The organism is Aeromonas sp. SG16, assembly GCF_024436135.1.
Classification (GTDB): domain Bacteria; phylum Pseudomonadota; class Gammaproteobacteria; order Enterobacterales; family Aeromonadaceae; genus Aeromonas; species Aeromonas jandaei.
Window position 1 is genome coordinate 56,497 of record NZ_JANFNW010000007.1, and the last position, 112,342, is coordinate 168,838.

Annotated in this window: 115 protein-coding genes (1 of these 115 cut by a window edge); 39 read left to right on the forward strand and 76 right to left on the reverse strand. The window is 59.3% G+C overall.

Going from position 1 to position 112,342, the window contains the following annotated elements; translation table 11 throughout:
* Positions 1 to 23: 23 nt before the first annotated feature.
* Positions 24 to 881, forward strand: coding sequence for a hypothetical protein (locus NOM67_RS15850; protein WP_156853885.1), 858 nt, complete (start codon positions 24 to 26; stop codon positions 879 to 881).
* A 73-nt stretch (positions 882 to 954) separates the two neighbouring features.
* Here NOM67_RS15850 and NOM67_RS15855 read toward each other — a convergent pair whose 3' ends face one another.
* Positions 955 to 1,848, reverse strand: coding sequence for a LysR family transcriptional regulator (locus NOM67_RS15855; protein ID WP_156853886.1), 894 nt, complete (start codon positions 1,846 to 1,848; stop codon positions 955 to 957).
* A 147-nt stretch (positions 1,849 to 1,995) separates the two neighbouring features.
* Here NOM67_RS15855 and NOM67_RS15860 point away from each other — a divergent pair, with 147 nt between their 5' ends.
* From NOM67_RS15860 to NOM67_RS15880, 5 genes are all read left to right on the forward strand, one after another.
* Entirely contained in the window at positions 1,996 to 2,667 is a 672-nt protein-coding gene (locus NOM67_RS15860; protein ID WP_156853970.1) for an SDR family oxidoreductase, read from the forward strand.
* Positions 2,668 to 2,684: 17 nt separating this feature from the next.
* The gene (locus tag NOM67_RS15865) at positions 2,685 to 3,857 is read left to right on the forward strand and encodes an MFS transporter (RefSeq protein ID WP_139395811.1); all 1,173 of its coding nucleotides are present in this window, start codon (positions 2,685 to 2,687) and stop codon (positions 3,855 to 3,857) included.
* A 51-nt stretch (positions 3,858 to 3,908) separates the two neighbouring features.
* Complete coding sequence (locus tag NOM67_RS15870) at positions 3,909 to 4,331, forward strand: VOC family protein (RefSeq protein WP_156853887.1); 423 nt, start codon at positions 3,909 to 3,911, stop codon at positions 4,329 to 4,331.
* A 128-nt stretch (positions 4,332 to 4,459) separates the two neighbouring features.
* The gene (locus tag NOM67_RS15875; protein WP_232354403.1) at positions 4,460 to 5,233 is read left to right on the forward strand and encodes a glycine betaine ABC transporter substrate-binding protein; all 774 of its coding nucleotides are present in this window, start codon (positions 4,460 to 4,462) and stop codon (positions 5,231 to 5,233) included.
* Between the two features lie 94 nt (positions 5,234 to 5,327).
* Positions 5,328 to 5,774 (forward strand): PACE efflux transporter, encoded by a 447-nt coding sequence (locus NOM67_RS15880; protein WP_255938644.1) that lies wholly within the window; start codon positions 5,328 to 5,330, stop codon positions 5,772 to 5,774.
* Positions 5,775 to 5,895: 121 nt separating this feature from the next.
* Here the strand turns inward: NOM67_RS15880 and hupA are convergent, their stop codons facing one another.
* A complete protein-coding gene (gene hupA, locus NOM67_RS15885) occupies positions 5,896 to 6,168 on the reverse strand; it encodes a nucleoid-associated protein HU-alpha (protein ID WP_005340484.1) in 273 nt (90 codons plus the stop codon).
* 330 nt (positions 6,169 to 6,498) lie between these two features.
* Here hupA and rsd point away from each other — a divergent pair, with 330 nt between their 5' ends.
* Both rsd and NOM67_RS15895 read left to right on the forward strand, forming a co-directional pair.
* A complete protein-coding gene (rsd, locus tag NOM67_RS15890) occupies positions 6,499 to 6,981 on the forward strand; it encodes a sigma D regulator (RefSeq protein WP_156853890.1) in 483 nt (160 codons plus the stop codon).
* A 101-nt stretch (positions 6,982 to 7,082) separates the two neighbouring features.
* Entirely contained in the window at positions 7,083 to 7,463 is a 381-nt protein-coding gene (locus NOM67_RS15895) for a PilZ domain-containing protein (protein ID WP_033112958.1), read from the forward strand.
* A 98-nt stretch (positions 7,464 to 7,561) separates the two neighbouring features.
* On the opposite strand, the gene radA is transcribed toward NOM67_RS15895, so the two are convergent.
* A complete protein-coding gene (gene radA, locus NOM67_RS15900; protein WP_041209114.1) occupies positions 7,562 to 8,929 on the reverse strand; it encodes a DNA repair protein RadA in 1,368 nt (455 codons plus the stop codon).
* 100 nt (positions 8,930 to 9,029) lie between these two features.
* Here radA and NOM67_RS15905 point away from each other — a divergent pair, with 100 nt between their 5' ends.
* A complete protein-coding gene (locus NOM67_RS15905) occupies positions 9,030 to 11,411 on the forward strand; it encodes a PilZ domain-containing protein (protein ID WP_255938647.1) in 2,382 nt (793 codons plus the stop codon).
* 45 nt (positions 11,412 to 11,456) lie between these two features.
* Here the strand turns inward: NOM67_RS15905 and NOM67_RS15910 are convergent, their stop codons facing one another.
* Complete coding sequence (locus NOM67_RS15910; protein WP_255938648.1) at positions 11,457 to 12,362, reverse strand: alpha/beta fold hydrolase; 906 nt, start codon at positions 12,360 to 12,362, stop codon at positions 11,457 to 11,459.
* 28 nt (positions 12,363 to 12,390) lie between these two features.
* Positions 12,391 to 13,401, reverse strand: a complete 1,011-nt coding sequence (gene serB / locus NOM67_RS15915; RefSeq protein WP_255938649.1) for a phosphoserine phosphatase SerB — start codon at positions 13,399 to 13,401, stop codon at positions 12,391 to 12,393.
* Between the two features lie 120 nt (positions 13,402 to 13,521).
* Between serB and NOM67_RS15920 the strand changes: the two genes are divergently transcribed.
* On the forward strand, positions 13,522 to 14,142 hold the full coding sequence (locus NOM67_RS15920; protein ID WP_255938650.1) for a YtjB family periplasmic protein: 621 nt from the start codon (positions 13,522 to 13,524) through the stop codon (positions 14,140 to 14,142).
* A gap of 67 nt (positions 14,143 to 14,209) precedes the next feature.
* Here NOM67_RS15920 and deoD read toward each other — a convergent pair whose 3' ends face one another.
* From deoD to NOM67_RS15955, 7 genes are all read right to left on the reverse strand, one after another.
* Positions 14,210 to 14,926 (reverse strand): purine-nucleoside phosphorylase, encoded by a 717-nt coding sequence (gene deoD / locus NOM67_RS15925; RefSeq protein WP_005340471.1) that lies wholly within the window; start codon positions 14,924 to 14,926, stop codon positions 14,210 to 14,212.
* 80 nt (positions 14,927 to 15,006) lie between these two features.
* Positions 15,007 to 16,215: a phosphopentomutase gene (locus tag NOM67_RS15930; RefSeq protein ID WP_042030711.1), complete on the reverse strand. Its 1,209-nt coding sequence runs from the start codon at positions 16,213 to 16,215 to the stop codon at positions 15,007 to 15,009.
* Positions 16,216 to 16,229: 14 nt separating this feature from the next.
* Positions 16,230 to 17,561, reverse strand: a complete 1,332-nt coding sequence (gene deoA, locus NOM67_RS15935; RefSeq protein ID WP_156853894.1) for a thymidine phosphorylase — start codon at positions 17,559 to 17,561, stop codon at positions 16,230 to 16,232.
* 109 nt (positions 17,562 to 17,670) lie between these two features.
* Positions 17,671 to 18,444 carry a deoxyribose-phosphate aldolase gene (gene deoC / locus NOM67_RS15940; protein WP_033112950.1) on the reverse strand — a complete coding sequence of 258 codons (774 nt, stop codon included), beginning with the start codon at positions 18,442 to 18,444 and terminating at the stop codon, positions 17,671 to 17,673.
* A gap of 389 nt (positions 18,445 to 18,833) precedes the next feature.
* Positions 18,834 to 19,004 (reverse strand): XapX domain-containing protein, encoded by a 171-nt coding sequence (locus NOM67_RS15945; protein ID WP_005340467.1) that lies wholly within the window; start codon positions 19,002 to 19,004, stop codon positions 18,834 to 18,836.
* A gap of 125 nt (positions 19,005 to 19,129) precedes the next feature.
* The gene (locus NOM67_RS15950) at positions 19,130 to 20,404 is read right to left on the reverse strand and encodes a NupC/NupG family nucleoside CNT transporter (protein ID WP_033112949.1); all 1,275 of its coding nucleotides are present in this window, start codon (positions 20,402 to 20,404) and stop codon (positions 19,130 to 19,132) included.
* 216 nt (positions 20,405 to 20,620) lie between these two features.
* On the reverse strand, positions 20,621 to 21,400 hold the full coding sequence (locus NOM67_RS15955) for a TatD family hydrolase (protein WP_156853895.1): 780 nt from the start codon (positions 21,398 to 21,400) through the stop codon (positions 20,621 to 20,623).
* 41 nt (positions 21,401 to 21,441) lie between these two features.
* Between NOM67_RS15955 and NOM67_RS15960 the strand changes: the two genes are divergently transcribed.
* The gene (locus NOM67_RS15960; protein WP_042030717.1) at positions 21,442 to 22,068 is read left to right on the forward strand and encodes a type II secretion system protein; all 627 of its coding nucleotides are present in this window, start codon (positions 21,442 to 21,444) and stop codon (positions 22,066 to 22,068) included.
* On the opposite strand, the gene NOM67_RS15965 is transcribed toward NOM67_RS15960, so the two are convergent.
* The 5 genes from NOM67_RS15965 to NOM67_RS15985 all read right to left on the reverse strand — a co-directional run bounded on the left by NOM67_RS15965 (position 22,037) and on the right by NOM67_RS15985 (position 25,517).
* Positions 22,037 to 22,216, reverse strand: a complete 180-nt coding sequence (locus NOM67_RS15965; protein ID WP_082044125.1) for a DUF5363 family protein — start codon at positions 22,214 to 22,216, stop codon at positions 22,037 to 22,039. The two genes, NOM67_RS15960 and NOM67_RS15965, sit on opposite strands and share 32 nt — an antisense overlap.
* A 149-nt stretch (positions 22,217 to 22,365) precedes the next feature.
* Positions 22,366 to 22,875: an S-ribosylhomocysteine lyase gene (luxS, locus tag NOM67_RS15970; RefSeq protein WP_033112946.1), complete on the reverse strand. Its 510-nt coding sequence runs from the start codon at positions 22,873 to 22,875 to the stop codon at positions 22,366 to 22,368.
* Positions 22,876 to 22,893: 18 nt separating this feature from the next.
* Positions 22,894 to 23,547: a transglycosylase SLT domain-containing protein gene (locus NOM67_RS15975; protein ID WP_255938653.1), complete on the reverse strand. Its 654-nt coding sequence runs from the start codon at positions 23,545 to 23,547 to the stop codon at positions 22,894 to 22,896.
* Positions 23,547 to 23,885, reverse strand: a complete 339-nt coding sequence (glnB, locus tag NOM67_RS15980; protein ID WP_005308848.1) for a nitrogen regulatory protein P-II — start codon at positions 23,883 to 23,885, stop codon at positions 23,547 to 23,549. The genes NOM67_RS15975 and glnB overlap by 1 nt, the downstream gene beginning before the upstream one ends.
* A gap of 9 nt (positions 23,886 to 23,894) precedes the next feature.
* Complete coding sequence (locus tag NOM67_RS15985; RefSeq protein ID WP_255938654.1) at positions 23,895 to 25,517, reverse strand: NAD+ synthase; 1,623 nt, start codon at positions 25,515 to 25,517, stop codon at positions 23,895 to 23,897.
* A 147-nt stretch (positions 25,518 to 25,664) separates the two neighbouring features.
* Between NOM67_RS15985 and NOM67_RS15990 the strand changes: the two genes are divergently transcribed.
* The gene (locus NOM67_RS15990; RefSeq protein WP_255938655.1) at positions 25,665 to 26,162 is read left to right on the forward strand and encodes a GspH/FimT family pseudopilin; all 498 of its coding nucleotides are present in this window, start codon (positions 25,665 to 25,667) and stop codon (positions 26,160 to 26,162) included.
* A 21-nt stretch (positions 26,163 to 26,183) separates the two neighbouring features.
* Here NOM67_RS15990 and tapY2 read toward each other — a convergent pair whose 3' ends face one another.
* The 12 genes from tapY2 to murJ form a co-directional block, all read right to left on the reverse strand.
* Positions 26,184 to 26,447, reverse strand: a complete 264-nt coding sequence (gene tapY2 / locus NOM67_RS15995) for a type IVa secretion system protein TapY2 (RefSeq protein ID WP_269319552.1) — start codon at positions 26,445 to 26,447, stop codon at positions 26,184 to 26,186.
* Positions 26,448 to 26,455: 8 nt separating this feature from the next.
* Positions 26,456 to 30,058, reverse strand: coding sequence for a pilus assembly protein (locus tag NOM67_RS16000; protein ID WP_255938661.1), 3,603 nt, complete (start codon positions 30,056 to 30,058; stop codon positions 26,456 to 26,458).
* An 11-nt stretch (positions 30,059 to 30,069) separates the two neighbouring features.
* On the reverse strand, positions 30,070 to 30,492 hold the full coding sequence (locus NOM67_RS16005; RefSeq protein ID WP_041209101.1) for a PilX N-terminal domain-containing pilus assembly protein: 423 nt from the start codon (positions 30,490 to 30,492) through the stop codon (positions 30,070 to 30,072).
* Positions 30,489 to 31,487 carry a PilW family protein gene (locus NOM67_RS16010; RefSeq protein WP_255938664.1) on the reverse strand — a complete coding sequence of 333 codons (999 nt, stop codon included), beginning with the start codon at positions 31,485 to 31,487 and terminating at the stop codon, positions 30,489 to 30,491. Before NOM67_RS16010 ends, NOM67_RS16005 begins: the two co-directional genes overlap by 4 nt.
* Entirely contained in the window at positions 31,484 to 32,053 is a 570-nt protein-coding gene (gene pilV / locus NOM67_RS16015) for a type IV pilus modification protein PilV (protein ID WP_208737695.1), read from the reverse strand. Before pilV ends, NOM67_RS16010 begins: the two co-directional genes overlap by 4 nt.
* A 3-nt stretch (positions 32,054 to 32,056) precedes the next feature.
* Positions 32,057 to 32,464, reverse strand: coding sequence for a type IVa pilus pseudopilin TppA (gene tppA / locus NOM67_RS16020; RefSeq protein WP_033114080.1), 408 nt, complete (start codon positions 32,462 to 32,464; stop codon positions 32,057 to 32,059).
* Positions 32,465 to 32,574: 110 nt separating this feature from the next.
* A complete protein-coding gene (gene ispH, locus NOM67_RS16025; RefSeq protein WP_124242240.1) occupies positions 32,575 to 33,510 on the reverse strand; it encodes a 4-hydroxy-3-methylbut-2-enyl diphosphate reductase in 936 nt (311 codons plus the stop codon).
* A complete protein-coding gene (fkpB, locus tag NOM67_RS16030; RefSeq protein WP_042030732.1) occupies positions 33,510 to 33,962 on the reverse strand; it encodes an FKBP-type peptidyl-prolyl cis-trans isomerase in 453 nt (150 codons plus the stop codon). The genes ispH and fkpB overlap by 1 nt, the downstream gene beginning before the upstream one ends.
* The gene (gene lspA, locus NOM67_RS16035) at positions 33,959 to 34,456 is read right to left on the reverse strand and encodes a signal peptidase II (RefSeq protein WP_156853903.1); all 498 of its coding nucleotides are present in this window, start codon (positions 34,454 to 34,456) and stop codon (positions 33,959 to 33,961) included. The genes fkpB and lspA overlap by 4 nt, the downstream gene beginning before the upstream one ends.
* Positions 34,456 to 37,317, reverse strand: coding sequence for an isoleucine--tRNA ligase (ileS, locus tag NOM67_RS16040; RefSeq protein ID WP_156853904.1), 2,862 nt, complete (start codon positions 37,315 to 37,317; stop codon positions 34,456 to 34,458). Before ileS ends, lspA begins: the two co-directional genes overlap by 1 nt.
* Positions 37,317 to 38,291 (reverse strand): bifunctional riboflavin kinase/FAD synthetase, encoded by a 975-nt coding sequence (gene ribF, locus NOM67_RS16045; RefSeq protein WP_033114075.1) that lies wholly within the window; start codon positions 38,289 to 38,291, stop codon positions 37,317 to 37,319. The genes ileS and ribF overlap by 1 nt, the downstream gene beginning before the upstream one ends.
* Before the next feature lie 141 nt (positions 38,292 to 38,432).
* A complete protein-coding gene (gene murJ, locus NOM67_RS16050) occupies positions 38,433 to 39,998 on the reverse strand; it encodes a murein biosynthesis integral membrane protein MurJ (RefSeq protein WP_156853905.1) in 1,566 nt (521 codons plus the stop codon).
* A gap of 191 nt (positions 39,999 to 40,189) precedes the next feature.
* Here murJ and rpsT point away from each other — a divergent pair, with 191 nt between their 5' ends.
* A complete protein-coding gene (rpsT, locus tag NOM67_RS16055; protein WP_005308808.1) occupies positions 40,190 to 40,453 on the forward strand; it encodes a 30S ribosomal protein S20 in 264 nt (87 codons plus the stop codon).
* 48 nt (positions 40,454 to 40,501) lie between these two features.
* On the opposite strand, the gene NOM67_RS16060 is transcribed toward rpsT, so the two are convergent.
* From NOM67_RS16060 to rppH, 8 genes are all read right to left on the reverse strand, one after another.
* Entirely contained in the window at positions 40,502 to 40,804 is a 303-nt protein-coding gene (locus tag NOM67_RS16060; protein ID WP_042030738.1) for a metalloregulator ArsR/SmtB family transcription factor, read from the reverse strand.
* Between the two features lie 51 nt (positions 40,805 to 40,855).
* Entirely contained in the window at positions 40,856 to 41,788 is a 933-nt protein-coding gene (nhaR, locus tag NOM67_RS16065; protein WP_042030739.1) for a transcriptional activator NhaR, read from the reverse strand.
* A complete protein-coding gene (locus NOM67_RS16070; protein WP_156853906.1) occupies positions 41,775 to 42,182 on the reverse strand; it encodes a hypothetical protein in 408 nt (135 codons plus the stop codon). Before NOM67_RS16070 ends, nhaR begins: the two co-directional genes overlap by 14 nt.
* Positions 42,179 to 43,369, reverse strand: a complete 1,191-nt coding sequence (nhaA, locus tag NOM67_RS16075; protein ID WP_108572341.1) for a Na+/H+ antiporter NhaA — start codon at positions 43,367 to 43,369, stop codon at positions 42,179 to 42,181. Before nhaA ends, NOM67_RS16070 begins: the two co-directional genes overlap by 4 nt.
* Before the next feature lie 225 nt (positions 43,370 to 43,594).
* On the reverse strand, positions 43,595 to 44,389 hold the full coding sequence (thyA, locus tag NOM67_RS16080; RefSeq protein WP_100646800.1) for a thymidylate synthase: 795 nt from the start codon (positions 44,387 to 44,389) through the stop codon (positions 43,595 to 43,597).
* A complete protein-coding gene (gene lgt, locus NOM67_RS16085) occupies positions 44,386 to 45,213 on the reverse strand; it encodes a prolipoprotein diacylglyceryl transferase (RefSeq protein ID WP_033114068.1) in 828 nt (275 codons plus the stop codon). The genes thyA and lgt overlap by 4 nt, the downstream gene beginning before the upstream one ends.
* Before the next feature lie 71 nt (positions 45,214 to 45,284).
* Positions 45,285 to 47,561, reverse strand: a complete 2,277-nt coding sequence (gene ptsP / locus NOM67_RS16090) for a phosphoenolpyruvate--protein phosphotransferase (RefSeq protein WP_156853907.1) — start codon at positions 47,559 to 47,561, stop codon at positions 45,285 to 45,287.
* Between the two features lie 14 nt (positions 47,562 to 47,575).
* Entirely contained in the window at positions 47,576 to 48,106 is a 531-nt protein-coding gene (rppH, locus tag NOM67_RS16095) for an RNA pyrophosphohydrolase (protein WP_033114066.1), read from the reverse strand.
* Between the two features lie 732 nt (positions 48,107 to 48,838).
* On the opposite strand from rppH, the gene mutH reads away from it, so the two are divergent.
* Together mutH and NOM67_RS16105 are read left to right on the forward strand one after the other, a co-directional pair.
* A complete protein-coding gene (mutH, locus tag NOM67_RS16100; RefSeq protein ID WP_156853908.1) occupies positions 48,839 to 49,513 on the forward strand; it encodes a DNA mismatch repair endonuclease MutH in 675 nt (224 codons plus the stop codon).
* Positions 49,514 to 49,593: 80 nt separating this feature from the next.
* On the forward strand, positions 49,594 to 49,917 hold the full coding sequence (locus NOM67_RS16105) for an isoamylase early set domain-containing protein (protein ID WP_042030746.1): 324 nt from the start codon (positions 49,594 to 49,596) through the stop codon (positions 49,915 to 49,917).
* Between the two features lie 108 nt (positions 49,918 to 50,025).
* On the opposite strand, the gene rplS is transcribed toward NOM67_RS16105, so the two are convergent.
* From rplS to ffh, 5 genes are all read right to left on the reverse strand, one after another.
* Entirely contained in the window at positions 50,026 to 50,373 is a 348-nt protein-coding gene (gene rplS, locus NOM67_RS16110; RefSeq protein WP_005308701.1) for a 50S ribosomal protein L19, read from the reverse strand.
* A 32-nt stretch (positions 50,374 to 50,405) separates the two neighbouring features.
* Complete coding sequence (gene trmD / locus NOM67_RS16115) at positions 50,406 to 51,155, reverse strand: tRNA (guanosine(37)-N1)-methyltransferase TrmD (RefSeq protein WP_005308699.1); 750 nt, start codon at positions 51,153 to 51,155, stop codon at positions 50,406 to 50,408.
* Between the two features lie 34 nt (positions 51,156 to 51,189).
* Positions 51,190 to 51,711 (reverse strand): ribosome maturation factor RimM, encoded by a 522-nt coding sequence (rimM, locus tag NOM67_RS16120; RefSeq protein WP_033114063.1) that lies wholly within the window; start codon positions 51,709 to 51,711, stop codon positions 51,190 to 51,192.
* Between the two features lie 24 nt (positions 51,712 to 51,735).
* Entirely contained in the window at positions 51,736 to 51,984 is a 249-nt protein-coding gene (gene rpsP / locus NOM67_RS16125; protein WP_033114062.1) for a 30S ribosomal protein S16, read from the reverse strand.
* Between the two features lie 182 nt (positions 51,985 to 52,166).
* A complete protein-coding gene (gene ffh, locus NOM67_RS16130; protein WP_042030747.1) occupies positions 52,167 to 53,543 on the reverse strand; it encodes a signal recognition particle protein in 1,377 nt (458 codons plus the stop codon).
* Between the two features lie 203 nt (positions 53,544 to 53,746).
* Between ffh and NOM67_RS16135 the strand changes: the two genes are divergently transcribed.
* Both NOM67_RS16135 and NOM67_RS16140 read left to right on the forward strand, forming a co-directional pair.
* Positions 53,747 to 54,535, forward strand: coding sequence for an inner membrane protein YpjD (locus NOM67_RS16135; protein WP_156853909.1), 789 nt, complete (start codon positions 53,747 to 53,749; stop codon positions 54,533 to 54,535).
* A gap of 34 nt (positions 54,536 to 54,569) precedes the next feature.
* Positions 54,570 to 55,850 carry an HlyC/CorC family transporter gene (locus NOM67_RS16140; RefSeq protein WP_201930777.1) on the forward strand — a complete coding sequence of 427 codons (1,281 nt, stop codon included), beginning with the start codon at positions 54,570 to 54,572 and terminating at the stop codon, positions 55,848 to 55,850.
* A gap of 40 nt (positions 55,851 to 55,890) precedes the next feature.
* Here NOM67_RS16140 and NOM67_RS16145 read toward each other — a convergent pair whose 3' ends face one another.
* Positions 55,891 to 56,361, reverse strand: a complete 471-nt coding sequence (locus NOM67_RS16145) for an Rrf2 family transcriptional regulator (protein WP_201912770.1) — start codon at positions 56,359 to 56,361, stop codon at positions 55,891 to 55,893.
* 113 nt (positions 56,362 to 56,474) lie between these two features.
* Here NOM67_RS16145 and hmpA point away from each other — a divergent pair, with 113 nt between their 5' ends.
* A complete protein-coding gene (hmpA, locus tag NOM67_RS16150) occupies positions 56,475 to 57,668 on the forward strand; it encodes an NO-inducible flavohemoprotein (RefSeq protein ID WP_255938693.1) in 1,194 nt (397 codons plus the stop codon).
* A gap of 98 nt (positions 57,669 to 57,766) precedes the next feature.
* On the opposite strand, the gene NOM67_RS16155 is transcribed toward hmpA, so the two are convergent.
* The 6 genes from NOM67_RS16155 to NOM67_RS16180 all read right to left on the reverse strand — a co-directional run bounded on the left by NOM67_RS16155 (position 57,767) and on the right by NOM67_RS16180 (position 62,764).
* Positions 57,767 to 58,375 carry a tetratricopeptide repeat protein gene (locus tag NOM67_RS16155; RefSeq protein WP_043851198.1) on the reverse strand — a complete coding sequence of 203 codons (609 nt, stop codon included), beginning with the start codon at positions 58,373 to 58,375 and terminating at the stop codon, positions 57,767 to 57,769.
* Between the two features lie 410 nt (positions 58,376 to 58,785).
* Positions 58,786 to 59,721 (reverse strand): malate dehydrogenase, encoded by a 936-nt coding sequence (gene mdh / locus NOM67_RS16160; RefSeq protein ID WP_042030754.1) that lies wholly within the window; start codon positions 59,719 to 59,721, stop codon positions 58,786 to 58,788.
* Between the two features lie 220 nt (positions 59,722 to 59,941).
* Positions 59,942 to 60,604: an arginine ABC transporter permease ArtM gene (gene artM, locus NOM67_RS16165; protein ID WP_042030756.1), complete on the reverse strand. Its 663-nt coding sequence runs from the start codon at positions 60,602 to 60,604 to the stop codon at positions 59,942 to 59,944.
* Between the two features lie 3 nt (positions 60,605 to 60,607).
* Positions 60,608 to 61,258: an arginine ABC transporter permease ArtQ gene (gene artQ / locus NOM67_RS16170; RefSeq protein ID WP_042059654.1), complete on the reverse strand. Its 651-nt coding sequence runs from the start codon at positions 61,256 to 61,258 to the stop codon at positions 60,608 to 60,610.
* Between the two features lie 3 nt (positions 61,259 to 61,261).
* Positions 61,262 to 61,999, reverse strand: coding sequence for a transporter substrate-binding domain-containing protein (locus NOM67_RS16175; RefSeq protein WP_005341400.1), 738 nt, complete (start codon positions 61,997 to 61,999; stop codon positions 61,262 to 61,264).
* Positions 62,000 to 62,023: 24 nt separating this feature from the next.
* Entirely contained in the window at positions 62,024 to 62,764 is a 741-nt protein-coding gene (locus NOM67_RS16180; protein ID WP_071913666.1) for an ATP-binding cassette domain-containing protein, read from the reverse strand.
* A gap of 203 nt (positions 62,765 to 62,967) precedes the next feature.
* On the opposite strand from NOM67_RS16180, the gene argR reads away from it, so the two are divergent.
* Positions 62,968 to 63,438, forward strand: coding sequence for a transcriptional regulator ArgR (argR, locus tag NOM67_RS16185; RefSeq protein ID WP_005340378.1), 471 nt, complete (start codon positions 62,968 to 62,970; stop codon positions 63,436 to 63,438).
* Positions 63,439 to 63,754: 316 nt separating this feature from the next.
* On the opposite strand, the gene NOM67_RS16190 is transcribed toward argR, so the two are convergent.
* From NOM67_RS16190 to glnK, 5 genes are all read right to left on the reverse strand, one after another.
* Positions 63,755 to 64,660, reverse strand: coding sequence for a Dyp-type peroxidase (locus NOM67_RS16190; protein ID WP_255938698.1), 906 nt, complete (start codon positions 64,658 to 64,660; stop codon positions 63,755 to 63,757).
* A gap of 87 nt (positions 64,661 to 64,747) precedes the next feature.
* Positions 64,748 to 65,782, reverse strand: coding sequence for an ABC transporter ATP-binding protein (locus tag NOM67_RS16195; RefSeq protein ID WP_255938700.1), 1,035 nt, complete (start codon positions 65,780 to 65,782; stop codon positions 64,748 to 64,750).
* Between the two features lie 79 nt (positions 65,783 to 65,861).
* Positions 65,862 to 67,487, reverse strand: coding sequence for an iron ABC transporter permease (locus NOM67_RS16200; RefSeq protein ID WP_255938702.1), 1,626 nt, complete (start codon positions 67,485 to 67,487; stop codon positions 65,862 to 65,864).
* Between the two features lie 40 nt (positions 67,488 to 67,527).
* On the reverse strand, positions 67,528 to 68,535 hold the full coding sequence (locus NOM67_RS16205) for a Fe(3+) ABC transporter substrate-binding protein (protein ID WP_255938703.1): 1,008 nt from the start codon (positions 68,533 to 68,535) through the stop codon (positions 67,528 to 67,530).
* Between the two features lie 193 nt (positions 68,536 to 68,728).
* Positions 68,729 to 69,067 (reverse strand): P-II family nitrogen regulator, encoded by a 339-nt coding sequence (gene glnK / locus NOM67_RS16210; protein WP_033114048.1) that lies wholly within the window; start codon positions 69,065 to 69,067, stop codon positions 68,729 to 68,731.
* A gap of 201 nt (positions 69,068 to 69,268) precedes the next feature.
* Here glnK and arfB point away from each other — a divergent pair, with 201 nt between their 5' ends.
* Together arfB and NOM67_RS16220 are read left to right on the forward strand one after the other, a co-directional pair.
* Entirely contained in the window at positions 69,269 to 69,685 is a 417-nt protein-coding gene (gene arfB, locus NOM67_RS16215) for an alternative ribosome rescue aminoacyl-tRNA hydrolase ArfB (RefSeq protein WP_156853917.1), read from the forward strand.
* 21 nt (positions 69,686 to 69,706) lie between these two features.
* Complete coding sequence (locus NOM67_RS16220; RefSeq protein WP_255938706.1) at positions 69,707 to 70,198, forward strand: methylated-DNA--[protein]-cysteine S-methyltransferase; 492 nt, start codon at positions 69,707 to 69,709, stop codon at positions 70,196 to 70,198.
* 314 nt (positions 70,199 to 70,512) lie between these two features.
* On the opposite strand, the gene NOM67_RS16225 is transcribed toward NOM67_RS16220, so the two are convergent.
* From NOM67_RS16225 to tapT, 4 genes are all read right to left on the reverse strand, one after another.
* Positions 70,513 to 70,941: a hypothetical protein gene (locus NOM67_RS16225; RefSeq protein WP_043849992.1), complete on the reverse strand. Its 429-nt coding sequence runs from the start codon at positions 70,939 to 70,941 to the stop codon at positions 70,513 to 70,515.
* A 194-nt stretch (positions 70,942 to 71,135) separates the two neighbouring features.
* A complete protein-coding gene (gene yaaA, locus NOM67_RS16230) occupies positions 71,136 to 71,909 on the reverse strand; it encodes a peroxide stress protein YaaA (RefSeq protein ID WP_255938719.1) in 774 nt (257 codons plus the stop codon).
* Between the two features lie 47 nt (positions 71,910 to 71,956).
* Positions 71,957 to 73,066, reverse strand: coding sequence for a type IVa pilus ATPase TapU (gene tapU, locus NOM67_RS16235; RefSeq protein WP_104016095.1), 1,110 nt, complete (start codon positions 73,064 to 73,066; stop codon positions 71,957 to 71,959).
* 28 nt (positions 73,067 to 73,094) lie between these two features.
* Positions 73,095 to 74,129, reverse strand: a complete 1,035-nt coding sequence (gene tapT / locus NOM67_RS16240) for a type IVa pilus ATPase TapT (RefSeq protein ID WP_033114043.1) — start codon at positions 74,127 to 74,129, stop codon at positions 73,095 to 73,097.
* A 39-nt stretch (positions 74,130 to 74,168) separates the two neighbouring features.
* On the opposite strand from tapT, the gene NOM67_RS16245 reads away from it, so the two are divergent.
* From NOM67_RS16245 to NOM67_RS16265, 5 genes are all read left to right on the forward strand, one after another.
* Positions 74,169 to 74,870: a YggS family pyridoxal phosphate-dependent enzyme gene (locus tag NOM67_RS16245; protein ID WP_159164356.1), complete on the forward strand. Its 702-nt coding sequence runs from the start codon at positions 74,169 to 74,171 to the stop codon at positions 74,868 to 74,870.
* Between the two features lie 66 nt (positions 74,871 to 74,936).
* The gene (gene proC, locus NOM67_RS16250; protein ID WP_156853922.1) at positions 74,937 to 75,764 is read left to right on the forward strand and encodes a pyrroline-5-carboxylate reductase; all 828 of its coding nucleotides are present in this window, start codon (positions 74,937 to 74,939) and stop codon (positions 75,762 to 75,764) included.
* Positions 75,765 to 75,775: 11 nt separating this feature from the next.
* On the forward strand, positions 75,776 to 76,327 hold the full coding sequence (locus NOM67_RS16255) for a YggT family protein (RefSeq protein WP_041209071.1): 552 nt from the start codon (positions 75,776 to 75,778) through the stop codon (positions 76,325 to 76,327).
* Positions 76,327 to 76,626: a DUF167 family protein YggU gene (yggU, locus tag NOM67_RS16260; protein WP_033114039.1), complete on the forward strand. Its 300-nt coding sequence runs from the start codon at positions 76,327 to 76,329 to the stop codon at positions 76,624 to 76,626. The genes NOM67_RS16255 and yggU overlap by 1 nt, the downstream gene beginning before the upstream one ends.
* A gap of 29 nt (positions 76,627 to 76,655) precedes the next feature.
* On the forward strand, positions 76,656 to 77,075 hold the full coding sequence (locus NOM67_RS16265; RefSeq protein ID WP_041209070.1) for a DUF4426 domain-containing protein: 420 nt from the start codon (positions 76,656 to 76,658) through the stop codon (positions 77,073 to 77,075).
* 102 nt (positions 77,076 to 77,177) lie between these two features.
* Here the strand turns inward: NOM67_RS16265 and NOM67_RS16270 are convergent, their stop codons facing one another.
* The 7 genes from NOM67_RS16270 to NOM67_RS16300 all read right to left on the reverse strand — a co-directional run bounded on the left by NOM67_RS16270 (position 77,178) and on the right by NOM67_RS16300 (position 84,604).
* Positions 77,178 to 78,374, reverse strand: coding sequence for a NupC/NupG family nucleoside CNT transporter (locus tag NOM67_RS16270; protein ID WP_201908836.1), 1,197 nt, complete (start codon positions 78,372 to 78,374; stop codon positions 77,178 to 77,180).
* A 182-nt stretch (positions 78,375 to 78,556) separates the two neighbouring features.
* On the reverse strand, positions 78,557 to 79,492 hold the full coding sequence (locus NOM67_RS16275) for a LysR family transcriptional regulator (RefSeq protein ID WP_255938794.1): 936 nt from the start codon (positions 79,490 to 79,492) through the stop codon (positions 78,557 to 78,559).
* Between the two features lie 83 nt (positions 79,493 to 79,575).
* On the reverse strand, positions 79,576 to 80,112 hold the full coding sequence (locus NOM67_RS16280; protein WP_255938720.1) for a glutathione peroxidase: 537 nt from the start codon (positions 80,110 to 80,112) through the stop codon (positions 79,576 to 79,578).
* A gap of 59 nt (positions 80,113 to 80,171) precedes the next feature.
* A complete protein-coding gene (locus tag NOM67_RS16285) occupies positions 80,172 to 80,735 on the reverse strand; it encodes an NnrU family protein (RefSeq protein WP_041209067.1) in 564 nt (187 codons plus the stop codon).
* Between the two features lie 229 nt (positions 80,736 to 80,964).
* Positions 80,965 to 82,098, reverse strand: a complete 1,134-nt coding sequence (locus tag NOM67_RS16290; RefSeq protein WP_255938722.1) for a glycerate kinase — start codon at positions 82,096 to 82,098, stop codon at positions 80,965 to 80,967.
* Positions 82,099 to 82,107: 9 nt separating this feature from the next.
* Entirely contained in the window at positions 82,108 to 83,370 is a 1,263-nt protein-coding gene (locus NOM67_RS16295) for a GntP family permease (protein WP_041209065.1), read from the reverse strand.
* A 118-nt stretch (positions 83,371 to 83,488) separates the two neighbouring features.
* On the reverse strand, positions 83,489 to 84,604 hold the full coding sequence (locus tag NOM67_RS16300; RefSeq protein WP_201967894.1) for a sugar diacid recognition domain-containing protein: 1,116 nt from the start codon (positions 84,602 to 84,604) through the stop codon (positions 83,489 to 83,491).
* A gap of 195 nt (positions 84,605 to 84,799) precedes the next feature.
* Here NOM67_RS16300 and NOM67_RS16305 point away from each other — a divergent pair, with 195 nt between their 5' ends.
* Positions 84,800 to 85,174 (forward strand): YacL family protein, encoded by a 375-nt coding sequence (locus NOM67_RS16305; RefSeq protein ID WP_042031646.1) that lies wholly within the window; start codon positions 84,800 to 84,802, stop codon positions 85,172 to 85,174.
* A 65-nt stretch (positions 85,175 to 85,239) separates the two neighbouring features.
* Positions 85,240 to 85,530, forward strand: a complete 291-nt coding sequence (locus NOM67_RS16310; protein ID WP_041209062.1) for a hypothetical protein — start codon at positions 85,240 to 85,242, stop codon at positions 85,528 to 85,530.
* 60 nt (positions 85,531 to 85,590) lie between these two features.
* Here NOM67_RS16310 and NOM67_RS16315 read toward each other — a convergent pair whose 3' ends face one another.
* Positions 85,591 to 86,331, reverse strand: coding sequence for an ABC transporter substrate-binding protein (locus NOM67_RS16315; RefSeq protein ID WP_156853927.1), 741 nt, complete (start codon positions 86,329 to 86,331; stop codon positions 85,591 to 85,593).
* Between the two features lie 119 nt (positions 86,332 to 86,450).
* Here NOM67_RS16315 and NOM67_RS16320 point away from each other — a divergent pair, with 119 nt between their 5' ends.
* From NOM67_RS16320 to NOM67_RS16330, 3 genes are all read left to right on the forward strand, one after another.
* The gene (locus NOM67_RS16320; protein WP_255938723.1) at positions 86,451 to 87,281 is read left to right on the forward strand and encodes a CPBP family intramembrane glutamic endopeptidase; all 831 of its coding nucleotides are present in this window, start codon (positions 86,451 to 86,453) and stop codon (positions 87,279 to 87,281) included.
* Positions 87,282 to 87,477: 196 nt separating this feature from the next.
* Positions 87,478 to 88,794, forward strand: coding sequence for a sphingomyelin phosphodiesterase (locus NOM67_RS16325; RefSeq protein WP_255938724.1), 1,317 nt, complete (start codon positions 87,478 to 87,480; stop codon positions 88,792 to 88,794).
* On the forward strand, positions 88,791 to 89,582 hold the full coding sequence (locus NOM67_RS16330; protein WP_255938725.1) for a hypothetical protein: 792 nt from the start codon (positions 88,791 to 88,793) through the stop codon (positions 89,580 to 89,582). Before NOM67_RS16325 ends, NOM67_RS16330 begins: the two co-directional genes overlap by 4 nt.
* On the opposite strand, the gene NOM67_RS16335 is transcribed toward NOM67_RS16330, so the two are convergent.
* Positions 89,566 to 90,786: a DEAD/DEAH box helicase gene (locus NOM67_RS16335; protein WP_255938727.1), complete on the reverse strand. Its 1,221-nt coding sequence runs from the start codon at positions 90,784 to 90,786 to the stop codon at positions 89,566 to 89,568. The two genes, NOM67_RS16330 and NOM67_RS16335, sit on opposite strands and share 17 nt — an antisense overlap.
* Before the next feature lie 146 nt (positions 90,787 to 90,932).
* Between NOM67_RS16335 and NOM67_RS16340 the strand changes: the two genes are divergently transcribed.
* Positions 90,933 to 91,760, forward strand: coding sequence for a transporter substrate-binding domain-containing protein (locus NOM67_RS16340; protein ID WP_255938729.1), 828 nt, complete (start codon positions 90,933 to 90,935; stop codon positions 91,758 to 91,760).
* Positions 91,761 to 91,818: 58 nt separating this feature from the next.
* Here NOM67_RS16340 and tpx read toward each other — a convergent pair whose 3' ends face one another.
* Positions 91,819 to 92,319, reverse strand: a complete 501-nt coding sequence (gene tpx, locus NOM67_RS16345; protein ID WP_255938731.1) for a thiol peroxidase — start codon at positions 92,317 to 92,319, stop codon at positions 91,819 to 91,821.
* A gap of 229 nt (positions 92,320 to 92,548) precedes the next feature.
* Between tpx and NOM67_RS16350 the strand changes: the two genes are divergently transcribed.
* The gene (locus NOM67_RS16350; protein WP_255938733.1) at positions 92,549 to 94,954 is read left to right on the forward strand and encodes a zinc/cadmium/mercury/lead-transporting ATPase; all 2,406 of its coding nucleotides are present in this window, start codon (positions 92,549 to 92,551) and stop codon (positions 94,952 to 94,954) included.
* Between the two features lie 211 nt (positions 94,955 to 95,165).
* Here NOM67_RS16350 and pulA read toward each other — a convergent pair whose 3' ends face one another.
* Positions 95,166 to 98,810, reverse strand: a complete 3,645-nt coding sequence (gene pulA, locus NOM67_RS16355) for a pullulanase-type alpha-1,6-glucosidase (RefSeq protein WP_255938735.1) — start codon at positions 98,808 to 98,810, stop codon at positions 95,166 to 95,168.
* A 266-nt stretch (positions 98,811 to 99,076) separates the two neighbouring features.
* Between pulA and NOM67_RS16360 the strand changes: the two genes are divergently transcribed.
* The gene (locus NOM67_RS16360) at positions 99,077 to 99,490 is read left to right on the forward strand and encodes a hypothetical protein (RefSeq protein WP_104016002.1); all 414 of its coding nucleotides are present in this window, start codon (positions 99,077 to 99,079) and stop codon (positions 99,488 to 99,490) included.
* A 55-nt stretch (positions 99,491 to 99,545) separates the two neighbouring features.
* On the opposite strand, the gene dmeF is transcribed toward NOM67_RS16360, so the two are convergent.
* Positions 99,546 to 100,505 carry a CDF family Co(II)/Ni(II) efflux transporter DmeF gene (gene dmeF, locus NOM67_RS16365; RefSeq protein ID WP_255938736.1) on the reverse strand — a complete coding sequence of 320 codons (960 nt, stop codon included), beginning with the start codon at positions 100,503 to 100,505 and terminating at the stop codon, positions 99,546 to 99,548.
* 71 nt (positions 100,506 to 100,576) lie between these two features.
* Between dmeF and NOM67_RS16370 the strand changes: the two genes are divergently transcribed.
* The 3 genes from NOM67_RS16370 (at position 100,577) to NOM67_RS16380 (ending at position 103,210) form a co-directional block, all read left to right on the forward strand.
* Positions 100,577 to 100,852: a metal/formaldehyde-sensitive transcriptional repressor gene (locus NOM67_RS16370; protein ID WP_033114018.1), complete on the forward strand. Its 276-nt coding sequence runs from the start codon at positions 100,577 to 100,579 to the stop codon at positions 100,850 to 100,852.
* 168 nt (positions 100,853 to 101,020) lie between these two features.
* The gene (locus NOM67_RS16375; protein WP_255938737.1) at positions 101,021 to 102,217 is read left to right on the forward strand and encodes an amino acid aminotransferase; all 1,197 of its coding nucleotides are present in this window, start codon (positions 101,021 to 101,023) and stop codon (positions 102,215 to 102,217) included.
* 60 nt (positions 102,218 to 102,277) lie between these two features.
* Positions 102,278 to 103,210, forward strand: coding sequence for a LysR family transcriptional regulator (locus tag NOM67_RS16380; protein ID WP_255938738.1), 933 nt, complete (start codon positions 102,278 to 102,280; stop codon positions 103,208 to 103,210).
* Positions 103,211 to 103,227: 17 nt separating this feature from the next.
* Here the strand turns inward: NOM67_RS16380 and NOM67_RS16385 are convergent, their stop codons facing one another.
* The 4 genes from NOM67_RS16385 to NOM67_RS16400 form a co-directional block, all read right to left on the reverse strand.
* The gene (locus tag NOM67_RS16385; protein WP_033114015.1) at positions 103,228 to 103,551 is read right to left on the reverse strand and encodes a DUF1820 family protein; all 324 of its coding nucleotides are present in this window, start codon (positions 103,549 to 103,551) and stop codon (positions 103,228 to 103,230) included.
* A gap of 129 nt (positions 103,552 to 103,680) precedes the next feature.
* Positions 103,681 to 104,565, reverse strand: coding sequence for a YjjW family glycine radical enzyme activase (locus NOM67_RS16390; RefSeq protein WP_255938739.1), 885 nt, complete (start codon positions 104,563 to 104,565; stop codon positions 103,681 to 103,683).
* Positions 104,566 to 104,575: 10 nt separating this feature from the next.
* Positions 104,576 to 106,102, reverse strand: coding sequence for a YjjI family glycine radical enzyme (locus NOM67_RS16395; RefSeq protein ID WP_255938741.1), 1,527 nt, complete (start codon positions 106,100 to 106,102; stop codon positions 104,576 to 104,578).
* A gap of 164 nt (positions 106,103 to 106,266) precedes the next feature.
* Positions 106,267 to 106,743 carry a murein L,D-transpeptidase family protein gene (locus tag NOM67_RS16400; protein WP_033114013.1) on the reverse strand — a complete coding sequence of 159 codons (477 nt, stop codon included), beginning with the start codon at positions 106,741 to 106,743 and terminating at the stop codon, positions 106,267 to 106,269.
* Positions 106,744 to 107,023: 280 nt separating this feature from the next.
* On the opposite strand from NOM67_RS16400, the gene NOM67_RS16405 reads away from it, so the two are divergent.
* Positions 107,024 to 110,191 carry a S41 family peptidase gene (locus tag NOM67_RS16405; RefSeq protein WP_255938744.1) on the forward strand — a complete coding sequence of 1,056 codons (3,168 nt, stop codon included), beginning with the start codon at positions 107,024 to 107,026 and terminating at the stop codon, positions 110,189 to 110,191.
* Positions 110,192 to 110,206: 15 nt separating this feature from the next.
* Here NOM67_RS16405 and NOM67_RS16410 read toward each other — a convergent pair whose 3' ends face one another.
* Positions 110,207 to 111,505 (reverse strand): ferric reductase-like transmembrane domain-containing protein, encoded by a 1,299-nt coding sequence (locus NOM67_RS16410; protein WP_255938746.1) that lies wholly within the window; start codon positions 111,503 to 111,505, stop codon positions 110,207 to 110,209.
* A 306-nt stretch (positions 111,506 to 111,811) separates the two neighbouring features.
* Here NOM67_RS16410 and NOM67_RS16415 point away from each other — a divergent pair, with 306 nt between their 5' ends.
* Positions 111,812 to 112,045 (forward strand): hypothetical protein, encoded by a 234-nt coding sequence (locus NOM67_RS16415; RefSeq protein ID WP_201967913.1) that lies wholly within the window; start codon positions 111,812 to 111,814, stop codon positions 112,043 to 112,045.
* Between the two features lie 145 nt (positions 112,046 to 112,190).
* Here the strand turns inward: NOM67_RS16415 and NOM67_RS16420 are convergent, their stop codons facing one another.
* Positions 112,191 to 112,342 carry the end of a PgaD family protein gene (locus tag NOM67_RS16420; RefSeq protein WP_255938748.1) on the reverse strand. Its footprint extends 163 nt past the window's final position, so only the last 152 of its 315 coding nucleotides appear in the window; its start codon lies off the right edge, out of view; its stop codon occupies positions 112,191 to 112,193.

The following is a 112,342-nucleotide window of genomic DNA, read 5'->3' on the forward strand; positions in this document are numbered from 1 at the left end:
TCTATCGTTGCGGGAGCCTTGCCATGGAACATACCCGAGTCAGCTTCGTGCTGGGCCATCATCAGGAGCAGGCCAGCGTGGTCTGCTGCCAGCCCAGTGACACCACGCTGCTGGTCACCGACCTCACCCCTTTTCATCCCCAAAGCCATCTCTGGCCCGATCAGCCGGGGGATGTGGGCCATGCACGCTGGGAAGGTGGCGAAGCTGCTATTGACCCTTGCAGGATGGGGGCTATCAGCCCGGATGGCGAGCTGTTCGTCGACGCCGATATTCCGGTCAAACGGGGTGCAGAGGGATGGCGGTTCGTCGTGGTACACCCCTTGGCGGGCGAGTACAGCTTGCCTGTCGGTAGTCGGGTCGAGTTACAGGTCGATAGCGCGGCACGCCACGCCCTGAGTCTGGGCCACAGCGGCTGCCATCTGGCTGCGCTCGCTCTCAACCGGACTCTCACTCCTTACTGGCGTAAAGAGGTGAGTGAGCGCGATGCACTGGGTCAACCCGATTTTGACCGTCTCGCCATCCAGAGTTCAAGAGTCGAGCCTTGCGGTTCGCGGGAGCAGTACCGCATCGGCAAGAGCCTGCGCAAGAAGGGGGTCAACAGCGAGGCGCTGCTGGCAGATTTGGCGGTGATTGAAGAGAAGGTCAACCGGCAGCTGGCCGACTGGATCGCAGCCGGGGGCGAGATCCGCCGTAGCCGCGCTGGCGAGGCGATCATCGATTCGCGCTACTGGCACTGCATGCTGGAAGGTCAGGAGGTGACCATCCCCTGTGGCGGTACCCATGTTACCTCGCTCGCAGAGTTGGGAGAGGTCAGGGTGCAGCTCACTCTGGTGGAGGAGGGCTTTGCCATGCTGACCCGGGTCACCCCGACCCACCACTAACCCCGCCGCCTTCACAACAAGCGCCCCCATGTGGCGGCGCTTGTTGAGCGCACTCTCTCGCAAGGGCCCCTGGCTAGCGAGGGATCCCGGCACCCAGCTGGTCAGCGATCGCATCCATCAAGGCCCTCACCCGGCGCGGTTGACTGCGACTCGAGGGATAGACCAGCTGCAAGCGGGAAGGGGTGGTCGAAAAGGGGGCCAGCACCTCCAGCAGCGCACCTCTGGCCAGATCCTCCTGCACATCCCACCAGGATTTGAAACAGAGCCCCAGTCCCTGCAAACACCACTGACGTACCAGCAGACCGTTGTTGGTCACCCGTCGTCCGGCCACCTGCACCCGATAGGGGTCACCACCGACCTCGAATCCCCAGCTGCGATCAGGGGTATCGCCAAAGCGCATCACCAAACAGTCGTGTCGCTGCAACTCGTCCGGATGACGGGGGATACCCCGCCGCCGCAAGTAATCCGGGGAGGCGCACACCATCCTGCGGGACTCGCCCAGCGAAATGGCACGCAGCGAACTGTCGGCAAGGGTACCGTAACGCAGGGCGAAGTCGCTCCCCTGCCCCACCAGATCTACATACCCGTCGGTCAGGTTGAGATCAATGGTAACGCCGGGGTGCATCTCCATGAACTGATCCAGCAAAGGGACCAGCCGGGTACTCCCCAGATCCACCGGTGCACTGAGGCGAATCGGGCCCGCCATCTCCTGACTGCCCAACTGGATGCGACGCTGCAGATCGTCTGCGTCGGCCAGCAAGCGGCGCCCCTCCTCCACCAGCAGACGCCCCTCCTCGGTAAGGCTGATGGAACGAGTCGTACGCGTCAGCAGGGCAACCCCATAGTGACGCTCCAGGGCGGCGAGGCGCTCGGAGACGGTAGCCGGGGAGAGTCCCAGCTCGCGCCCCGCAGCGGAGAGCCCCCCTTTCTCCACGATGGTCAGGAAAAGTGCCAGATTATCCAACATTATTGTTCGTCATTTCCGAAATATGAATTCAGCTTAAGCGAGATTATCAGAAATATCTGTCGAATATATCCTCTCTCCATCTCGTGCCAACCCGTGATGACCCTCATCCGGATCGGCTATCTGCACCTTTTTAGAGAGGAATCGATGATGTCATTTACTGCACAAACGCTCTCCGTGGTGATCGGTGGTCACAGTGGCATTGGTGAGGCGGTCGTCGCTGCCCTGAGCAACCGACCCGGCCGGGTGATCGCAGCCAGTCGCCGCGACGGGGTCGATGTGACCGACCCCGCCACGCTGGAGGCATTCTTCCAACACCATGGTCCGCTGGATCATCTGGTGATCACCGCAGGCTCCCAGGCGCCGGGGGGCCATTTTCTGGCCCTCGACAACACCGCCGCCAAATCGGCCTTCGACACCAAATTCTGGGGCACCCTTGCCATCATTAAGGCTGCCGCCCCGCACTTGAAGCCCAATGGCAGCATTACGCTGACCTCCGGCTTTCTGGCCCGCAAAACGGTGCCCGGCACGCTGGTCAAAACCGCCATGAATGCGGCGCTGGAGGCCAGTGCAAAAATCCTGGCGCGCGAGCTGGCCCCCCTGCGGATCAACGTGGTCAGCCCGGGCCTGACCGACACCAGCGCCTATCAGGCGATGTCCCCCGAGTCACGCCAGGCCATGCTGGAGCGGGCCGCCACAACCTTGCCTGCCGGTCGCTACGGTCGCGCGCAGGACATCGCCGCAGGCTACCTGCTGGCCATCGACAACCCCTTTATGACCGGCGCCACCATCGATCTCGATGGCGGAGCCCTCATCAACTGAACCGCAGGGGAACCATGATGAACCACACCAACCGATTACCGAGCCAGATCTGGATCCTGACGCTCTCGGCCTTTGCGATTGGCACCGCCGAATTCGTGATAGCAGGCATCCTGCCACAAGTGGCCGAAAGCCTCGGGGTCAGCGCAGGTGGCGCAGGCAACCTGATTACCGTCTATGCACTGGCCATTGTCATTGGCGGCCCCATCCTGACCCTCTGGCTGGCCCGCTTCGATAAAAAACGGGTGTTGATGGGCCTGATGGGGCTGTTTATCGTCGCCAATCTGCTCTCGGCCTTTAGCGACGACTACCTGATCCTGGCCATCAGCCGGGTGCTGGCCGGTCTCACACAGGGGCCTTTCTACGGCATCGGCGCCGTGGTTGCCACGCGCATGGTGCAAGACAAGATGGCCGGGCGAGCGGTAGGTCAGATGTTTGCCGGCCTCACCCTTGCCAACGTACTCGGCGTTCCCGCTGGCGCCTGGATCGGCAACAGCTTTGACTGGCATACCACCTTTATGGCCGTAGCCGCTCTGGGGGCGGTCGCCCTGCTGGCCATCGCCGTCGCCATCGAACGCCAGCCAAAGGAGCTCCCCACCTCCATCGCCAGTCAACTGGCTGCGTTTCGCAACTGGAACTTGCTCGCCAGCCTGCTCTTCACCGTGCTTGGCTGGACAGGCTTCATGACGCTCTACGGCTACATTGCCCCCTTGGCAGAAGAGGTTGCCGGATTCGATCGCTCCGCAATCACCGGCGTGCTTGTGGTAGTCGGTCTGGGTCTGGTGCTGGGCAACAATATTGGTGGTCACAGCGCCGACCGCAATCTGAAACGTTCTCTGCTGCTATGGCCACTGCTGACCATTCTGGCGCTGCTGTTGCTCGGTGCAGTAGAGCACTACTCCTTGCTGTTCCTGATCGCGGCCTTTCTGTTTGGGGTTGCCACCTTTGCCAACCTGCCCGCCATGCAGATGCGGGTCATGAAATATGGCAAGCAAGCTCCCGAGCTGGCAGCCACGGCCAATATCTCGGCATTCAACATCGCCAATGCGCTGGGGGGGATCATCGGCGGCACAGTGGTCGACAGCCACTTCGGCCCGGCCGCCTTGCCCTTTTTTGCCGCACTGGTTCCGCTGACAGGACTGCTGTTTATCCTGAGCCAGGAGCGTAGCCGCCGCGCAGCCCTGGCTTGCTGACCCTTTTTCGCCATGACCATCGCCCCCAAGAGGGGGCTAACAGGAGTCAGGATGACCATACGCGCCATCGACCACTTCACGCTGCGCACCCGCGCGCTGGAGCAAACAGTCGCATTCTATCGCGAGGTAGTGGGCTTGCAGGAGGGGGTTCGCCCTCCCTTCCCCTTCGCTGGCCGCTGGCTCTATGCCGATGGCCGCCCACTGCTGCATCTGGTGGCCAGCGGCACCGACGAGGGATTGGCAAGCTATCTCGGCGTGCGGGGCGAGGATCACGGCAGCGGCTGCATCGACCATATCTCCCTGCGCGCCGAAGGTGCTAACGAGGTACAGGCCCGCCTGTTGCGCCTTGATATCCCTTTTGTCAGCCGCCTGATCCCGGAGCGGGGCGAACTGCAGCTGTTTTTGCAGGACAACAACGGCGTCATGGTTGAGCTGCTGTTTCTGGATGACACATCCCAAGAGGACAAGAGATGACCAGCAGACGCAATTTCATCAAAGGAGGCGCCGCCATCGTCACGCTGGCGACAACGAGCATATCACTCACCGCGCGGGCAGTGACGCACTCGAACACCACTCAGCAATCGCACAAAGGAGACGGCCCCATGATCCGGCTTGGTATTACCGATCTATCGTTTCACCGCATGACCGGGGCGTTGGTCGCCACCACACTCGAACTGCGCGGTTATCGGGTCACTCGCAGCTACGCACCCCATGAGGCAAACTTTGCCCGGCTGGCCAGCGGAGAGATCGACATGCTGGCATCGGCATGGTTGCCCTCCAGCCACGGCATCTACAAGGAGCAGGTCGAGCAACAGGTCGATACCCGCGAGTTCGGGCTCCACTATCAACCCTATGCCCTCTGGGGAGTGCCGGACTATGTGCCCGCAGATCAGGTCGCCGCGGTGGCGGATCTGCTGCACCCCGAAGTGCGAAAGCGCATGACACCGGTGATCCAGGGGATTGGCCCGGGGGCGGGCATCAGCCGCTTCTCCCGCCAGATCATGGCGGAATATGGCCTGGAAACCGCCGGTTACCGTTTTTTGAACGGGTCGCAAGAGGAGTGCCTCGCGGCATATGAGCGGGCCGTCGCAGAAGAGCGTTGGGCGGTCGTCCCCCTGTGGCGCCCCCAGTTCCTGCACGCGACCTACCGGATCCGTGAACTGAAAGAGCCAAAAGGGCTGCTCGGCGGGGTAGATCGGGCGATGCTGCTGGCGCGCAGCGATCGGCTTCATCTGCTGGCCAGCGAAGATATCAGCCATCTCGATGGGCTGAGATTTGACAATGCCACCATTGAGCAGCTCGACCACCGTGTCAGTCGGCTGGGGGAACCACTCGATCAGGTCGCCAGAAGCTGGCTGGAAGGGCAAACTGCCTGAAGTACCGCAGTCATGGCAAGGGGAAGCGATCTCATCGCTTCTCTTTTAACCAACCCCTGATTAGAATGCGCCTCCCACAGGAGGCACATCACCCATGAGTAGTACCCATCTGCGCACCACTTCGGATCGGCTCCGCTATCTGGTTCTCTATGAAGGCATTGGTCTGGCCATGGTTGCCCCGCTTATCAGCCAGCTGTTTGGCCAGGGTGTCGCCGAGGTCGGTTCACTGGCGATCTTCTTCTCCATCGTCGCCACTGCATGGACCTATGGCTGGAACCTGCTGTTTGACAAGGCGCTACTGACTCTGTGCGGGCGTACCAACAAGTGCCCTCTTGATCGCTTCCTGCATGCGTTTGGCTACGAAGCGAGCTTTATGATGCTCTCCCTCCCCTGCGTCATGTTCTGGCTCGATCTGGGGTTGTGGGAAGCGCTACTGCTGGATCTCGGCTTCGTCGCCTTCTACCTCGTCTACATCATTCTCTTTACCTGGGCCTATGAGCGGATCTGGCCATTGCCAGCGACCGCGCAGCAGACGGCCTGACGCGCAGAGTGCTCCTTGCGCAAACCAAGGTAGGTGAGATGGAAGGGTAAAACTGAAAGCCCCAATAAAAACAATGCCAGTCAGCAAGCTGACTGGCATTGGACAAAACAGACTTTAAGACTTACTTGACGGCGTCTTTCAGAGCCTTGCCAGCCACGAATGAAGGCACGTTGGCTGCAGCAATCTGGATCTCTTTACCAGTTTGCGGGTTACGGCCGGTGCGGCCTGCGCGGTGGGTGACCTTGAAGGTGCCAAAACCGACCAGCTGCACAGCATCACCTTCTTTCAAGCTCTGGGTAATACCATTGATGATCTCTTCCAGAGCCACTTTGGCCTGAGCTTTGCTCAGATCTGCTTTGGCGGCAATCGCATCGACAAGTTGAGCTTTGTTCATAACATTTCCTTTATGATCGGGCATTTAGCGCTGGGTCACTCTATGCAAAAAAAAACGCTCAAGCAAAGGCTTTATCGAGCAGGGGGCGTCAAACGCTGGGGTTTTCATCAAGATCTGCGGAAAAAGTCACATTCCAGCCCTGAAAAACCCTGAACCAACCGGCCTCTCCCCCTTCAATAAGCTCAATTTGACACCCACCTCAATACCACTTAACAATATCCCGGCAAGCCTATTGACGCTTGGTCAGATTTTCCCTAGTTATAGGGTGTGTCACTGTTCAAACGGCTAGGAAGCCCCATCAATCGCCCGGCCTTGCCCCATGGAGGGATTATGTTGACGAAACTGGAACAGACCAAACAGGCGCTGGCAGGAAAACACAAGGCTATCGACGACTGGCTGGATGCACGGCAAGCCCTGCTGGTCGAATACATGCGGCTGGCTGGCCTTACCCCGGCCCGAACCAAACAGCGATGCCTGCCCAAACCCGAAGAGCTGCAGCACTTCTGTGACAGACTGGTCGACTACGTCAGCGCAGGCCACTTCGAAATCTACAATCACGTGGTCACCGCCTTCGAGCAGGCCAGCGGCGAAACGCTGGAGCTCGCCAAGCGCATCTATCCCCATATCCGCACCAGTACCGAACTGGCTCTCGAGTTCAACGACAAGTACAGCGAGGCCGATGAAGCCCAACTGCTGCAGCTCGATGATGACCTCAATGAACTGGGACCGGTGCTGGAGGAGCGCTTCAAACAGGAAGATCGTCTGGTCAAAGCACTCCATGTGGTGGAATCCCTTAGTGCACAACAGGCTTGAACGCCATTTTCGGAGCAAGTTCAAGATATGGGCAGTCAAGGTGGATTACACTCAAAGCAATGACCATCGGGTCCACACTGATTGCATACAAGGAGATGAGCATGTCTGAGCGCCGCCGTTTTGCACGGATCCTCTACTTGACCATGGCTGAACTCACGCAGGGGGAACGCAAGTGGCGCACTCAGCTTGTCGATATTTCCCTGCAGGGTGCGCTGCTAATCCGGCCTGACGACTGGGTGAGCAATGACAACAAAGAGTACCAGCTGAGCTTTGTCCTGAGCGGCAGTGACATCGAGATCAAGATGCAGGTAGAGCTGAACCATGAGGCCAGCAAGAAGCTGGGCTTCTACTGCCATCACATCGACATCGACAGCGCCACTCACCTGAGGCGGATGATCGAACTCAATGTGGGCGATGAGGAGCTGCTGCACCGGGAGCTGGAACAGCTGCTGAGCGAGCATCTGGAACACAGCCAGCCCTGACGTTCCATATTTCCCCGTAATCCCGTAAATAAGAAGAGCGCCTCGGCGCTCTTCTTATTTACATTCATCCCAACACATAGTCTTTTAGCTGCATAGGCTTACAGCGCCTCAAGCGCATCAGACAACTTCTTGACCGGCACCACTTCCATCCCTTCGATAGGGTGCTTGGGGGCGTTGGCGTGCGGCACGATGGCACGGCGAAAACCATGCTTGGCAGCCTCTTGCAGCCGCTCCTGACCGGACGGCACCGGGCGAATTTCGCCGGAGAGCCCGACCTCGCCAAACACCACCAGATCCTTGGGCAGCGACTGATCGCGGAAGCTGGAGACCATGGCCAGCAGCAGGGCCAGGTCAGCACTGGTCTCTTCCACCTTGACCCCGCCAACCACGTTGATGAAGACATCCTGATCCGCCATCTGCAAGCCGCCGTGGCGGTGCAGCACCGCCAGCAGCATGGCGAGCCGATTGTGATCCATCCCCACCGCCACCCGGCGCGGATTGGAGAGCTGGGAGTAATCCACCAGCGCCTGCAGCTCAACCAACAGCGGTCGGGTCCCTTCCCAGATCACCATCACGATGGAGCCGGGAGCCTGCTCCTCTCCCCTGCTAAGGAAAATGGCAGAGGGATTGCTTACCTCCCGCATTCCCTGCCCGGTCATGGCAAAGACGCCGAGCTCGTTGACCGCCCCGAAACGGTTCTTGTGGGAGCGCAAGGTACGAAAACGGGAGTCATGGCCACCGTCGAGCAGCACGGAGCAGTCGATACAGTGTTCCAGCACCTTGGGGCCGGCCAGCGTGCCATCCTTGGTCACATGGCCCACCATGAAGATGGCCACGTGGTTCTGCTTGGCGTAGCGAGTGAGCAGCGCTGCGGCCTCCCGCACCTGCGAGACGGAACCGGGCGCCGACTGCACATCCGCCACATGCATCACCTGGATGGAGTCGATCACCATGATCTGCGGCTGCTCCTGCTGGGCAATCAGGCAGATCTGCTCGACGCTGGTCTCCGACAACATCCGCAACTTGTCGGTAGGCAATCCGAGCCGATTGGCGCGCATCGCCACTTGCTGGAGCGACTCCTCACCGGTGACATAGAGAGTTTTCATCCGCTCGGCCAGACCACACATGGTCTGGAGCAGCAGGGTCGACTTGCCCGCCCCCGGGTTACCGCCGATAAGGATGGCTGAGCCCGGCACCACGCCGCCACCAAGTACCCGATCCAGCTCCTTGAAACCGGAGGAGAAACGGGGGATCTCGGTAGTGGCTATCTCTGCCAGTGTCTGCACCTGACTGCCAATTGCACCGGCATAACCGGTGTAGCGGGCACTCTTGCCGGCAGGAGTCACCGACCCGAGGCGCACCTCGGTAATGGTGTTCCACTCCTTGCACTCACTGCACTGGCCCTGCCAGCGTGTGAAGTCGGCACCACATTCGGAACAAACATAAGCAGTTTTATTTTTGGCCATTGATAACTCGGGGACAGGATGAATTCCTGCTTGATATACTTGTTTGCGACCGACAGATCAAACCCAGAATCGGAAAAGTGACTTTCCGTGGCAGGAACACATGGATTCAGAACACCAACAATATCTGATTGAACAACTTGTCCCCTTGTTGCGGGAGAAAGATTTCGAGGAGATCTTCAACCGCATGACCCAGGAAGAGAACAGCAACAGCCGTTTTCTGCTCAAAATGGAGCTAAAACGCAAATGCTCTCCGTGCCGCAGGGTCATCGACATGCGCGATGAGCTGGCAGATGAGTGTCTGATCCATGAGTTCGACGGCATTACCCACTTCATGCCGGCCGAGGCAATCAACCTGTTCCAGTCCCAGTGCTATCTCTACCGTGACGCCTATACCATAGGGGTCAACGAGGCACTGCAACAGTGGCAAAAACAGCAGCACCACGCTCGCGTCGATGGCCACCTCATCCCGCCGGCCAGCCCTTTCAGGCAATACGATGTCAATACCATCGCCTTCGCCAGCTACTACGGCCGCCGTCAGGAGCGGATGCACTTCAGCTCGCCGGTACTGCTCAAGCTGCCGGATGGTGAAAAGCTGTTTGCCAAGAGTTCCGATCTCTCCCTCGGCGGGATGCGCATCTCGGTGCCCTATCTGCCCAGTTACCATACCGGCGCTCAGGTCGAGGTCTTCTTCACCGGGCTGGAGCGCGATAACCCCAACCCGATACTGCATCAGCCGGTCAATTACCAGATCCTCGGGGAAGAGAGCAAAGAGGGGAAATTCTGGCTGCGGCTGGTGCGCACGGGCGAGCAACCCGCCTTTGACGCTTTTTTGAAAGAGTTCATCGAAGTCAACAAGGTGCGCTACCGGGTCAGCGTCGACTACCTGCTCTCGGCCGCCATCATCAAGGGATACGAGCAGTTCTACCTGCCACGCATGACCGGCATGCCGCTCTTCTTCGGTACCGGCGACAGTCCCTGCCTCGAGATAGCGCTGCGTACCGAGAACAACCAGCATCTGCTGGAGTACTGGCGTGACGAGAAGAACCGCGATGCGCTGGCGGGGCTATTCAGTGCCGAGCGGATGAAGCGACTCTGCCCCGCCCCCGGAGCCACCAGCGAAACCCTTATTTACAGCTTCACCCACACGGTACGCAGCCACATATACTTCTTCTCGGCAACTGCCGAGGAGCTGCGCCAGAGCGGCCTGACAGCCCTCTTCTTCCAAGTGGGCTCACGTCGCCCCAGCTGGCGCGTCTACAAGTTCACGCTGGAGGCATGCGAACTGCTCGAAGCGGATGTCGGCCAGCTGCAGGGGCTCGAAAACCCGCAGTTGCAGGACATACTGCTGCTCGAGCGCCTCAAGCAGATCGGCTATTGCGGCCTGCTGCAGGAGATCAGTCAGGAGTCCCAGCGCGAAGAGTTCTATCAGGAGGGGGAGGCTGGCAGCAACGCCAACGAGCTGCAGCGCTTTGGCCACGAGCAGGGGGTAGCACCCTTCGAGATCGAGACCCTGCACTATGTCCAGCTGCGCAAGGAGCTGCGCTACATCCACAAGACGGCGGTCGCCATCCACCACAACGGCAAGTCTTGGCTGGGCTGGACCCGCGATATCTCGGCCCATGGCCTGCAGATCGAGCTGGAAGAGGCGTTTGTCGGCGAAAAGAACGATGTGGTGACCATTGCCCTGCCCCGCCTGCAGGAGCTCTCCAAGAGCATGGATTTGCAGCATCTCTCCTATCGGCTGGTCAGTCTCAACATGACCCGTACCGTGCTGCATCTCTGCATCGAGGGGGATTCCGATCGCCACACCGGTCGCCAGTTCTTCAGCCTGCTGATCGAGAGCAACCAGAACAAGCTCAAGGCGGCGCAGGAGCAGCGCCGTTACCGCGGGCTGGCTCGCGCCCTGCGCAACATCTACACCCACCACCTGTTCAACTCGCCGGTCTACATCAACAAGCTGAAGGGGGCGCCCAAACCCGCCTCCATCGGCAAGTCGCTCAAGCCGCGCAGCCTGCAACGGCTGCTCACCGCCTGCGCCGAGCTGCCGGAGCAGGAGAACCTCTATCCGCTGTTTCAGGGAGAGCTGCTCAAGGAGCTGTTGATGACGCCGCTGCGCAGCATAGAGCGGGAGGACAAACCCAAGGAGGAGGAGGTCTACATCGCCAGCATCCAGACCAGAGCTGGCCTGCCCATCTTCCGCAGCCGTCTCGCCAGCGAGTTCACCGGCGTGAAGGAGAAACGCCAGTTTATCGAGCTGGCACTACAGGAAGGGGAGTTCTACTCGGTGCTGGTCGGCGTCTCCCGCACCGGGCGCCCCGACACCAACTTCATTGCCAACGAGCTGGACTACATCGCCAAATTTGCCATTCACAAGGCGAAAAAGCTGGAGGAAGAGCTCTGGAGCGTCGTCGGGGTCGGTGAGCTGACCGACACCACCCAGGCGACCCTGTTCCGCCTCGGCATCACGCCGCCACTCAACTGATCCCGGCCACAACAAACAGGGCGCATCATGCGCCCTGTTTGTTTATCACGCGGCCTGCGGATCCAGCAGCCAGTCGAGGATCCGGGGGAAGTGATCCTCCTGCGCCTGCGGGGCGGTCAGCATATTGATATGGTCGTAATCGAGCCGGTTGCCGTTGTCCCGACCAAGCCGGGTATGGCGGGTCCTTGAGCCCATCTCGTCGCTGAAACGGCGCACGTCGGTGGGGTGACCCAGCACCTTGTCCGCCTTGGCCGAGATCATCCAGAGCGGCGGCCAGTTGACCCGGGCAGCCGCCTCGTCATAGGCAAAGCCGTCGTGGGGATCCTGCCAGGGACCGCACTTGACCCAGGGGATGGTCTCCTGCAGGTAGCGCAGCGGCTCGTCATCGGCGCCGATCTTGAGATCCCGCGCTGCCAGAAAACCGCGGCGACGAGCCAGCCAGGGGGCCAGCCGGTTCCAGATCAGATCCACCTTCAACCAGCGCTCGGGATTTTGCACCGACACCCCGCGTTTGGTGCCGAAGAAGAGCAGGCTCGCCACCTGCTCCGCCAGTTCGGGAAAGCGCACCAGCGTGGAGGCCATGATGACGCCCCCCCAGGAGTGAGCCACCCAGTGCACCTTGAAGCCGTGGTGGCGCGCGGCAATCCAGCGGTGCAGGGCTGGCAGATCCTCGGTGATGAGTTCATGCTGACCGTGCTCCGCCTGCTCGGCGATGGCGGGGGTACTGAGCCCGCGCCCGCGCAGATCGGCGACATAGACCTGAAAACCGTGGCGAGCCAGAAAGCAGGCCAACCCCTTGCCCGACTCGGTATAGAAGATGCGACCGTTCTCAATGGCGCCGTGCACCATCAGGATGGGTTCACCATGAACGGCCGCCCCCGGTTTGATATGACGGACGTGCAGTTGATGCTCGCCACAGGGGACAAAGAGTGATTGCTGCAACAATTCCATTTCGATTGGTTTCCTCCATGAAACAATATCAGGGGCGATCCCAGCGCCTTTCGCTACAGGCGCGTGCCGAGAGCAGGCAGAGCACCCCCTCCAGATCGTGGTGATTGAGGGTGGCCGCCGCCTGCGCCCGCACCAGCGGCTTGGCATGGATGGCAATGCCAAGACCCGCCACCGCCATCATTTTGAGATCGTTGGCACCATCGCCGATGGCCACGGTCTGGGCGGGCGCAATGGCATACTCGGCCGCCAGCTGCTGCAGTACTTCGGCTTTAACGCTGGCATCGACGATGCGCCCGCTCACCTTGCCGGTCAGCTGGCCCCCCTCCACCGCCAGCTCGTTGGCGAAGATGGCATCCAGCCCCAGCTCCCGCTGCAACTGACCGGCAAAGCGGGTAAAACCGCCGGAAGCGATTGCCACACGCCACCCCGCCTGTTTGAGGGTATCGACCATCAGCTGCAAGCCCGGCATCCAGGGCATCCATGCCGCCACCTCATCGAGGATGGCGACAGGCGCCCCCTCAAGCAGCGCTACCCGATTGCGCAGACTGTCGGCAAACTCCAGCTTGCCCTGCATGGCGGCCGCGGTCACCGCCGCAACCTGATCGCCCACCCCCGCCAGCCGCGCTATCTCGTCGATGCACTCGATGCGGATCGCGGTGGAGTCCATATCCATCACCAGCAGGCCGGGCTCACTCAGGGTCGGCAGCGCGGGCAAATGACAGAGATCGATCTCCCACACCCTCTCCCTGAGCACGGCCACCAGCTCGGGCGAGAAGCGGTCGGTACCGAGCAGCAGCAACGGGCAACCCGCTACCTCGGTCGCCGGATAGAGGGTCGCCGTCACCCCGTGCTCAGCCAACAGGGGGGCCAGCTCTTCCAGAGAGGCCGGCCCCAGCGCCTTGCCAAACAGCACCAGCCAGCCAGCCGCAAGAGGAGTTCCGGTCGGTTGCAGGGCATCCGGGGTCAGCTGCCACCAGGGGGAAGATGACAGGTGGGCAGGCCATTCGGATAAGGAGGTGGGGAGCCGGGACAACAACATACGCGATACGCCTTCCATGGTGATCAAGGGGTTAACAATAGTGGCCCAGAGTAGCGTATTGCTTTTTGCGCAGGCAAGCGCCAAGATCCCGCAACTTCCGGTCAGTATGAGGTCTCGCGCTTGCAGCGTCATCTTCCCATCAAACGTGTGCTCAGTCTGGTAGCCGGCCTGCTGCTCGGCTGCTGGGTACTGGTTGTGCTCCTCCATATGCAGGGAGAGAGTCAGGCTGCCCTGCACAGCGAAGCGCGCAACCGCGCCCAGGCACTGGTCGCCTATGCCGCCCGCGACATGAAGCGCTGGATCAAGGAGGACAATAGCAGCGAGCTGGAGCGACTGGCCCGGGATCTGGCGACCGAGCCGGAGATCCTCGATGTCACCCTCTATGATGGACGCGGCATCCCGCTCGCCCAGTCGGAGCAGGCCGTACCGCTGGAGAGCCTGCTCCCCATCGGCAGCGACAACAAGTCGATGCCGGAGCAGGGCAAGGGACGCATCCAGTTCGTGCAGGAGATCCAGGACGGAGCCCAGACCCTCGGCTATCTGCGCATCACGCTGGAAGAGCAGCAGATGCTGGCGGACAAGGATACCCGGCTCAAAGTGACACAGGAGAAACAGCGCCTGATGCTGCTGGTCGCCCTGCTGGCCGGAGTGCTTATCTCCTACGGCATTCGCCGCAACTACATGCGGGTGCGCAAGCACAAGAAAAAGAGTGCGCCCACCTCCCCGCCACCGGAAAACTGATGGCCCGGACAGAGAGCAGATAAAAAAACGGCGGCCCGCAGGCCGCCGTTTTTTATTCGCAAGGGGATTACTTGTCGCCCAGCAGGACGGAATCCAGTGCGATTTCGATCATGTCGTTGAAGGTCAGCTGACGCTCTTCAGAGGTGGTCTGCTCGCCGGTACGGATATGGTCGGAGACGGTGCAGATGGTCAGTGCCTTGGCACCGTACTCTGCGGCCACGCCGTAGATACCGGCGGCTTCCATCTCGACACCCAGGATGCCGTATTTTTCCATGACGTCGAACATGGAGGGATCCGGGGTGTAGAACAGGTCGGCGGAGAAGATGTTGCCCACGCGCACGGCAACGCCCTTGTTCTTGGCGGCCTGAACAGCATTGGCAACCAGGTCGAAGTCAGCGATGGCAGCGAAGTCGTGATCCTTGAAACGCAGACGGTTTACTTTGGAGTCGGTGCAGGCACCCATACCGATTACCACGTCACGCAGTTTCACATCTTCACGCACGGCACCGCAGGAGCCGACGCGGATCAGGGTCTTCACACCGTAATCGGTGATCAGCTCTTTTGCATAGATGGAGCAGGAGGGAATACCCATGCCGTGGCCCATTACGGAGATACGACGGCCCTTGTAGGTACCGGTAAAGCCGAACATGTTGCGCACGTCGCAGATCTGCTCGACGTTCTCCAGGAAAGTCTCGGCGATGTACTTGGCGCGCAGGGGGTCGCCCGGCATCAGCACGGTATCAGCAAAGGCGCCATCTTTCGCATTGATATGAGGAGTTGCCATTCTCTTGATTCCTTCACACTTGGGTTGAGTTTTATTGTCTTTATTAAAATTGCCCGCCACCGGAGTGGCGGGCGGGTAAATTACAGGAAGCTGGTACCGTATGCCAGTTTGGGCAGACCGTGGTACGCCGCAATGCTCTGGCCGATGTCGGCGAAGGTCTCGCGACGGCCGACGGAACCGGCCTTGACCGGCTTGCCGTAGAACAGTACCGGGATGTACTCGCGGGTATGGTCGGTGCCGCTCCAGGTCGGGTCACAACCGTGGTCTGCGGTCAGCACCACCACGTCGCCATCCTGCAGCAGGTCGAACAGCTCCGGCAGGCGGGAGTCGAAATACTCCAGCGCATCGGCGTAGCCCTTCACGTCGCGACGGTGACCGTAAGAGGAGTCGAAGTCGACAAAGTTGGTGAAGACGATGGTGTTGTCACCGGCCGCTTTCACCTCTTCCAGGGTGCGATCCCACAGCTCGGTCAGACCGGTACCCTTCACCTTCTTGGTGATGCCCTGCTCGGCATAGATGTCGGCGATCTTGCCGATGGAGACCACCTGGCCACCCGCTTCTTTCATGTAATCCAGCACGGTCGGTGCCGGCGGCAGCACGGAGTAGTCGTGACGGTTACCGGTACGCTTGAAGTTGCCTTTGCCACTGCCCACGAACGGACGCGCGATGACGCGACCGATGTTGTAGGGCTCCAGCAGCTCGCGCACGATGTGGCACAGCTCATAGAGCTTCTCGAGGCCGTAGGTCTCTTCATGGCAGGCGATCTGGAACACCGAGTCGGCAGAGGTGTAGAGGATCGGCTTGCCGGTGCGCATATGCTCTTCGCCCAGATCGTCCAGCACCTGGGTACCGGAGGCGTGGCAGTTGCCGAGGTAACCCGGCAGACCGGCCTTCTCGACGATGGCGTCCAGCAGCTCCTGCGGGAAGCTGTTGGTGTGATCCTTGAAGTAGCCCCACTCGAACAGCACGGGCACACCGGCGATCTCCCAGTGACCGGACGGAGTGTCCTTGCCGGAGGAGAGCTCCTGAGCGTAGCCGTAGGCACCGACCACCTCGATATCTTTCTTAAGACCTGCCGGGAAGGTGCCGGAAGCCTGTTCGCAAGCGTGGCCGAGGCCCAGCTTGCTCAGGTTCGGCAGATTGAGGGCACCGCGGCCCTGCGCTTCACCAGCCGCACACGCCTTGGCGATATGGCCAAGGGTATTGGCGCCCGTGTCTCCGAACTTGTCAGCATCGGCGGCAGCGCCGATACCGAAAGAGTCCATCATCAGGATAAAGGTACGTTTCATGGGACTTCCCCTTGTTACAAATCAGCCAGGGTGATACGGCGGTACACTTCAGGCAGTGCCTCGGGCCGCTCGCCACCAATCCGGACAGCCGCCTGCACCATGCTGGCAGCCTGAGCATATTGCTCTTCAGTCTGAGCGTGGATCATGGCGATCGGCTTGTCAGCATCGACGCTCTGACCCAGGCGGATAAAGTCGGTCAGACCAACCGCATAATCAAGTTTGTCACCGGCAGCGCGGCGACCGCCGCCCATGGCGACCACGGCCAGACCCAGTTCGCGGGTATCCATGGCGGTCACGAAGCCGCTGTTGGCCGCGAAGACCGGGCGCACGATGGCGGCTTTAGGCAGGTAAGCGTCGTAACGCTCCATAAAATCAGCCGGGCCACCCAGGCCAGTCACCATGCGGCCGAAGATCTCGGCAGCCTTGCCGTTATCCAGCACCGCCTGCAGCTTGGCGCGGGCATCGCGCTCGTCGCAGGCAAGACTGGCGGAGATTAGCATCTCGGCGCACAGCGCCATGGTCACTTCGTGGATCCGCGGGTTGCGATATTCACCGGTCAGGTAGCGCACCGCTTCACGCACTTCCACCGCGTTGCCGGCGCTGGAGGCCAGCACCTGGTTCATGTCAGTCAAGAGCGCTGAAGTACGGCAACCGGCACCGTTGGCCACGGCCACAATGCTCTTGGCCAGCTCTTCGGAGGCTTCAAAGGTCGGCATAAAGGCGCCGGAGCCCACTTTCACATCCATCACCAGCGCTTCGAGCCCGGAGGCGAGCTTCTTGGAGAGGATGGAGCCGGTGATCATGGCGACAGATTCGACGGTGGCAGTGATGTCACGTACGGCATAGATACGCTTGTCGGCTGGGGCGAGATCGCCAGTCTGGCCGATGATGGCGACACCCGCCTCTTTCACCACTTTCAGGAAACGATCGTTGTCGACCGAGGTCTGGTAGCCGGGAATGGCATCCAGTTTGTCGAGGGTACCGCCGGTATGGCCCAGACCACGGCCGGAGATCATCGGCACGAAACCGCCGCAGGCGGCGACCATCGGGCCAAGCATCAGGGAGACAACGTCACCCACACCGCCGGTGGAGTGCTTGTCGACAATCGGGCCACCCAGATTGAGGTGATCCCAGGTCAATACCATGCCTGAGTCGCGCATGGCGCAGGTCAGGGCAACCCGCTCATCCATGGTCATATCTTTGAAGTAGACCGCCATCGCCAGCGCCGCAATCTGGCCCTCGCCGATGGTGTTATTGGTAATGCCCTGAACGAAGAATTGAATCTCTTGGGTACTGAGCGCTTCACCGTTGCGCTTCTTGCGAATAATTTCTTGAGGCAAAAACATCTTTCATTCCCTCCGCCATTGCTGGCGTTACACAAGCCTGAATCCTTGCCCGCGCACCACAGGTGGGGGCTTAACAGGGCGGACAACCGTCCGCCCTCTCATCAACCTATTAGTAACCGCTGGTGTTGGCCGGCTTGTCGCCATGCCCCAGAGTGGCCAGCAGGCTGGCCAGCAGGCTGGATGCACCAAAGCGGAAGGTACGGGCGGATACCCAGTCCTTGCCGAGGATCTCTTCGGCCATGGCCAGGTACTGACCCGCCACGGCGGCATCTTTCACGCCACCGGCCGGCTTGAAACCGACTTTCGGATTCTTGGCCTTGATCACTTCCATCATGATGCGCGCCGCTTCCGGGGTCGCATTGACCGGCACCTTGCCGGTGGAGGTCTTGATGAAGTCGGCACCGGCATCGATACAGATTTCGGAAGCGCGACGGATCAACGCCTCTTCTTTCAGTTCGCCGGTTTCGATGATCACTTTCAGCAGCACGTTGGCACCACAGGCCTCTTTACAGGCTTTGACCAGATCAAAACCGATCTGTTCGTTGCCAGCCATGAAAGCGCGGTACGGGAAGACCACGTCCACTTCGTCGGCACCGTAGGCGACAGCAGCACGGGTCTCGGCCACGGCGATCTCGATGTCGTCGTTGCCGTGCGGGAAGTTGGTCACGGTCGCAATGCGCACGTCGGCAGCGCCGATCTCACGCAGGGTCTTGCGAGCGATGGGAATGAAACGGGGGTAGATGCAGACGGCAGCGGTCAGACCGGCCGGTGACTTGGCCTTATGGCACAGGTCAATCACCTTCTGATCGGTATCGTCGTCGTTCAGGGTGGTCAGGTCCATCAGGTTCAGGGCGCGCTGGGCGGCCAGTTTCAGATCACTCATTCTGTTCTCCAAAGTCTCGATTTGATCCAGATAACCGGGCACCACCACAAGCTCCAAAAAGGAGATAGCAGTAGCAATTCCCAGCTATACGGGAATGGAATTACAGTGCGAAGGCTGAGGCACAACGACTGTAAATAAGGCAAGAGCCCTGTCACTTTCTTACAAAAGTGCGGACTTGGTTCCATGAAGACTTGAGAAAGGCAGAGCAACTCCGACCCGACTTCCCAATCAATTCCATTTGACCGCCAACACCCGATTTCATCGAGCATTAGTCATTGCCAGCACCCTGCTGGCAACGCCTATTTCAGCCGAGATACCCCCTGTTTGCAAGCCGGATTTGCCAATTTCAGAGGTACCTCACATCTGGCAAATCCGCATTCAAAAATGCCTTACGAAAAGAAGCGCGTCAGGATCCAGGAGTAAGCCAGCCCCCCCAGATAGACCCCGACAATCCCCATCACCCCGGACAAAACGGGAGGTGCCGGGATCGGCAATTTGAGGAAAGAAAACAACAAACCGACTATAAAGCCGGCCACCATCGCCAGTAGCACTTCATTCATATAACCTCCGATTTGACTCATTTTATTATTAGTTTAGATAGGAAAACGGTTGTCACCGCTCCATACGCGAACGCCACGGCAGATGCCGTGGCGTTCGTGTTTATACCCTGTCAGTCAGGCTGATATTACATGCCGGACAGTGCCAGGAAGAAGCCTGCGATAGTCGCAGACATCAGGTTGGACAGAGAGCCAGCCAGTACGGCTTTCAGACCAAATTTCGCAATGGTGCCGCGGCGGTTCGGTGCCATCGACCCCAGACCACCCAGCAGAATGGCAACGGAAGAGAGGTTGGCAAAACCACACAGGGCAAAGGAGATGATCGCCTTGGTGTGATCGGACATGGCCACACCGTTGATCAGCACCTCGTTTTTCAGGTACGGAGCGAAGTTCAGATAAGCCACGAACTCGTTCACTACCAGTTTCTGACCGATGAAGGAACCGGCAACAATCGCTTCACTCCAGGGCACACCGATCAGGAAGGCCAGCGGGGAGAAGATCCAGCCCAGCAGCAGTTCCAGAGAGAGCTGCGGATAACCGAACCAGCCACCCACACCGGAGAAGATACCGTTGATCATGGCGATCAGGCCGATGAAGGCCAGCAGCATGGCGCCGACGTTCAGAGCCAGTTGCATACCGGCAGAAGCGCCAGCGGCAGCGGCGTCAATCACGTTGGCCGGCTTGTCGTCCAGCTCGGCATCTGCGGAACTTTCGTCATAGTTCGGGGTCTCGGTTTCCGGTACCAGCAGCTTGGCGAACAGCAGACCACCCGGTGCAGCCATGAAGGAGGCAGCGATCAGGTACTCCATCTTGACGCCCATGGAGGCGTAGCCAGCCAGAACGGAACCGGCAACAGATGCCAGACCACCACACATGACCGCGAACAGCTCGGAGTCAGTCATCTTGGAGATGTAGGGACGAACCACCAGCGGAGCTTCAGTCTGACCTACGAAGATGTTGGCAGTCGCAGAGAGGGATTCGGTACGGGAAGTGCCCAGCACTTTCTGCAGACCACCACCCAGCAACTTGATGACCATCTGCATGATGCCCAGGTAGTAGAGCACAGCGATCAGGGAAGAGAAGAAGATGATGACCGGCAGAACACGGAAGGCAAAGATAAAGCCGCCGCCACCGAACACTTCAAACATCTTGTTGCTGACCAGACCACCGAACAGGAATTCGATACCATTCTGGCCATAGCTGATGACGCTGGAGACTGCATCGGATACACCGACCAGAATATCGCGCCCTACCGGTACATAGAGTACAAACGCACCCAGACCAGCTTGAATTGCAAACGCACCGGCTACGGTACGGACGTTGATTGCCTTGCGGTTGCTGGAGAACAGCACCGCGATAAGGACGAGCGTCGCCATCCCTACCAGACCCATGAACAAATTCATTATTATCTTCCTCTAGTAGCACCTAGCTTGTTAGTGAGTTGTAAACAAACCCAACTAATCAAGGGGAGCGCATTATACTAATTAAAGTCCGATAAAATAGAATGCTGGTCACATTTTATCGGTATCAAATTATTCAAGTGTCACAAAATTAGACAGCAAACGATTTTTACGCTTATTTTTTTCCCTGATAGCTCAACCACTTGTTACACCAATGTTTCATTGCCTTTTGCGATGCCGGAAAAGTCGCTCGGCATTATCAATTAACATGGTTGAAACATGTTCTGCGGATTCTTTTCGTATCCCCATCAATATCGCCGCAATTTCCGGCAGCGCTTCCGGTGTATTTCGCTCTCCTTGCCGCCCCTGTAGCGGCATATCCGGTGCATCGGTTTCCAGCACCAGCGATTCAAGCGGCATGGCCCGAAATACCTCACGGGTTTTGTTCGCCCGCTCATAGCTGATGACCCCGCCGACACCAAGATAAAAACCCAACTGCCAGAACGCCTCTGCTTGTTGCAGCGAACCGCTGAAGGCGTGGATCACGCCACCTCGAACCGGTTTGAAACGACGCAGCAGCTTGGCCACAGTGTCATTGGCCCGTACCGAATGAACTATCAATGGCAGCTCGACATCGACTGCCAGCTTGATCTGTGCCTCGAACAGTTCGAACTGCCTACCCTGAGGTACATGGGAGCGCAGATCCAGTCCGCACTCACCGATGGCTACCAGCCCCTCGGGACGGCTCGATACCAGCTCCCGCAGCCGATCTATTACTCCTTCCTCTTGTTCACCGGCATACCAGGGATGAACACCCAGGCCATAGCACACGCCTGTGTGCTGGTTGGCCAGCGTCATCACACGGTGCCAGTTGGTCTCGGCAATAGCAGGAATGATATACTCCGTCACCCCGGATGCCTGGCAACGAGCCAGCAATGCCTCCCTGTCCTCGTCAAAGTCAGGAAAATCGAGGTGGCAATGGGTATCTGTCAGCTGCATATCACTCACACCTGTTTGTGGGATTTAATGGGTCATTGAAGATGATGAACAACAAACACCGTGGTTTTACCCTGATTGAGCTGGTGCTGGTCATCATCGTACTGGGGATCCTGGCAGTGGTGGCCCTGCCCCGTTTTATCAATATCAAGGATGATGCGCTCAAAAGCATGGTATCGGCGACTGCGGGTAATTTTGCCAGTGCGGCCCGTCTGGCCAATGCCGGCTGGGCGGTGGTAGTGAAGGGGCAATCCGTCGCGCTCTACAACCTGAGCAGTTTTGGCAACAGCACGATAGATATCAATCGCTATGGCTGGCCGGTGGGCTCCGAAGAGGATTACAACAAGCCGGTAGACACCCCCTATCAACCGGGATCTGGCAACCATATCTCGGTCAGCAACCAGTCAGACTGCCGACTGCTTTTTACCGATCTGCTGGATGGCAGTCAGAGCGTTGCGTCAACGGATCAGCCTGACGCAGTGCAGAAGCGGGCTGATTACCTTTCCACCATGATTGGCCCAGGTCATCCGGATGAAGATGAAGGCAACGAGGTGCACTATAACTGCCGCTATATTCTGCGCGATTCTGTCGGTCGCTTCCCGGATTACCCGAATGGCCTGGGTTTTGAATACAACAGCGTTACCGGTGCCGTGACCCGCAATTTTCAGTAAGTGAATCATCACTGCCGGGATTGCACTCTTTCGATGGATCCTCATCATAACGAACCGGCGTACAACAGCGCCGGTTATCCTGAGTAAGTCCCCACTCTTCACACCACTCGTCGTAACGGGCCAACCAGCGTAGCAACACCCCTTTCATCGGCACTCCCTCCCGCAGTTGAAACACAAGCAGGAGAACATCCTAGCAGAGCGGAGAAAGTGAACAAGTCATCGCGATGCGACGCAAACAGCGATAAAAAAAACCGGCCAGCATTGCTGACCGGTTTTTCTCATCTTGACTCGATAGCCTTAGAGGCTTTTGAGCTTCTCTTCCGGCAGGGCCAGCTCGTCGTTGTGGTTGACGCCGATGCCACGCTCCAAAACATGGCGAGCGATGGCATGGGCCTCTTCCAGCGAATGCATGCTGTAGGTACCGCACTGATACTCGTTCAGCTCGGGGATCTTGCCCTGCTCCTGCACGGTCAGCACATCACTCATGGCTGCTTGCCAGGCAGCACCGACACGGGCCTCGTCCGGCGCACCGATCAGGCTCATGTAGAAGCCGGTACGGCAACCCATGGGGGAGATATCGATGATCTCCACACCGTTGCCGTTCAGATGATCACGCATAAAACCGGCGAACAGGTGCTCAAGGGTATGGATACCGCGCTCGGAGAGGATCTCCTTGTTCGGTACGCAGAAACGCAGGTCGAACACGGTAATGGTGTCTTTGTTCGGGGTCTGCATGGTTTTGGCCACACGCACCGCTGGCGCTTCCATACGGGTGTGGTCAACGGTAAAACTGTCCAATAACGGCATTTCTGACTCCTGATTGGGTTACCAGAACCAGCCCCCGCGGGAGAGCTGATCCTTGCATTGTCGATACTGGGCGCCGTAGCGCTGGGCGCGAGCTTCCACCTTGCGCGAGGTTTTCATCAACCACCCCTTGCTGCGATAGCTGCCACGCCGATAGCCACCCCACCCTTCGTGATAATTGAGATACTGGCCATAGGCATCCCACTTGGAGGTGCCATTGAGCCGCTGGGCCTTGTTAGTGTACCAGCCCATAAAATCGATGGCGTCGGCAAAGTCATCGCGATCGCTCCAGCTATTGCCGGTCTCTCGCTGGTAATCAGCCCAGGTCTCGTCTTTCACCTGAGCGTAGCCATAAGCCGAGCTCGCCCGCCCGGTCGGAATAAAGAGGAAATACTCCATCGGCGGCTGGGCGTCGTGTACGAAGGAGGACTCCTGATACATCATGGCCATCACCACATGGATCGGCGTCCCCCACTTCTCGTTCATCTTGAGCGCGGCCTTGTGCCACTCCGGCTTCTCGCGAAAGATCTGGCACAGGTTTTCCGGCTGAGCCGGCGGGCGGGTACTGCACGCAGTGAGTACTACCAGCAAGCCTGCCACCGCCACGATGCGCTTTCGGGACAGCAGAGCAGAACTTGATTTGCTCTCCTGAACATAACGAGGCAAAAACGGCATCAGATAGCGTCTTCGTTCTCTTCGCCGGTACGGATACGAATGACGCGCTCCACCTCGCAAACGAAGATCTTGCCGTCACCAATCTTGCCGGTACGAGCAGTGTTCTGGATCGCTTCCAGACAGGCATCGAGATCCTCGTCCTGCACTACCAGCTCCACCTTCACTTTCGGCAGGAAGTCGACCATGTACTCGGCACCGCGATAGAGCTCGGTGTGGCCCTTCTGGCGGCCGAAGCCTTTGACTTCGGAGACGGTCATGCCGTTAATGCCGATCTCGGCCAGGGCCTCGCGCACATCGTCCAGCTTGAACGGTTTGATGATGGCTTCAATCTTCTTCATGGTGTCTCCTTACCAGTTCTGTTTGCCAAAACCCGAAGTAATGGGGTAACGGCGATCCTTACCAAAGTTGCGGGCCGTGATGCGGGGCCCAACCGCCGCCTGACGGCGCTTGTATTCGTTGAGATCCACCAGACGGATCACCTTGCGTACCACCGCCTCTTCGAAGCCCTCCGCTACCATGTCGGCCACGGAAGCATCCTCTTCCACGTAGCGCTTGAGGATGGCATCCAGGATGTCGTACGGCGGCAGACTGTCCTGATCCACCTGATCCGGTGCCAATTCTGCTGAAGGCGGACGGTCGATAACTCGCTGCGGGATCACGTAGTCGACCGAGTTGCGATATTCACACAATTTGAAGACCAGCGTCTTGGGCACATCTTTCAGCACATCGAAGCCACCGGCCATGTCGCCATAAAGAGTCGCATAGCCGACAGCCATCTCGCTCTTGTTGCCAGTGGTCAGCACGATACGACGACGCTTGTTGGAGAGCGCCATCAAGAGCACCCCACGGCAGCGAGCCTGCAGGTTCTCTTCGGTAGTATCGCGGGCGGTACCTTCAAACAGCGGCGCCAGCTGGGTCATAAACCCTTCGAACATCGGCTCGATAGAGATGATGTTGAACTCCACCCCCATCCGTTCGGCCTGCTCCTTGGCATCCTCCACGCTCATCTGGGCGGTATAGCGGAACGGCATCATCACCGCTTGCACCTTGTCGGCACCGATGGCATCGGCCGCAATGGCCAGCGTCAGCGCCGAGTCGATGCCGCCGGAGAGACCCAGTACCGCCCCGTGGAAACCGTTCTTGGTAACGTAGTCGCGCACTGCCAGCATCAGCGCCTGATAGGTCTCGGCCAACGGCTCCAGCGGCGCCGCGGGTTCCCGCTCTTTCACCGGCTGACCATCGGCAAAGCGCACCAGCGCCAGCTCTTCGGCAAACGGCGCCAGTTTATGGGTCAACTCGCCCTGGCTGTTGAACACCTTGGAGCAGCCATCAAAAATCAGCTCATCCTGACCGCATACCTGATTGAGGTAAACCAGTGGCAGACCGGTCTGATCGCAGCGCTCGGCCATCAGTTCGCGGCGGATCCAGGGTTTCTCCTGATCGTATGGCGACGCATTGATGGTGAGTAGCAGATCGGCCCCTGCCGCCTTGGCGGCCAGCGCCGGACCCGGCTGCCAGAGGTCTTCGCAGATGAGCAGCCCCAGATTATGACCACGGAACGGCACCACGCAGGTCTCGGTCGCCGCGGTGAAGTAGCGCTTCTCGTCGAATACCCCGTAGTTGGGCAAGTCCTGCTTGAAGTAACGGGCAATCAGCTTGCCGTGCTCATAGAGGGAGGCCGCGTTATAGAGCGCCTCCCCTTCACGCCAGGGATGCCCGACCAAAATGGCGCAGTTACCCTGCCATTCGGCAATGCGAGCCAGCGCAGCATCAACCCGGATCATCAGATCGGCGCGCAGCAGCAGATCTTCCGGTGGATAGCCGGTCAGGGCCAGCTCGGAACAAACCAGCAGATCGGCACCTTGCTGTTCGGCTTGAGCGGCCGCAGCGAGCACTTTGTCAGTGTTATCTTCGATGGCGCCTACCGTCAGATTCAACTGGGCAAGCATCAGAGAGAGGGCTTTTGCCATGGCGATGCATCTTGAATTCGAAAATGATGGGGAATGATAAAGAAAAGGGGGGCGATCTGCCAGTTCAAGACTGGTGTAACCATGTGACAGCCATCGGCAGTAAGGATAAGCTGTAGATAGTCACGGAACGACACACCTCAGGCCACCATGAAACAACGCGGATTTACCTTGCTGGAGCTGATGATCGCCATTGCATTGGGGGTCATACTACTTGCCATTGGTATTCCTGCCCTAAGCGACCTGCTCAAAGAGAACACCGCCAACTATGAAAGTGAACGGTTGATGAAACACCTGCGCTTCGCGCGTAACGAAGCAATCAGCGAGCAGCAAACCGTAAGCGCCTGCCTCATCAACAACGCAAGCCAGTGTGTTTCCAGCAATTCAACACAGTTACTGGTATTTGCCGATACCAATAACAACTCCCAACTTGATAATGGTGAAACAGAGTTGGCACGTACCCCAACCTTTTCATCCAGCGCAACTATCACCTCGACCAGAACCCGGGTTCTGTTTGCTCCAGACGGTACTAGCCTGGGTACCAATATGACCATTAAAGTCTGTGTGAGCCAAGAACCGGAGATTGACCTCGTTATTGCCGTTTCTGGCCGCAGTAGCAGGACAGACACCACCACAATCTGCCCTTGAGCCAATCATCTTGCACTACTGCTATCTTGGCTGCTCTTTCTCTTGTTTTCGGGCGGACTCGAGAGTGAAAGGCCGATCAACAGGCTGACATTCCAGCACTGTCCTCACCATCAGCAGCTGCCCGTTTATCTCAAATCCCTTCTCCTTGAAGGCAATCTCAGGCTTTTTGTTATCCGCAATAGCGCCCTGCAATACAACATTCGCCCCATTTTCCAGTTCGACATAGCACTTACGATCTACAGCTGCATGGGCGCAGCTAACGCCCAGCAGAGTCAACAACAGCATATTCACTCTCATTGGGGTTCATCCTCGTAGAGGTATATCTTCTTGGGTGTCATATCCATTTCGGCCTCATCGGCTCCCTCTGAACATTGCCCGGCCCCGGTACAACGGGTAGGTTGATTATTCCCGTCATCTTTCAGAATAACCTCCTCGCCCGGAGCACCACCGATAATACGGATCTTGGCATCATCACCAGCATGCACCACGAGGTCATCAGCCACTTTATTATTGACCTCGACATAACGTTCCGGAGACTGATTACCATCCTGATCGACCGTGTAGCGGAATGATGTGCCATAGTGCATATCCACCATGTATTGCCGCATGGCACCTATCGACTGAATGGTACACTCTTCGAAAGATTGAACCTGCGGCAGGAAGGAGGTGAAGTAAAGTTTGCCCTGAAGGACAACCCCAGCTCCCATCGACTTCTCTCCCGTTTCATCCAGCCAATATTTCCACCCCATCTTGCTGGTCAGACTTTTCTTTATCGTCAATATCTGTGCATCGGTTTTGCCAAGGAAGGGATCTGTCGTTACATCGTAGAGTTGATCAATAGTGATCGCCGATGGAGGAGTGACGGTGCGGTAGGATTTGGGTACAACCTGATAGTCCCGCAGCATGAAATAGGCATTGCTGACGGTCGATTCTGATGATGGGCGATTACGGTCGCCAGAACCAATCAAGACCGCATCGAAGGGGCGTTCGCTATAAACATACTGGCTATTTTTTACTTCCCACCCCTTATTGATTGTTCTTACCAATACAGGTTGAGTGAAGAAGCGCCGATCTTCACTTTGCTGTGTGTCGGAACCCAGACTGGCAAATTTGAATACACTCCAATCTGTTTTATTGGTTCCTGGCAAATCCATTCGCCAGATATTTCCGCCAGTATCGCTGGCATAAATACGGTCGACTTTGCCATCGCCATCACTATCAAGAGTCGCCACACTACCAGGCATACTGTCCAGCATGGTGCTGACTTGCAGGTTTGTCGTACTGTTGGCAGCTGGCGTTGCACTGTATATCAGCCCACCAGTATTGGCATTCACTATATAAATACCCGCACCACTACTATCAGAACTACCCAGCCCGAGAGTACTTTTATTCAGATCATAACCACCGGCAAAGATTACTACCGGATCGGTAACGCCGGGAACAAATGCCACTTCAGGGACAGACCAGGTCTGCCCCAACTGCGAAAAACCACCCGAGTCGGGTGTAATAGACCACTTCAGTGTTGGTGCATCGGGATTTGTGACATCAAAGGCATAATAGTTTTTACCGCCACTACGCAATCCGACAAACATCCAGACATAATCACCCTCTGATGCTTTTATCACCCCATTTTGGTTAGCATCTTTGATGAGTGCTACGGGAGAGGAGTCGACACCAAATACGTGAGCAGATGATTCACTATTTTGCCGTAATGCTTTTTGAGTGGCTAACAGCGGATAGGGCATCATGGCCCAGGTTTCATCAACAGATGAACCAAGATCCTTGAACATATGCAGAAAACCGGCATTGGTTCCCATGATAATACGCAAGTCAGGGGTACAACTAGTTTGTCCTTGTGCAATAGTACAACCGTAGTTTATGACTAAAGGTCTGGAGTGCAGGGGATCACCCAATATATATTTCCTGACTGTCGTACTGCTGTCGTTATCTTCATTGTCGACATCACTACCAGTGATCCAGCTGAACATATTATCCAGTTCAGAGACGTCAGATAACTGCATCAGTAAACGTAGCGCCTCAGCACTGCCAGCCATTGTCTGGGCGTTGCTGCGTGTAAAGCTGTCAAGGCGCTTGGGCGATGCCTTGTCATTGATGAGATAAAGATTGCGGTTACTTTTATCGGCAAGCATCTCCTGCACACCACCTTTTGCAACCAGATTACCGTCATCCTCTGATGACCAAAAAGTTCTGGCCCCCTCCAGAATTGTGCCATCACTCTTTATCGCCGGTAATGTAGTGGTATCAACTACATATCCCTTGTCAGACAAGACCAGCTTTTTCAGATTACCTTTCCATCGCGGACCAGTATCAGGTTCAAACATGGCATAGTAAATATTATTAAGACTTCTGGTTCGGTCAAAGTTATTTGTTGCAATAGCCGGAGATACCAGAGAGGTATTGATGCGCAGTATGGCCAGTAAAGATGACTTCAGTGCCTGACTGAGTGCTTCGGCACTGGTCGCAGGATAATATAGTCCGCCACCACGACGAGCTGTTTCCGCTAACAGGTTACCCGCACCACTAACAGCATCATCTCCGAACCCGACAGTAAAGGTGGTCACAGTCTGAATACCAGATGAACCAGGATTCACATCCTTGTTCTTCATATACCCAGCAAGTGCAGCCAGATAACTGGTGCTGCCCCTAGTACCATAACCAACGGTTGTACCATACGCAGCCTTTTCAGTCGGATTCAAGGTGCTGATCAACCCCTGAACAAGCGAGTTTGCATTTGTATCTTGTGTCGGCTCACCATCCGTAATGTAAATTACATAACCGTTATTTGAGCATTTATCATAAGGCGCTTTATATGTATCGACAGGATATTCAGCCAATTTATCTCGGGTTGGTGTACGTGAATCATCATCATCTCCAAAATAAACTTCTTGGCCACCAAAAAAACGATATGCCTCATAGAGCGTTTCACATAATGGTGTATTGGTTTCTGCCCCCAAGCTGTCTATGGTCGACAATAGATTGTTTTCCGCCGTAACACCATTACCCATATCGGTATCGTTACTCAGAATTCGACGTACGATACGCCCACCACTTTTCGAACCATCACTGTCATTATAGTTATATACCGCCAAGCCAAAGTCTACACCGGGTGTTGACGATATCAGCCCCTTCACTGCATCTTTTGCCACTTGTAGTCGAGATTTAAGTCTTAGACTAGTCGGCCCATAATACCATCTAATATAGTTAGCACTATACAGAGTCACGGATGTATTACTGCCAGAGGCCACGCTATTTATATTTGTTGTATAATACCATAACCCACCACTGTTGGATGATTTATTTACTGGGTAACCACTGGTAATTCCTCCAACTAGCAAGCCAGTGCCAGAATATGGATTACTTTGATTTCGGGAAGAAATATCCTGCTTACAATCAATCAGAGTAAAGTCTGATTCTGTTCGACCAGATACGGTTTCCCATATTCCTTGTCGAGGCAAGCCACCTGAATAACTTGAGTAACGATATCTCCATACCTGTGACTGGAAGAAGCCGACTGTAGATAATGGTATCTTGGATGATGCGCATGCATTTATTTTATCTGAGAATCGCTGGCTACTTGTTATCGAAGGTATCGAACCATCAGTAGAAAAATAAATATAATTTTTGTCATCCCCTATATCTGGGTCATCATCAAGAGGCGGATATTTTTTATTTTTGTCATAATCTTCCCCGACATACATGGTCTCGCGCATACTTCCTGAGTTATCAAAGATAACCAGAATTTTTGGTCTGAAATCACCAGCTTTTGAAAAATCATAAATAAACAGCTCGGTGTCATCAGAATAACTGCTGCTTGCCAAGACCGGCATGGCGGCCATTACGGTGCAAAGCAGCAAGGCTCGTCCATGTTCGCGCATATCCTATGCTCCTATTCCGCCTTTAACAGGGGTTGCTCTACCCCAGCAGTCCAATTCATTGCACGACTGTTCTTGCCATATGTTGCTGCAGCCTGCAGCTCAACATAACGACAAGAAGGGATAACATTCTGGCTACTGGCATCCACTTTTCGCTTGCAGACACTTTCACCACGCCGTTCCATATTGACCGTATTTCCATTAACCGAGATTGCAGAGCTGGCCCCCATAGTCGCAATCTTGCTCGACAGACCAGCTTGCAATAACGCACTCTCTATCATCCCTTCAATCCGATGCTCGGCCTGCTGCAAACTGGCAGCAGCCCCCGCCATTTTGAGATCCACACCACTGGACTGCATCATCACAACAGCAATCAGGGTCAGCGGTACCAGGATGACCAAAGCCACGATCAACGCAACTCCTCTGGCTCGTCTCATTTGCCACCTCCAGCAATGGCAGCAGGGTTACGCAACGCAATGGATGTCTCCAGAAGCAATCGTCGAAAACCATCACCGCTACCGGCGACCTGAATATTACCAACCTGATATGTGTTGTTATTTACATATTTTGATGAAGCTTGCAGAGAGCGAACAAGAATAAACAGACGGGCTGCAATGACACGTCCTTCATTCCATTCATTACTGGCAACAGAACTGATTGGCACATATTTGTCTATTCGCCCATCCTGAACTGGACTGGTATCTACACCGTATAGCAAGGTTATTTTTTCTATACCTTGTGCAAGTGCGCCAGATATATCCCATGATCCATCGTTGGCAGTCAGCATGCGCTTGTGTAATTCAGGGACTCCACTGTTATCCACAATATGGTAGATGTAATGCTGGTACTCCCATAACTGTCTATTTGGCATAGCAGTATTATCAGGAGGGGCTTCATTGCCGCGAAATATAACAGCAGACTGAGGCGTCGTTGCCATATAGAACCTATTTGCAGAGAGTGCACTGTCTGCCAAGGGGAAACCTATCAACCGCTTGATGCTGATGATGTCTGAATTCGCAATCCTGTTGGCCGATGCAATACAGCTGAATGCATTGCCTGTGATCAGCTTGTTGGAATCAATATGTGTCACCCATATACCACGTACTGGTGCGGATGCTGATGGGAAACTTCCTTCACCACGCTCATCCAAGCAATCTTTGGTAGAAGTAATAACAGCACCAGAAGTTATTGTTATCCCAGAATTCAACTGCATCGGCATACCGGTATAATCGCCCCAAAAACCGGCCCACTTGAGATCCTGGGCTATCAGACGCATCGCCAATCGCCCGTTTTCCTGCAACTCACTCTGGTCAAACGCATCTTCAGAAGTCGTTCGAGAAGCAACGAACACACTCAGCACACCACCTAGCAGAAAAACACCGATCACCATAGCAATCAGCCATTCCACCAAGGTAAAGCCACGGTTGTTCATAAGGTGGTCGTCAATACGTATTGACGCCTCGTCAAGTCGACCCCGGATATGCCGCAAGCATTGGTTGTGGCTGATGCGATAGCACTTGAACCATCATGGGAAGCCTTGCGACCAACCCAGAAAATGGCCACGGTCAGCGAGTCACTCGCCCCCTTGATGATGCAACCGACAGGATTGTTGAGCGTGGAGCCGGCACCCGATGCGGCACTACCTATCAGGGACTGACGCCAGTAGTAGAGATCGAGCGCCAGCATATTGGCATCACTGCAGTTGCTCATGGTGCCATCAGCATTGGCACAGGATGGTAGCGATGATGTACTCGAACTGACGATCCAGGTATTACTGGTTTGCACCTCCCAGATAGCTCGATTGACCTTGATCCGCTCCACCATGTCGTTTGCCAGCCAGCTGGCTATGGTGCGTTGTCTCGCCTCATATCCTGCAAATTTGGATTGCGCCTGCATGGCGACCAGCCCCAGCAGACCAAAAGAGAGCACAACAGCAGCAATCATCACTTCAAGCAGGCTGAAACCGGAGGGCACACTATCAAAACCTGTGCGTTTCATGACCTAGTTCCAGCAATTATTATTGGTTGCATTGCTGATATTTTTTGCGCTCTTGGTGCCATTTTGGTCGATAGAGAAAATAATGCAGTCTCGGTCAGAGCCCTGTGCACCTGAGGCTGTCGCAGTCAGGGTATAGGTATTAGCGGCAGCAGAAATAACCAGATGGTAAAAACCGGAATCTGAATTGTCAGAGATATTGAGTGCCGACGCAGAGGAGGCGTACTGATTGAAGTCCATAAAATAGCTCTCTTGCCGGTTGGCGGCATCAAGCAGCATCTTTTTTGCATCGACACGATGACTGGTCAGCAAATATTGCTGATAAGCGGGATAAGCGATGGTGCCAAGGATCGCCACAATGGCGACAACAACCATCAGCTCAATGAGAGAAAAGCCACGAAAGTATCCAATCATATCCCATCCTTGGTGACAGACTGCTTCATAAGTTTAACGCCGAGCCTGTCACTAGAACAAACCCGGCGTCAATATCATTGCACTTTATTCTTAAGCCTTGCTGGCGTCACTCAAATGATTCTAAGTTCCGGCGGCACTTCAAACACCACGTTCTCTTCGCGACCGGGGTGCTCGGCGACCACCTTGCCACCCAGCTCGCGCAGGCGAGTAATGACGGATTGCACCAGCACCTCGGGGGCGGAGGCTCCGGCAGTGACGCCAATCGCCTTGACCCCTGCCAGCCAGTCGGCCTCGATCATGGAGGCGTCGTCGATGAGGTAAGCCTTGGCGCCCACCTTCTCGGCCAGCTCCCGCAGACGGTTGGAGTTGGAGGAGTTACGTGACCCCACCACCAGCATGGCTTCCACCAGCCCCGCCATCTCCCGCACCGCATCCTGACGGTTCTGGGTGGCGTAGCAGATGTCATCCTTGCGCGGCCCCTGAATGTTGGGGAAGTGCTTGCGTAGCGCATCGATCACGTCCGAGGTCTCGTCCACGCTCAGGGTGGTCTGGGTGACGAAACAGAGGTCATCCGGGTTCTTCACCTTGAGTTTGGCCACATCTTCCGGCGTCTCCACCAGATACATGCCACCCTCACGGTTCTCGTACTGACCCATGGTGCCGATCACCTCGGGGTGGCCGGCATGACCGATAAGCACGGCTTCCGAGCCCTTGCGGCTGGCGCGATGGACTTCCATGTGAACCTTGGTCACCAGCGGACAGGTTGCATCGAATACCTTGAGGGCGCGGGACTTGGCCATCTCGCGCACCGCCTTGGAGACGCCGTGGGCGGAGAAGATAACGATGCTGTCGTCCGGTACCTCGTCCAGCTCTTCGACGAAGACGGCACCCGCCTCCTTGAGCTTGTTCACCACGTAGCGGTTGTGTACCACTTCGTGACGGACATAGATGGGAGCACCGAACTTCTCCAGCGCACTCTCGACGATGCTGATGGCACGGTCGACACCGGCGCAGAAGCCACGGGGGTTAGCCAGCAGAATATCCATCAGTGAACCTTCTCCTCGTCATCAACCCCCAGGATCTCCACCTCGAAGGTAACGGTGTGACCGGCCAGGGGGTGGTTGAAATCGACCGTGACCGACATCCCTTCCACCGCCCGGATGATCCCCGGCAGCTCGCTGCCGTTGGGCTGGTCGAACAGGATGATGGTACCGACCTTGGGTTCCACATCGGCGCCAAACTTGGCGCGATCCAGATGGTAGATGTTGTCGGGGTTGGAGAGGCCAAAGGCCTCCTCCGGCGCCAGCGTAAAGCTCTTGCTCTCCCCTTCGCGCAGCCCCAGCAGGCACTGCTCGAAGCTTGGCGTCAGACTGCCATCGCCCATCCGCAGACGGGCCGGTTTACCATGCAGCGCCGTGCTGTCGGCCACCGAGTCATCTTCCAGCTTGATGGTGAAATGAAACAGCACGCTGCTGTCAGCGGTGATCTGCTGGCTCATGCCTGCTCCTTTTTCTCGCCACGAAAGCCATCCAGCACGATCATGGCGGCCCCGATAAAGATGAAGCTGTCGGCAAGATTGAATGCCGGCCAATGCGCACGCTGCCAGTAAAAGTCGAGGAAATCGACCACATGGCCCAGCACCAGTCGATCAAAGACGTTACCGAGGGCGCCGCCAATGATCAGCGAATAGGCGATGCCGCTCCAGCGCTGAGCAACCGACTGCTTGCGCAACCAGTGGATCAGCAATCCACAGATGGCAAAAGCGAGCAGGGCAAAGAACCAGCGCTGCCAGCCCCCCTGATCAGCCAGGAAGCTGAAAGCCGCGCCCTTGTTGTAGACGTGAACCAGGTTGAAGAAGGGGGTGATCTCCACCCCCGGGTAACCAAATGGCAGCAACTTGACCACGGCGAGCTTGCTCGCCTGGTCCAGAACAAAGGCCAGCACCGCCAGCCACAGCCAACGCAGGCCGCTTTTATGTTGAGTCATGTTCATCAGGCAAATTGACGCGTTTCGCCGTCACCCTCGACGTTGGTGACGCAGCGGCCACAGATCTCTTCGTGACCCGCAATGGTGCCCACGTCTTCTACATGGTGCCAGCAGCGGTCGCACTTGGCGGCGGCAGACTGGGCCACGCTCAGCCACAGGTCATCGCGCTCGGTCGCCACGGCATCTGCCGGTGCGGCATCGACGCTGACTACCTTGGCCTTGGAGGTGAGCAGCACGAAGCGCAGCTCATCGGCCAGCGCGTTCAGACGCGCAGCCAGCTCCGGCTTGGCGAACAGGGTCAGTTCGGCCTGCAGGGAGCCGCCGATGCGCTTCTCGCCACGAGCCACTTCCAGCGCCTTGTTCACTTCACCGCGCACGGTGAGGATCTCGGCCCAGAACTCGTCGTTCAGCACTTCGTCCGCTTCCAAGCCGAACAGGCCATCGTACCACTCCTCGGTGAACACAAACTCGCCGCGCTCGCCCGGCAGCAAAGCCCAGATCTCGTCGGCGGTGAAGCTCATGATCGGCGCCATCCAGCGCACCATGGCCTCGGCGATGTGATAGAGGGCGGTCTGGCAGGAGCGACGGGCCAGGCTGTCGGCCTTGGCAGTGTACTGACGGTCCTTGATGACATCCAGATAGAAGGAGCCCATCTCGATGGAGCAGAACTGCATCAGCTTCTGGGTTACGCCGTGGAAGTTGTACTCGTCGAACGCAGCCACGATCTCGGCCTGTACCGCTTTGGCGCGGCCCACGGCCCAGCGATCCACCACTACCATGTCGGCAGGCGCCACCATGTCGGTCGCCGGATTGAAGCCGTTCAGGTTGGCCAGCAGGAAGCGGGCAGTGTTGCGAATACGACGATAAGCATCGGCAGAGCGCTTGAGGATCTCGTCGGAGACAGTCATCTCGCCGGTGTAGTCAGTGCTCGCTACCCACAGACGCAGGATGTCGGCACCCAGCTTGTTCATTACGTCTTGCGGGCTCACCACGTTGCCGATGGACTTGGACATCTTGCGACCCTGACCATCCACGGTGAAGCCGTGAGTCAGCACCTGGTTGTAGGGAGCCTTGTCTTTCATGGCCACGCCGATCATCAGGGAGGACATGAACCAGCCACGGTGCTGGTCAGAACCTTCCAGATACATGTCGGCCGGCTTGCCGTTGAACTCGGGACGGGCATCGACCACGGAGGCGTGGGTAGAACCGGAGTCAAACCAGACGTCGAGAGTGTCAGGCACTTTCTCGTAGTTGTCGGCATCGGCGCCCAGCAGCTCGGCCTTGTCCAGATCCCACCAGGCCTGGATGCCGGACTGCTCGACCCGCTTGGCCACCTCTTCCATCAGGCGTACAGATTCCGGATGCAGTGCCTGAGTCTCCTTGTGAACGAACAGGGAGATGGGCACACCCCAGGTACGCTGACGGGAGATACACCAGTCCGGACGGTTCTCGACCATCGCCTGGATGCGGTTTTTACCCCAGGCCGGCACCCAGCCGCTCTGACCGAGCTGGGCAATGCCCTCTTTCTCGATACGCTCGATCTCTTCCAGCGCGCGCTTGCGCAGACCCTTCTGCTCCATGCTGATGAACCACTGCGGGGTGGCACGGAAGATGATCGGGGTCTTGTGACGCCAGCAGTGTGGATAGGAGTGGTTGAACACCTTGTGGTGCAGCAGGGCGCCACGCTCGGTCAACACCTCGACAACCGCTGCGTTGGCCTTGAATACGTGCTGGCCGGCAAACAGTTCGGTATCCGGCAGATAGACGCCGTTGCTGCCAACCGGGTTGGCCACTTCCAGACCGTACTTCTGACCGACCACGAAGTCTTCCTGACCGTGGCCAGGTGCGGTGTGAACGGCACCGGTACCGGCATCCAGAGTGACGTGATCGCCCAGTACCACCGGCACATCAAAGCTGTAGAAGGGGTGGTTGAAGCGCAGCAGCTCAAGAGCCGCACCCTTGGCGTAGCCCAGGTTGTGGTAGTGCTCGATACCGGCGCGATCCATCACGTCCTTGACCAGCTCGGCGGCCAGGATCAGACGCTCGGGGTTATCCCCTTCAACCTGAACCAGTGCGTAGTCCAGATCGGCGTGCATGGCGATGGCGCGGTTGGCCGGCAGGGTCCACGGGGTAGTGGTCCAGATCACGGCAGAGAGAGTGCCTTTGCCGGTGTGGCCTTCGGCGCAGTCAAACTTGGCGGCAACGGCGGCCTCGTCAACGGCCTTGAAGCGCACGTCGATGGAGGGGGAGTTCTTGTCGTAGTACTCAACCTCGGCTTCAGCCAGCGCGGAGCCGCAATCGGTACACCAGTGCACCGGCTTGGAGCCTTTGTGCAGGTGGCCGTTTTCAACGATCTTGGCCATGGAGCGGATGATGTTGGCTTCAGTGCCAAAATCCATGGTCAGGTAGGGGTGTTCCCAGTCACCCAGCACGCCCAGACGGATGAAGTCGGTCTTCTGCGCTTCGATCTGGGTTTTGGCGTATTTGCGGCACTCGGCGCGGAATTCGGCAGCGGAAACCTTCTCGCCCGGCTTGCCGACCATGCCTTCTACTTTCAGTTCGATAGGCAGACCGTGGCAATCCCAACCCGGCACATAGGGGGAATCGAAGCCAGAGAGGCCCTTGGACTTGATGATGATGTCTTTGAGGATCTTGTTGACCGAGTGACCGATGTGAATGTTGCCGTTCGCATAGGGGGGGCCATCGTGCAGAATGAAAGAAGGCTTGCCCGCTTTGGCGCGGCGAATAGCGCCGTAGAGATCCTGATCGTACCAACGTTTCAGCATGTTGGGTTCGCGCTTGGCCAGATCGCCACGCATCGGAAACTCGGTTTCCGGAAGATTCAGGGTGTGTTTATAGTCGCTCATCAGTCCTGGGTTCCCTTCTTTTCTAAAAGAGTGCTGGGTAAATGAAATTGCGGCAGCCCGAACCAGGCTCGGGCCGCCAGGGCATCTCGTTCGATCTGCTCTTTCAAGGCAGAGAAAGAGTCAAATTTCTGCTCTTCACGCAGCTTGTGGCGAAGCAGCACCTTGACCTGTTGACCGTAAAGGTCACCAGAAAAATCAAACAGATGTACTTCCAATCTGGCTTGTGTACCGCTCAAGGTCGGCCGTACACCCACATTGGCTACACCGGGGAAGGTCTTGCCGGAACATATCACTTCCACCGCAAACACGCCACCGACCGGGATTACCTGACGCTTGAGGGCCAGATTGGCGGTGGGAAAACCTATGGTGCGCCCCAGCTTGTCGCCGTGGGCCACCCGGCCGCTGATGGCATAAGGACGGCCGAGCATCAGCTCAACCTCCGCCATGCGGCCCGCCTTGAGCGCCTCGCGCACCAGCGTACTGCTGACCCGCTGACGGGATAGCTGAAAGCTCTGGGTGCTGATCACCTCGAAACCGAAGCGCTGGCCCGCCGCCTCCAGCAGGTGGAAGTCCCCTTCCCGCCCCTTGCCGAAGCGAAAATCGTCGCCGACCACCAGATAGCGCACGCCAAGCTTCTCGACCAGCAGCTGCTCGATGAAGGTAGCAGCCGCCTGACTGGCAAAGCGGTGGCTGAAGCGTACGCAGAGCATGCGGTCGATCTGCAGCCCCTTGAGCGCTTCATACTTCTCGCGCAAGCGGCTCAGGCGTGCCGGCGCCTCGCTACCGGCAAACAGCTCCAGCGGCTGCGGCTCGAACAGCATGACGCAGGCGGGCAATCCCAGCTGGGCCGCTTTCTCCCTGAGACGTGCCAGTACCGCATGGTGACCCTGATGAACCCCATCAAAGTTGCCAATGGTCAATACACATCCCCGGTGACGGGGCTTGAGATTGTGAATACCGCGAATAAGCTCCATCGCTGCCTTGTGCGTTGCTGCTGTCGAAATCGCCGGATTATATATCAGGCGGCCATCAGGGTCAGCCCTGTTGCGGCCCCGATTTCAGCTCTCGGGGCCGAAATACCAACTCACTTGGCGCCTTCAAGCCTCGGACATGGATCAATCTTCACGACCCGCTCTCAGATCTTTTGGCCGGATCCCCAGTGCCAGCAGGACTCCGGCATAGATGGCACCACCCAGCACCAGCAACATGGTCAGCTGCAGGCTCGCCTTGCCCATGCTCCATGCTCCCCATTGGGTCAGATCTGGCGACAGGTAGAGGAGAACTCCCCCCATCAGCAGGCTCGCCGTCAGCAACTTGAGGCAAAAGACCCCGGTGTGGCGGGAAGGCCGGTAGACGCTCTGCTGATGGAGTCCCTTGAACAGCAGGGCTGCGTTGAGCGTGCCCGAACAGGCGGTCGAGAGCGCCAGCCCCACGTAACCGAGCGGATAAATGAAGAGGAGGTTGCAGACCATGTTGGCGGCCATAGAGATCATCCCGATCCGTACCGGCGTTTTGGTGTCCTGACGGGCGTAGTAACCCGGCGCCAGCACCTTGATCAGCATCAGCGACAGCAACCCGGAGGTGGATGCCAGCAAGCTGGCGCTCGACATGGTCACCTCATGCAAGCCGAACTCGCCGCGCATGAACAGCACCCGCAGGATGGGCTCACGCAGTACGGCAATCCCCACCATGGCGGGCAAACCGAGCAGCATCACCATCCGAACCCCCCAGTCCATGGTGCGGGAGAAGTCGGCCGGATCGGCATCCACGTGCTTCTTGGCCAATGCCGGCAGAATGACGGTACTGATGGCGACGCCGAACATGCCGAGCGGGAACTCCAGCAAGCGATCCGAGTAGTAGAGGTAGCTGATGGCGCCGGTCGCCAGAAACGAGGCAAGCATGGTGTTGACCAACAGGTTGATCTGGCTGACCGATACCCCGAACAGCGCCGGGATCATCAGGGTGCGGATCTTCACGACCCCCGGATGGTGCCAACCCCACTTGGGCCACACCAGCATGTTGATCTGGCGCAGGAACGGGAACTGGAACAGGAACTGCACCAGACCACCGAGGAAGACACCGATGGCCAGCGCCAGTTCGGGGTCGTCCAGCCAGGGCGAGATCCACCAGGCGGCGGCGATCATGGTGATATTGAGAAAGATCGGCGTGAAGGAGGAGACCCCGAAGCGACCGAAAGTATTGAGAATTGCCCCCGCCATGGCGGTAAAGGTGATGAACCAGAGATAGGGGAAGGTGATTTTGAGCATCAGGCTCGCCATCTCGAACTTCTCGGCAGCCGGCCCGCCATGGAGCCAGTCCCAGAACCAGCCCCAGCCAAACAGGGCGGTCAGCACGCCGGAGCCCAGCACCCCGAGCAGGGTGACCACAGTCACTATCCCGCCGAGAGTCCCCGCCACCGCAGCAAGCAGTTCACGCACTTCACTCTCATCGCCCTTTTTCCGGTACTCGGTCATCACGGGGACAAAGGCCTGGTTGAAGGCACCTTCTGCGAACAAACGACGCAGGAAGTTGGGAATGCGATTGGCAAAGAAGAAGACGTCTGCGGCAACCCCGGCACCGAGCAGATTGGCGATGACCACATCGCGCACCAAGCCCATCACACGGGATGCCAACGTCATTCCGGACACAATAATTCCGGATTTGATCAATTTCTTACTCAAGACGAGGCCTCTGGAACTGTCAGAATGAAAAGAATGCTGCTAGAATCGGCCGACAGTTTAACCGTCTCCCATCTGACACACCACCGGGGGGCGGTGTTTATTTGCACAAATCATTTGACAATATGTGGTTGGGAAGGCATATTTCCGGGCCTTTTCAATACACTCGCTAAGACAGTTTTAGGAGTTTTACCTTGGCTAACATCAAATCTGCTAAGAAGCGCGCTCTTCAGTCAGAGAAACGCCGTCAGCACAACGCCAGCCGTCGTTCCATGACCCGTACCTACCTGAAGAAAGTCATCGCTGCTATCGCCTCTGGCGACAAAGCTGCCGCGACTGCCGCTTTCGCTGTTGCTCAGCCGATCATGGATCGTATGGCGACCAAAGGCCTGATCCACAAGAACAAAGCTGCTCGTCACAAGAGCCGCCTGTCTGCCCAGATCAAAGCTATGGCTTAATCAGCTTCTGCTGATAAAAGCTGAAAAAACCGGCCTAGTGCCGGTTTTTTATTTATCTGCGCTGCAGTAAAGCCGATGCAGCAAGGAGATCATCTCGCGCACCTCGTGGCTGCGCAGCGAATAGTAGACCGTCTGGGCCTCTTTTCGCGTGTTGACCAGCTCATCGCGCCGCAGCAATGCCAGATGCTGTGACAACGCAGACTGGCTCAATCCCAACCGCTCGTTGAGCTCCCCCACCGACAGCTCCCGCTCCAGCAGATGGCACAGGATAAAGAGCCGCCGCTCGTTGGCCAGCGCCTTGAGCAGGGCGACCGCCTGACCCGCACTGGCTTCCATCTCTTCAAGTTGCATCACATCTCTCCTCTGCCACTCATCGCCGATGATACGTGGTGGCGCGCCGTTTTAAAACGACAGGGACGCAGGCTGGATGGCGGAGAAGTTCTCCTCCCCGGCAAAGAGGAAGGTGAAATCACTCTCGCACACCCGTTTTACCGCCGGATGCTGGATCATCCGCTCAGCGAAGATGACGTAGTACTCCTCCATCAGATCCTGGGTCTCGCCCAGCAACATCACCCCCTCCCCCTCAAGGATCTCCTCCCGATAGATGGTGGGGGCCATAAAGATACCCTGATTGAAGAAGCCAAACGCCTTCATCAGCGCCGCATCGTCAAACTCGCCAAGGATGCTGGGGGAGACCCCCTGCTGTTCAAACCACTGGGTCAGCTGGCGCCCCATGGCGGTGCGGCGCCCCGGGATGAGCAACTTGCGCTCTTCAAGACAGGCCGGAAAAGGGAGCGATGGCAGCGGCGCCTTGCAGAAGAAGCTGACACCGCAGCCACCCAGCCGCTTGGAGAGCAGGCCCGCATGCTGGCTGGAGTCCACCGGACAGTCGGAGAGGATCATGTCTAGCTTGTGCTCGCTCAGCTGCTCCAGCAGCAGTTCGTGGGTTGATTCGAAGCAACGCAGGTGGATGGAGCCATCGTTGGGGATGACTGAGAGCAGCACGCGACTGGCAAGGCGCTTGGAGAGGGCATCGGCGATGCCGACATCGAACAGGATCTGGCTCTCCTTGCGGTAGTTGACGATATCGAGCATCTCGTAGGAGAGGCTGAACATCTTGTCGGCGTAGCGAAACACCAGCTGGCCCAGCTCGGTGGCCTCAAGGGTGCGCCCCTTGCGCTTGAGCAACTTGCCGCCCAAACGCTGCTCCAGCAGCTTGATCTGGCCGGTCACCGTCTGCGGGGTCAAAAAAAGGGCTTCTGCCGCCTGAGTGACAGAGCCCTTCTTCTGCGTCATCCAGAAATAGTAGAGATGGTTGTAGTTAAGGTGTGACATCCGATGGGATTCCCGCCTGACGCGGGCTCCGGTAGCAGCTGAGTTCAACCGCCAGAATGTCATACATGTCGCTGACCGAGTCAACCTTGTTCGCGCCGAACTGCGCCATCAGGTCAGCCTTGAGCCGCGCCTTGTCGGGCTGGCGCTCACCGCAGTAGCGCTTGTTGGAACGCTTGACCATCTCCCCTGCCCGGCTGCTCAGCGCCCGCTCGGAGAAGGTCTCGCCAAAGCGGGCCTTGGCCTGCTTGTCCCCCAGCAGCACGGCGCTATCCACCACACCGTTGAGATAGGCAGAGCAGCTTGCCGAAGCGGCATCCTGCCTGCAATCTTCAAACCCGCCCGCCCATGCCAGCGGGCTTAGCAACATTACTGCCAGCCATGCCTGTTTTTTCATAGTCCCTCCGCACTCTGATCCCCGTCACACTTGGGAAGAGCCAATCGCAAGGCCAGATAACCGACTACCGCCGCCAAGGTGGAGCCCACCAGAATACCGAGGCGAGAGTAGCTGCCGTAATCCAGCCCACCATGCTCGAATGCCAGCGATGCGATAAACATCGACATGGTGAAACCAATGCCACAGAGGATGCTGACCGCAAAGATCTGCTTGAAGTTGACTCCCGGTGGCAACTGCGCCACACCCAGCTTGACCGACAGCCAGCTGATGGTGAATACCCCGAGCGGCTTGCCGATAAACAGCCCCAACATAATGCCCATGGGCACCGGGCTCAGCAGGGATGAGAGACCGATCCCCTCCAGCGATACCCCCGCATTGGCAAAGGCAAACAGCGGCAGGATCAGGTAGGCACTCCAGGGGTGCAGGGCATGCTCCAGATGCTTGAGCGGCGAGGCATAGCGCTTGCCGTTAAGCGGGATCATGAAACCAACCACCACGCCAGCCAGGGTCGCATGGACACCGGATTTCAGCACAGCCACCCAGAGCACCAGACCGACCAGCATGTAGAGGCTGATCCGATCCTCGCCGCGGCGGTTCATCCAGAAAAGCGTCAGGGTCGCCAGAATACCGACCGTCAATGCCGCCAGCGACAGTTGCTGGGTGTAGAACAGCGCGATGATGATGATGACACCCAGATCATCCATGATGGCCAGCGCCAGCAGGAATACCTTGAGGCTCACCGGCACCCGCTTGCCGAGCAGCGCCATCACCCCGAGAGCAAAGGCAATATCGGTCGCGGCAGGAATCGCCCAACCAGCGCGCGCCACTTCATCCGAGTAGTTGAAGAAGGCGTAGATCAGGGCTGGAGCCAGCATACCGCCCACCGCAGCGATGGCCGGAAAGGTCGCCTGCACCCGGGAAGAGAGCGCCCCTTCCAGCATCTCGCGCTTCACTTCGAGCCCGACCAGCAGGAAGAAGATCGCCATGAAGCCATCGTTGATCCAGAGCAGCAATGGCTTGTTGATATCCAGCGCCGCAATGCGTACCTGCACCGGTGTATCGAGGAAAGCCTGGTAGCTGCCAGAGAGACCGGAATTGGCCAATATCATTGCCAGCATGGCCGCCATGATCAGAATAATTCCGGAGGCGGCCTCCAGCTTCAGGAACTTTTTGATTACGTCGCTCATGGTTAAAATATCCACAAAATTACTTTACGTTGAGTCTATAACCGATAACAACTCTTGGAAAATCGTTTCTTACTGCTCAATACAACGAAAAAACCGAAGTAAAACCAAAACAGCTCCGCCAAAGGCATCTTTCATAGCGGTGTGGCCAGTTCTCGATTTTCAATCACAAAAATGAATATCTAACTGTTTTTAAGCATAAAAAAGGCGCCCTAAGGCGCCTTGCAATCAGATGGCGACGGGCGCCTTGATGCCGGGATGGGGGTCGTAACCCTCTATCTCGAAATCCTCGAACTTGTAATCGAAGATGGAGTCCGGCTTGCGCTTGATCACCAGGGTCGGCAGCGGACGCGGCTCACGGGAGAGCTGCAGTGCAGTCTGCTCCATGTGGTTGGAGTAGAGGTGCACATCGCCGCCGGTCCAGACAAAATCGCCCACTTCCAGAGCACACTGCTGGGCCATCATATGGGTCAGCAAAGCATAGCTGGCAATGTTGAACGGCAAGCCGAGGAATACATCGCAGCTGCGCTGGTAGAGCTGGCAGGAGAGCTTGCCGTCCGCCACATAGAACTGAAAGAAGGCATGGCAGGGCGCCAGCGCCATCTTGTCCAGTTCACCCACGTTCCAGGCGGAGACGATGATGCGGCGCGAATCCGGGTTGTGCTTGATGTCATCCACCGCTTTCTGGATCTGGTCGATGACAGACCCGTCGGCCGCAGGCCAGGAGCGCCACTGGGCGCCATAAACCGGTCCCAGATCGCCGTTCTCGTCGGCCCACTCATCCCAGATGCTGACGCCGTTCTCTTTCAGATAGGCGGTGTTGGTGTCGCCATTGAGGAACCAGAGCAGCTCATGAATGATGGAGCGCAGGTGGCACTTCTTGGTAGTCACCAGCGGAAAACCCTCCGCCAGATTGAAGCGCATCTGATGACCAAACAGAGAGACGGTGCCGGTGCCGGTGCGATCAGACTTGACGGTTCCCTCGTCAAGAATCTTCTGCATCAAGTCGAGATAGGCTCTCATTGCTTTGCCTCCTTCACGGCGTTACCGAACAGCTGTGGGCGCTTGTAGGCAACCCAAATCATCAGGGCACCGATGAAAATCATCGGGGTGGAGAGGATCTGGCCCATGCTGATCTCGTTGAAATAGAGGCCCAGCTGGCTGTCTGGCTGGCGGACAAACTCCACCAGGAAGCGGAACAGGCCGTAGAACAGCAGGAACATGCCGGAGATGGCACCGCGCGGCGGGTTCTTGCGCCAGAACAGGTTGAGGATGATGAACAGCACCACTCCTTCCAGCGCGAACTGGTAGAGCTGGGAGGGATGACGCGGCTCGGGACCGGCCTCCGGGAAGATGATGGCCCAGGGCACATCGGTGATCCGGCCCCACAGCTCGCCGTTAAGGAAGTTGCCGATACGGCCTACGCCGAGGCCAAACGGAATAAGCGGTGCCACAAAGTCGGCCACGGTGAAGAAGTGGCGCTTGGTCTTGTGGGCAAACCAGATCATGGCAGTGATGACCCCGATCAGACCGCCGTGGAACGACATGCCGCCGGTCCAGATCTTGAACAGGTAGGTCGGATCCGCGAGGAAGAGATCGAAGTTGTAGAAAAGTACGTAACCGACACGGCCACCGAGGATCACCCCGAGGAAGCCGTAGAAGAGCAGGTCAGAGACCTCGTTGCGTGTCCAGCCACTGTTCGGCGCATCGGCGCGACGGCCAGCCAGCCACATGGCAAATGCAAAACCGAACAGGTACATGAGACCATACCAGCGTACCGATAGTGGTCCCAAACTGAATGCTACGGGATCAATCTGCGAGAAAACCCAATATCCATCGTGCTGCATAAGCGGCCCCAGTCATAAGAAAAGCCGCATTTTCCGATCATTCGCCAGCAGGGACAAGGCATGTTTATCAATCAACCGATTTTCGGTTTGTGGCCGGCGCGCAACAAACCGCCCAAACCGTGCTCTTCCAGATAGCGGGCAAACAGGCCGCGCAGCACGTGGGGATTGTCGTGCTTGAGGCCATCGGCCAGCAGCTCGGTCAGCTCACTCAGGGTCGATTGGCGCAGCACGTACTTGATCCGGGCGATGTTGTGGGTGTTCATACTGAAGCGGCGATAGCCCATGGCCAGCAACAGCAGCACGCCGACCGGATCGCCAGCCAGCTCGCCACAGACCGAGACCGGCTTCTGATAACGGTTGGAGGCATCGACCAGCAGTTGCAGGGCGCGGATCACCGCCGGATGGAACGCATCGTAGATGTTGGCAACACGGGAGTTGTTGCGATCCACCGCCAGCAGGTACTGGGTCAGGTCGTTGCTACCCACCGACCAGAAGTCGATGAGCGGCGCCATCTCCGGCAGGATGTAGAGGGCGGAAGGCACCTCGATCATCACCCCGAGGCTGGGGTAACGGATCTCGGCATTGCGACTGGCAGCCTCTTCCGATACTTCTCGCCACGCCTGATCCAGCAGACGGCGGGACGCCTTGATTTCACTGACACTGCTGATCATCGGCAGCATGATGGCCAGATTGTCGAGTCCTTCGCTGGCCCGCAACATCGCCTTGAGCTGCACCAAGAACAGTTCGGGGTGATCCAGGGTGAGCCGGATCCCCCGCCAGCCAAGGAAGGGATTTTCCTCAACGATAGGGAAATAGGGCAACTGCTTGTCACCGCCCACATCCAGCGTCCGCATGCAGACCGGCCGGTTGCGATAGGTCTCGAGAATGCCGCGATAGCGGGCAGTCTGCTCCCACTCGGAGGGGAAGCTGTCCTGCAGCATGAAGGGGATTTCGGTGCGATAGAGGCCCACCCCGTCCGCCAGATGATTGAGAGAGATCTCGGTATCGGCGCTGAGCCCGGCGTTGAGCAGCAGGGAGACCTTGGTACCGTCCGCCGTCTCCGAAGGCTGGTTGTCGACGCTGCGCACCAGACTGTCGAGTGCCCGCTCTTCGCTCAGCAGCTGGCGATACTCGGTCAGGATCACCTGATTGGGTTCGATGAAGAGATCGCCGCTATAGCCATCGACGACCAGCATGCGGCCACCGATATCACCGAGCGGCAGATCCACCCCCATGATGGCGGCCACCCCCATGGCGCGGGCCAGGATGGCGGCGTGGGAGTTGGTCCCCCCCTTGAGCGAGACCACCCCGGTCAGGTATTCGCGGGGGACTTCCGCCAGAATGGTGGCCGTCACCTCGTCGGCGACCAGCACCACGGGCTCACCGATGGAAATATGCTCCGGCTCGTTCTGCACCAGGCGGCTGATGATGCGCTGGGCGATATCCTTCACATCGGTGGATCGCTCCTGCAGGTAGGGATCCTTCATCCCCTTGAACTGCTCGATGAGGCGATCGCTGACCAGCTTGACGGCGGAGACCGCGGTCCAGTGCTCCTTGCTTACCTTGTTGCGGATCGGCTTGATATAGCCGGGATCGGCTAGCAAATGAAGATAGATGTCGAAGATGGCGACCGAATCTTCGCTGTAGCTCTCGCGAAAACGCAGCGCCAGACTCTCCAGATCGTGGCGAACCTCTTCTACCGCCAACTCCAGCCGTTCCAGCTGGCCGGCATGATCGTCATCCTTGCGCGGAGTGATGGAAGAGAGCGCCTTGCGCGGCCGCCACACCCAGGCCTTGGCCATAGCAATGCCGCTGGCACCGGCAATACCGCGCAGAGGCTTGCTCCAGTCAGTCTTCTGCAGCCACCCCTTGGCTTGCGCCTGAGCGATATGCGCTGCCAGCTGGGCCGCCAGCGTGACCATGAAGGACTCTTCCCCCTCATCGAAACGGCGGCTCTCTTTTTGCTGTACCACCAGAATGCCGACCACCTGACGCTGGTGCATGATGGGGGCGCCCAGAAATGAACGAAACGCCTCTTCGGCGACATCGGGCAGGAATTTAAAGCTGGGGTGCGCAGGGGCATCGGCCAGGTTGATCAGCTCTTCCCGCTGACCGACCAGACCAACGATGCCCTGCTCGAAGGGCAGAGTGACCTTGCCGACCGCCGAAGGGGCAAGACCATCGGTCGCCGCCAGCCGGTAGCGGCGCATCTCGGGTTCCGAAACGTAGACAGAGCAGCAGTCCACCACCATGGCGTGCCGGGTCTGGCTCACCAGTGCCTGCAAGGCCTGTTCCAGGGTATTGGCCCCGGCCATGCTCTCGACGATACGTCTCAGTTCCGTTAACAACTAATCTGTGCTCCTTAGCGAGCGCGGTTGCGCCGCCCATCCTTTTTGTTGACCTGCTGCACTGCCGGCGCCGGCATCGCCAGCGGAGCAAACTCCTTCATGACCCGGCGGTAAACCTCCCGCTTGAACGAGACAACCTGGCGTACCGGGTACCAGAAGCTGACCCAGCGCCAGTCGTCAAATTCGGGATGACCATGACAACCGAACTGGATCCGCGACTCTCGGCCCGAATTGAGCTGCAACAGGAACCATTTTTGTTTTTGGCCAATACAGACCGGTGAACTGTCCCAGCGGACAAGACGTTTGGGTAAACGGTATTTAAGCCAGTTACGACTGGTGGCCATGATGGTCACATCTTCGGGCTTGAGGCCTATCTCCTCATACAGCTCGCGATACATGGCCTGTTCCGGCGTTTCACCATCATCAACTCCCCCCTGCGGAAACTGCCAGGAGTGCTGCCCATAGCGTTTAGCCCACAACACCTGTCCTTCACGGTTACAGATCACGATACCGACATTGGGACGAAATCCGTCGCCATCAATCACGTGATCACCTTATAAAGGCTGAATCTATAAAGAGATTGTTCCACATTCACTTCGTGGCAGCAAACAAGGAGTGACTCCCGGCGTTCATGAATAACTTTCAATTTCACACATACTTATAAACAAACGGGAAGATCTGCTCTACCAAGTTGCCCACCCAGACTGTGCATAAGCCTGTGAGCAAGCTGGTATATACAGTACTTTTTAACTGTAAGTGAAAAACAGACTATCACCTCACAGATCAGAGTTAAAACTAATTTTTATTTATTATACATATAGTTAAACTCAAACAACTGGATCTGGATCCATGGTTTTGCTCACGCAGGATCCGCGACGACGATTGTGAACAAGTTCTACTGCTCAAAGATCCGCCAAGGCCAAATTATCCACAGGAGTGGCACAATATCTGCCCTGTTTCCTCGATGAAAATGGGGTCGGATTCACAATTTTTTGTAACATATAAGATACTCCTCCCACTTTATGCCACTTATCCAAGATTTCTGTGGATAACTGTGTGTAACATCATCCGCAAACCCTTGGACAACTATTTCGGACCCGGATCGGCTGAATATCCTTGCTCGATAAAAAAGACAAATTCCTTTAAAATCATAATCATAAGACCTACATAGTCGAATTATCCCCATTTACCCTTATCTACTCAGGATCGGTTATAAAAACAGCGATCCTCCCGGGATCCTGCCCTGTTAGAATAGGTCGAGCAATATGGAGCCAAACATGCCAAACAATCCCCAATCCGAACAGGAGTTGCTGAGCCGTGCCTATGCCATGGCCGGCTTCACCCTGGCGCAGCTGGCCGCCGAAGCAGGTGTGGCGGTACCCAAAGATCTGCGCCGTGACAAGGGGTGGGTTGGCCAGTTGATCGAGCTGCAGCTGGGGGCCAGTGCCGGCAGCAAGCCGGAGCAGGACTTTCCGGATCTCGGTATCGAGCTCAAGACGATCCCGGTCGATCCTCAGGGGCGACCGCTGGAAACCACATTCGTCTGCGTCGCGCCGCTGATCGGTGTCAGCGGTCAGCGCTGGGAGGAGTCCAACGTGCGCAACAAGCTGTCACGAGTGCTCTGGATCCCGGTGGAAGGCAGCCGCGAGATCCCGGTTGGCGAGCGGCGGGTGGGGATGCCGCTGATGTGGAGCCCCAGCAAGGAGGAAGACCAGCTGCTGCGCCAGGACTGGGAAGAGCTGATGGACATGATAGTGCTGGGAGAGGTGGAGCAGATCAGCGCACGCCACGGCCAGGTAATGCAGCTGCGTCCCAAGGCTGCCAACAACAAGGCGCTGACTCGCGCCATCGGTCGCGATGGTCAACCGATTATGACCCTGCCCCGCGGCTTCTATCTCAAGATCGATTTCACCCATAGCCTGCTGCAACGCTATTTTGCCCTGCCAGTTTGATCTGCTTTATCAACATCTTTGTCATAAGGTGGTATAAAAATAGGCAGGAGCCATTTTTAACTCACAGACAAGGAGGCGTCATGCCACTTACCAAGCAGTTTCTAAAGTCCAAACCTGAGGTCAAGGTGACCTTCGCCGTCGAGAAAGAGGCCGCAGCAGGCGCGCAGCAGGTGATGCTGATCGGCGAGTTCACCCAGTGGCAACCGGTCGAACTGAAGCGCATGAAGAGCGGTGAGTTCAAGGCCACCCTCAACCTGCCGACCGACGGGCCGGAGAGTTTCGAGTATTGCTACCAGTTCATCACTTCGGAGGGAGAGACCCTGTACGAGAATGACTGGCAAGCCGACGCTTACGTACCCAGCCCCTACGGCCGCGATAACTCGGTGGTGCGAGTGATCCAGTAACGGTAACCAGATAGTCCATAGACGGATACAAAAAAGGCTCGCCATTGGCGAGCCTTTTCACTACCTGTCGAGCTTTTCGCCGACATATCGACACCAATTCGAATCGAATTAGTTGAGCTTCTCTTTGATACGAGCAGCTTTACCGGACAGGTTGCGCAGGTAGTACAGTTTGGCGCGGCGAACATCACCACGACGCTTCAGTTCTACACTGTGGATCAGCGGAGAGTGAGTCTGGAATACACGCTCAACACCTTCGCCGTTGGAGATCTTGCGAACGGTGAAAGCAGAGTGCAGACCGCGGTTACGCTTGGCAATTACGATGCCTTCGAAAGCCTGCAGACGCTCTTTACCACCTTCTTTAACACGAACTTGAACACGTACGGTGTCGCCCTGGGCAAAAGCCGGGATGTCGGTACGCATTTGCTCTTGTTCAAGCTGCTGAATAATCTTGCTCATTGTCTTTCCTTACCTAGGATAAACTGAAAACTCTACTTAACGCTGTCACGCACTTCGCGGACATACTCGGCAAGAAGTGATTCTTGCTCGTCAGTCAGAGCTAGGTTGTTAATAAGTTCCGGCCTTCTTTGCCAGGTTCGTCCGAGCGATTGCTTGAGACGCCAGCGTCGAATCACTTCGTGATTGCCGCTTGTCAGCGCCTCGGGCACCGCCAGCCCATCCAACACCTCCGGCCGAGTATAGTGGGGATGATCCAGCAAGCCATCCGTAAAGGAGTCCTGCTCGGCACTGGCCTGATCACCCAAGACTCCTGGAACCAGACGCGAAACCGCATCGATCAGGGTCATGGCAGGCAACTCGCCACCACTTAACACGTAATCCCCGATAGACCACTCTTCGTCGACTTCGGTTTGTATCACGCGTTCATCGATACCTTCGTATCGACCGGCTACCAGAATCAGTTTCTGATTCGTCGCCAACTCGGTTACGCCCGCTTGAGTCAGCTTGCGTCCCTGAGGGGAGAGATAGATGACTTTCGCCCCGTCTCCCGCCGCTTGCTTGGCTGCATGAATCGCGTCACGCAGCGGCTGAACCATCATTAACATGCCGGGCCCACCACCATAAGGACGATCATCGACCGTACGGTGTTTGTCGTGGGTAAAGTCCCGGGGGTTCCAGCACTCAATCTGCAGCAGGCCACTCTTGACGGCCCGACCCGTTACCCCGTGCTCGGTAATGGCTCGGAACATTTCAGGGAAGAGGCTAATCACCCCAATCCACATAAGAAACCTCCGGCACTCGTGTTACCGCGGGAAACTAGAAACCAGGATCCCAATCAACTTCGATTGTTCGAGCAGTCAGATCAATATTCTTGATCACCTGCTCTTCCAGGAACGGAATCAACCGCTCCTTTGCACCAAAGGCATCTTTTACATTGGCCTCAACCACCAACACATCGTTGGAGCCGGTTTCCATCAATTCGGTCACCTTGCCCAAGTCGTATCCCTTGGTGGTCACTACCGAGCAACCAATCAGGTCACGCCAGTAGAACTCGCCCTCGGGCAACGCAGGCAACAGATCGGCGGCTACGCCAATCTCGACATTGGTCAATGCCAGGGCATCCTCGCGCACATCGATACCATCGAGTTTGCAGATCAGACCCTTGTTGTGACGTTTCCAGGATGAAACCCGAATTTCACGCCACGCCCCGTTCTGATTAATCAGCCAGGGGTTGTAATCGAAAATCGCTTCGGCAACATCGGTGAAGGAGTTCACTTTAAGCCACCCCTTGATGCCGTATACGGTACCCAGGGTGCCCAGAACTACAGGTTTTTCCACCTTAACTCCTTACCGTTTGACTGATTAAGCAGCTTTGGCAGCGTCTTTGATCAGCTTGGCAACGCGCTCAGAAACAGCGGCACCAGTAGCAACCCAATGCTCGATACGAGCCAGGTCCAGGTTCAGCTTTTCAGCTTGACCAGCAGCAACCGGGTTGAAGAAACCAACGCGCTCGATGAAACGACCGTCGCGGGCGTTACGGCTGTCAGCAACTACTACCTGGTAGAACGGACGCTTTTTCGCGCCACCACGTTGTAAACGAATGGTTACCATATCGTCCTCATTAACATCTAATGAACAAGGCCCGCAAACACGCGGACCCTAGCTTAAAATAAGCCGCATAATTCTACTTGGATTCGTAATAAATGCAACCAAGCCAGCCATTTTTTGCGCAGAGCAGCAATGAAAAGGGTCTGCCGGTGGCAGACCCTTATGCAATACGTCAGCCCGGATAATCAGAACGGGCCGCGACCGCCACCAAATCCCGGTGGCAGCATGTTCTTCATCTGACTCATCATTTTGCGCATGCCACCCTTGCCGGACATTTTCTTCATCATGCGCTGCATCTCAGTGAACTGCTTGAGCAGCTTGTTCACGTCCTGCACCTGCATGCCGGAGCCTGCGGCGATACGGCGCTTGCGAGAGCCTTTGATCAGGTCGGGATGGGCTCGCTCCTTCGGCGTCATGGAGCTGATGATGGCCTCCATCCGCACGGTGAGCTTGTCATCCATCTGATCCTTGATGTTGTCCGGCAGACCGGACATGCCGGGCAGCTTATCCAGCATCCCCATCATGCCACCCATGTTGCGCATCTGGGCCAGCTGCTCGCGGAAATCCTCAAGGTCAAAGCCCTTGCCGCTCTTGACCTTGCTGGCCAGCTTGGCAGCCTTCTCTTTATCGACGTTGCGCTCGACCTCTTCGATCAGAGAGAGCACATCGCCCATGCCGAGGATACGGGAGGCAAGACGATCCGGATGGAACGGCTCCAGCGCGTCGGTCTTTTCACCCATACCGATGAACTTGACCGGCTTGCCGGTGATGTGGCGTACCGACAGGGCGGCACCGCCGCGGGCGTCGCCGTCCGCCTTGGTGAGGATCACGCCGGTGAGCGGCAACGCTTCGTTGAACGCCTTGGCGGTGTTGGCAGCATCCTGACCGGTCATGGCATCCACCACGAACAGGGTCTCGACCGGCTTGATGGTGGCGTGCAGATCCTGGATCTCGGCCATCATCTCGCTATCGACGTGCAGACGACCGGCGGTATCGACGATCACCACGTCATAGAATTTCTTGCGCGCCTGATCGATGGCGGCAGTCGCGATGGCGACCGGCTTCTGGCTGGCATCGCTCGGGAAGAAGTCGACGCCGATATCGCCCGCCAGGGTTTCCAGCTGCTTGATCGCCGCAGGGCGGTAAACGTCGGCACTAACGACCAGCACCTTCTTCTTGCTGCGCTCTTTGAGCAGCTTGGCCAGTTTGCCGACCGTGGTGGTTTTACCGGCACCTTGCAGACCGGCCATCAGGATGATGGCGGGCGGCTGGGCAGCCAGATTGAGCTGCTCGTTGGCCTCACCCATTACGGTGACCAGTTCGCCGTGCACAATCTTGATGAACGCCTGACCTGGGCTCAGGGATTTGGCCACTTCCTGGCCGACGGCACGCTCTTTGACGCGTGCCACGAAATCACGCACGACCGGCAGGGCGACGTCCGCCTCGAGCAGCGCCATGCGGACTTCGCGCAGGGTTTCCTTGATGTTCTCTTCGGTCAGGCGGCCACGGCCACTGACATTGCGCAAGGTGCGCGAGAGTCGTTCAGTCAAATTCTCAAACATGACGCATTCCGGTTCTTGGCGTTGTAAATGGGGGGCATTATAACCCAGAGCAGCCGCGAGGACGATTATTCGCCGCACTGCCGATCATCGATGCTTCATACCTATATATGGGCGGATCGGCCATTGCACAACTGGCGAGCATTTCGCGTGCAAGGTATACTGCCCCTCTTACCCTCAAAAGCTTGTGCATCAACGACCTGGTTATGATCGTAATCTCTGTTCTGGCCCTGGCGTTTTATCTGCTGGCCATCATCGCCTCCCTGCATCTGTTACTGAGCGCCAAGCCGGTAGGACAGCGCTCCCTCTTTCCCTGCATCGGACTGGCCCTGATCGCCCACGCTACCGCCCTCGGAACCGAGGTGTTGCAGGGCTCCGGCCAGAACCTGAGTATGCTCAACGTGGCATCGCTGGTGAGCCTGATCATCAGTACCTTCATGACCTGTATCACCCGCCGCTTCAACGGCTGGATCCTGTTGCCGGTGGTCTACAGCTTCTCGGCGCTGCTGCTGGCGGCCAGTGCCCTCATACCTGGGCGCTATATCACCCATCTTGAGGCCCATCCCCAGCTGTTGCTGCATATCGGTCTGGCGCTGATGGCCTACTCGGTCTTAATGATCGCCTGCCTCTTTGCCCTTCAGCTCGCCTGTCTGGACAAGCAGCTCAAGTCGAGAAAGATCAGCCAGTTGCCAGCCATGCCCCCCTTGATGACCGTCGAGAAGCGGCTGTTCCAGCTCATCTCCGCCGGCGTGCTGCTGCTGACCCTCTCCATCGCCTCGGGGCTCTTCTTCCTCGAAGACATGTTCGCCCAGGGCAAATCCCACAAGGCCGTGCTCTCCATCATCGCATGGTGCATCTACGTACTGCTCTTGTGGGGCCATCACACCTATGGCTGGCGTGGCCGCAAGGTGGTCACCCTGAGCCTGATCGGCAGCGTCATCCTGACCCTGGCCTATTTCGGCAGCCGCTTCGTCAAAGAAGTGCTGCTGAGCTGATAACCTTTAGTCACACCATCTACAGGAGCCCTTTTTGGACAGCATCTCAACGAGCACACTACTGATTGTTCTCGTTATCTTGATCCTTCTATCCGCCTTCTTCTCCAGTTCCGAAACCGGTCTGATGTCCATCAACCGCTACAAGCTGCGGCATCTGGCACAGACCAAACACAAGGCGGCCCGTCGGGTAGAGAAGCTGCTGTCACGCCCGGATCGGCTGCTCGGCCTGATCCTTATCGGCAACAACCTGGTCAATATCCTCGCCTCCGCCATTGCCACCATCGTCTGTATCAGGCTGTTCGGCGATCTCGGTGTCGCGGTGGCCACTTTTGGCCTGACCCTGGTAGTGCTGGTATTTGGTGAAGTGACACCCAAGACGCTGGCGGCCATGTTCCCCGAGAAGATTGCCTACCCCGCCTCCTGGATCCTCAAGGGGCTGATGGTGCCGCTCTCCCCGCTGGTCTGGCTGATCAACGGCATCACCAGCGGTCTGCTCAAGATGCTGAAGATCACGCCAAACAAGGATGACTCCCTCAACACCGAGGAGCTGCGCACCATAGTCAACGAGGCGGGCAGCCTGATCCCCCAGCGCCATCAGGAGATGCTGCTCAGCATTCTGGATCTCGACAAGATGCTGGTCGAGGACATCATGGTGCCCCGCAGCGATATCTACGCCATCGATATCAATGACGACTGGAAAAGCATCCAGCGCCAGCTGGCTCACTGTGCCCACACCAAGATCCTGCTCTATCGCGACAGCATCGACGACGTGGTGGGCTTTCTCCACGCCCGCGACGCTCTGCGGTTGATGGCCCGGGATCAGTTCAACAAGTCGAGCCTGCTGCGGGAAGTGGACGAGATCTACTTCATTCCGGAAGGTACGCCGCTCAACGTACAGCTGGCCAAATTCCAGCGCAACAAGGAGCGAATTGGCCTGATCGTCGACGAATATGGCGACATTCAGGGGCTGATCACCCTGGACGACATTCTGGAAGAGATAGTGGGTGACTTCACCACCTCCATGACGCCGACCCCGAGCGATGAGATCCATCCCCAGCCGGACGGTTCGTTTCTGGTGGAAGGCTCGGCCAGCGTGCGCGAACTGAACAAGGAGATGAACTGGCATCTGCCCATCGACGGGCCGCGCACCCTCAACGGCCTGATCCTCGAATATCTGGAGGAGATCCCCCAGCCCAATATCGGGATCCGGCTGGCGGGCTACCCCATCGAGATCCTCGAAGTCGAGAACAACATGGTCAAAATGGCGCGGATCATGCCGGCCTCCTACCGGGCTGCTACGGCAGCGCAGAATTGAAAAAGGGCTGCCACTGGCAGCCCTTTTTCATTGCAGCTCTTCACTGTTCATCTTCGTCATCCGGCTCCAGCACCAGCGTCGGGATCAACTCGCCAAACACCCTCTGCAACTCGTCGCGATTGGCCAGCAAATCCTGCAGGGTATAGCTGTCCATTACCGCCAGAAACGCATCCATCGCCTCTTTCAGCGCATTCTTGAGCAGACAGACCGAGACGATGTGACAAGCGGGCGAGCCGCAATCAATACCGTCCAGATTCCCTTCCAGCGCCCGGATCACCTCCCCGATGTTGATGGTGGCGGGATCGCATGCCATGCGGATCCCTCCATTCTTGCCACGCTGGGATTGCAGATAGCCCAGCTTCACCAGCTGATTGACCACCTTCACCATGTGGTTGCGAGAAACGTCGTACAAGGCAGAGACCTTGGCTACGCTCGAGAGCTCCCCTTCCGGCAGGGTGGCAAGGTAGAGCAGGGCTCTCAATCCGAAATCTGTATAACTGGTTAGTCTCATAAAGCCTGATTAGCGCGATGCGAAAAGTGGAGTATTGATTCAAATCAAATAAACATCTAGGATGCCACTTATTAAATGGCATTTTAGATATTCAATTAACGACGAGGCTCCCTATGCTAGACCAAACCACCATTGCCGTCATCAAAAGCACCATTCCTCTGCTCGAATCAGCCGGTCCGGCGCTGACGCAGCACTTCTACCAGCGGATGTTCAGCCATAACCCGGAGCTGAAAGATATCTTCAATCTGGCCCATCAGCGCAGCGGTGGTCAGCCACTGGCGCTGTTCAACGCCGTCGCCGCCTACGCCAAAAATATCGACAATCTGGGGGTGCTGGCCGGCGCGGTCGAGCGGATTGCCCACAAGCATACCGGATTCCTGATCCAGCCAGAACAATATCACATTGTAGGTAGTCATCTCTTGGCCACGCTCAAAGAATTGGGCGGAAGTGCGGTCACCGACGAGGTGCTGGAGGCATGGGGCAAGGCATATGGCGTGCTGGCCGACATCTTCATCGGCCGCGAGCGGGAGATCTATCAGGAGAAGGCGAACCAGAGCGGTGGCTGGCAAGGGACCCGCACCTTCATCATCAAGGAGAAGCGAGCCGAGAGCGAGCTAATCACCTCCTTCCTGCTGACACCGGAAGATGGCAAGCCGGTGCTGGCCTTCCTGCCGGGCCAATACCTCAGCATCAAGCTGGTTCACCCCGAGCTCGAGCATCACGAAATCCGCCAGTATTCGCTCTCGGATGCACCGAACGGCCGTGACTATCGCATAAGCGTCAAGCGCGAGCCGCAGGGTCAGGTCTCCAACCTGCTGCACGACCGCCTGCAAGCGGGTGACAAGATTGAAGTGATGCCCCCCACCGGCGATTTCTATCTGAAAGCGGATAGCCAGACGCCGGTTATGCTGCTCTCAGCCGGGGTCGGCCTTACCCCCATGATGAGCATGCTCAACCAGCTGCTGGCGAGTGACCATCAGGCCGGCATCACCTGGCTGCACGCCTGCGAGCATGGTCGTGTCCACGCCTTCCGGGAAGATATCCGCAGCAAGATCAGCCAGCACACCAATCTGGTCAGTCGGGTCTGGTATCGGGAGCCCGCAGAGAGCGACAAGCAGGGAGAGGATTACGACTTCAGCGGCACCATGGATCTGAACGCGGTAAAGGAGCGCATCACACCAGAGGCCCACTACTACTTCTGCGGCCCGCTCGGTTTCATGCAGGAGGTGAAACGACAGCTGACTGAGGCCGGGATCCCCGCAAGCCAGCTCCATTACGAAGTTTTTGGCCCCCACCAAGATCTATAACCGCCGGGTAGCCATATAACGAAAGGAGGTTCCAGCCTGTCATGGCACGGCGGCAGGAACCGGACCCACAGGTGCAGACCTGTGGGTCATTTTTTGGATCAGTGCATCGCCTTGGCGCGAGCCACCACGTTGGCCGGCATCCGGTTGCCAAGCCGACTCAGCAGACTGGCCGCCTTCTGGTGCAGGGCTTTGTCACCGATAACGGAGCCGTGCAGCCAACGGTAGGCATCCTCGTAATCGAGCGGGCTCCCCATCCCCTGCAGCAACATCTCGACCCACTCCATGCGAGCCCGCAGAAAACCAAGGCTGGCCGCTTCACGCATCAGCGTCTCGGCGCGAACCAGATCCTTCTGCACCAGCGTCCCTTTCCAGTAGTAGCGGCCCAACTGCTCCAGCGCGGGAGCCAGCCCCTGATTGGCCGCCTCCCACATATACTGCACCCCCAGCTCGGCGTTGGACTTGGTACAGACGCCCCAGGCCAGCATATCCCCCCAGAGGAACTGGTAGGCAGGGATCTTCATCACCGACGCCCGCGCCTCTATATCCTGAGTCAACTGGCAGCGATCCTGTTTCACCTGTGTGAGGTGGCGTCCCTGCTCGATCCAGTTGAGCAGCTCGTCCTGACGATAGATGGCCACCGCCTGCAGGTCGCCGGCATTCAGTGGTGCCACCGAAGGCGCAGGTTCGGCAGGTGGCGCGGCTGGCACGGGGGCTGAAGCGGGCTCTGCGGCCGGAGCAGGCGCTACCGGATCAGCCGGCAACAGCACAGGCGCAGGGGCCGCAGTCACCGCTGCCGACGGAGCCGCCTCACCGGTAGCCGCAGGAGCAGGTGCCGCCGCTTCAGCTGGCAACAACACGGGAGCCGGAGTAGCAGTCGCCGCTGATACTGGTGCGGTTTCGCCAACGGTGGCGGAAGCAGCCGAGGCAGCCGGTACCGGCTCGGCGGCATAAAGGGGCGCGCCAGCCAGACAGATAAGGGAGAGAAGGGTAAGGGGTTTCATCATAAGGGATCTCCTGCTGCTCTCTGTTATCGGCCACAACCCCCATCTTCTTAAGCTGGCGGGAGCCCAACAACGCAAAAGGGAGCCGAAGCTCCCTTTTAATGCGGTCATGCCGCTTATTTGACGAAGTCGACACCCAGCTGGATATCGGCTTTCAGGGTGGCCAGCATCCCTTCCATCGCTTCCTGCTCGAAGGCACTCAGCTTGCCGTAGTCCAGCACGGTTTCGACACCGTTCTTGCCCAGCAGGATCGGCTGTGCAAAGAAGGTAGCGTGTTCGCCGTTGCCTTCAACGTAGGCACACTCGATGACGTTAGCTTCGCCCTGCAGGCCCTTGATGAGCGACAGACCGAAACGGCAGGCAGCCTGACCCATGGAGAGAGTGGCGGAACCGCCACCGGCCTTGGCTTCCACCACTTCGGTACCGGCGTTCTGGATCCGCTTGGTCATGGCAGCCACTTCTTCGGCAGTGAAGGAGGCACCTTCAATCTGGGAGAGCAGCGGCAGAATGGTCACGCCACTGTGGCCACCGATCACGTTGACGCGAACCTTGTCCACGTTCAGCCCTTTGGCTGCGGCAACGAAGGTCTCGGCGCGGATCACGTCCAGAGTGGTGACACCGAACAGGCGACGCTTGTCATAGACACCGGCTTTCTTCAGCACTTCGGCGGCGATGGCGACGGTGGTGTTAACCGGGTTGGTGATGATGCCGATCAGCGCTTTCGGGCAGGCTGCCGCGCACTTCTCAACCAGATTCTTGACGATACCGGCGTTGATGTTGAACAGGTCGGAGCGATCCATACCCGGCTTGCGCGCCACACCGGCGGAGATCAGCACCACATCGGCACCAACCAGTGCAGGAGTCGGATCTTCACCGCAGAAACCCTTGATGGCGACGTCGGTAGGAATATGGCTGAGGTCTACGGCTACGCCCGGAGTGACCGGGGCAATGTCATACAGACTCAGCTCGGAGCCGGCCGGCAGACGGTTTTTCAACAGCAGAGCAAGGGCTTGACCGATGCCACCAGCGGCACCCAGAACGGCAACTTTCATGATCAACTCCATGTTTAAGCGTAGGTTTAAGGTTATTTGTTCTTGTGCGCCCAACCTTAATGGATCCCCCCATAAAAAACAATCTGATAACAGTTGCAGTCACGGGTTCTGTGAGCCAAGAAACAGGCAGCGAATAAAAATGGGGAAAAATCCAAAAAATTGGAGGGGAAGCACAGTTTTTCTGCACTTCACCCTCCCATAAAGAGGTAGTTATGCCGACTCACGCCTGGAATGCCAACGCCCGCTTTTCACACCAGCGAAAACCAATTGTTAACAATCCGTTCATGGTGAGGTAAAGGGCTCCCGCGACGCCGAAGACGGCAAGGGTGTCATAGGTCTGGGCATTGAGCCCCTGCGCCAGCCCCATGATGTCCATGATGGTGATGGTACTGGCGAGGGAGCTTCCCTTTAGCACCAGGATCACCTCGTTGGAATAGGCAGGCACCAGATGACGGGCGGCGTGGCGCACCTTCATCCAGAGGGTCTGGCGACCGTTAAAACCGAGCGCACGGCACGCCTCCACCTCACCGGCAGGAATAGCGTCGAGCGCCCCCTTGAACAGCCGGGTGGAGTAAGCCGCGGTGTTGAGGCCCAGCGCCAGCACGGCACAGAACCAGGGCTGCTTGAGCAGCGGCCAAAGCGGGCTGGCTTTCAGCCACTCGAACTGACCCGGCCCGTAGTAGATGAGGAAGATCTGGATCAGCAGCGGCGTGCCGGTAAAGAGCAATACCCACAGCTGTACCAGCTGGGTCGCCACCGGCAGCCGCAACTCCAGCACCCAGGTCATCAGGGCCGCCAGCACGAAGCCGAGCAGCAGGCTGAACAGGGTCAACTCCAGCGTGGTGAGCAGCCCACCCAGCAGGGTCACAAGATACTCTTGCATCGATTAGCCTCCGTAGCGACGGGTGTAGCGGGCCGCGAGGCCGAGGCCATACTCGCTCACCAGGCTGATGGCCAGATAGATGAGGGCGGCGGCGGCATACCAAGTGAAGGGCTGATAGGTACTGGCCGAGGCCATCTGGGCCTGACGCATCATCTCGTTCACCCCGATAAGCGACACCAGCGCGGTATCTTTCAGCAGCACCAGCCACTGGTTGCCGAGGCCCGGCAGGGCGTGCCGCCACGCCTGCGGCAACACGATGCGAAAGAAGATGTGGCTCTTGCTCAACCCCAATGCCAGCGCCGCCAGCCGCTGCCCTGCGGGCACCGCATTGAGCGCTGCCCGCAGGGTCTGGGTCGCATAGCTGGCGAATAGCAGAGAGAGCGCCAGCACGCCGCAAGCGAACGGGCTGAACTCTACATACTCGCCGGTGATGAGAAACAGCACCTGGGTCGAGCCAAAGTAGATGAACAGCACCACCAGCAGCTCGGGCAACCCGCGGATCAGGGTGGTGAGGGTGGCCACCGGCCACACCAGAGCGCGCTGCTTGCTCAGCTCAGCCGCACTGAACGCCAGTGCCAGCACCATGCCCCCGACCAGGGATGCCAGGGCCAGCCCGAGGGTCATCCAGGCTGCATCCAACAACAGGCTCAACATGGCTTAGTGCGCGAAGTATTTGTCGAAGATCTTCTGATAGGTGCCGTTGGCCTTGATATCGGCCAGCCCCTTGTTCAGCTGGGTCAGCAACTCCTGATTGCCCTTGGCTACCGCGATGCCAAAGCCGGTACCGAAGTACTTGGCATCGGTCACCGGCGCCCCCACCACGGCGTACTCCTTGTGCTGCTTCAGCCAGTCGGCAGCGACGGCGGTATCGGCAAACACGCCGTCGGTGCGGCCGTTCATCATGTCGAGGAAGGCGCTCTGGTAGCTGGCGTAGGGCACGGTCAGCAGCCCCTTGCTCACCCAGTTATCCACCAGATAGGACTGGTGGGAGGTGCCGTTCTGCACGCCAACCGTCTTGTCTACCAGCCCTTCCGGCCCCTTGAAGGCGCCCTTTTTGGCCACGAACACGGCAGAGTTCTGGTAGTAAATGTCGGAGAAATCGACCTGCGCAGCCCGCTCCGGGGTCACGTCCATGGCGGCGATGGCAGCGTCATAGCGACGGAATTTCAGGCTGGGGATCAGGCTGTCAAAGGCCTGGTTGTGGAAGCTGCACTCCAGCTTGGCCTGCTCGCAGATGGCGCGCGCCAGATCGATGTCAAAACCCTGAAACTCGTTCTTGTCGTCCAGATATTCGAACGGTGCGTAGGTGGCCTCGGTGGCGAACTTGATCTCTTTGGCCAGTACGGAGGTGCTCAGCAGCCCCATGGCTGCGACCAGCAACAGACTCTTTTTCATGACAGCTTCCTTATCGATTCAGTATCAATGCATCAAGAATTCGGCAAACCGGCTGGTTTGCGGGGATTGGAAAATGGCGGCGGAGCCGGACTCGATGATCCGCCCTTTCTCCAGATAGATCACCTGACTGGCCACCTTGCGGGCGAAGTCGACCTCGTGGGTCACCACCACCTGGGTGATGCCGGTCTGGCTCAGGGTGCGGATGATCTCGGCCACCTCCTTGGTGATCTCGGGATCGAGGGCGGCGGTCGGCTCGTCAAACAGCAGCACTTCCGGATCCATCATCAGGGTGCGGGCAATGGCCACCCGCTGCTGCTGACCGCCGGAGAGGCGTGCCGGCCAGGCATCGCGCTTGTCGGCCAGTTGCAGCTGGGCCAGCAGATAGGCGCCCTTCTCGATGGCCGCCTCCTTGCTCATGCCCAGCACCTTGACCGGCGCTTCAATCAGATTCTCCATCACGGTGAGGTGTGGCCAGAGATTGTACTGCTGGAACACCATGCCCACCTTGCGGCGCAGCAGTTGGGACTGGCGATTGAATTCGGCAGTGGAGAGGGGGCTCGGGAAAGAAAATTCATTTTCCCCTATGCGCAGAACACCGGCATCCGGGGTGTCCAGCAGGTTCATCATGCGTAGCAGCGAGCTCTTGCCTGCACCGCTCGGGCCCAGCAGTACCAAGGTCTCACCGGGGGATGTCCGAAAGCTCACCTGTTGCAGTACCGGCACCTTGTGCCAGGACTTCTCGATACCTATTAATTCAATACCCATACAGCCCAATTGAATAAGTTTTCAAAATTTCGTCCCGATTCTATCCCTTATAAAGGTTGATGCAAGCCATTTTTGAATCAATATGCAGAACAAGCGCCGCTTCCTTGCAAAAAACGGCATATGAATGCAAAATAGCCACGCTGTTCGTATCTGCCGCCTGGCTCTGAAACAGGCCGCCACACCTCCTCATTCGTGAGACCAAGATGAAACATAACGACAAGCAAGAAAAACTGGCCAAGGCCTTTAAAGCCTTGCTGAAAGAAGAGCGCTTTGGCTCCCAGGCAGAGATCGTCACTGCCCTGCAAGAACTGGGCTTCGAGAACATCAACCAGTCCAAGGTATCGCGCATGCTGAGCCGCTTCGGCGCCGTTCGCACCCGCAATGCCAAGATGGAGATGGTCTACTGCCTGCCGGTGGAACTGGGCGTGCCCACCACCTCCAGCCCGCTCAAGAATCTGGTGCTGGATGTCGACCACAACGGCGCACTGGTGGTGATTCACACCAGCCCGGGCGCAGCCCAGCTGATCGCCCGCCTGCTCGACTCCCTCGGCAAGGCAGAGGGGATCCTCGGTACCATCGCCGGTGACGACACCATCTTCATCACCCCGACCAGCGACACCGATATCGAAGAGCTCTATCTCTCCGCCCTCGAGCTGTTCGAACAGACTCCGTAATGGTGGCTACCGCATCATAGCGGTCACGCCAGAACGAAAAATCCCGGCCAAGGCCGGGATTTTTGTTTGGTGAGCCACAAGATCGGGAGCCTGTTCTACCCCCTCTCGCTGCGCCCATCCTCGCGATGCTGATCTAGATTGTTGCACTTATCACTGGCAAAAATTTATTTTCGTTGCACCAGCGAAACAATCTAGCCAGCAGCGTCAGAAGCACTTGGAGCATGACAAGCCACCCCCACAGCCCGATCTCTTGGCAACCGGGCGCTCTCTGCGCACTTGGCGGCACGAGGGGGAAGGTGCGCTGTCACATCCGCTATTACTTGCCCTGCGCCATCAGAAAACCTTCCGATGGGGCGAAGAAAGCCGCGCCGGTCACTGCCCTGGTAAAGCGCAGCAGGTGATCGAAGTGGCTGCCCTCCCCCTTGTACATGCTGGCCAGCATGGCGTTGAAGTGCTGCTGAGTGCGGCAGCAGGAGATAAAGTAGAGCCCCTGCTCGGTCATGGTGCCCCAGGGCATGCTCTGGCGCAGGATCTCCATGGACTCCCCTTTCGGGGTCTTGAGATTGACCCGCTTGATGTGGGCAGTCAGCGGCTTGGCGGCAGAGTCATACTCGATGTTGTCAGGCTTGGTGCGACCGATAATGTCTTCCTGCTCTTTTTGCGCCAGCTTCTCCCAGTCGCTCATGGCGTGGACCCAGCGCTGGACGTGGATGTAGGAGCCGCCGGCAAACTCGCCCTCGGCCAGCAGCGCCACTTCGGCGCGGTGCTCATCCTGCGGGTTCTCGGTGCCGTCAACGAAACCGGTCAGATCGCGGCAATCCAGATTGCGGAAACCGCGCACCTCTTCGGCCAGCTCTACCACTCCGGCCAGCAGCGCCATCACGCGATGACCGGCGTGGTGCAGCACGTCCACCCGATCGGCACGCAGCTGAATGAAGAGATCAAACGGGGTGTTGGGGGCTTCCTGACCGTTGGCGGATTGCGCCATAAAGCTGCGGAACTGGGGCGGACGGGCGGCAGGGTAGAGACCATCCCAGGCATCGGCGCCGACGGCGACCAGACCGCTGAAACCGGCCTCGGGGAAATCGGCGGCGACCGCCTGCCACAGGGCGGGCAACTTGGCCAGACGGCCGACCAGTTCGGCGGCATCGCCGGTGCGATTGAACATCAGATAGAGGGCGTGCAGATTGGGCTCTGCGCAGATCCCGGCTTGGGCTTTCATATATCTCTCCCCTGAGTAGGCGTTAGCATTGCGCGATTATAAACCAGAGCAGCTCCAGTTCTTTGATTTCACGACGATATCACGCGTTCAGGGTAAAGGGTCAAACAACACCAGCGTGTGAGGCACCACCCTGATGCGGGCCCGCATCCCCTCAAGGGGTTCGCCAATGCTCGCCTCCAGCTGCAGATCGCCACTCTCGAACAGCACCCGGCAGTGATGGCCGAGGAACTGCTGCTCCACCACCTTGAGCTCGCCCTCAGCGGCGCTCTCCAGCAGCAGTTGCTGGGGTCTGAGCATCAGCTGCAACTGCTCGCCCACCGCCCGGCCATGGGGCTCGCTGCCACAGATAACCCCGAGCGCCGTCTGTACGCAGTGGCTGTCCACCACCTCGGCGGCCAGATAGTTGACCCCGCCGAGAAACTCCGCCACGAAGCGGTTTTGCGGGCGGCGATAGAGCTGCTCCGGCTGGCCCACCTGCTCGATGTGACCTGCGCGAAACAGCGCCAGTCGGTCGGCGAAGGCGAAGGCCTCCTCCTTGCTGTGGCTGACGAAGATGGCGCCGATCCCCTGCTGCTTGAGCAGGGCGCGGATCTCGAGGATCAACTTCATCCGCACCTGGGTATCGATGTTGGAGAAGGGCTCATCCAGCAGCATCAGCCGCGGCTTGCACACCAGCGCCCGGGCGATGGCCACCCGCTGCTGCTGGCCACCGGAGAGCTGGTGCGGATAGCGATCCCCCAGCCCCTGCAGATTGACCAGCGCCAGCGCCTCGTCCACCTGCTGCTGGCGGGCGCGGCGATCGAGTTTGGTCAGACCAAAGCCGACGTTGTCAGCCACCGTCAGGTGGGGAAAGAGGGCGTAATCCTGAAAGATCATGCCGATGTTGCGCACCTCGGGCGGCACGCTGGCACCCGGCCCGTCGAGCAGGGTATCGCCGAGGCGGATCGTCCCCTCCGCCAGCGGCAGCAGGCCGGCGATGGCCTTGAGCAGCGTGGTTTTGCCGCAGCCGCTTGCTCCCAGCAGGCAGACGATTTCGTTGTCTGCCACCGTCAGGGAGAGCTGCTCCAGCACATTGCGGCCGTTGTAACGGCAGCTGACATTTTCAACCTGCAAACAGGACAAGGCTGACTTCCTCTCGTTTCTGGCGGTGCGCGGCCTTTTTCAGCACACCGCATGCAATTTCATTGGTCGACGTGGCGACTCAGTGGCCCGGAGTGTCCAGAGTGCGGTTGACCCAGATCAGCGGCAACAGCCCCACCAGCACGATGACGATGGCGCCGAGCGCGCCGCGCTCCAGCATCTCGTCCGAGACGAACTGGTAGACGTGGGTCGCCAGGGTATCGAAGTTGAACGGCCGCAGCAGCAGAGCGGCGGGCAGCTCCTTCATGGATTCGATAAACACCAGCATGGCACCGGCAAACAGACCGCGGCGCACCAGCGGCAGATGGACCCGGCGCAGCATGGCGCCATCCCCCTGCCCCAAGGAGCGGGCCGCCATATCGAGGCTTGGGGAGATCTTGCCCATGCTGCTCTCCACCGAGCCGATGGCGATGGCCACGAAGCGCACCAGATAGCCGAACACGATGGCGGTGATGGTACCGGTCAGCAGTAGGCCCGGCCCCTGACGCCCCAACCACTCGGCCAGATCATTGATGGCAAAGTCGAGGGCGGTGAGCGGCACCAGCACCCCGATGGCGAGCACGGTACCCGGCATGGCGTAGCCCATGGCGGCGATACGCAACGGCAGCAGACTCTTGACCCCGCCATCGAGGCGGCGGCAGAAGCCGAGCAGCAGGGCAATCCCCATCGCCAGCAGGGCAGTCAGCGCCGAGATAAGCAGGCTGTTGCCAGCGAAGCGGACGAACTCCGGCGTCCATGACAGCTCGAAGTAGCGCACGCCGTAATCGAGCAGGATGACGAACGGCAGGCCGAAACCAGCCAGCACCAGCCCCCAGCACCAGAGCCCGGCCAGAGCGCGGCGAATCCCCCTGAGCGGATAGCGCAGCGGCTGCTCATGGCCCATCGACTTCTGGAACACCTGCTGCCGACTGCGCGAGCGGCGCTCCAGCGCGATCAGCAGTACCACCGCCAGCAGCATCAAGCAGGAGAGTTTGGCCGCGGTGGCCAGACTGCCGTAGCCGAGCCAGGTGTCGTAGACCGCAGTGGTCAGGGTGTTGATGGCAAAGAAGTGGACAGTGGCAAAATCGGCCAACGTCTCCATCGCCACCAGCGACACCGCCACCATGATGGCGGGGCGCGCCAGCGGCAGACTGAGGCGGCGAAAGCTCTGCCACGGGGTACAGCCGAGCAGACGGCTGGAGTGAATGAGGCTGACCGACTGTTCCAGAAAGGAGGCGCGGGTCAGCAGATAGACGTAAGGGAACAGCACCAGTGCCAGCACCCAGGCGGCGCCGCCAAGGGAGCGAATGGCCGGAAACCAGTAATCGGCCGGACTGTTCCAGCCAAAGAGGGCGCGCAACCCGGCCTGCAACGGGCCCGAGTAGTCGAGCAAGTCGGTATAGACGTAGGCGACGATATAGGAGGGCATCGCCATCGGCAGCATCAAGGCCCACTGCAGGGCACGCCGCCCCGGCACCTGACACATGGCCACCAGCCAGGCGGTTGGCACGCCAAACAGCAGACTGAGCAGCACCACGCCGACCACCAGCCCCAGGGTATTGGCCAGATAATCGAGCAGCACGGTATCGGCAAGGTGGCGAAACAGCTCCCCCTCAGCCGAGAAGGCAGAGAAGACGAGGGCGAGCACCGGCAAAGCCAGCAGCAGGGCGGTAACCCAGCTGCCGGTAATCCATCCAGAATTTTTCATGAGACCACAGAGGTTGATGGGGCCATTGGCCCCATCTGAATTACAAGTCGAACTTCACTTCATCCAGCAACTGCAAGGCGTCCTTGCGGTGCTTGGCGTAATCGCTGACCGGTAGCGCGTCAGACTTGAAACTGCCCCAGGACTTGACCATGGCGGAAGGCTCGACCCCGGCCTTGACCGGATACTCGGCATTCACGTCCGCATACATGTGCTGGGCGGTGTCGCCAGCCAGAAACTCCATCAGCTTCTGAGCGGCCTCTTTGTTCTTGGCATACTTGGTCATGGCCACGCCGCTCACGTTGACGTGGGCACCGCGGTCGGCCTGATTCGGGAAGTTGATGTAGACGGCATCAGCCCAGGCTTTCTGCGCCGGATCCTTCAACATGGCGCCCAGATAGTAGCTGTTGCCGAGCGACAGGTCACAGATACCATCCTTGATCGCCTTGACCTGATCCCGGTCGTTGCCCTGCGGTTTGCGCGCCAGGTTGGCCTTGACCCCTTCCAGCCAGGTTTTGGTCTCGGCCATGCCGTGATGGACGATCATCGAGGAGACCAGCGCCACATTGTACTCATGCTTGCCGCTGCGGGTGCAGATTTTCCCTTTGAATTCCGGCCTGGCCAGATCTTCGTAGCTGATGGTATCGAGCTTGCCGAGGCGATCCTTGCTGGAGTAGATGGCACGCACCCGGGTGGTCAGGGCGAACCAGCGGTTCTCCGGATCGCGATAGCTGGCGGGGATGTTCTCCTGCAGGATCTTGCTCTCCACCGGCTGCACCAGCCCCTTGTCTACCAGATCGGTCAGACGGCTGATATCGGTTGTCAGCATCAGGTCGGCCGGAGAGAGCTTGCCTTCCCGCTCCAGACGCTCGTTCAGCCCCTCTTTGGCGAACACCACGTTCACCTTGATGCCCGATTCCTTCTCGAACTGCTGGATGATGGGCTTGATCAGCTCATCCTGCCGGTTGGAGTAGACATTCACCTCTCCTGCCGCCAACGCAGACTGGGCTGCCAATGCAGAGAAAGCCAGTGCCAGCATCTTCATTTTCATCATCCATTCCTTGAGTTGCTAAATCGAGTGAGAACAATTGCCGTTTGCATTCTGCATATTCCAATTGCGAGATCAAGGAGGAGTAGCGGGGGAAGTTCACATATTTAAACGCGGCATAAATAAAAGGGCCGGATAGAATCCCATCCAGCCCCAATCGGGTTTTGCCATGGCAAGTGAGGTGACAAACCGGCGATCAGAGTGCCTCTTCGTCGTTCTCGCCGGTACGAATCCGCACCGCCTGCAACAGGTCATAAACGAAGATCTTGCCGTCACCGATCTTGCCGGTATAGGCCGCCTTGCAGATCGCCTCGATCACCCCTTCCACGTTGTCATCCGTGGTGGCGATCTCCAGCTTCACCTTGGGTAAAAAGTCGACCTGATACTCGGCCCCCCGGTATAATTCGGTGTGTCCCTTCTGGCGGCCAAATCCCTTGACCTCGGACACGGTCAACCCCTCCACCCCCAGGTTGGCAATGGCCTCGCGGACATCGTCCAGCTTGAACGGTTTGATAATCGCACTAATCAGCTTCATCTGGTTGCTCCCAATCCATGGTGTGTCATAAACCGGGAATCAATTCTTGTGCCAAGTATTTTTATTATTAAATTTCATGAAGATAGCGTCTAATTGCGGAGCAACACCCAAAGCGAGCCAGGATCGGCCAGCCACGCGCCCCATAATGAGGCACCACGCTGTGGCGGTCAGCGCCTCTGCACCAAACAAGAGCACAGCAGTATGTTAGTCATCTCCAACAGCGTTGCCCTCCCCTGGCATGAGCTGCAGTTCCAGACCATGCGGGCCCAGGGCAACGGTGGCCAGCACGTCAACAAGACCGACTCCGCCGTCTGGTTGCGCTTCGATTACCGCAACTCTCCAAGCCTGACCCCGCTCTACAAGGAGGGGCTCGACAAGCTGAGCGACAGCCGGGTGCATGACGGCTTTATCCTGATCCGGGTCGAGAGCCACCGCAGTCAGGACATGAACCGCAAGGAGGCGATGAGCCGTCTGGTGGAACTACTGAAAAAGGCGGCGTGGCGTCCCAAGGCCCGCCATGCCACCAAGCCGACCCGCAGCTCCCAGCGCAAACGGGTTGATGCCAAGAAGCGCAAGGGGGAGATCAAATCGACCCGCGGCAAGCTGGTACTGGACTAACCCGGGCCAGAGGATGACAGCATGAAATACAGTTTTTGCGACAGCGCCCGTGGCCCTCTGCTCATCGCCATCGATCAGGATGGCCTGCGTTATGTGGAGTTCGTGCGGGGGGAGCAGCCGGTAACTCCGACCGCTGAGTGGCAACGGGATGATCTGGCTCTTGCTCCCTTCGTCGAGCAGTTCGCTGCCTACTTCGCCGGTCGTCTGCTGCAATTCGACCTGCCGCTGGCCGCCCGTGGCACGCCATTCCAGCAAGCGGTATGGCGCGCCCTCTGTGACATTCCCTATGGTGAAACCGTCAGCTATCTCGAGATTGCCCACGCCATCGGCAATCCCAAATCGGTCAGAGCCGTGGGAGCCGCCAATGGCCGCAATCCGCTCAGCATCATAGTGCCCTGCCACCGGGTGATCGGCCGCAGCGGCGAGCTGACCGGTTATGCCGGCGGCATTCCCATCAAACGCTGGCTACTGGAGCTGGAGCAGCGTCACGCGCCGTTTGTCCTGACCCCATAAACGTGGTGCTCTGAAGAATCATCGCAGCAGAAGCGAGCCTCGGTCACCTTGCTGAAAACGTGTCGAGAAGATGAACAGAGGATGAAGAATTGTCTCAGAACTACTTCAGATAGCAGCTGGCATGATGGCTCCATACTTGAGTGGCACGGCTCATTCACCACTCCAAGTAGCACCCATGTGACGCTTCCAATCTGTCTTTTTTCCCCAGCGCCTCCCTTGAGGCGCTTTTTTTGTGTCCGGAAGTATTCGTCTGCAAAGAGAAGGGGGAAGGCTGAAACGGCCTTCCCCCTTGTTGCTACCAGACGATGACCGGATCAGGATTCTCGCGGGGCGATAAACTGCAGCTCCGGTGCAGAGGAGGTGAGCACGTCGGCGCAGTAATCCCAGGTCGAGATGCGATAGTGCTGCAAATCTTCGTCCAGATGCAGACCGTCCGACTCCTGATGAAACCAGCTGGCGAAACGGGATGGGGTGATGAGCTGGATCTGCTCTTCGATGGCGTGGCTATCCTTCCCCTCCGCCAGATCGCAATCTTCGATCACCCGCAGGGCGTAAATATGGCGGAAATAGACCCGGCAGAGGATTTGCGGAGGCAGATCGATACTGCGCGCCCGACCCAGCATGATGGTCAGGGAGTCGCTCCAGAGATCCTGATGCAGCTCGGCAACGACCAGTCCGGGTGGAAGCTGGCGGGACGGAGCCCAAGGTACGGCAACCTGCCGAATGGCATTTTTCTGTTCCATATAAACCTCGCGACGACTCACTCCCTGTCTTGAGTCTATCTGAACCATATAGTCCCCGCGAAGGCAATCGATGGACAATAAAAACGGCAATAAAAAAGCCGACGTATCAAACGTCGGCGAATAAAAAGTGCTTACAACAGAGGATTCACATATTCAGACCCGCAGGTCGAAAGATTGGTTCCCTCTTTTTGTAATTAATTTTCGGCGCGTTTAAACATCAGGGTATTGGCGTCCGACTCTTCCGGCACGAAGTAGTAGCCATCGGCGTTGAAACCGGTCAGCTGCTCCACCTCGGTCAGACGGTGCTTGATGATGTGGCGAGCCATCATGCCGCGCGCCTTCTTGGCGTAGAAGCTGATGATCTTGAACTGGCCGTTCTTCTCATCCTTGAACACCGGGGTAACGATCCGCCCTTTCAGGCTCTTGGGTCGTACCGACTTGAAATACTCGTCGGAGGCCAGATTGATCAGCACCTCATCCCCCTGGGCGGCCAGCGCGTCGTTGAGGTGGTGAGTGATTACCTCGCCCCAGAACTGGTAGAGATCCTTGCCGCGACCGTTGTCGAGCCTGGTTCCCATCTCAAGTCGGTAGGGCATCATCAGATCGAGGGGGCGCAGCACACCGTAGAGACCGGAGAGCATCCGCAGATGCGCCTGAGCGAAGTCAAAATCGGCCTCGCTGAAATCCTCCACCGCCAATCCGGTGTAGACATCCCCCTTGAAGGCCAGCAGCGCCTGACGGGCGTTGGCCGGAGTGAAATCAGGTTGCCACTCGGCAAAACGGGCGGCGTTGAGACCCGCCAGCTTGTCGCTAATCTTCATCAGGGTGGCAATTTGATCCGGGCTCAGTTGGCGAGCCCGCTTGATGAGTTCTGCAGAGTGATCGAGCAGCTCGGGTTGGGTGAATCGGGTTGTCACCAGCGGTGACTCGTAATCCAGCGTCTTGGCCGGGGAGACCACAATCAGCATAAGGTTCCTTTATTGCGTGGGGCCGAGCCGCGGCCCGGCCCCATTGTTCATTCATCCAGCGTCACATTGTCCAGCGTACCGGTTCCAAGCTGATCACGGCCGGAAAGCTTGATCAGCAGCCGCAGGTCGTTGGCCGAGTCGGCATGGGCAAGGGCCTCACTGTAGCCAATCTGGCCGGAGCAGAACAGGTTGAAGAGCGATTGATCGAAGGTTTGCATGCCAAGCTCGGTCGATTTGGTCATCACCTCCTTGAGCCGGTGCATCTCCCCTTTGCGAATGATGTCGGTGATAAGCGGGGTGTTGAGCAGGATCTCGAATGCGGCGCAGCGCCGCTTGCCATCCACGCTCGGCACCAGTTGCTGGGCGACAATGGCCTTGAGGTTGAAGGAGAGATCGAACAGGAACTGACGATGCTTCTCCTGCGGTACCAGATGCAGAATGCGATCCAGCGCCTGGTTGGCGTTGTTGGCGTGCAGGGTCGCGAGGCAGAGGTGGCCGGTCTCGGCGAATTGCAGGGCAAACTCCATGGTCTCCGAGCTTCTGATCTCGCCGATCAGGATCACGTCCGGCGCCTGACGAAGTGAGCTTTTCAACGCCACATCGAACGACTCGGTATCGATCCCCACCTCCCGCTGGGTGATCAGGCTGCGGCCATGCTGATGGACAAACTCCACCGGATCTTCCACCGTCAGAATATGGCCGTCGGCATGCTGGTTGCGATAACCAATCATGGTCGCCTGGGTAGTCGATTTACCCGCACCGGTGGCGCCGACAAACAGCACCAGTCCGCGCTTGGCCAATGCGACCTCCTGCAGGATCACGGGCAATTGCAGGTCTTCAAAGGTGGGAATACGGGTCTCGATACGCCGCACCACCATGCCGGGCAGCTCCTGCTGCCAGAAAGCGCTGACCCGAAACCGGCCCAAAGTTTCGCGGTGAATAGCGTAGTTGGCCTCCCTGGTGCGGATATAGCGCTCGAAATGCTCGGGGCTCAGGGTCTCCCTCACCAGCGTAAGAGCAGCTTTTTTATCGAGCGCTTCGCCCCCCAAAGAGAGCAGATGGCCGTTCACCTTGAGGGTGGGGGGCGTCCCCACCGTCACAAAGAGATCCGACCCTTTTTTCTCTACCAGCTGGCCCAGCAGTTCATCCAGATTCATCATCGATCCCTCCCTGGATCCGGCATCATCAGATGCTGTTGGGGTCAACCGCCTTGGCCTTGGCGTCGAGAGACGCCACCATGCCACGGCTGACCAGCTGCTTGAGGCTCTGATCCATGGTCTGCATGCCGTGGGTCATCCCGGTCTGGATCACCGAGTAGAGCTGGGCGATCTTGTCCTCCCGGATGAGATTACGCACCGCCGGAATCCCCATCATGATCTCGTGAGCTGCCACCCGACCGCCGCCAATGCGCTTGAGCAGGGTCTGGGAGATAACCGCCCGCAGGGATTCGGAGAGCATGGAGCGCACCATGTCTTTCTCTGCGCCGGGGAAGACGTCGATGATACGGTCGATAGTCTTGGCCGCCGACGAGGTGTGCAGGGTGCCAAACACCAGATGGCCGGTTTCGGCTGCGGTCATGGCAAGGCGAATGGTTTCAAGATCGCGCATCTCACCTACCAGAATGATGTCAGGGTCTTCCCGCAGTGCCGAGCGCAGGGCATTGCTGAAGCTCTTGGTATCGCGGTGCACTTCCCGCTGGTTCACCAGACAGCGCTTGTTCTCGTGCACAAATTCGATGGGGTCTTCGATGGTGAGAATATGGTGATGGAAGTTCTCGTTGATGTAGTTGACCATGGCCGCCAGCGTGGTCGACTTACCGGAACCGGTCGGCCCGGTCACCAGCACCAGACCACGCGGGAACTCGGCAATCTTGCGGAAGATCTCCGGCGCATCGAGATCTTCGAGGCTAAGCACAGTGCTGGGGATGGTACGAAATACCGCGCCCGAACCGCGCGCTTGCTGGAAGGCGTTGACCCGGAAGCGGGCCAGATTGGGCACCTCGAACGAGAAGTCGACCTCGAAATTCTCCTCCAGCTCCTTGCGCTGGTGATCGTTCATGATGTCGTAAATGAGGGCGTGCACTTCCCGATGTTCCAGGGCGGGCAAATTGATCTTGCGAACCTCGCCATCAACCCTGATCATCGGGGGAACCCCGGCGGACAGGTGTAGATCCGACGCTTTATGCTTTACACTGAAAGCCAATAACTCTGTGATATCCATAGATTTGTCATTCTCCCATCACAAGATCACTAACGAAACATGAACCAGATTGCCCAGCACCTGCTTCAGGTAAAAGAACGTATTGCCCAGGCAGCCAGAGGGGCGAGCCGCAATCCGGAGCAGATCCGGTTGCTTGCGGTCAGCAAAACCAAACCCCTTGAGGCCCTGATGGCCGCTCACGCTGCCGGCCAGCGCTGCTTTGGCGAATCCTACGCTCAGGAAGCGGCCACCAAGATCGACACCCTGCGCCAGCAACCCGAATATAACGACATAGAGTGGCACTTTATCGGCCCTTTGCAATCGAACAAATCCAGGCTGGTTGCCGAACGGTTCGACTGGGTGCAAAGCGTGGACAGAGAGAAGCTGATCGAACGTCTGAACAATCAGCGCCCTGCCAGCATGGCGCCGCTAAATGTTTGTCTGCAAATCAATATTAGCGGAGAGAGCAGCAAATCCGGAACGTCGGAACAAGAGATTTTCCGCCTTGCCGAACTGGTTTCTCACAGTGAACGGCTGGTGCTACGCGGGCTGATGGCCATTCCCGAGCACACCAGTGACGAGACCATATTGGCCGCCCAAATGGCCCGTATGCAGACTCTGTTCACCGAGCTTGCGCGACAATACCCGAGCGTCGATACCCTCTCGATGGGGATGACCGAGGATCTTGAACTGGCGATCGCCCACGGCAGCACCATGGTGCGGGTCGGTACCGCTATCTTCGGCGCCCGCGACTACTCATAAGCCGGTGCGCGAGCGCATGCAACGCACGCCACGTGCCAGCGCCCCACCAAGCAACAGGAGCCTTTAATGCAACAGCACAGGACGCTCGCCTTTATCGGCGCAGGCAACATGAGCCGCAGCATCATCGCCGGTCTGGTCAAGGCGGGTTATCCGGCAACGCTTATCACTGCCGCCAACCCGAGCCAGCCCAAACTGGATGCGCTGGCCAGCGACTACGGCATTCGCACCACCCGCTCCAATGCCGAGGCGGCCCGCCATGCCGAGGTGATCGTGCTGGCGGTCAAACCACAGCTGATGGCCGGCATGCTGGCAGCACTGGTTGCCGAGCTGGGCTCCCTTGCGGGCAAGCTGCTCGTCTCCATCGCGGCCGGCATCAAGGTTGCTCGCCTTGCCGAGATGGCCGGTGGTCACGACCGTATCATCCGCACCATGCCCAATACCCCAGCCCTGCTGGGTCTGGGCATGACAGGCCTCTATGCGCCCGAGCATATTGCCGCCGCGGATCGCGACTTTGCCGAGCAGATGATGCAGGCGGTCGGCAAGACCCTCTGGGTGGAGCAGGAGTCCGGCATCAACAGCGTCATCGCCGCTGCCGGCAGCGCCCCGGCCTACTTCTTCCTCTTTATGCAGGCGATCGCCGAAGAGGCAGAGGCCATGGGCTTCTCACCCGAGCAGGCACGCCAGCTGGTGCAGCAGACCGCCCTCGGCGCAGCTGCCATGGTGGAGCAAAATCCCGAACTGTCGCTGCAAACCCTGCGTGAGCAGGTCACCAGCAAGGGCGGCACAACCGCCGAAGCCATCAAGACATTCCAGCAGCAGGGGCTGATGCCGCTGACTGCCAACGCCATGCAGGCAGCCGTAGCTCGCGCCGCCGAAATGGAAACTCTTTTCTGACAGGAGCCCAGATGAACACCGCTTACTTTCTGATCAACACCGTTTTCGATCTCTACCTGATGGTGGTGCTGCTGCGCGTCTGGCTGCAGTGGGCGCGTGCCGACTTCTACAACCCCATGAGCCAGATGGTGGTCAAGCTGACCAACCCGCTGGTGGTACCGCTGCGCCGGGTCATCCCGGGTCTGGGGGGGCTGGATCTCGCCTCCGTGGTGCTGGCACTGGCTGTCGCCTTCCTCAAGCTTGCCCTGCTCAAGAGCATGAACGTGCTGCTGGCCGACTGGCTCAGCCTCAGCCTCTTCGCCGCGCTGACCGTGCTGAAGAAGGCCGGTTCGATGATCTTCTGGGTGCTGCTGATCCGCGCCATCCTGAGCTGGGTCAGCCAGGGCCGCAACCCCATCGAATATGTGATGTACCAGCTGACCGAGCCCTTCCTCTCTCCGATCCGCCGCGTGCTGCCGGCGCTGGGCGGGCTGGATCTCTCGGTGCTGGTTGCCTTTATCGGGCTGCAGGCCATCAACTATCTGCTGGGCGACCTGTTCGGCCAGCTGTGGTGGATGATTTGATGCCTGCCGTCCTGCTACAGGGGGATGAACTGGTACTGCATCTGATGATCCAGCCCAAGGCGAGCCGGGATCAGATCGTCGGATTGCACGGAGAAGAGTTGAAAGTGGCCATCACGGCACCACCCGTCGATGGCCAGGCCAACAGCCATTTGATCAAGTTTCTGGCCAAGCAGTTCAAGGTGGCCAAGGGGCAGGTCACCATAGTGCGGGGCGAGCTGGGGCGACACAAGACGGTCGCCATCGACAGTCCCAAACAGCTGCCACCGGAAGTGAGCGCTCTGCTGGACAATCCGGCCTGAGCCAACATTGATACGAGAGGGATGACACCATGAAAACAGCCTGGATGAGCTGCCTGTTGGCACTGCTGATGACCCTGCCCCTGCGGGCTGAACAGATGAAGGAGCTGGGCCCCTGGCAGGTGCACTACAACGCTTTCAACTCCAGCTTCCTCACCCCCGAGGTGGCCAAAACCTACGGTCTGGAGCGCAGCCGCTACAACGGCATCATCAACATCGCGGTGCAGGACAAGCAGGGCAAGGCCCAGGCGGTCTCCGTCACCGGCGAGGCCAAGAACCTCACCGGCACCATCCGCAACCTCAGCTTCCAGGAGGTCAAGGAGGGGGATGCCATCTACTATCTGGCAACCCTCCCCTACCGCAATGAAGATACCTACCAGTTCACCTTGAAGATCATGGGGGGCGGTCAGCAGCAGATCCTCACCTTCCAGCAAACCTTCTACGTTGACTGAATAGCGCAACAAAAAGCCCCGACTAAGGTCGGGGCTTTTTGATCGGGAAAAACAGCAAGGGCGCCATGATGGCGCCCCTGTTTTATAAATTATCCAGGCCTGTTACAGGGCGAGGAAGATGCTTGCGAGGGAGGCGCTCATCAGGTTGGCCAGCACGCCGGAGAGGATGGCACGCATGCCGTAACGAGCGATAAAGCCTTTGCGCTCCGGCACCATGGCGCCCAGACCGCCGATCAGGATGGCCATGGAGGATATATTGGCGAAACCGCACAGGGCGAAGGTCACGATGGCCTTGCTCGACTCGCTCAGGGTCTGATCCTGCACCAATGCGATGAAGGCGACGAACTCGTTGACCACGATCTTGGTACCAATCAGAGCACCGGCAGCCTGTGCCTGCTCCCAGGGCACACCGATCAACCAGGATACCGGGGCAAACAACCAACCCAGAATGATCTGGAAGCTCAGATCCAGACCCACCAGATCACCAGCCCAGCCGAGCAGACCGTTGAGCATGGCGATCACACCGACGAAGGCCAGCAGGGTCGCACCGACCGCCACTGCGATATTGAGGCCGGCCATGGCACCATCGGCAGCCGCTTCAATCACGTTGGTGGCGCGGGGGATCTCGACATCCTGATGGTGATCCACCTCTTCAACACTCGGCGGAACCAGGATCTTGGCCATCGCCAGACCGGCCGGCGCGGACATGAAGGCGGCCGCAATCAGGTATTTCAGCTCGACCCCGATGCTGGCGTAACCAACCAGAGTACCGCCCGCGACGGAGGCGAGACCACAGCTCATCACCGCGAAGAACTGGGAGTCGGACATCTTGGAGAGGTAGGGTTTGACTACCAGCGGCGCTTCCACCATGCCGACGAAGATGTTGGCTGTGGCGGAGAGGCTCTCGGCACGGCCAGTGCCCAGCAGCTTCTGCAGACCGCCGCCCAGCAGGGAGATCACCCGCGGCATCAGGCCGATGTGGTAAAGAATGGCTATCACCGCAGAGAAGAAGATGATGACCGGTAGCACGTTGAAGGCAAAGATGAAGCCCAGCTTGAACTTGGCCAGATCGCCAAACAGGAAGGCGATCCCCTCCTGACCGTAGCCAATCACGCTGCTGACACTCTCGCTCACCCCGTTCAGCACGTGCTGACCAGCAGGCAGCCAGAGCACCAGCGCGGCAAACATGACCTGCAGGCAGAGGGCAAGGCCAACTGTTCGCAACGGGATACGACGACGATTATCAGAGCAGATCACGGCAAGCGCCAGGATACTCAGGATGCCGAGCAAGGCAATCATAGGGACTCCATCAGGTGGGGAAAAAGATGGGCGCGGATTCTGCGCCTCTCCCCCCGTCACTGCAAGTCCACTTGGTTACGGCTCTGTTAGAAAAAACGTTTGCACGATACCGGTTGCGCCAACTGGCTGATTTGGCTCGCTTTTAGTATCAGAAGAAATCGAGTGTTTCCATTTAAAAACAATCATTCCTCACTGCCGGACAATCGACCACCGAGCCAGGGGGACAGCCGCTGCTCCCAGTAGGGTTCCGGGCCAAAGCGGGCCTTGAGGAAATCGATAAAGAGACGGATCTTGGGATCCAGATGTTCGCGCCGGGCATAGACGGCGTGTACCGCCATCTGCTGGTTCGGCCGCCACTCCGGCAGCAGCGGGATCAGCTTGCCGCTCTGCAACTCCTTGTCCAGCAAGTAGTTGGCGATGTAGGCGATGCCAAGTCCGGCCAACGCCGCATCGCGCACCGCTTCCGCCATGTCGACCCGATAGTTGCCAGCAACCTGCACCGTCTGACGCTCCTTGCCCTGCCGGAACGACCACTGGTGATAGCGCCGCTCCCGGCTCTGATAGGTGATGCAGTTGTGCTGGGCCAGCTCTTTCGGGTGGAGCGGCGTACCGTGGCTCAACAGGTAATCCGGCGAAGCCGCCAGCACGAAGCCGATATCGGCCAGCCGCTGCCCGACCAGCCCTTCCGGTTTGTCCTCATAGGTGGTGAGCCAGAGATCCAGCCCTTCGTCCACCAGATTGGTTTTGTGATCGAACAGGGAGACCTCCAGCTCAAGCTCGGGATAACGATCCTGAAACGCCTTGAGATGGGGAATGACATGCAGACGGCCGAAAGATTGGCCCACCCCGAGATGGAGCACGCCACTCACCTTGCCACGCCGCTCGGCGATCATCGAGTTCGCCTCCTGCGCCACCGCCACCAGCGCATGGCAGTGGCGGGCATACTCCTGACCCAGCTCGGTCAGGGCGAAGCGACGGGTGGTGCGCTGTACCAGCTGGGCGCCAAGGGCGGTCTCCAGCAGCGCCAGCTGCTTGCTGATGTGAGATTTGGATACGCCGAGACGGCGAGCGGCAGCAGAGATCCCCTGCTCGCGCACCAGCGCATCGAAGATCACCATTTGCGGAAGACGTTGCAGCACAGGATAACCGGGTTGAAAGGGCGGGAGCCCATTATTCCAGAGCTCCTCGCCAAGGGGTAGGGTCAGCGCGCCAGCGCCCGGGTGATCTGCAGCTTGAGGGGATCATCGGACGGATTCTGGTTGGCGCCGTAGCTTGCAATCAGCTTGCCATCGCGCCCCACCAGATACTTGTGGAAGTTCCAGTTCGGTTCATCGCCATCTGCGGCCGCCGCCAGCCCCTTGAACAGCGGTACGGCATCAGAACCACGCACAGCCACCCGGTTGAACATGGGGAAGGTCACGCCATAGTCGCGACGGCACACCTCGGCGGTCTTGTTCTCGTTGCCCGCCTCCTGCCAAAAGTCGTTGGAGGGGAAACCGAGAATAATCAGCCCCTTGTCCTTGTAGCTCTGATAAAGCTTCTCCAGATCGCGAAACTGGCCGCTATAACCGCAGTAGGAGGCGGTATTGACCACCAGCACCACCTTGCCCTCGGTCAGCTGACAGAGATTGTGGCGCTGGGTGCTGTTGAGCTCGCGCATCTCCACATTGAAATAGTCGGGACAGGCGGCAGATGCCATGCCGCTGCCAAGCAGCAACAACAGCGCTAACCATTTCATCGGCAACACTCCTTGTGGTTTTCTCTCTGATACGTCCCTTGCTCCGGGGCGGTTCACTCTCAATGGAGAGGAATGCCGGTCAGCCAACCGTGGCCCCAGAAGATGAGCAGCGCCGTGGCCGCCAGTCCGGCCCCGACACTGATGCCGGTACCGGTCCAGTTGGCCTCGGGGCGAGGATATTTCTGCCAGTCCCGCACCGAAATCCAGACGATGCTCACCAGCGCCCACAACCCGATACCGCCAAACAGCACCAGTGAACGCGCCTCGCTGTTGACCAGCAGGTGGGCAATGGCCCAGAGCAGGGTGCCGAGCAGCTGCGGATGAACCAGCCAGCGGCGCAAATGGTTGGGGCCCTGCCCCGAAAAAAAGAGAATGAGGGATATGGGCATCATCCCCATCATGGCCAGCGGCCCCCAATCCGGCAGGAAATAGAGCGGAAATGGCCGGACAGTGCGCCAGCCGGCAATGATGCAAGCGATGGCAACGAAAACCAGCAGGGAGAAGAGCCCCTTGTAGCGATTTTCCCCGAGCCGCTCGCGCAGCCGTGCCCGATGCGCCGCTGCAAAACAGGGGTAGAGGTGGATCAGGGTAAACAGCGCGACGCCCAGAGTCAGCAGGATCATGGGTCTCTCCTTGTTCGTGTGGCTACCACTATGCCGGAAAGGGCGGAATGCGCCTATAGAAACCGCGCGGCCCCATGGCATCGAACATGGAGCTGGAGGATGTAACAAGAAAAAAGCCGATCACGGAGGATCGGCAAAGAAGTGCTAGGGCAGCCAGACATCTCGCGGGATGAGAGATGCCCCATACGGGAATATTGGGTGACCGATGACGCCCATCGGCCGAACCGGATCAACCCTTGAGCTGATAGAGTGCCGCTACGTTGCGCGCAGTCAGCTGAATGTTGGTGCTGGCGGTCTCCAGTGCTTCCGGCAGAGACATGGCACGGTTGACCACGGCGAACACCGCATCCAGCCCGTGCTCGTGCACCACACCGCAATCATCGGTCAGACAGCCGGAGATACCGATCACCGGCTTGCCGAACAGCTTGGCACAGCGTGCGACACCGATTGGCGTCTTGCCGTGGATGGTCTGGCTATCGATACGACCTTCACCGGTGATGACCAGATCCGCATCGGCCACTTCATCAGCCAGTTTCAGGGCTTCGATGACGATCTGGATACCGGGCTTGAGCTCGGCACCGAGCAGACCAACCAGCGCGGCCCCCATGCCACCGGCAGCGCCCGCCCCCGGAATATCCTTCACCTGCTTGCCAAGGGCCTGCTCGATGCAGTCGGCATAACGGGAAAGGTTGGCATCGAGCTGCTGCACCATCTCCGGGGTCGCCCCCTTCTGCGGGCCAAACACCGCGGAGGCGCCTTTCGGGCCGCACAGCGGGTTGTTCACATCGCACGCCACCTCGATAACCAGCTCGCCCAGACGCGGGTCCAGACCGCTCAGATCGATGGTCGCAAGCTCGGCGAGACCGGCGCCACCCAGCTCGATGGCTGAGCCATCGGCTTTGAGCAACTTGCCGCCGAGCGCCTGGATCATGCCGGCACCGCCATCATTGGTGGCGCTGCCGCCGATACCGAGGATCAGATGCTGCACTCCCATCTCCAGCGCGGCCAGGATCAGCTCGCCAGTGCCGAAGCTGGAGGTGAGCAGCGGATTGCGCTGCTCGGGAGCGACCAGATGGATACCGGAGGCGGCGGCCATCTCGATGACGGCGCGCTGACCATCACCCAGCAGGCCGACAAAACCCTGCACCTTGTTGCCAAGGGGCGCTGTAACTTCGACCGGGAGGATGCGGCCGCCGGTGGCATCGACCAGCGACTGCACCGTGCCCTCGCCGCCATCGGCCATCGGCAATTTGACGTAGGTGGCGTTTGGCAACACCTGTTTGAAACCGGCCTCGATGGCATCAGCCACCGCCATGGCGCTCAGGCTCTCCTTGAATGAATCGGGGGCAATAACAATTTTCATATCAATTCCTTAGGCGAGGCCAAACACGCCAAACATCAGGGTAGAGACAGCTGCAATGGTCAGACCGACTGCGGTTTCGTAGGGGATCAGCTTGAGTCGCTCGCCCACGCCCATGTGGACGCTGCCGCCAGTAGCATGGAAGAAGGAGCCGTGGGGCATATGGTCAAACACGGTGGCACCGGCATGGATCATGGCGGCACCCGCCAGCGCGCTGACGCCCAGTTCAAGCAGGGTGGAGCTGAATACGTTGGAAGCCACTACAGTGCCGGCGGTAGTCGAGGCGGTTGCCAGCGACATCAGGGCACCGGAGATGGGGGCCAGCAGGTAGGAGGGCAGACCGGAGGCGGTCAGGCCGCTGATCAGCACATCCTTCAGGCCGGAGTTGGCAATAATGCCCGCCAGGGTACCGGTACCCAGCAGCATGATGGCCACCGGCGCCATGCGGGAGAGACCGGAGACCGCAAACTGGTTCACCTTGCTGAACTTGCCCATCATCAGGGCACCGACCAGACCACCGAGCGGCAGCGCAATCAGCGGATCCACCACGATACCGGCGACCGGGCGCAGAGCCAGCAGCAGGATGGCAACCAGCGGCGCACTGATGGCGGCGGCAAAGCCCGGCAGTTTGGTGCCCTCGAAGCTCACCACCTCGTCAGCGGCAACCTTGCTGCCCTTGTTGTTCAGACGCTTGGCCAGCCAGTAGGCCATCACCAGACCAAACAGGCCCGGGATGATGCCGGCCGCCATGACCGAGGTCAGGGGCAGGTGGAAGGCATCCGCCGCCGCGATGGCGTTGGGGTTGGGTGACATGACGTTACCCGCCTTGCCGCCACCGATCATTGCCAGCAGGATGGCCGCCTTGGAGAGGTCGGCACGGCGGGCGATGGCCAGCGCGATGGGCGCCACCGTGATGACTGCCACGTCCACGAATACACCGACCGCAGTCAGGATCATGGTCGCCAGCGCCAGCGCCAGCAGGGCGCGGGTCTCACCCAGCTTCTTGACGATGGTCTCGGCGATGGTGGTAGCCGCACCCGATTCGATCAGCACGCCGGCCAGTACGCCGGCCGCCAGGATCCGCATCACCGCAGTGGTGATCCCCTGGGCGCCGCCGATCATCAGGGCAACGGTCTGGCTGAGATCGGCGCCGCCGATCAGGCCGCCAGCGAGCGCGCCGACGATCATGCCGTAAGCAGGCGGAACCTTCTTCAGAATGAGGAAGATGGCGATGGAGAGCGCCGCGATGGCGCCAAGGGCAGTAACCGGGATCATGACGGACACCTTCAATGGGAGTGAATGGCCGCCATTATGGAGATCTGCAATCAGAATGCTTTGGCCAAATGGCCAAATATTGCGTCATCGAACAGGGTTTATTTGTCTATTTGAACAATCACAAATCGAGATTAAGGCCGAGATAGAGCAAAAATTTGTCGTCTAACTTGTTGAAATTCAATCCGGTTATCTGCTCGATCCGGCTTAGCCGGTAACGCAGGGTATTGGGGTGAATGAACAAGGCTTCGGCACAGCGATGCAGATCACAATCCTGCAAGAAATATTGGCGCAGGGTCTTCTGCAGCGCCCCCTTGCCATCTTCCCGGGCCAGTTTCTGCAGCGGTGCGCGCAGCTGATCCGCCTGCCAGGAGTCCGCCAGACTGCCGAGCAGCACAGGCAAGCGGTAATCTTCGAAGAAGTAGACCTGCTTGCGCGGCGCTTGGCGCATGCCACGGCGCAATGTATCGCGCGCCGTCTGGTAGGAGCGTGCCAGCCCGTCGATCCCGGCGAAGTAATCCCCCACCCCGATCCGCACCTTGAAGTGGGGGATGCGTGCCAGCAGCTGCCTGATGCGGCTGCGCTCCTGCGCCGATTGCCAGAGGCCGTCGCTAAGCTGGGCCGGTTTTAGCACCACTATCTCGTCAAGACCGTTGATGGCCACCAGATTGTCCCGCTCAGGGTTCTCCAGCAGATGTACCAGCTCTCGCAGCCGGGCCGGGTCGCTCTCCTCCAGTGCCAGCACAGCAACCACCCGCGGCTGGCCGAGATCGAGCCCGAGGAAACGGGCCGCCTGCTGCAGCTGATCGACCCTCCCCTCGCCGCGGATCAGCTGCAGCACCAACTCCTCCTTGTGGCGCTTGTCCCACTGCAGCTGTTCGGTGAGCGCCGCCTGCTCCAGGATCAGCTCGGCAGTCATTCGTACCAGCTCGGCGTAAGCTCGAACGATGTCCGGATCGCCGGAGATACCGATGACCCCCAGCAACTCCCCCTGATAGGCGATGGGCAGGTTGATGCCGGGACGCACCCCCTTGAGCTCGCGGGCGGTCGCTTCGCTGATCTCCACCACCCGGTTCTCGGTCAGCGCCAGCACGGCCCCCTCGTGACGCTGATGGAGCCGCTCCGGATTGCCGGACGCAATGATGAGACCGTGTTCATCCATCACGTTGACCGAGAACGACAGGATCTTCATCGCCCGGCTCACAATCTGGCGCGCCAGGGTATCGTTTAGCTGCATAACATCTCCAAAGAAGGGACTCGGCAACCCGCAGGAAAGCGCCTGCTACGGGGCAAAGATGCCACATCATCAAGACAAGCGAGAGGGGGATCGCTAGAATAGGCCACTTTACCCGATGTGAGCCCGCCATGGAGCAGGATTTGGTGCTGCCACCACGGCTTCGTGCAGGCCCATCCCCCCGATTTGGAGTGCGCTATGGATTATGAATTTCGCCGCGACCCGTTCGGTGGTTATCGCGCCCGCTTCTCCATGGGCCATGAAGCCATCGGCCAGTGGCTGATCGACGAAGTGGGCAAAGATGAGGAGAAGATCGACGAGCTCTTCACCATCATCGACCAGCTATCCAGTCGGAGTCGCACCGAATACCGGCTCACCGGTGGGGATTACTCCCTGCTACTGACCCACGAAGAGGCGGAGGTGAAGGCCAACGTCCTCAATATCGAACTGGGCGAGGATCTCGACGATCTCGCCTACTACGATGATGAACAGCTGGCCATGTGCGGGCTGGAAGACTTTGCCCAGGTGCTCACCTCCTGGCGCGCCTTTATCCGCAACGAGGATATGGGCTGATTGACCCCGTTTCGCTTATTCTGGTCGGCCACTGCGGTCGACCATCCAAACCAACAGGATTGACTATGTCTATTTACGATTTTGATGACGAGCTGCCGGAAGACGAGCAGGATCAACCGAAGAAACCCGCCCAACCCAAGAAGAAGGGCAAGCAGGTGCTGAACACTCAGGTCAACCTGAGCCCGCGCGATGCCAGCCGTCTGAACGGCATGCACGTTGAAGCGATCACCACCCTGGATGATGTCAGCCTGCCGAAAAACGTCATCTTCAAGGCTGGCCTGATCGCGTTGGGTGAGCTGGATGCCAACCAGCGCGCCGACATCATCGCCCGCGTCATCGCCGAATCAGGCCGCTAAGCGCGCCCCTGAATGAACAAAGCCGGAGCCACTGCTCCGGCTTTGTTGTTTCTGCCCCCCTTACTTGCAGCGAGGCGAGCGGGGCATGCTTCTTGGTACCAGCTTGTCGTAATGACCGCTGGCCCGACTCGCTGCCAGCGCCTCGTTGAACCGCTCGATCAGCTCCCGACCACCGGGTGCCTTGCGCGAGACCATCAGATAAAAACTGTCGGTCTGGCGAAAATAGGGGAGCGGCTGCAGATAGTTGGGATCGCCAAAAATCTGCATGCTGGCATCGGCAGTAACCGCATCGTTCATTGGCATCAGCTCCACCCGCTTGAGTGCCACCATCTGCAGGCACTGCGCCAGAGAGGCAGGACGGATCAGCTGCAACGAAAAGCGGGCGATCACCTCGTCGGCATGACTGGTGCTCCAGCCCGCTGGAATGCAAACCCGCAGCCCCTGCCACTTGCCGTCCAGCACCGCATCGCTGCCCTGATAGGTGAACCAGGAGAGGTGATCGATATGGAGCGGGGCGCTGTAGTAGAAGAGCTTGGCCCGCTCGCTCGTCCAGGCGTAGGGGTAGGTGGCCGTCATCAGGCCATTGCGGGTCAGTTCATAACCCCGGTTCCAGGGCAGATAATCTACCTTCACCTCGTCATAACCGGCCTGGCGCAGCAGCGTTGTCACCAGCCGGGTGCTCTCCCCGCCATCCGCCAGCTCCTTGCCGCTATAGGGAGCAAACTCCCCGGTCGCCAGCAGCACGGGGGCTGCCTGCAACAAGGTGCACCAACAACAGAACAACCACAGATAGTGCTTCATCACCAACTCCCCCTTCACCCTGTGATGAGTATAGAGAAGGGGCCCGACCACCTGCTGCGCGGTTGTTCTCGCGGCGGCCCCTTGTTAAGGTGGCCGTTTGCCTCGACCAAGGAGATCCAATGTTACCCCTACCCGATTCGCTTATCTGGGGCGCGCTGGCGCTGGCCGTGCTGTTTGCCCTGCTGCGCCAGCGCCTTCCCGCGTTTGGCCTGCTGGGCCTCTCTCTACTGCTGGCCCTCTGGCTTGGCCGCATCACGCCGTCTGCGCTGGTCATCACGCTGGCGGGATTGCTGCTGGCGTGGCACACGCCCACCCTGCCCCCCCGCTGGGCGACCATGGCCAGAGTTGCACTGATTGTCTGGTCGCTTGCGCTGACCCTGCACTTCATCCCCGGCTTCAGCAATCTCAAGGTGCTGGACAAGGTGCTCGCTGGCCCCGGCAGCGTGCCGTTCAACATGTACCTCAATCTGGACAAGCCGCTGCTGATCTTCGCCCTGCTGCTTGCCTTCCCGACCCTGCTCGGCAAAGGAGGGATCATTCGCTGGCGTCCGCTGGCTCTGCTGATCCTGCCGCTGGCGGCGCTGTTCGGCATTGCCTGGCAACTGGGAGCACTGCGCCCCGAGGTGGGACTGCCCCACTGGTGGTGGCTGTTTGCCCTCAACAATCTGCTGTTCACCTGTGTGGCGGAAGAGGCGCTGTTTCGTGGAGCTATCCAGCAGGAGCTGGCAAGCCGCAGCAAACCCTGGTTTGCCATTGTGACCAGCGCCCTGCTGTTTGGCGCCATCCACCTGCCGGGCGGCCCCCTGCTGGCGCTCTTCGCTGCCCTTGCGGGCTGCTGTTATGGTTTGGCCTTCCAGCTAAGCGGCCGCCTCAGCATCGCCATCGCAGTGCACTTCGCCTTCAACTTCGCACATCTGGCGCTCTTCACCTATCCGCTGGCCCATCACTAACTCCTGCAGGCGCCCGACACGGGCGCCTTCTCTCGAAACGCCCTCTCTTCAAGCGTGCTGCCTTGCTCGCTTTACACCTTCACAAAGCTCCAAACAAAACCAATTCATTTACTTGTAACCAAAATGTAAACAAACTGACCTCTGCATTCGCCATAACAGTCACTTTCCATTGCCCTGCAACCAAAAGGATCCTGTGATGCAGAAAACCCTCAGTTATGCCGCCCTGCTGCTGGTCAGCCAGTTCCCGCAACTGGCACTGGCCGATACCGATGTCTATCTCACCAACAACAGCCCTGAACCGCTCCAGATCGACATCCGCCAAAGCGGCAGCGGCCAGCTGCAACCCGGCAGTCAGTGGCTTCAGCACCGCACCGAGCTGGGACCATGGGAGAGTGCCATGGTGCTCAGCTTCAATCGCTATGAGGGGGTCAAGGCGGGCAAGAGCTATCTGTTCGAAACCCGCGTGACCACAGCGGCTGGCGATGTCTATCGCCTCAACCAGCTCATGGAGGGAACCTGGTGGAACACCACCTTGCAGCACGGTGGCGAGACGCCAACCAGCGCATCCGGCTGGCAAAACGACAGGGAGATCCATCGCGTGGCGGAGCCACAAGAGCTGGCCTTTGCCGCCAAGTTCACCGGCCGCTACGACGATCTGCACTATATGATCACGCCACCCCAAAAACGGGAGCAGCCGGAACCGGCAGAAAACAGGCTCAAGGTGGCCAGCTACAACGTCTGGGCGCTGCCGGTGATCGCCTCCAGCATCGGTGAGCGGCTGGCTCTGATGCCAGAGCATCTCAAGGGCTATGACGCCCTGCTGCTGCAAGAGGTATTCGATGGCCGCCGCGAGGGCTTTTTGCAGGTGCTGGCGAAAGAGTATCCCTACCAGACCAAAGTGCTCGACAAGCCCGGGGTCAACGTCCACGACGGCGGCGTGGTGATCGTCAGCCGCTATCCGATAGTGCGGGAGGCACAGCTGGTCTATCCCCAATGCACCGGTACCGACTGCTTCGCCGACAAGGGGGTGATGTACGCCGAGGTGATCAAGGGGGGCAAGGCGTGGCACCTGTTCGCTACCCACACAGCCAGCTTCGACACTGACGAGGCGCGCAAGCTGCGCCAGATCCAGTTCGGCCAGATCCGCGCTCTGGCTGCCAGCCTGAAGATCCCCGCCAGCGACACCGTCATCTATGGCGGCGACTTCAACGTCAACAAACGCAAGTTTGCCGATGACTACGCCGGCATGCTGGCCAACCTCAATGCCGATGAGCCGACCTACGGCGGCTATACCGAAGCGACCTTCGATCCCAGGATCAACCCCTATGCCGGTGGGCCGCTCTCGGGCGGAGCCAACGTCGAGTATCTGGACTATCTGGTGGTGAGCCGTGAGTACGGCGCCGTACGCCACAACCTCAACACGGTCTGGATCCCGCGCAGCAGCGCCGCCAGCCTCTGGCCCGCCAGCAACCTCTCCGATCACTTCCCGGTCAAGGGAGAGATAAGCCGATGAAACGTTACCACGGCTTGCTGGCGTTGACTGTGCCGGCACTGTTGCTGTTCAACCTGTTCGGCGAACAAACAACACCAGAGCAGCGGGCTCCGGCCAGCCAGCCGACCCGACCAACCAACGTGGCTGCTCAGGTGCCGCTTTCTACGGTCGCCAGCTCGCAGGCCACCACAGCATCGTCTGCTCGCAGCGAACCACTGCCCGCCAGCTGGCGGGCTATGCCGGATGAGCTGAGCCAGCAGCTCGCGAGCGAGGTAAGCGACAGCGATCTGCCGCTGGCCGAGCGGCTTGCCAATCTGGAAGGGGCAGAGGCCCGCTGGCTTGGCGAGGAGGAGAGCCTGTATCGGCTGCAGGGACGCTACGCCCTGGCGCTGGAGGAGCTGGCTCAGGAGAGCGAGCAGTTACCGCTGGCCGAGCGACTGGACGCTCTCAGCCGCTTGCAGGATCAATGGGCGGCAGATCACCCGGATCTGGCGATCGAGCTGTTCAACCCTGATGCCCGCTTGCAGCAGGCTCGCCAACTGTGGGGGGATGAGGAGCTGGCGACGCTGGCTCGCCACTTCCTGCCAGCAGATCGAGCAGAGGCGACCGTGCAGTTTGCCGCCAACCGCCAGCAACAGCTGGATCAGCGCAGCCGCTATCAGCAGCAGCTCGCAGCTTTGGAACAGCAGCTGGCCGCCGCACAGGGGGCAATGGCGCCTGCCGCGTGGCAGCAGTACCGCGAAGAGCAGCTAAGCCGGTTCAGGCGCGATTTTTTCGCCAACGAACAGGGAGTTAGCGCCGTCCCTTGAACTGCTTGACGCTGCGTTTGGCCTGAGTGCGACGATTGGCCTGCTTGTCGCGGGGTGGACGCTTGCCCTCCCCGCTGGCTGGCTGGTCGGTGACCGGGAAGCCGGCCAGCCCACTCACCGGCAACTCACGTCCGGTAAGGGTGCGGATCGCAGTCAGCATATCGGCTTCACCATGACAGGTGAGCGAGATGGCGAGCCCGCTGCGCCCGGCCCGGGCGGTACGACCGATGCGGTGCACATAGACGGGGGCGCTGGCGGGCAGATCCAGATTGATCACCACCGGCAGAGCCTCCACATGGATGCCGCGCGCCATCAGATCGGTGGCCACCAGCACCCGAACATTGCCCGCCTTGAAATCGGCAAGAGCCTGCTCGCGCACCGCCTGCTCCTTCTCGCCATGGAGTGCAGCCACCGCAATGCCTGCCTTGGCCAGCTTTCTGGCGACGCCATCGGCATCATCCCGCGCACTGATAAAGACCAGTACCTGCGACCACGCCTGCTCCTTGAGCAGGCTGATGAGCGCCGGCACCTTGCTGCTCTTGTTGACCAGATAGAGCCGCTCTTCGATATCGTCGGCCACGCTGTTGCGGGGATCCGCCTCCACCCGCTCCGGCTCCTTCAGCAGGCCGGTCGCCAACTCGTCGAGCTCGCCCGGCAGAGTGGCAGAGAAGAGCAGGGTCTGGCGCCCGACCGGCATGCCGTTCATCAGCCACTGGATATCGGGCCAGAAGCCCATCTCCAGCAGGCGATCAGCCTCATCCAGTACCAGGGTGCGCAACCCGGCCAGATTCAGCAGTTGCTGACAAAGCAGATCCCGCAACCGTCCTGGCGTCGCCACCAGCAGTTGCGGCCCCTGCGCCAGCTCGGCCTGTTGCAGCTCCTGCGCCACCCCGCCACACAGGGTCACCAGCCGCACGCCCAGCTCATCGGCAAAACCTTGCAGCGCACCGCTCACCTGTGCGGCCAGCTCGCGAGTCGGCACCAGCACCACCCCCTGCACCTCTGATATGGCGAGATCCAGCCGCTGCAGCAGTGGCAGACCGAATGCCAGCGTCTTGCCACTGCCAGTGCGGGCCAGCGCCAGCAGATCCCGCCCCGCCAGCACGGCAGGGATGGCCAGTTGCTGCACCCGGGTCGGGTGCTTGAGGTCGGTTGGCAGGGCTGCCAGCAGAGCGGGGGCGAGGGCGAGTTCGTTAAAGGTCATGGCGTTACGCAGATATCGGCTGAATGAAGAGGTGGAGGCGAAGTCTAGTGAGCAGGGAGAGATAAGTAAAACCCAATCCGTTATGGCACGGCAGGGAGAGGGGGATGGCTACACTTGTCCTGACCCTATGCAAAGAGTGAGAAGCCATGATCAGACACATCCCCCTCCTGCTGTTGGCTGCAGCCCTGACCGGCAGCGTCACCCTCGGCCTCTCCCGCAGTACGGCGAGCGACACTGCCACCACTCAGGCCAAACCGGTTCGCATCATCAATGCCCACCTTGGCGAGCTACCGGGGCTGATCAATGCCGACAAGACGGGCCCTTTCGTCGATCTGGTGCACGCCATCGACGATCTCTACCCCGATGTGACCATCAAGATCACTATCTATCCCCTCGCGCGGGCCATGGTCGGGGTAATCGCCGGCAAAGCCGATCTCGGCCTGCCCGCCATCCGCAATCTCAAGGATGTCGACATGCTGCCCTACCGCTTCAGCACCCGCAGCTTTGGCAAGGTGACCCATGTGATTTACAGCAATACCGCCAATCCGATCACCACTGACATGGCTTATGGCATAGTTCCCACCAAACGGGATCTGCTGATCGAAGCCGTGCCCGACTATATGCCCTTCCCGGTACAGCGTTCGATGAGTATCGAGCAGTCACTGCGCAAGCTCTCTCGGGGTCGTATCGACGCCTTTATCTGGGCTCAGGAAGAGGCGGATCTCATGCTGAAAAATCTGAAATTGACCAATATTCACCGTGAATTCTTTGGTGATTTCGAGGATGTTTTCATCATCCAGAAAGGGGGGGACGGGGATGAAATGGACGAATTTTTAAGTCGCGCCATCGAGCAACTCGCCGCCTCCGGCAAGCTGGCCGAGATTTACGAGAAAATCCACCGACCCTATGTGGATTGGCAACCATCCCCGCTCGCCAGGGCCGAATCGGTAACCACCAAGTCCACCAAGCCCTGAACAGGTTATCTCCCCATAAAAAAATCCCGCCTTGGCGGGATTTTTTACGCTCTGCCGATTACAGCACTGCCAGCGCGGCGGCGTAGTTTGGCTCGTCGGCTACTTCGGCCACCAGCTCGCTGTGCAGCACCTTGTTCTCTTCATCCAGCACCACGATGGCACGGGCAGCCAGACCTACCAGCGGGCCGGAGGAGAAGGCTACGCCGTAATCCTGCAGGAAGGCGGCGCCACGCAGAGTTGAGAGGGTCACCACCTTGTCCAGCCCTTCGGCACCGCAGAAGCGGGACTGGGCGAACGGCAGATCGGCGGAGATGCAGAGCACGACTGTGTTGTTCAGAGCGCTGGCCTGCTCGTTGAACTTGCGCACCGAGGTGGCGCAGGTCGGGGTATCGACGCTCGGGAAGATGTTCAGGATCTTGCGCTGACCGGCGAAGCTCGCCAGGGTCAGGTCGGAAAGATCCTTGGCCACCAGAGCGAAAGGCTTGGCCTGCTCACCGGAAAGCGGGAAGTGGCCAGAGACAGAAACCGGGTTGCCTTGCAAAGTGACTGAGTTGCTCATGTGTCATGTCCTTTATTGGTGTTGTAAAAATCAGGCCTCCCAGTATAGGCGTGCCCGGGGTACACAAACACCCGCCAACCACAGGGATATAACGGGAAAATGGCGCCTCCCCTGCTGAATCATCAGCGTGATAAAAAGGGGGTTGACCTTGGATATAACACCAAGGTTTACACTTGCCTCAGTTATTCAGGATCCCGCAGGGGCGGGATCCAGCCAAGAGGAACACACCATGAGCAAATCCTGCTGCTCCACCCAGCATGCTGCGGCCCCCATCAAAGCTGTCAGCAAGGCCAGCTCCACCGAGCACCAGCATGACAGTCACTGCTGTGACAATGCCGCGCCGGTCAGCTGCTGTGGCGGCGCCACCTCTCATGATCATCAGGATCTCGAGAAGTGCGACTCACCGGGAGATGAAGAGCCCCCCCTAGGCGGCGCTCACTCCCGGAGCTGCTGCACAGCGAATTCATCCCATGACCATGACCACGATACGCAGGCGTCTGTCGAGCCGCTGACTGCACCGGCGCAAGGCAACAGTCGCCACAGCTGGCAGGTGTTGGGGATGGATTGCCCCAGCTGCGCTCGCAAGATCGAGACAGCCGTCAGCCGCGTCAACGGTGTCCAGCAGGCTCGCGTGTTGTTTGCCACCGAGAAGCTGGTGGTGGATCTGGCCCCCGGCCTCTCCCCTGATCCCGTCACTGCCGCCGTGCTGGCCGCCGGTTTTCAGCTCAAGGGCGAGAGCAGCGGCAAGCAGGAGCCCGGCCGTGAGCGCGGCCCGCTGCAGACCCTGCTCGCCAAATATTGGCAGCCGCTGTCGCTGGCCGGCCTGATGCTGGTGGCGGCCCTGCTGCCGAGCCAGATCGGCCAACCGCTCTTTACCCTGGCCACCCTCTGGGGGCTGTGGCCCATCTCCCGCAAGGCGTGGGCACTGACCAAGAGCGGCTCCCCCTTCGCCATCGAGACCCTGATGACGGTCGCCGCCGTGGGGGCCCTGTTCCTCGGCGAAACCGCCGAAGCAGCCATGGTGCTGCTGCTGTTCATGCTGGGTGAGCATCTGGAGGCCTACGCCGCCGGTCGCGCCCGTGCCGGGGTCACCGCATTGATGGCGCTGGTGCCTGACAAGGCGTTGCGGATCCGTACCACTGCCGAGGGCGAGGTGCGCGAAGAGGTCGGCGCCGATGAGCTGCGTCCCGGCGACATCATCGAAATAGCCCCGGGCGCCCGCTTGGCAGCAGATGCCCGCCTGCTCGACGCCCTCGGTGCGTTTGACGAGAGCGCCCTGACCGGTGAATCCATTCCGGTTGAACGCCGCCAGGGTGACAAGGTGCCGGCCGGCAGTCTGGCTGCCGATCGGGTACTGCGTCTTGAGGTGGTATCTGAACCGGGCAACAACGCCATCGACCGCATCCTGCACCTCATCGAGGAGGCCGAGAGCCAGCGCGCCCCTATCGAGCGCTTTATCGACCGCTTCAGCCGCTGGTATACCCCGGCCATGATGCTGGTTGCCCTGCTGGTGGTGCTGGTGCCGCCTCTTGCCTTTGGCCAGAGCTGGGATGAGTGGGTTTATCGTGGGCTGGCATTGCTGCTGATCGGTTGCCCATGTGCGCTGGTCATCTCCACCCCGGCAGCGGTTACCTCCGCACTGGCAGCGGCAACCCGGCAGGGGGCCCTGATTAAAGGTGGTGCCGCACTGGAGCGATTGGCCCATATCGATACCGTGGCGTTTGACAAGACCGGCACTCTGACCCTGGGCAAGCCGCAGCTGACCGAGCTGGTGAGCCTCAATGGTCAGAGCAATGGCGAACTGCTGGCACTGGCTGCCGCCATCGAGCAGGGCTCCCACCACCCGCTGGCCCGTGCCGTGGTGGCCGCCGCCAACGAGCAGGGGCTGGCACAGGTAGAAGCCCGCGATCTGCGAGCCCTGCCGGGCATGGGTGTTGAAGGGCGCATCAATGGCGAGCTGTGGCAACTGCTGGCACCGAGCCGGATAGCTACGCTGAGCAAAGATCAACAGGCCCAGATTGCCATGCTGGAGAAGCAGGGCAAGACGGTGGTCGTGCTCTGCCAGAGCAGCAGCGAACAGGCTCTGCCGGTGGCCCTGCTGGCCCTGCGAGATCAGATCCGGCCGGAAGCGGCAGAGGCGCTGCAAGAGCTCAACCGGCTCGGCCTGCAGAGCATCATGCTGACCGGGGACAACCCCCGCGCCGCCGAGGCCATCGCCGGTGAACTGGGGATGGGCTGGCGCGCCGGCCTGTTGCCGGAGGGTAAGGTCGATGAAATTGCCAAGCTCGCCAGCTCGCAGAAAGTCGCGATGATCGGTGATGGCATCAACGATGCCCCGGCCATGAAGCGGGCCAGCATCGGCATCGCCATGGGTGGCGGCACCGATGTGGCACTGGAGACCGCCGATGCGGCGCTGACTCACAACCAGCTCGGCGGTATCGCCGCGATGATCCGCCTCTCCCGCTCGGCGCTAGCCAATATTCACCAGAATATCGCGCTGGCACTGGGACTGAAGGCCATCTTCCTGGTCACCAGTCTGCTCGGCATCACCGGCCTGTGGATTGCGGTGCTGGCCGATACAGGTGCCACCGCACTGGTCACCGCCAACGCCCTGCGCCTGCTGCGCAAGCGTTAAGCCAGCCGATAGCATCCCAGCCAAAAGCCGTCCCCCCACCGGGACGGCTTTTCTTTTTTCCTCCCATTTCTCTCACAGCTCCCCGTAAAAGAAAAAGCGCGCCTGCCGGTCGGCAGTCGCGCTTTGCTTACTCTCTCGGATTATCCCACCCTTGGCGAGGTGGAATTCAACCCGGGGACGCCGAGCCATCCCCCGGGCTCAATGGGTTTGCCTAGGGTGTTGCATCCGCCACGCTGATGCTCAGAGTCGGCTTATCCTTGTCCATGGCGGTAAAGACAAACTTGTAGTTACCCGCCTTGCTCAGGGTCATACCGACGTCACTCCCTCCTTTGCACAGGGTAAGAGGGGCTGAAACGGTCAGCACATCGCTCGGCGCACACTTGCCGTAGTTGGCGATGTTCCAGCTGGCATCGGCGATCTTCAGGGTGGTCTGACCCAATTGGCCATCGGTGACCGGCATGGTCAACCCGTATATGTAGTTGCCATCAAAGCTCATCTGGTTGACCGCATCCCACTGACCCAGGAAACCACGCACAAAAATGCCCGTGTTGCCAAACGGTGGCAGGGTGCTCAGGTCGGTTTTCTTGCCAAGCGGCAGACCCGCCCCCTGCGCACCGGACTGCGGCTTGACGAACACAGCGGCCGACCAGGCCCCCAGCGTCAGGGTGCCGCCACTGACAGCGGCATCGCGGGCGATACTGTTGCCAGCGTGGTGAGCGGAGCTCAGTTGCAGACCGCTCAGGTCGATCGGCTGATCGTTGCCATCACGGAAATCGCCGATGCTCTGGCTCTGGTTGGTGGCGTTGATCATCACCACCAGACCGTCGATGGCCGGATCCAGATCCGCTCCCGCATTGACGCCGTCATCCACCGTCATCACGATGAGGCTGGGCACCTGAGCCGGACCGGTATTGCGGAAATCGACCCGCTTGATCACCTCGGCCCCGCTCCCCAGACGCAGCAAACGCGATGATTTGCGCAGCTCCGCCAGCTCCTGATAGAAGCCAACCATGGTCTCCATGTCAGTGCCGTTTGGCTTGCCGTTGAGCGTCAGCACCTTCTCGATCAGCGGATAGTTGTCGCCATCCTTATCCTTGCGCGGCAACCCCTTGTCGAAGTTGTTGTCGGCCAGGGTGTAGTCGACCTTGTTGTACCAGTCGCCCGAGTCGTAGCTGTCCCGCTCCATGGATTTGGATCGCAGCAGCTCGACACCGGCGTGGGTGAAGGGAATCCCCTGACCCAGCATGGCAGTCGCCAGCGAGACCCCTTGCATCCGCACCAGATCGGCGCTGGCAGGCGCCTTGTAGCTCAGGTTGTCGAACAGCGTCTGGTTGTCGTGCTTGTCGACATAGTTCTGCACCTCCCCCGGATCCTTGGCATAACCGGCGCTCTGGCCGTTGTAGTCGATCTCGGAGCCCTTCTTCGGCACCCCGTCCTTGTCGGTCAGGACGAAATCCCTGAGGTTGCCCGCCATGCCAAGACGCACCAGATCTGCCAGATGGAGTGCCTGATCCCTGGTCACCTTGCTCGCTTCATTGGGGTAGACAAAGGCTCCGTTGCCAAAGCCCTGAGTCTCGCGAATGGTATCGCCACCGTCGAACGGACTGCCGCCGCGCACCGCATCCCGCAAGCGGTCGGAGAAGGAGCCGATGCCGGTGCCGGCCAGATGCTTCTGGGTCGCCTGCACGAAGCGCTTGTCATCCTGTACCTCGCCGAAGTTCCACCCCTCGCCGTAGAAATACATATCGGGGTTGACCTTCTTCACCGCGGCCAGCGCCTGCACCATCTGATCTTTCGGGTGGTGGCCCATCAGGTCGAAGCGGAAGGCATCGATCTTGTAGTCGCGCGCCCAGATCACCAGCGAGTCATCCATCAGCTTGGCGAACATGGCGTGCTCCGGCGCCGTGTTGGAGCAGCAGGTTGAGTTCTCCACCGAGCCGGTCTCCGGATTGAGGCGCTGATAGTACCAAGGCACTATCTTGTCGAGCACCGACTTGGGACCCAGCCCGGATTCGTTGGTGTGGTTGTAGACCACGTCCATCACCACGTTCATGCCGATATTCTGCTTGATGGCCTTGACCATCTCGCGGAACTCAAGGATACGCTGGGTGCCCTCGGCATTGGTGGCGTAGGAGCCTTCCGGCGTAGTGTAGTGGTAAGGATCATAACCCCAGTTGAAGGAGTCGACACCGCGCAGATAGCCGGAGAGCTCCTGCACCTGCGGGTTATCCTTGCTGTCGCCCGACTTGAGCGTATCCAGCACCTGGCCGACTGTCTGGCCGCCACCGCAGTAAGTGCCAAACTTGGATGTTTTCACATCCGGATTGACCTGACAGAGCTTGCTGAAGTCATCGCCGATATTGGCCACCTTGGCCGGATCCTCGTTGACGGTAGCGATATCGAACACCGGCAGCAGGTGCAGGTGACTGACGCCGCTCTTGGCCAGCGCCTGCAGATGTTTGATCGGTGCGGTATCGGTATCGGCCAGGCCGAGGAACTTGCCGCGATGCTCCACCGGGGTGGAATCATCGTTGCCGGTCAGATCGCGGACATGGGCTTCATAGATGGTGATGTCAGCTGGATTCTGCTGACTGTGGGGCGCCTTCAGGCTATCCCACCCTTCCGGTTTCAACGCCGGATCGTCGAGATCCACCACCTGGCTGAACTCGGAGTTCATCGCGAGGCTCAGGGAGTAGGGGTCGGTCACCTCATAGTGCTCGACCTTGCGGCTCAGCGGGTGGTAAACCTCCATGTCGTAGCGGTAGAACTGGCCGATCAGCTCGCTGCCCCCTTCGTAACTCCAGCTGCCGCTGGCGCTGTCAAAGGTCATCGCCACCTTGCGACGTTTCTTGTGATTGGCATTGTAGAGAGCCAGCTTGACCGACTTGGCGGTCGGCGCCCAGAGGCGGAAGGTCACCCGGTTGCCATCTACCGCGGCACCATAGCTGAGCTTGGTTGCTTCGGTCGCATAGAGGGCATCAAGGGCGCCGGCGCTCTGCACCAGGGTTGCTCCCTGCAAAATGCCGTCAGCATCGGTACCGATAGCCACCAGCTCCCCCTTGAGCAGGGGCTTGAGATCCTTGCCAGCCGGCAGGGCAAAGGCAGCTGCCTCCTTTAGGTGCGGATATTTGGCCTGCTGCTCGGCGCTCAGAGTGGTAGGAGTCAGTTTGATATAGGGGAAATCAAATACCCCCTTGTTATTCGCTGTGATCTGCCCTGATGCTGCGTAGTAGAGGCGAACATGGGGCTTGTCCTTGCCCCCTTGCCAAATAAGGGTGTTGCCATCGATCAGATGAGCGCTGGCCCCTGCCACGCCAAACGCGGCGGTGAAGGCGTCGGCGCGGCTGCCAAACACCTCTTTCTTTCCCGCCACAATGGCTACGGTGCGATCCGGATGATCCTTGAAGATCACCTTCATATCGCTGCCGGTCAGGTTGGCCAGATCGCCGTTTCGAGCGATAAAGTTGATGCAACCTTCCAGCTTGCTGAGCGGCACCACCCAGGCCGGGCCAAAGCTGTCAGCCGCAGCGGGACTTTTGCTCTTGTCATCCCAACCGCTGTTCAGGCCGCTCGCCTCGGTGGCAGAGCAGGCCTCATTGTTCCAGAGATGGAGGCTGTAGCTGGCAAAGGGCCCTTCGGCACTTCTGGCTGCCACGGTCTGGGTATCGACCAGAGCGATCACAGCCTGATTGTTACCGGCCATCAGGAGCTCTTTGGGGGGATCTATCTTGGGCAGGCGAGCGACAGGCTCGGCCGGGGGCTTGGGGTTGGAGGGTGATGTATTGTCATGACAGCCAGACAAAAGCGCGAGCAGTGAGGCTGTTACCAGCGCCACTTTGGTCTTTTTCATATCCATGATTTTTATAATTCCCGCTGTGTAGTTAGTCTCGATAATCGAGCACCCGGTCATTGCCAGGCGGTGCCATCTTAATCAGCGAAAATCGTTGCAAATGTGAGCAGACAGGCAGAAAAGCCAAACTTTTTCAACAAGATAACGTTTTCAGATGGAAACTTGGATCCGGCTCACAGACCCCGCGGCAATTTGGCCTCATATCTGACTAACGGTGGTCACCGGGTCGGGAAAAGCAATTTTCGATCAAGTGGATAGAGAAGGAGCAGGTGATGAAAAGGATTGAGGAACAGGCGCAACGGCTGGATCTGGAGTACCAGGCGATCGGTCAGCTGTTCGACCAGTTTTGCCAGCAGGCTGGCACCCTGGCCGAGCAGTATCACTTTTTCAACTGGCCCGACTATGAGGACTCACCTCCCCTGAGCCGTGCCTTCACTCTGCTGGGAGAGCCCCGCGAATTGCGGCTGCGCTGCCAGCCCGGTGAGCGCGGTGCCCTCAACGGTCTGCTCCAGGTGGTCGCCGAAGATGGCACCGTCGATGCGAGCCTTGGCTTTGGTGCCGACGGACAGCTGCTGCTGGAGTCCGGCAAACTGCTCGACAACCCGCCGCAGCTGTTGCTCAAGCTGCTGCTTGGCGCGGTCTGGCAACACAAGCCGCAGGAGGAGATCACCGGGCAACCGCACTGACATCAGAGACCCAACGGTGCTGAAATCAGGGGGCCAAGGCCCCCCCTGTTTGCTTTTATTCGGTAGCGATCTCGATGGTGACATGTACCAGCTCTTCATGGATGGCGAGCCGCTCGCGGATCTGGTTGGCCGACAGGGGCGCCATCATCAGCAGGGAGAGCACGCAGGCATACTGCTGCTGACCTACCCGCCAAACGTGGAAATCACGGATCTCGGTCTGTGGCAGTTCGGCAATCACCTCGCGGATCTTCGCCACCAGCGGGGCATCCATCTCGGCATCCAGCAGCACCCGGCCGGAGTCGCGCAGCAACCCCCAGGCCCACACAGCAACCAGTCCGGCACCCACTATGCCCATCAGTGGATCGAGCCAGTCGGCCCCCCACAGCATGCCCCCCACCAGCGCCAGAATCGCCAGCACCGAGGTGGCCGCATCTGCCAGCACGTGGATGTAGGCGGCACGCAGGTTGAGATCCTGATGGCCGTGGTGATGATCGTGCGAGTGATCGTGGTCGTGATGATCATCATGGTGACCATGCCCATGGCCGTGATGATGGTGGTGACCGTGATCATCCTTGAGCAGCCAGGCACATGCCAGATTCACCAGCAGGCCGACGATGGCGATGGCGATAGCCTGCTGGTAGTGGATCGGGCTGGGATCCAGCAGCCGGAATACCGACTCGAACAGCATCATGCCGGCTACCCCCACCAGCAAGAGAGCGCTGGTGAAGCCACCCAGCACCTCGATCTTCCAGGTGCCGAAGCTGAATCTGTGGTCACGGGCAAAGTGGCGGGCAGCGCGGTAGGCCAATACCGAGAGACCGAGCGCCAGTGCGTGGGAGCTCATGTGCCAGCCATCGGCCAACAGCGCCATGGAGTTATAGAACCAGCCGCCGCCGATCTCCGCCACCATCATGATGACTGTGAGCAGCACAGCCCAGCGGGTCTTCTGTTCGGCCAGCGGATTGCCTTCGTGCACCACGGGTTGGTGGCAGTGGGATGAGGCGAGGGATGACATGAATTTCTCCTGAGAACGACAATGCAATATACTATACCCCAGTATAGTTTTATCGATCGAGAGGATCCTGCATGTCACACACCATCCACGACAAGAAGAAGCTGCTGGCACGGGTGCGCCGCATCAAGGGACAGGCCGGTGCACTGGAGAGTGCGCTGGAGCAGGAGAGCGAGTGCGCCGCCATTTTGCAGCAGATCGCAGCCATCCGCGGCGCGGTCAACGGCCTGATGCTGGAGGTGCTGGAGGGGCACATGCGCGAACACCTGGGCGCCGAAGAGGCGACCCACGCCGAGCGGCTGGAGGATCTGGATCAGGTAGTGCGGGTCTTGCGATCCTATCTGAAGTAAGGCCTCAGAATGGGGCTGCGGGCAGCTCCGCATCATCCCGTTTACAGCAGACCAGTGTCGGCCCGCCAGCCCTACCCCTTTCTGACTTGAGCCCTCGCCGGCTTTACGCCATGATGAGCGCCGATCATTGATCGCCATACTCTGGATTCCATTTCGCAAGGACCCCCCATGTTTGAACACGTCGATGCCTATGCTGGCGACCCCATCCTGACTTTGGTCGAGACCTTCCACAAAGACACCCGCGAGCAGAAGGTGAATCTGGGGATCGGCCTCTATTACGACGAGCAGGGCCGCATTCCGCTGTTACCGTCGGTGCAGCAGGCCGAAGCCCAGCGCGCCGCCGCCCCGGCCCCGCGCCCCTACCAGCCGATGGAAGGCGCCGCAAACTACCGCACCGCGGTGCAGCACCTGCTGTTTGGTGCCGACCATGAAGCGGTCAAGGCGGGACGTATCGCCACCATCCAGACCATCGGCGGCTCGGGCGCGCTGAAGATCGGCGCCGATCTGCTCAAGCGCTACTTCCCGACCTCCGAGGTATGGGTCAGCAATCCGACCTGGGACAACCACAAGGCGATGTTCGAGGGAGCCGGCATCAAGGTGCACGACTACCCCTACTACGATGCGGCCACTGGCGGCGTGCAGTTCGATGCGATGATCGACTGCCTGAGCACCCTGCCGGCCAAGAGCATCGTGCTGCTGCACCCATGCTGCCACAACCCGACCGGGGTGGATCTCTCCCGCGCCCAGTGGGATCGGGTGATCACGCTGGTGGTCGAGAAGAACCTGATCCCCTTTATGGATATCGCCTATCAGGGCTTCGGTGACGGACTGGAAGAGGATGCCTACGCCATCCGCGCCATGGTGGCCGCCGGTGTCAGCTTCTTCGTCAGCAACTCGTTTTCCAAGAACCTCTCCTTCTACGGTGAGCGCTGCGGCGGCCTGTCGGTCATCTGCAAAGATGCCGAAGAGGCGAGCCGGGTGCTGGGCCAGATGAAGGCCACCGTGCGTCGCAACTACTCCAGCCCTCCCACCCACGGTGGCCAGATCACCGCGGCGGTGATGAGCCAGCCCGAGCTGCACGCCATGTGGGTCGATGAGGTGAGCGAGATGCGCACCCGCATCAAGGCGATGCGCCAGAAGCTGTTCGAGGTGTTGAGCGCCAAGGTGCCGGGCCGCGATTTCAGCTACTTCATCAACCAGCGCGGCATGTTCAGCTACACCGGCTTCACCCCGGAGCAGGTAGATCGCCTGCGCGAAGAGTTCGCCGTCTATCTGGTACGCTCCGGCCGCATGTGCGTGGCGGGCCTCAACAGCCGCAACGTCGACTATGTAGCCGACGCCATGGCCGCGGTGCTCAAGGGCTAATCCGCGCAAGCCCCGCTTTGGCGGGGCTTTTTGTCTGTTTCATTCGCTTGTGGAGTCTTTATGGATCTGATCGCACTCTCGAGATTGGGCGGTCGCCATCTGGTCACCCTGCACCTGCTGCTCGACAACCAGAGCGTCACCCGCACCGCCGAGCGGCTCTGCACCACCCCCTCTACCGTCAGCAAGACCCTCAACCAGCTGCGTGAACAGCTCGGCGATCAACTGCTCTACCGCCAGGGCAACCAGCTGCTGCTGACCCCCTTTGCCGAACGGCTGGCCCCGACCCTGCACCGACTGCTGAGCGAGCTGAGCGGACTGACCCGCCAGAACGCCTTCGACCCCCTGCAGTGGCAAGGCACCTTGCGGCTGGGATTGCGCGAGAGCGTGATGAGCTGGCCGGTGGGGCCGATCTTGGGACAGCTGATGAGAGAGGTGCCCGGTATGGTGCCGGAGATCCGCAACAAGGATGAGCAGGGGCTGGAGGCGCTGGCGGCGGGCAAGCTCGACTTCGTCATTCTGCCTCACGATCAGAGCCAGCCGCTGCCGCGTCAGCAAGGGCTGGTGTGGGAGACACTCCGGGAGGAGCAGCTGGTCTGCCTGCTGCGTAAGGATCATCCGGCGCTGGCGCAGCCATGGGATCTCGATGCTTACCTGAGCTGGCGCCACATCGCCATCCGCGACAGCGAGCTGGCCAACCCCTTCTTCGAGCAGAGTCTGGCCCAGCAGCAGGTACGTCGCCAGATTGGCGCCACCCTGCCCGATTTTGCCAGCGCCGCGGCCCTGCTACCTCACTGCGATCTCATTCTCACCGCCATCGGTGGCTGGGCGACACGCATGGCCAGCCAGCAGGATCTGGCGATCAGGCCGGTCCCGTTCGATTACGGCAAGGTAAGCCACAGTCTGGTCTGGTATGGCCCGGCCGGCGATGGTTCGGCCCGCCACTGGTTCCGCCAGCGGATCCTGCAACTGGGCCGGGAGTTGACGCCGCCCTGAACCGGGCGGCAGAGCCATCAGGGGCGTTTGGTGTAGATGGGACTGGGGAAGTGGGAGACATTGTTGCCCAGCTCGGTAATGCGAGCCGCCCCCTGTTTTTGCACCTGATCGATGCGCAGCACCTGATGCATGGGGATCATGGTGTGGCGGACATCGGCAAATTCGTTTTTGAGCTTCTCGTGGCTGGGGTCGACGATAAGCGCCGTGTGGTTATCCCACACGAAGTCGGCGATCTCGATAAAGCCGAACAGCTGACCCTGATTCACCTCGCGCACATACACTTCGTAGCGCTCGCTGTGGCAAATAAACTGAACCCGATATAACGCCTTGCTTTCACTCATGATTCTTTGTCATCGCGGGGAAGAGGATGGCCGATATTCTAGCCGCCCCAATCGCCCCCTCCAATAGACAGAAATCACAGTTGTCCGCTTTGGCGGCGCAGCCTGTCGTATTGTGGCATGACTCCGAAATCAGATTAGCGGCGGCAGCGTCACTGGCCCCAGCCCGGCCTCGCGCAAACGACTCGCCAGCTGTTCCAGCTCGTCACGGGTTGCCTCGAGCCAGCGGATCGCTTCTCCCCTCACCCCGTGGTGGCGAAAACCGTTGAGCCGGATCGGCACGGCGCCGAGCTGGTGCAGAAAATCGGCGAGACCGCGATCGAGCTGCCCCTCTGCGTCCAGAAAATCGCTCCTGCCCGGCACATGGAGCAGCCGCAACTCTGCCAGCTTGCCGTGACTTGCCAGCAACCTGAGCGAAGCCAGCACCCGTTCGCGGCCATAGCCGGTCAGGGAGAGGTGTACCGAGTCACGCCACCCCTTGAGGTCGATCATGGCGCCGTCGAGCTGCGGCAGCAGCCGCTGCCAGCCAGTCTCGGCGAGCGAGCCATTGCTGTCGAGCAGACAGCTGAGATGGGCCAGATCCGGCGCCTCCTTGATGGCGCGAAACAGGGCCGCCACGAAAGGAAGCCGGGTGGTCGCCTCACCGCCCGAGACGGTAATGCCGCTCAGCAGCGGGCCGTAGCGGCGCAGCAGGGCCAGCACGTCGGCCACCGTCATGGTAGTGGTTTTGGGATTGGCGCTGCGCGGGCAGGCCTCCAGACAGGCGTCGCAATCGGTACAGTGCGCCTCCTGCCAATGAACCTTGCCCTCCCTCATGGTGAGGGCGCCACTCGGGCAGACCGCAAGGCAGTCGCCGCAATCGTCGCACAGCCCGATAGTGTGGGGATTGTGACAACCGGGGCAGCTGAAGTTGCACCCTTGCAGGAAGAGCACCAGCCGATTGCCCGGCCCATCAACACAGGAAAAAGGCAGCACCCTGCTGACCAGGGCGCTGCGCGTCAGCAGAGCTTCATCCATCGGACTCGGCTCAGTACTGGCAGATGGTCGACTCATTGGCCACCACTCGCGGTGCCCGCTGGCGAATGGCGGTCACTTCACTCGCCTCGGCACCAAGACAGGTGGTCTGCAACCGCGACCCCTCCTCTGCGAAGCGGGCCACGTCGCTCTTGCGGATCATGTAGCCGGTCACCCGTACCAGATCGCTGTCGGCCACGTTGGCGGTGAACTCGCGCATGCCGATGGCGAGCGCCCCCTTGCAGAGCTGAAGCAGCGCCTGCGGATTCTGGCGGATGGTGGGATCCAGCGTCAGGATCTCGCTGATCCCCGAGTGGTAGTAGCCGTGGTGCGGCGCCAGCGCCAGCACATGGCTGGCCGGATCCGGCTCCTGCCCGTAGGGAATCCGTACCCCCGGGGTCACCGCCACATCGATGCTGAGGCCGCCCTGTGAGTGCAGCAGAGCGTGCCCACCCCAGGCATGGGCCTGCGGCGTCGTAGTGACATATTCCGAAAGCTGGGCCGAGATGCGATAGCCAAGCTGATTTGCCTCTTCGTCGTGGCCGTAGCGGCCAGGCAGATTCTCCTTATCCATCAGGATGTTGACCGCTTCCGCCATACCGTAGATGCCGAACATGGGGACAAAGCGATCCTCATCCAGCAGCCCCTCTTTCACCAGGAAACTGTCGAAGAAACCGGACTCCTCGTGCAGGAAGGCGGCGCGCACCGCGATCAGCTGGGACGTGAGGCGGCAGTAGTGGGGCAGCAGACAACCGAGGAAGTCATCGATCCCCTGTGCCTGCTCGGCGACTCGCTTGAGGGAGATGCGCACCAGGGTGTTGGCACCACCGGCCTGCGGCAGGGAGTTGTAGCAGCTGACAATGCCAAAACCACGCTGGTCGAAGGTATCGCGATGGATCGGGTAGTTGGCGATGTGCGGCTTGCTGCACTCGGCGATATTCTTCACCGCCAGCAGCAGCAGATCGTCGGGAGTCTGCTCCGGATCGTGGAAGAAGGTGAGGTTGGGGGCCACCTGCTTGAGCTCGTTGTCGATGCGCAGGATCAGGCGGCAGATCCGGTTGTCATCGGGGCCGATGTTGACGTGCATGAAGGCGTCCGGCAGCACCCGATCCAGATAGATCCAGAACCCTTTCAGCTTGCGGTAGAGAGTCTCGTCATCCAGCTCGCCGACAAAGGGGAGCAGCAGCTGATCGAGCCGTCCCAGCCAGACCGGCATGCCGGTGACGGAAGGAACGTGGTGATAGAGGATGCGCAGGGCATCAAGCGCTTCATCGAAATTTCGCGGCGCTGCCAGCTCCAGCCAGGCTGAGCCCTGGGTCAGGAACTTCTCGTAGTCCGGCAGCACATAGCGCGGCTTGTAGGGGGCGTGGCCCTCGAACATGTCACAGACAAATCCCTGCGCCATCGCCTCGGCCACTGCGGCAGGCAGGTCGGGGTATGGCAGCGCATTCTCGGCGGCTAGCGCCAGCGCGTGGCTCTTCTGGGCGGGAGAGAGATGGGGATCGCGCACGATGCGCTGGCAGGTTTCGGTCAAAGACATGGCAAGCTCCTTCACTGGCTGAGCCCATATCCTCACCTTTTGCAGGTTTTTTTGGAATTGACATTCATAACATGGTGGATGTCCATAAACGACATCCGAAAGGCGGGATCACATCCGCTATAAACCAACGGGGCCCGCTCGATGGAGCGGGCCCCGTTCATCAATCAGGGTTCGATGATGATGGGCGTGCCGGGCTTGACGGCCTCCCACACCTCATCCAGATCGTGGTTGAGCATGGCGATACAGCCGTTGGTCCAGTTGGAGGGCTGTACCCTGCGGTTGCCAATGCTGTTGATCTGACCGTGGATCATGATCATGCCACCCGGGTTTACCCCCTTCTCGTTGGCCGCCTTGATGTCGTCCAGATTGGGGTAGTTGATGTGGATCGCCTTGTAATAGCCGGAGTTGGTCTTTTTGTAGTCGAGGATGTAGCGACCTTCCGGGGTGCGCTGATCCCCTTCCCGCTGCTTGTGACCCTTGGGCGCCGGGCCCAGCGCGATCCAGTAGCGTTTGACCTCTTTGCCATCCTTCATCAGGGTCAGGCTATAGGTGGACTTTTTGACCACCACCATGTCGGCAGACAGGGTGGCAAAACTCAATGCGGGCCACAGCCCCAGTAAACACAGTAATACGGCTCTCATTCCATCCCTCGACAAGCCTCTGATACGGGCTTTGGTGTTGCCAAATCATCTGAATAATCTTCGCCTGCTGGCGAGCGAGCGCCATGATATTGGATCGCCATCAATACTCAATATGCGCGATAAAACATATCTTGGCACCGGTTTCGCCTGATCCCCGCTCACGTCGGTCAAATTTCAATAATTAATATTCAAAACAATAAGATAGAGTCAAACATCAGTTCTGGCGTATGACCTGATGATCGGCGATGATTACTTTTCAATCCATCGACAGGATCATGCCATGCGCTCTTCATGCCGCTTCGTCCACCTGCTGTTGTCACCCCTGCTGCTCTGGCTGCCCGCATCCTACGCAGCGGATGCGCTCTGGTTGCGCGACCCCGCCCTCTCCCCCGATGGCAAGCAGCTTGCCTTCACCTGGCAGGGACGGATCTTCATCACCAGCGCACAAGGGGGGCCGGCCAGCGCCCTTACCGGCAGTGACTATCTGAGCCAGCGCCCCATCTGGTCGCCGGATGGCAAGCAGATCGCCTTTGCCGCCAACCTCTACGGCAACGAGGATGTGTTCGTGGTGCCCGCCAGCGGCGGCAAGATGGTGCGGCTCACCCGCGACTCGCGCAACGACCTGCCGCAGGCATTCAGCCCCGATGGCAAACAACTGCTGCTGAGCAGCCAGCGGCTGACCGACCCCAATGCCGATCACTTCGTGGCCGAAGGGGTGCAGGTCAGCGCCCTCTACTGGGCGCCGGTAACAGGAGGCAAGCTGCAGGCCGATCTGCCACTGCCGGCGATCCTCGCCCGCCCGCACGGGCAGCAGCTCGCCTACCAGATGCCGTCGATGGAGCAACCCTTTCGCAAGCACCAGCACTCGTTTGCCGTCTCCCGCCTCTGGCTGTTCGATGGCAAGCAACACCGCCAGCTGACCGAGGATCGCATCGCCGCCACCGATCCGGTCTGGAGCGACAAGGGGGATACCCTCTTTTACCTGAGCGAGCGCAGCGGTGACTTCAACGTCTGGCGCCGCGATCTGGCCAGCGGCAAGGAGCAGCAGCTCACCCACTACAAGGGCAATCCGGTGCGGGGGCTGAGCGCCTCACGCAGCGGCGATCTGGTCTGGTCGTGGCTCGGGGAGCTCTACCGCCTCGATGCCGGCAGCACCGAGCCGCGCAAACTGGCCATCACACCGCAGGTGGTGAGCGAACCGGACGAGCAGAGCCAGTCCAACAATCAGGCTGACGAGATCTTGGTCAGCGAGGAGGGCAAGGAACTGATCCTGGTGAGCGAGGGGAGCCTGTTCGCCGTCGATCCCGAGCGGGAGCGGGTACGCCAGCTCACCGACTCCCCCAGCGAGCAGTCCAGCCCCCTCTTTGCCGAGAAGGAGCGCTCGCTTATCTATCTCTCCGAACAGGATGGGCCGGCCGCCCTCTATCGCCTGCGCAAAGCGGATCCGGAGCGTCTCTTCAGCGATCCGGGCCCCTTGCAGGAGAGCCTGCTGCTGGCCATTCCCGGCAAGGGGATCAGCCGTCCGGTGCTCTCTCCCGATGGCAAGCAGCTCGCCTTCGTGGTCGATGGTCAGGCCATTCATCTGCTCGATCTGGCGAGCAACAAAGAGCGCGAGCTGGTTCCGGCCAGCTTCAACCCCTCGCGCCACGAGGTGATGCTCGCCTTTGCTCCCGACTCCCGCCATCTGGCGCTCACCTTCCGCCCCGACTCGGCCCAGCAGGAGATCGCTGTGCTCGATACGGCCGATGCCAAAGCCAAACCGGTTAACGTCAGCCTCAACGGCTATCAGGACGGAGCACCAGCCTGGAGTCAGGATGGCGGCATCCTCTACTGGCAATCGACCCGCTATGGTGTGCTGGATGCCGATGGTGAACCCCTTGGCAGCAACCTGCTCGGCATCTACAGCAGCCGGGCGGCCAAGGCGGACTTTCTGGCCGAAGTGGCGCCGCCCAAGGAGGGGTATGGCTTCGAGACCGATCGCCTCTCCCATCGGGAGGCGCTGCAACTCTTCCCCAGCGGCACGCTGCTCGCCAGCCGGGTCGTCCACGACCAGCTCGTCTATCTGGTGGAAGAGGGGGGCCCCAACAACGAGAGCGAGATCAAGGGTTACTCGCTCGACCTGCGCAAGGGGGAGACCCGCCAGCTGTTTGGCGATCAGCCGGGGCCGGCCATGGCCACCCTCAATCGGGAGGCGACCCTGGCCACTCTGGTGCGGGACGGAGAGATCACCCGCATTAACCTCGACTCCGGCGAGGCGCTCAGCTCCACTTTCGAGCTGGTGCAGAGCAGGGGCCAGCACGCCCGGATGGTGGCCGCCTTTGACCAGATCGCCCGCCTCACCCGGGACGAGTTCTATCGCGACGACATGAACGGAGTGGACTGGAACGGTTATGTCACCACCTATCGCCGGCTGCTTGCCGGTATCAACAACGGCCGCGACTTCGGTGACCTGCTGGCAGAGCTGGCGGGCGAGCTGAACGTCTCCCACACCTGGGGCTATGGCCCCACCCGCTATCCCGACATGGCGGATGAGACCGCCAGTCTCGGGGGCTACTGGCAGGATGGCAAAGAGGGGGTAGTGCTGACCCATCTGCTGCCCGGTGGGCCGCTGGATCAGGAGAGCGACATCGCCGCCGGTGCCCGTCTGCTCGCCATCAACGGCAATCCGGTCGCTACTCAGGCAGAGCTCGATCGCGCCCTCAACCACAAGGCCGGGGCTCGGCTCGCCCTCACCTTCCAGCAGGCGGGGAACAAGGAGCCGGACGAGGTGGAGGTAACCGCCATCGATCAGCAGCAGGAGTACCGGCTGCAGCTCGACAGCTGGATCGCCAAGCGGCGGGATCTGGTGGCCAAGCTGAGCAAGGGCCGGGTCGGCTACGTCTATCTGCCGGAGATGAACAGCGCTGTCTATGAGGAGCTGGTGTCGGAGGCGCTCGGCCGCTTGCGCAGCAGCGAGGCGCTCATCGTCGACGTGCGCTTCAACAAGGGGGGCTATCTGGCCAATACCCTGGTTGGCTTCCTCACCGGCAGCAGCAGCGCCCACGGCATGGCCATCTCGGATCCCAAGGCGGGACAAGGCGCCAGCGATGCCGCGACCCGGCAATGGACCAAACCCTCGGTGGTGCTGGTCAACGCTGGCAGCTACTCGGAGGGCTCCGCCTTCCCCGAGTACTACCGCGCACTCAAGATTGGCCCCATCGTCGGCGAGCCGGTGCCCGGCACCGGCACCATGGTCTATGGCCATACTTCCCGCCTCATGCCCGGCCTCTCCTACGGCATTCCGACTCTGGGGCTGCGCAAACCGGACGGCACCTTCTACGAGAATCAGGAGCTGATCCCGGATCTGCAGGTGCCGCTCACCCCGGCCGATATGCTGGCCGGGCGGGATCCGCAACTGGAGGCCGCGGTACAGGCCGCCCTCAAGCAGCTGCCCGCCAACGCCAAATAACGGCGCCCATCGAGCTCAACGAAAGCGAAACAGCTCGCGATGCAGATGCCCGTCCGGCAACAGCCAGGTCAGGGCATCTGCCATCCCCTCCGGCCCGCAAAACCATACCTGCTCGGGTGCATCCTGCGCGATGCGGGCCAGATCCAGCCGCCCGGTCGCCTTGTCCAGATGCAGCTGATAGCGCACACCCGTGCGATGACAGAGCTCGGCCAACCGCTGCTGGTAAACCGCCCCCGCCAGATCCGGCGCGCACTGGATCAGGGTGATCCCCTCACCGCGCTCGCCACGGGCAGCCAGCCCCTCCAGCCAGGCCACAAACGGCGTGATACCGATCCCGGCCCCCAGCCAGAGGGCTCGCCCTCCCCCTTGCGGGGCGACAAAAGCACCATAGGGGCCGGTCACCACCACCTCATCCCCGACGCGCGCCTCTGCCACCAGCTGACGGGTATGATCCCCGAGCGCCCGTACCGCGATCACCAGCTGGCGCCGATCCGCCGACACCCGCACCAGAGTAAAGGGGTGCGGCCCCTCTTTGGCGTCAAATTCGAAAAAGGCAAACTGACCCGGGCGGTAATGGGCGAGCGGCCGCTCCAGCTGCATGGTCAGCTCGCAGGTCTGCTCCGCCAATGTGCGCACCGCAACGACCCGGCTGGGATGGCGCTTCCGCGCCCCCACTTGCCCCAGCAGGGAGTAGAGGGCCCCGATAGCGCCGATCCCGCCGATCAACCAGATCGCTACCCCAACCGGCGTCATGGCTCCGACCTGAGGCAGCAGGCAGAGCCCGTGCCCCCAACCCGCCAGATAGATGAGCGGCGCCAGTCGGTGGATCAGCCGAAAGCGGCCATAACTCACCAGCGCCAGCAAGCTCACCACCACCAGTGCGATCAGCAGATAGAAACTCCACTCCCCCAGAGTATTGCCAAGGGCATGGAGCGAGATGCCATTGCCTGCTCCTGCACCAGCTGCGGCCGCGCTGGCCCCACGCCGGGCGGGACGGCTCAGCCAACCCGCCGAGACCGCCCACTTGGGCGCCTCCACCAGCAGCCAGTGAGCGGTCAGTGCCAATGCGCCGCCGATGGCCGTCTGGCGGTGCAATCGCAACATCCGGTCCAGACCGCCACACCACACCTCCAGCCGCGGCAGGCGCAACGCCAGCAACAGCGAAATGGCCATATAGGCCATCCCCAGCAGGCCCGTCAGCAGCAACATCTCATGGCGCCAGGGCCACACCCCGTTGGCGTCCCCCGCATAACCCAGCCACCAGACTCCGACCGCCAGCAGCGGCAACAGCCACCACACCCGTTTACCCGTCATAACATGCTCCCTGGTTCCATCGCGGCAGGGCCTCATCCCTGCTCATGGTTCCAGTACAACCCCGTCCGGTCACAAGACTTTGCCAGAGGGGGAAGCTTGTGTGGCAATGTGTGACAAACGGCAACAGCAGAGGGGCCCGCCGGCCCCTCTGGTCACCCTTGCTGACTGGCCCTATCTTCATGGGGAATAGCGCAAAATCCATCTCTGCCGTGATTGACGACCTGCCAGCAGAAGGAATCAAATGGGGATGTTACATATCTGCGGCGGAAAACCTGCCGCCTACTCTTCTGGACAAGGAGTCCCCCCTTGCTTTCATCCACCGAACAACGCGTCTGCCCGAGTTGTCAGCGCGAGACCAACCATGTCGTGGTGCTGGTCGACAAATCCTTTGGCCAGCAGCTGACACCGGAGCAAAAGCGCAAGGCGTTTATCAAGGACTTCATTACCGGCTGGGCCGCCGGCCCCTTTCTGGCCAACATGGATCGCTTTGAACGCCACGTCATCTGTGAAAATTGTGGAAATAAAGTCATTGATGAATGAAGAATAAGGAGCAAAACGACTGGTTTTTTGAGGTGTCGGCGACATCAGGATGGCAAACCAGCCCGTAAAAACGCTCCGGATACCCCGCCCGCTTCGCAGCCCGTGACCGGTGATAAAAAGTGAGGGGCCGACTGGCCCCTCATGCTCACGGCGCTTTCGGGGCCGCTCGCTTGCCCATCAGCCGATGCAGCAGCTTGTTGTATTTCGCCCAGGAGTGGATCAACAGGAAGATGCCGAACAGCAGGGCCAGAAACAGTTGCCCCACCTCGATGGCATCCAGCGAACCGATAAAGCTCT

Bases quoted from the DNA above. Each gene is read 5' to 3' on its own strand.
- NOM67_RS16245 (WP_159164356.1), top strand. From the start codon at position 74,169: ATGAACCAGATTGCCCAGCACCTGCTTCAGGTAAAAGAACGTATTGCC.
- NOM67_RS16395 (WP_255938741.1), bottom strand. From the start codon at position 106,102: ATGTCTTTGACCGAAACCTGCCAGCGCATCGTGCGCGATCCCCATCTC.
- glnK (WP_033114048.1), bottom strand. From the start codon at position 69,067: ATGAAGCTGATTAGTGCGATTATCAAACCGTTCAAGCTGGACGATGTC.
- NOM67_RS16205 (WP_255938703.1), bottom strand. From the start codon at position 68,535: ATGAAAATGAAGATGCTGGCACTGGCTTTCTCTGCATTGGCAGCCCAG.
- NOM67_RS16340 (WP_255938729.1), top strand. From the start codon at position 90,933: ATGATCAGACACATCCCCCTCCTGCTGTTGGCTGCAGCCCTGACCGGC.
- tapU (WP_104016095.1), bottom strand. From the start codon at position 73,066: ATGAATCTGGATGAACTGCTGGGCCAGCTGGTAGAGAAAAAAGGGTCG.
- hmpA (WP_255938693.1), top strand. From the start codon at position 56,475: ATGCTAGACCAAACCACCATTGCCGTCATCAAAAGCACCATTCCTCTG.
- NOM67_RS16300 (WP_201967894.1), bottom strand. From the start codon at position 84,604: ATGCAGCTAAACGATACCCTGGCGCGCCAGATTGTGAGCCGGGCGATG.
- NOM67_RS15950 (WP_033112949.1), bottom strand. From the start codon at position 20,404: ATGAATTTGTTCATGGGTCTGGTAGGGATGGCGACGCTCGTCCTTATC.
- tppA (WP_033114080.1), bottom strand. From the start codon at position 32,464: ATGATTGGATACTTTCGTGGCTTTTCTCTCATTGAGCTGATGGTTGTT.
- NOM67_RS16375 (WP_255938737.1), top strand. From the start codon at position 101,021: ATGTTTGAACACGTCGATGCCTATGCTGGCGACCCCATCCTGACTTTG.
- radA (WP_041209114.1), bottom strand. From the start codon at position 8,929: ATGGCCAAAAATAAAACTGCTTATGTTTGTTCCGAATGTGGTGCCGAC.
- NOM67_RS16385 (WP_033114015.1), bottom strand. From the start codon at position 103,551: ATGAGTGAAAGCAAGGCGTTATATCGGGTTCAGTTTATTTGCCACAGC.
- NOM67_RS15895 (WP_033112958.1), top strand. From the start codon at position 7,083: ATGTCTGAGCGCCGCCGTTTTGCACGGATCCTCTACTTGACCATGGCT.
- NOM67_RS16330 (WP_255938725.1), top strand. From the start codon at position 88,791: ATGAAACGTTACCACGGCTTGCTGGCGTTGACTGTGCCGGCACTGTTG.
- lspA (WP_156853903.1), bottom strand. From the start codon at position 34,456: ATGAACATGACTCAACATAAAAGCGGCCTGCGTTGGCTGTGGCTGGCG.
- NOM67_RS15910 (WP_255938648.1), bottom strand. From the start codon at position 12,362: ATGGAATTGTTGCAGCAATCACTCTTTGTCCCCTGTGGCGAGCATCAA.
- mdh (WP_042030754.1), bottom strand. From the start codon at position 59,721: ATGAAAGTTGCCGTTCTGGGTGCCGCTGGTGGCATCGGTCAAGCCCTT.
- NOM67_RS15855 (WP_156853886.1), bottom strand. From the start codon at position 1,848: ATGTTGGATAATCTGGCACTTTTCCTGACCATCGTGGAGAAAGGGGGG.
- NOM67_RS15955 (WP_156853895.1), bottom strand. From the start codon at position 21,400: ATGCAGCTGACAGATACCCATTGCCACCTCGATTTTCCTGACTTTGAC.
- trmD (WP_005308699.1), bottom strand. From the start codon at position 51,155: ATGTGGATTGGGGTGATTAGCCTCTTCCCTGAAATGTTCCGAGCCATT.
- NOM67_RS16255 (WP_041209071.1), top strand. From the start codon at position 75,776: ATGAACACCGCTTACTTTCTGATCAACACCGTTTTCGATCTCTACCTG.
- rpsP (WP_033114062.1), bottom strand. From the start codon at position 51,984: ATGGTAACCATTCGTTTACAACGTGGTGGCGCGAAAAAGCGTCCGTTC.
- NOM67_RS16290 (WP_255938722.1), bottom strand. From the start codon at position 82,098: ATGAAAATTGTTATTGCCCCCGATTCATTCAAGGAGAGCCTGAGCGCC.
- NOM67_RS15875 (WP_232354403.1), top strand. From the start codon at position 4,460: ATGATCCGGCTTGGTATTACCGATCTATCGTTTCACCGCATGACCGGG.
- NOM67_RS16190 (WP_255938698.1), bottom strand. From the start codon at position 64,660: ATGAAAGCCCAAGCCGGGATCTGCGCAGAGCCCAATCTGCACGCCCTC.
- NOM67_RS15860 (WP_156853970.1), top strand. From the start codon at position 1,996: ATGTCATTTACTGCACAAACGCTCTCCGTGGTGATCGGTGGTCACAGT.
- NOM67_RS16145 (WP_201912770.1), bottom strand. From the start codon at position 56,361: ATGAGACTAACCAGTTATACAGATTTCGGATTGAGAGCCCTGCTCTAC.
- fkpB (WP_042030732.1), bottom strand. From the start codon at position 33,962: ATGAGCCAGCAGATCACCGCTGACAGCAGCGTGCTGTTTCATTTCACC.
- NOM67_RS15905 (WP_255938647.1), top strand. From the start codon at position 9,030: ATGGATTCAGAACACCAACAATATCTGATTGAACAACTTGTCCCCTTG.
- ileS (WP_156853904.1), bottom strand. From the start codon at position 37,317: ATGAGCGACTATAAACACACCCTGAATCTTCCGGAAACCGAGTTTCCG.
- NOM67_RS15850 (WP_156853885.1), top strand. From the start codon at position 24: ATGGAACATACCCGAGTCAGCTTCGTGCTGGGCCATCATCAGGAGCAG.
- NOM67_RS16180 (WP_071913666.1), bottom strand. From the start codon at position 62,764: ATGGGTATTGAATTAATAGGTATCGAGAAGTCCTGGCACAAGGTGCCG.
- NOM67_RS16390 (WP_255938739.1), bottom strand. From the start codon at position 104,565: ATGGATGAAGCTCTGCTGACGCGCAGCGCCCTGGTCAGCAGGGTGCTG.
- ispH (WP_124242240.1), bottom strand. From the start codon at position 33,510: ATGGATATTCTGCTGGCTAACCCCCGTGGCTTCTGCGCCGGTGTCGAC.
- yggU (WP_033114039.1), top strand. From the start codon at position 76,327: ATGCCTGCCGTCCTGCTACAGGGGGATGAACTGGTACTGCATCTGATG.
- NOM67_RS16370 (WP_033114018.1), top strand. From the start codon at position 100,577: ATGTCACACACCATCCACGACAAGAAGAAGCTGCTGGCACGGGTGCGC.
- artM (WP_042030756.1), bottom strand. From the start codon at position 60,604: ATGCAAGAGTATCTTGTGACCCTGCTGGGTGGGCTGCTCACCACGCTG.
- argR (WP_005340378.1), top strand. From the start codon at position 62,968: ATGAAACATAACGACAAGCAAGAAAAACTGGCCAAGGCCTTTAAAGCC.
- NOM67_RS16325 (WP_255938724.1), top strand. From the start codon at position 87,478: ATGCAGAAAACCCTCAGTTATGCCGCCCTGCTGCTGGTCAGCCAGTTC.
- NOM67_RS16410 (WP_255938746.1), bottom strand. From the start codon at position 111,505: ATGACGGGTAAACGGGTGTGGTGGCTGTTGCCGCTGCTGGCGGTCGGA.
- NOM67_RS16350 (WP_255938733.1), top strand. From the start codon at position 92,549: ATGAGCAAATCCTGCTGCTCCACCCAGCATGCTGCGGCCCCCATCAAA.
- ribF (WP_033114075.1), bottom strand. From the start codon at position 38,291: ATGGAGCTTATTCGCGGTATTCACAATCTCAAGCCCCGTCACCGGGGA.
- NOM67_RS15930 (WP_042030711.1), bottom strand. From the start codon at position 16,215: ATGAAACGTACCTTTATCCTGATGATGGACTCTTTCGGTATCGGCGCT.
- NOM67_RS15960 (WP_042030717.1), top strand. From the start codon at position 21,442: ATGATGAACAACAAACACCGTGGTTTTACCCTGATTGAGCTGGTGCTG.
- NOM67_RS16320 (WP_255938723.1), top strand. From the start codon at position 86,451: ATGTTACCCCTACCCGATTCGCTTATCTGGGGCGCGCTGGCGCTGGCC.
- deoA (WP_156853894.1), bottom strand. From the start codon at position 17,561: ATGTTTTTGCCTCAAGAAATTATTCGCAAGAAGCGCAACGGTGAAGCG.
- NOM67_RS16265 (WP_041209070.1), top strand. From the start codon at position 76,656: ATGAAAACAGCCTGGATGAGCTGCCTGTTGGCACTGCTGATGACCCTG.
- artQ (WP_042059654.1), bottom strand. From the start codon at position 61,258: ATGTTGAGCCTGTTGTTGGATGCAGCCTGGATGACCCTCGGGCTGGCC.
- glnB (WP_005308848.1), bottom strand. From the start codon at position 23,885: ATGAAGAAGATTGAAGCCATCATCAAACCGTTCAAGCTGGACGATGTG.
- thyA (WP_100646800.1), bottom strand. From the start codon at position 44,389: ATGAGAGCCTATCTCGACTTGATGCAGAAGATTCTTGACGAGGGAACC.
- NOM67_RS15985 (WP_255938654.1), bottom strand. From the start codon at position 25,517: ATGGCAAAAGCCCTCTCTCTGATGCTTGCCCAGTTGAATCTGACGGTA.
- NOM67_RS16335 (WP_255938727.1), bottom strand. From the start codon at position 90,786: ATGACCTTTAACGAACTCGCCCTCGCCCCCGCTCTGCTGGCAGCCCTG.
- yaaA (WP_255938719.1), bottom strand. From the start codon at position 71,909: ATGCTGATTGTGGTCTCCCCGGCCAAGACGCTGGATTACGAGTCACCG.
- pilV (WP_208737695.1), bottom strand. From the start codon at position 32,053: ATGAAACGCACAGGTTTTGATAGTGTGCCCTCCGGTTTCAGCCTGCTT.
- NOM67_RS16060 (WP_042030738.1), bottom strand. From the start codon at position 40,804: ATGCAACTTGAAGAGATGGAAGCCAGTGCGGGTCAGGCGGTCGCCCTG.
- serB (WP_255938649.1), bottom strand. From the start codon at position 13,401: ATGTTGTTGTCCCGGCTCCCCACCTCCTTATCCGAATGGCCTGCCCAC.
- NOM67_RS16000 (WP_255938661.1), bottom strand. From the start codon at position 30,058: ATGCGCGAACATGGACGAGCCTTGCTGCTTTGCACCGTAATGGCCGCC.
- NOM67_RS15990 (WP_255938655.1), top strand. From the start codon at position 25,665: ATGAAACAACGCGGATTTACCTTGCTGGAGCTGATGATCGCCATTGCA.
- NOM67_RS16305 (WP_042031646.1), top strand. From the start codon at position 84,800: ATGGATTATGAATTTCGCCGCGACCCGTTCGGTGGTTATCGCGCCCGC.
- pulA (WP_255938735.1), bottom strand. From the start codon at position 98,810: ATGGATATGAAAAAGACCAAAGTGGCGCTGGTAACAGCCTCACTGCTC.
- lgt (WP_033114068.1), bottom strand. From the start codon at position 45,213: ATGCAGCACGATGGATATTGGGTTTTCTCGCAGATTGATCCCGTAGCA.
- NOM67_RS15945 (WP_005340467.1), bottom strand. From the start codon at position 19,004: ATGAATGAAGTGCTACTGGCGATGGTGGCCGGCTTTATAGTCGGTTTG.
- dmeF (WP_255938736.1), bottom strand. From the start codon at position 100,505: ATGTCATCCCTCGCCTCATCCCACTGCCACCAACCCGTGGTGCACGAA.
- rplS (WP_005308701.1), bottom strand. From the start codon at position 50,373: ATGAGCAAGATTATTCAGCAGCTTGAACAAGAGCAAATGCGTACCGAC.
- NOM67_RS16070 (WP_156853906.1), bottom strand. From the start codon at position 42,182: ATGAAAAAACAGGCATGGCTGGCAGTAATGTTGCTAAGCCCGCTGGCA.
- nhaA (WP_108572341.1), bottom strand. From the start codon at position 43,369: ATGAGCGACGTAATCAAAAAGTTCCTGAAGCTGGAGGCCGCCTCCGGA.
- NOM67_RS16285 (WP_041209067.1), bottom strand. From the start codon at position 80,735: ATGATCCTGCTGACTCTGGGCGTCGCGCTGTTTACCCTGATCCACCTC.
- proC (WP_156853922.1), top strand. From the start codon at position 74,937: ATGCAACAGCACAGGACGCTCGCCTTTATCGGCGCAGGCAACATGAGC.
- NOM67_RS16200 (WP_255938702.1), bottom strand. From the start codon at position 67,487: ATGAAAAATTCTGGATGGATTACCGGCAGCTGGGTTACCGCCCTGCTG.
- NOM67_RS16315 (WP_156853927.1), bottom strand. From the start codon at position 86,331: ATGAAGCACTATCTGTGGTTGTTCTGTTGTTGGTGCACCTTGTTGCAG.
- deoC (WP_033112950.1), bottom strand. From the start codon at position 18,444: ATGAGTGATCTGAAACTGGCCGCCCAGCGCGCCCTGAACCTGATGGAC.
- NOM67_RS16105 (WP_042030746.1), top strand. From the start codon at position 49,594: ATGCCACTTACCAAGCAGTTTCTAAAGTCCAAACCTGAGGTCAAGGTG.
- NOM67_RS15865 (WP_139395811.1), top strand. From the start codon at position 2,685: ATGAACCACACCAACCGATTACCGAGCCAGATCTGGATCCTGACGCTC.
- NOM67_RS16400 (WP_033114013.1), bottom strand. From the start codon at position 106,743: ATGAGAGCCGTATTACTGTGTTTACTGGGGCTGTGGCCCGCATTGAGT.
- NOM67_RS15880 (WP_255938644.1), top strand. From the start codon at position 5,328: ATGAGTAGTACCCATCTGCGCACCACTTCGGATCGGCTCCGCTATCTG.
- nhaR (WP_042030739.1), bottom strand. From the start codon at position 41,788: ATGTCACACCTTAACTACAACCATCTCTACTATTTCTGGATGACGCAG.
- NOM67_RS16275 (WP_255938794.1), bottom strand. From the start codon at position 79,492: ATGGTGATCTTCGATGCGCTGGTGCGCGAGCAGGGGATCTCTGCTGCC.
- NOM67_RS16405 (WP_255938744.1), top strand. From the start codon at position 107,024: ATGCGCTCTTCATGCCGCTTCGTCCACCTGCTGTTGTCACCCCTGCTG.
- NOM67_RS16310 (WP_041209062.1), top strand. From the start codon at position 85,240: ATGTCTATTTACGATTTTGATGACGAGCTGCCGGAAGACGAGCAGGAT.
- ffh (WP_042030747.1), bottom strand. From the start codon at position 53,543: ATGTTTGAGAATTTGACTGAACGACTCTCGCGCACCTTGCGCAATGTC.
- tapY2 (WP_269319552.1), bottom strand. From the start codon at position 26,447: ATGCTGTTGTTGACTCTGCTGGGCGTTAGCTGCGCCCATGCAGCTGTA.
- rsd (WP_156853890.1), top strand. From the start codon at position 6,499: ATGTTGACGAAACTGGAACAGACCAAACAGGCGCTGGCAGGAAAACAC.
- luxS (WP_033112946.1), bottom strand. From the start codon at position 22,875: ATGCCGTTATTGGACAGTTTTACCGTTGACCACACCCGTATGGAAGCG.
- NOM67_RS16135 (WP_156853909.1), top strand. From the start codon at position 53,747: ATGATCGTAATCTCTGTTCTGGCCCTGGCGTTTTATCTGCTGGCCATC.
- NOM67_RS16295 (WP_041209065.1), bottom strand. From the start codon at position 83,370: ATGATCCCGGTTACTGCCCTTGGCGCCATCGCGGCGCTCTCCATCGCC.
- NOM67_RS16220 (WP_255938706.1), top strand. From the start codon at position 69,707: ATGAAATACAGTTTTTGCGACAGCGCCCGTGGCCCTCTGCTCATCGCC.
- NOM67_RS16360 (WP_104016002.1), top strand. From the start codon at position 99,077: ATGAAAAGGATTGAGGAACAGGCGCAACGGCTGGATCTGGAGTACCAG.
- NOM67_RS16225 (WP_043849992.1), bottom strand. From the start codon at position 70,941: ATGGAACAGAAAAATGCCATTCGGCAGGTTGCCGTACCTTGGGCTCCG.
- mutH (WP_156853908.1), top strand. From the start codon at position 48,839: ATGCCAAACAATCCCCAATCCGAACAGGAGTTGCTGAGCCGTGCCTAT.
- NOM67_RS15975 (WP_255938653.1), bottom strand. From the start codon at position 23,547: ATGCCGTTTTTGCCTCGTTATGTTCAGGAGAGCAAATCAAGTTCTGCT.
- arfB (WP_156853917.1), top strand. From the start codon at position 69,269: ATGTTAGTCATCTCCAACAGCGTTGCCCTCCCCTGGCATGAGCTGCAG.
- NOM67_RS16005 (WP_041209101.1), bottom strand. From the start codon at position 30,492: ATGAGACGAGCCAGAGGAGTTGCGTTGATCGTGGCTTTGGTCATCCTG.
- NOM67_RS16380 (WP_255938738.1), top strand. From the start codon at position 102,278: ATGGATCTGATCGCACTCTCGAGATTGGGCGGTCGCCATCTGGTCACC.
- NOM67_RS16280 (WP_255938720.1), bottom strand. From the start codon at position 80,112: ATGAAATGGTTAGCGCTGTTGTTGCTGCTTGGCAGCGGCATGGCATCT.
- tpx (WP_255938731.1), bottom strand. From the start codon at position 92,319: ATGAGCAACTCAGTCACTTTGCAAGGCAACCCGGTTTCTGTCTCTGGC.
- hupA (WP_005340484.1), bottom strand. From the start codon at position 6,168: ATGAACAAAGCTCAACTTGTCGATGCGATTGCCGCCAAAGCAGATCTG.
- NOM67_RS16175 (WP_005341400.1), bottom strand. From the start codon at position 61,999: ATGAAAAAGAGTCTGTTGCTGGTCGCAGCCATGGGGCTGCTGAGCACC.
- NOM67_RS15870 (WP_156853887.1), top strand. From the start codon at position 3,909: ATGACCATACGCGCCATCGACCACTTCACGCTGCGCACCCGCGCGCTG.
- NOM67_RS16010 (WP_255938664.1), bottom strand. From the start codon at position 31,487: ATGAACAACCGTGGCTTTACCTTGGTGGAATGGCTGATTGCTATGGTG.
- deoD (WP_005340471.1), bottom strand. From the start codon at position 14,926: ATGGCAACTCCTCATATCAATGCGAAAGATGGCGCCTTTGCTGATACC.
- tapT (WP_033114043.1), bottom strand. From the start codon at position 74,129: ATGGATATCACAGAGTTATTGGCTTTCAGTGTAAAGCATAAAGCGTCG.
- NOM67_RS15965 (WP_082044125.1), bottom strand. From the start codon at position 22,216: ATGAAAGGGGTGTTGCTACGCTGGTTGGCCCGTTACGACGAGTGGTGT.
- NOM67_RS16270 (WP_201908836.1), bottom strand. From the start codon at position 78,374: ATGATTGCCTTGCTCGGCATCCTGAGTATCCTGGCGCTTGCCGTGATC.